This window comes from Siccirubricoccus phaeus (assembly GCF_008360935.1).
Taxonomy (GTDB): Bacteria; Pseudomonadota; Alphaproteobacteria; order Acetobacterales; family Acetobacteraceae; genus Siccirubricoccus; species Siccirubricoccus phaeus.
The window spans coordinates 276,108-378,544 of sequence record NZ_SRXO01000005.1 but is presented as its reverse complement, the minus strand read 5'-3'; the positions used below and the strand labels follow the sequence as shown (position 1 = coordinate 378,544).

87 protein-coding genes and 1 tRNA gene are annotated in these 102,437 nt (G+C 72.6%); 38 read left to right on the top strand and 50 right to left on the bottom strand.

Annotated elements, in window-relative coordinates; translation table 11 throughout:
- The first annotated feature begins 362 nt into the window (after positions 1-362).
- Positions 363-623: a hypothetical protein gene (locus E5N76_RS10080; RefSeq protein WP_149537154.1), complete on the top strand. Its 261-nt coding sequence runs from the start codon at positions 363-365 to the stop codon at positions 621-623.
- Positions 624-810: 187 nt separating this feature from the next.
- Here E5N76_RS10080 and E5N76_RS10075 read toward each other — a convergent pair.
- The 8 genes from E5N76_RS10075 to E5N76_RS10040 all read right to left on the bottom strand — a co-directional run bounded on the left by E5N76_RS10075 (position 811) and on the right by E5N76_RS10040 (position 7,362).
- Positions 811-882 (bottom strand) — tRNA-Thr (locus E5N76_RS10075).
- Between the two features lie 133 nt (positions 883-1,015).
- A complete protein-coding gene (locus E5N76_RS10070) occupies positions 1,016-1,240 on the bottom strand; it encodes a hypothetical protein (RefSeq protein ID WP_149537153.1) in 225 nt (74 codons plus the stop codon).
- 172 nt (positions 1,241-1,412) lie between these two features.
- Positions 1,413-1,748, bottom strand: coding sequence for a hypothetical protein (locus E5N76_RS10065; RefSeq protein ID WP_149537152.1), 336 nt, complete (start codon positions 1,746-1,748; stop codon positions 1,413-1,415).
- A gap of 77 nt (positions 1,749-1,825) precedes the next feature.
- Positions 1,826-3,109 carry an ArgE/DapE family deacylase gene (locus E5N76_RS10060; RefSeq protein WP_149537151.1) on the bottom strand — a complete coding sequence of 428 codons (1,284 nt, stop codon included), beginning with the start codon at positions 3,107-3,109 and terminating at the stop codon, positions 1,826-1,828.
- 190 nt (positions 3,110-3,299) lie between these two features.
- Positions 3,300-4,628 carry an FAD/NAD(P)-dependent oxidoreductase gene (locus E5N76_RS10055; protein ID WP_149537150.1) on the bottom strand — a complete coding sequence of 443 codons (1,329 nt, stop codon included), beginning with the start codon at positions 4,626-4,628 and terminating at the stop codon, positions 3,300-3,302.
- Positions 4,625-4,891 (bottom strand): (2Fe-2S)-binding protein, encoded by a 267-nt coding sequence (locus E5N76_RS10050; protein WP_149537149.1) that lies wholly within the window; start codon positions 4,889-4,891, stop codon positions 4,625-4,627. Before E5N76_RS10050 ends, E5N76_RS10055 begins: the two co-directional genes overlap by 4 nt.
- A 322-nt stretch (positions 4,892-5,213) precedes the next feature.
- A complete protein-coding gene (locus E5N76_RS10045) occupies positions 5,214-6,335 on the bottom strand; it encodes an NAD(P)/FAD-dependent oxidoreductase (RefSeq protein ID WP_149537148.1) in 1,122 nt (373 codons plus the stop codon).
- A gap of 61 nt (positions 6,336-6,396) precedes the next feature.
- Positions 6,397-7,362 carry a Bug family tripartite tricarboxylate transporter substrate binding protein gene (locus E5N76_RS10040; protein ID WP_149537147.1) on the bottom strand — a complete coding sequence of 322 codons (966 nt, stop codon included), beginning with the start codon at positions 7,360-7,362 and terminating at the stop codon, positions 6,397-6,399.
- Between the two features lie 277 nt (positions 7,363-7,639).
- On the opposite strand from E5N76_RS10040, the gene E5N76_RS10035 reads away from it, so the two are divergent.
- Together E5N76_RS10035 and E5N76_RS10030 are read left to right on the top strand one after the other, a co-directional pair.
- Positions 7,640-8,971, top strand: coding sequence for an aspartate aminotransferase family protein (locus E5N76_RS10035; RefSeq protein ID WP_149537146.1), 1,332 nt, complete (start codon positions 7,640-7,642; stop codon positions 8,969-8,971).
- A 32-nt stretch (positions 8,972-9,003) separates the two neighbouring features.
- Complete coding sequence (locus tag E5N76_RS10030; protein ID WP_149537145.1) at positions 9,004-9,774, top strand: SDR family NAD(P)-dependent oxidoreductase; 771 nt, start codon at positions 9,004-9,006, stop codon at positions 9,772-9,774.
- A gap of 311 nt (positions 9,775-10,085) precedes the next feature.
- On the opposite strand, the gene E5N76_RS10025 is transcribed toward E5N76_RS10030, so the two are convergent.
- Complete coding sequence (locus E5N76_RS10025) at positions 10,086-10,823, bottom strand: SDR family oxidoreductase (RefSeq protein ID WP_149537144.1); 738 nt, start codon at positions 10,821-10,823, stop codon at positions 10,086-10,088.
- A gap of 65 nt (positions 10,824-10,888) precedes the next feature.
- Between E5N76_RS10025 and E5N76_RS10020 the strand changes: the two genes are divergently transcribed.
- The 3 genes from E5N76_RS10020 (at position 10,889) to E5N76_RS10010 (ending at position 14,685) form a co-directional block, all read left to right on the top strand.
- On the top strand, positions 10,889-11,875 hold the full coding sequence (locus tag E5N76_RS10020) for a Bug family tripartite tricarboxylate transporter substrate binding protein (protein ID WP_149537143.1): 987 nt from the start codon (positions 10,889-10,891) through the stop codon (positions 11,873-11,875).
- Between the two features lie 315 nt (positions 11,876-12,190).
- Positions 12,191-13,336: an iron-containing alcohol dehydrogenase gene (locus E5N76_RS10015; RefSeq protein WP_187830088.1), complete on the top strand. Its 1,146-nt coding sequence runs from the start codon at positions 12,191-12,193 to the stop codon at positions 13,334-13,336.
- Positions 13,337-13,569: 233 nt separating this feature from the next.
- Complete coding sequence (locus E5N76_RS10010) at positions 13,570-14,685, top strand: LLM class flavin-dependent oxidoreductase (RefSeq protein ID WP_149537141.1); 1,116 nt, start codon at positions 13,570-13,572, stop codon at positions 14,683-14,685.
- A 397-nt stretch (positions 14,686-15,082) separates the two neighbouring features.
- On the opposite strand, the gene E5N76_RS10005 is transcribed toward E5N76_RS10010, so the two are convergent.
- Entirely contained in the window at positions 15,083-15,853 is a 771-nt protein-coding gene (locus E5N76_RS10005; RefSeq protein WP_187830087.1) for an FkbM family methyltransferase, read from the bottom strand.
- An 85-nt stretch (positions 15,854-15,938) separates the two neighbouring features.
- A complete protein-coding gene (locus E5N76_RS10000) occupies positions 15,939-16,442 on the bottom strand; it encodes a GGDEF domain-containing protein (protein WP_187830086.1) in 504 nt (167 codons plus the stop codon).
- 258 nt (positions 16,443-16,700) lie between these two features.
- On the opposite strand from E5N76_RS10000, the gene E5N76_RS29450 reads away from it, so the two are divergent.
- The gene (locus tag E5N76_RS29450; protein WP_187830085.1) at positions 16,701-19,058 is read left to right on the top strand and encodes a hypothetical protein; all 2,358 of its coding nucleotides are present in this window, start codon (positions 16,701-16,703) and stop codon (positions 19,056-19,058) included.
- On the top strand, positions 19,051-20,286 hold the full coding sequence (locus E5N76_RS09990) for a glycosyltransferase (protein ID WP_149537138.1): 1,236 nt from the start codon (positions 19,051-19,053) through the stop codon (positions 20,284-20,286). The genes E5N76_RS29450 and E5N76_RS09990 overlap by 8 nt, the downstream gene beginning before the upstream one ends.
- 228 nt (positions 20,287-20,514) lie before the next feature.
- Here the strand turns inward: E5N76_RS09990 and E5N76_RS09985 are convergent, their stop codons facing one another.
- Together E5N76_RS09985 and E5N76_RS09980 are read right to left on the bottom strand one after the other, a co-directional pair.
- Positions 20,515-21,867: a glycosyltransferase gene (locus E5N76_RS09985; protein ID WP_149537137.1), complete on the bottom strand. Its 1,353-nt coding sequence runs from the start codon at positions 21,865-21,867 to the stop codon at positions 20,515-20,517.
- Positions 21,868-21,902: 35 nt separating this feature from the next.
- Complete coding sequence (locus E5N76_RS09980) at positions 21,903-24,449, bottom strand: glycosyltransferase (protein WP_149537136.1); 2,547 nt, start codon at positions 24,447-24,449, stop codon at positions 21,903-21,905.
- A gap of 329 nt (positions 24,450-24,778) precedes the next feature.
- On the opposite strand from E5N76_RS09980, the gene E5N76_RS09975 reads away from it, so the two are divergent.
- The 3 genes from E5N76_RS09975 to E5N76_RS31005 all read left to right on the top strand — a co-directional run bounded on the left by E5N76_RS09975 (position 24,779) and on the right by E5N76_RS31005 (position 29,081).
- Complete coding sequence (locus E5N76_RS09975; protein ID WP_149537135.1) at positions 24,779-27,535, top strand: tetratricopeptide repeat protein; 2,757 nt, start codon at positions 24,779-24,781, stop codon at positions 27,533-27,535.
- Positions 27,536-27,819: 284 nt separating this feature from the next.
- Positions 27,820-27,945, top strand: coding sequence for a hypothetical protein (locus E5N76_RS31010; protein WP_268921296.1), 126 nt, complete (start codon positions 27,820-27,822; stop codon positions 27,943-27,945).
- 404 nt (positions 27,946-28,349) lie between these two features.
- Positions 28,350-29,081 (top strand): DUF2459 domain-containing protein, encoded by a 732-nt coding sequence (locus tag E5N76_RS31005; protein ID WP_187830084.1) that lies wholly within the window; start codon positions 28,350-28,352, stop codon positions 29,079-29,081.
- Between the two features lie 105 nt (positions 29,082-29,186).
- Here the strand turns inward: E5N76_RS31005 and E5N76_RS09965 are convergent, their stop codons facing one another.
- The 12 genes from E5N76_RS09965 to E5N76_RS09910 all read right to left on the bottom strand — a co-directional run bounded on the left by E5N76_RS09965 (position 29,187) and on the right by E5N76_RS09910 (position 41,093).
- Complete coding sequence (locus E5N76_RS09965) at positions 29,187-30,458, bottom strand: molybdopterin molybdotransferase MoeA (RefSeq protein ID WP_149537133.1); 1,272 nt, start codon at positions 30,456-30,458, stop codon at positions 29,187-29,189.
- 57 nt (positions 30,459-30,515) lie between these two features.
- The gene (gene mobB, locus E5N76_RS09960) at positions 30,516-31,031 is read right to left on the bottom strand and encodes a molybdopterin-guanine dinucleotide biosynthesis protein B (protein ID WP_149537132.1); all 516 of its coding nucleotides are present in this window, start codon (positions 31,029-31,031) and stop codon (positions 30,516-30,518) included.
- A gap of 7 nt (positions 31,032-31,038) precedes the next feature.
- Positions 31,039-32,232 (bottom strand): formate dehydrogenase subunit gamma, encoded by a 1,194-nt coding sequence (locus E5N76_RS09955; RefSeq protein WP_149537131.1) that lies wholly within the window; start codon positions 32,230-32,232, stop codon positions 31,039-31,041.
- A complete protein-coding gene (gene fdh3B / locus E5N76_RS09950) occupies positions 32,229-32,825 on the bottom strand; it encodes a formate dehydrogenase FDH3 subunit beta (RefSeq protein WP_149537130.1) in 597 nt (198 codons plus the stop codon). Before fdh3B ends, E5N76_RS09955 begins: the two co-directional genes overlap by 4 nt.
- Before the next feature lie 2 nt (positions 32,826-32,827).
- Entirely contained in the window at positions 32,828-35,770 is a 2,943-nt protein-coding gene (locus tag E5N76_RS09945; protein ID WP_149537129.1) for a formate dehydrogenase subunit alpha, read from the bottom strand.
- A 10-nt stretch (positions 35,771-35,780) separates the two neighbouring features.
- Positions 35,781-35,999 carry a twin-arginine translocation signal domain-containing protein gene (locus E5N76_RS09940; protein ID WP_149537128.1) on the bottom strand — a complete coding sequence of 73 codons (219 nt, stop codon included), beginning with the start codon at positions 35,997-35,999 and terminating at the stop codon, positions 35,781-35,783.
- Between the two features lie 19 nt (positions 36,000-36,018).
- Positions 36,019-36,612: a TorD/DmsD family molecular chaperone gene (locus E5N76_RS09935; RefSeq protein WP_149537127.1), complete on the bottom strand. Its 594-nt coding sequence runs from the start codon at positions 36,610-36,612 to the stop codon at positions 36,019-36,021.
- Between the two features lie 124 nt (positions 36,613-36,736).
- On the bottom strand, positions 36,737-37,756 hold the full coding sequence (locus E5N76_RS30060; RefSeq protein ID WP_207791926.1) for a DUF3306 domain-containing protein: 1,020 nt from the start codon (positions 37,754-37,756) through the stop codon (positions 36,737-36,739).
- Positions 37,757-37,923: 167 nt separating this feature from the next.
- Positions 37,924-38,439, bottom strand: coding sequence for a DUF3305 domain-containing protein (locus E5N76_RS09925; RefSeq protein ID WP_149537126.1), 516 nt, complete (start codon positions 38,437-38,439; stop codon positions 37,924-37,926).
- A complete protein-coding gene (locus E5N76_RS09920) occupies positions 38,436-39,479 on the bottom strand; it encodes a DUF6352 family protein (protein ID WP_149537125.1) in 1,044 nt (347 codons plus the stop codon). The genes E5N76_RS09925 and E5N76_RS09920 overlap by 4 nt, the downstream gene beginning before the upstream one ends.
- Positions 39,476-40,006, bottom strand: a complete 531-nt coding sequence (locus E5N76_RS09915; protein ID WP_149537124.1) for a DUF6505 family protein — start codon at positions 40,004-40,006, stop codon at positions 39,476-39,478. Before E5N76_RS09915 ends, E5N76_RS09920 begins: the two co-directional genes overlap by 4 nt.
- Positions 40,007-40,403: 397 nt before the next feature.
- Complete coding sequence (locus E5N76_RS09910; protein WP_235907641.1) at positions 40,404-41,093, bottom strand: biotin/lipoate--protein ligase family protein; 690 nt, start codon at positions 41,091-41,093, stop codon at positions 40,404-40,406.
- 174 nt (positions 41,094-41,267) lie between these two features.
- Here E5N76_RS09910 and E5N76_RS09905 point away from each other — a divergent pair, with 174 nt between their 5' ends.
- Together E5N76_RS09905 and E5N76_RS09900 are read left to right on the top strand one after the other, a co-directional pair.
- Positions 41,268-43,403 (top strand): 4Fe-4S dicluster domain-containing protein, encoded by a 2,136-nt coding sequence (locus E5N76_RS09905; protein ID WP_149537123.1) that lies wholly within the window; start codon positions 41,268-41,270, stop codon positions 43,401-43,403.
- Positions 43,400-44,140 (top strand): hypothetical protein, encoded by a 741-nt coding sequence (locus E5N76_RS09900; RefSeq protein ID WP_149537122.1) that lies wholly within the window; start codon positions 43,400-43,402, stop codon positions 44,138-44,140. The genes E5N76_RS09905 and E5N76_RS09900 overlap by 4 nt, the downstream gene beginning before the upstream one ends.
- Before the next feature lie 173 nt (positions 44,141-44,313).
- On the opposite strand, the gene E5N76_RS09895 is transcribed toward E5N76_RS09900, so the two are convergent.
- The 5 genes from E5N76_RS09895 to E5N76_RS09875 all read right to left on the bottom strand — a co-directional run bounded on the left by E5N76_RS09895 (position 44,314) and on the right by E5N76_RS09875 (position 48,647).
- The gene (locus E5N76_RS09895; RefSeq protein WP_149537121.1) at positions 44,314-44,742 is read right to left on the bottom strand and encodes a GFA family protein; all 429 of its coding nucleotides are present in this window, start codon (positions 44,740-44,742) and stop codon (positions 44,314-44,316) included.
- A 110-nt stretch (positions 44,743-44,852) separates the two neighbouring features.
- Positions 44,853-46,169, bottom strand: coding sequence for a dihydroorotase (locus E5N76_RS09890; protein ID WP_149537120.1), 1,317 nt, complete (start codon positions 46,167-46,169; stop codon positions 44,853-44,855).
- A 150-nt stretch (positions 46,170-46,319) separates the two neighbouring features.
- Positions 46,320-47,660, bottom strand: coding sequence for a sensor histidine kinase (locus E5N76_RS09885; protein ID WP_149537119.1), 1,341 nt, complete (start codon positions 47,658-47,660; stop codon positions 46,320-46,322).
- A gap of 7 nt (positions 47,661-47,667) precedes the next feature.
- Positions 47,668-48,330 (bottom strand): response regulator transcription factor, encoded by a 663-nt coding sequence (locus tag E5N76_RS09880; RefSeq protein ID WP_149537118.1) that lies wholly within the window; start codon positions 48,328-48,330, stop codon positions 47,668-47,670.
- Complete coding sequence (locus tag E5N76_RS09875) at positions 48,330-48,647, bottom strand: PepSY domain-containing protein (protein WP_149537117.1); 318 nt, start codon at positions 48,645-48,647, stop codon at positions 48,330-48,332. Before E5N76_RS09875 ends, E5N76_RS09880 begins: the two co-directional genes overlap by 1 nt.
- A gap of 125 nt (positions 48,648-48,772) precedes the next feature.
- Between E5N76_RS09875 and E5N76_RS09870 the strand changes: the two genes are divergently transcribed.
- Entirely contained in the window at positions 48,773-48,997 is a 225-nt protein-coding gene (locus E5N76_RS09870; RefSeq protein ID WP_149537116.1) for a hypothetical protein, read from the top strand.
- Between the two features lie 475 nt (positions 48,998-49,472).
- Here E5N76_RS09870 and E5N76_RS09865 read toward each other — a convergent pair whose 3' ends face one another.
- Positions 49,473-49,889: a hypothetical protein gene (locus E5N76_RS09865; RefSeq protein WP_187830083.1), complete on the bottom strand. Its 417-nt coding sequence runs from the start codon at positions 49,887-49,889 to the stop codon at positions 49,473-49,475.
- On the bottom strand, positions 49,886-50,230 hold the full coding sequence (gene yajC / locus E5N76_RS09855; RefSeq protein WP_149537113.1) for a preprotein translocase subunit YajC: 345 nt from the start codon (positions 50,228-50,230) through the stop codon (positions 49,886-49,888). The genes E5N76_RS09865 and yajC overlap by 4 nt, the downstream gene beginning before the upstream one ends.
- A gap of 85 nt (positions 50,231-50,315) precedes the next feature.
- Between yajC and E5N76_RS09850 the strand changes: the two genes are divergently transcribed.
- Positions 50,316-51,179, top strand: a complete 864-nt coding sequence (locus E5N76_RS09850; protein ID WP_149537112.1) for an ATP-binding protein — start codon at positions 50,316-50,318, stop codon at positions 51,177-51,179.
- A 168-nt stretch (positions 51,180-51,347) separates the two neighbouring features.
- Here the strand turns inward: E5N76_RS09850 and E5N76_RS09845 are convergent, their stop codons facing one another.
- The gene (locus E5N76_RS09845) at positions 51,348-53,261 is read right to left on the bottom strand and encodes a type VI secretion system contractile sheath domain-containing protein (protein ID WP_149537111.1); all 1,914 of its coding nucleotides are present in this window, start codon (positions 53,259-53,261) and stop codon (positions 51,348-51,350) included.
- 138 nt (positions 53,262-53,399) lie between these two features.
- On the opposite strand from E5N76_RS09845, the gene E5N76_RS29445 reads away from it, so the two are divergent.
- Positions 53,400-54,428 carry a hypothetical protein gene (locus E5N76_RS29445; protein WP_187830082.1) on the top strand — a complete coding sequence of 343 codons (1,029 nt, stop codon included), beginning with the start codon at positions 53,400-53,402 and terminating at the stop codon, positions 54,426-54,428.
- A 170-nt stretch (positions 54,429-54,598) separates the two neighbouring features.
- Here E5N76_RS29445 and E5N76_RS09835 read toward each other — a convergent pair whose 3' ends face one another.
- Positions 54,599-55,081 carry a cupin domain-containing protein gene (locus E5N76_RS09835; RefSeq protein WP_207791925.1) on the bottom strand — a complete coding sequence of 161 codons (483 nt, stop codon included), beginning with the start codon at positions 55,079-55,081 and terminating at the stop codon, positions 54,599-54,601.
- 59 nt (positions 55,082-55,140) lie between these two features.
- On the opposite strand from E5N76_RS09835, the gene E5N76_RS09830 reads away from it, so the two are divergent.
- Positions 55,141-55,749 carry a cysteine dioxygenase family protein gene (locus tag E5N76_RS09830; RefSeq protein ID WP_328593057.1) on the top strand — a complete coding sequence of 203 codons (609 nt, stop codon included), beginning with the start codon at positions 55,141-55,143 and terminating at the stop codon, positions 55,747-55,749.
- A gap of 88 nt (positions 55,750-55,837) precedes the next feature.
- Here the strand turns inward: E5N76_RS09830 and E5N76_RS09825 are convergent, their stop codons facing one another.
- Positions 55,838-56,623, bottom strand: a complete 786-nt coding sequence (locus tag E5N76_RS09825; protein WP_149537109.1) for an SDR family NAD(P)-dependent oxidoreductase — start codon at positions 56,621-56,623, stop codon at positions 55,838-55,840.
- 115 nt (positions 56,624-56,738) lie between these two features.
- Between E5N76_RS09825 and E5N76_RS09820 the strand changes: the two genes are divergently transcribed.
- Together E5N76_RS09820 and E5N76_RS09815 are read left to right on the top strand one after the other, a co-directional pair.
- The gene (locus E5N76_RS09820; RefSeq protein ID WP_149537108.1) at positions 56,739-57,719 is read left to right on the top strand and encodes a Bug family tripartite tricarboxylate transporter substrate binding protein; all 981 of its coding nucleotides are present in this window, start codon (positions 56,739-56,741) and stop codon (positions 57,717-57,719) included.
- Positions 57,720-57,722: 3 nt separating this feature from the next.
- On the top strand, positions 57,723-58,049 hold the full coding sequence (locus E5N76_RS09815; protein ID WP_149537107.1) for a 2Fe-2S iron-sulfur cluster-binding protein: 327 nt from the start codon (positions 57,723-57,725) through the stop codon (positions 58,047-58,049).
- 150 nt (positions 58,050-58,199) lie between these two features.
- Here E5N76_RS09815 and E5N76_RS09810 read toward each other — a convergent pair whose 3' ends face one another.
- Entirely contained in the window at positions 58,200-58,706 is a 507-nt protein-coding gene (locus E5N76_RS09810) for a cupin domain-containing protein (protein ID WP_149537106.1), read from the bottom strand.
- A gap of 294 nt (positions 58,707-59,000) precedes the next feature.
- Between E5N76_RS09810 and E5N76_RS09805 the strand changes: the two genes are divergently transcribed.
- The gene (locus E5N76_RS09805) at positions 59,001-59,972 is read left to right on the top strand and encodes a TRAP transporter substrate-binding protein (protein ID WP_149537105.1); all 972 of its coding nucleotides are present in this window, start codon (positions 59,001-59,003) and stop codon (positions 59,970-59,972) included.
- A 337-nt stretch (positions 59,973-60,309) separates the two neighbouring features.
- Here the strand turns inward: E5N76_RS09805 and E5N76_RS09800 are convergent, their stop codons facing one another.
- The 6 genes from E5N76_RS09800 to E5N76_RS09775 form a co-directional block, all read right to left on the bottom strand.
- A complete protein-coding gene (locus tag E5N76_RS09800; protein WP_149537104.1) occupies positions 60,310-61,272 on the bottom strand; it encodes a Bug family tripartite tricarboxylate transporter substrate binding protein in 963 nt (320 codons plus the stop codon).
- 43 nt (positions 61,273-61,315) lie between these two features.
- The gene (locus E5N76_RS09795; protein ID WP_149537103.1) at positions 61,316-61,612 is read right to left on the bottom strand and encodes a hypothetical protein; all 297 of its coding nucleotides are present in this window, start codon (positions 61,610-61,612) and stop codon (positions 61,316-61,318) included.
- Positions 61,613-61,895: 283 nt separating this feature from the next.
- A complete protein-coding gene (asnB, locus tag E5N76_RS09790) occupies positions 61,896-63,656 on the bottom strand; it encodes an asparagine synthase (glutamine-hydrolyzing) (RefSeq protein WP_149537102.1) in 1,761 nt (586 codons plus the stop codon).
- Entirely contained in the window at positions 63,656-64,684 is a 1,029-nt protein-coding gene (locus E5N76_RS09785; RefSeq protein ID WP_187830090.1) for a glycosyltransferase, read from the bottom strand. The genes asnB and E5N76_RS09785 overlap by 1 nt, the downstream gene beginning before the upstream one ends.
- Positions 64,685-64,749: 65 nt before the next feature.
- A complete protein-coding gene (locus tag E5N76_RS09780; protein ID WP_235907640.1) occupies positions 64,750-65,643 on the bottom strand; it encodes a glycosyltransferase family 2 protein in 894 nt (297 codons plus the stop codon).
- Complete coding sequence (locus E5N76_RS09775) at positions 65,640-66,560, bottom strand: glycosyltransferase family 9 protein (RefSeq protein ID WP_149537101.1); 921 nt, start codon at positions 66,558-66,560, stop codon at positions 65,640-65,642. Before E5N76_RS09775 ends, E5N76_RS09780 begins: the two co-directional genes overlap by 4 nt.
- Positions 66,561-66,833: 273 nt before the next feature.
- Here E5N76_RS09775 and ygfZ point away from each other — a divergent pair, with 273 nt between their 5' ends.
- The 3 genes from ygfZ to E5N76_RS09760 all read left to right on the top strand — a co-directional run bounded on the left by ygfZ (position 66,834) and on the right by E5N76_RS09760 (position 69,946).
- Complete coding sequence (gene ygfZ / locus E5N76_RS09770; protein ID WP_149537100.1) at positions 66,834-67,655, top strand: CAF17-like 4Fe-4S cluster assembly/insertion protein YgfZ; 822 nt, start codon at positions 66,834-66,836, stop codon at positions 67,653-67,655.
- On the top strand, positions 67,652-68,113 hold the full coding sequence (locus E5N76_RS09765; RefSeq protein ID WP_149537099.1) for a methyltransferase family protein: 462 nt from the start codon (positions 67,652-67,654) through the stop codon (positions 68,111-68,113). Before ygfZ ends, E5N76_RS09765 begins: the two co-directional genes overlap by 4 nt.
- A gap of 408 nt (positions 68,114-68,521) precedes the next feature.
- The gene (locus E5N76_RS09760; RefSeq protein WP_187830081.1) at positions 68,522-69,946 is read left to right on the top strand and encodes a hypothetical protein; all 1,425 of its coding nucleotides are present in this window, start codon (positions 68,522-68,524) and stop codon (positions 69,944-69,946) included.
- Positions 69,947-70,274: 328 nt separating this feature from the next.
- Here E5N76_RS09760 and E5N76_RS09755 read toward each other — a convergent pair whose 3' ends face one another.
- Positions 70,275-71,147, bottom strand: a complete 873-nt coding sequence (locus E5N76_RS09755; RefSeq protein WP_149537097.1) for an SDR family oxidoreductase — start codon at positions 71,145-71,147, stop codon at positions 70,275-70,277.
- A gap of 252 nt (positions 71,148-71,399) precedes the next feature.
- On the opposite strand from E5N76_RS09755, the gene E5N76_RS09750 reads away from it, so the two are divergent.
- Entirely contained in the window at positions 71,400-72,578 is a 1,179-nt protein-coding gene (locus E5N76_RS09750; RefSeq protein WP_149537096.1) for a DUF3734 domain-containing protein, read from the top strand.
- Positions 72,579-72,861: 283 nt separating this feature from the next.
- Here E5N76_RS09750 and guaB read toward each other — a convergent pair whose 3' ends face one another.
- From guaB to E5N76_RS09730, 4 genes are all read right to left on the bottom strand, one after another.
- Entirely contained in the window at positions 72,862-74,391 is a 1,530-nt protein-coding gene (gene guaB, locus E5N76_RS09745) for an IMP dehydrogenase (protein ID WP_149537095.1), read from the bottom strand.
- Between the two features lie 501 nt (positions 74,392-74,892).
- Entirely contained in the window at positions 74,893-76,182 is a 1,290-nt protein-coding gene (locus E5N76_RS09740; protein WP_149537094.1) for an amidase, read from the bottom strand.
- 43 nt (positions 76,183-76,225) lie between these two features.
- The gene (locus E5N76_RS09735; RefSeq protein WP_149537093.1) at positions 76,226-76,618 is read right to left on the bottom strand and encodes a RidA family protein; all 393 of its coding nucleotides are present in this window, start codon (positions 76,616-76,618) and stop codon (positions 76,226-76,228) included.
- A 155-nt stretch (positions 76,619-76,773) separates the two neighbouring features.
- A complete protein-coding gene (locus E5N76_RS09730; protein ID WP_149537092.1) occupies positions 76,774-78,588 on the bottom strand; it encodes a PHA/PHB synthase family protein in 1,815 nt (604 codons plus the stop codon).
- An 85-nt stretch (positions 78,589-78,673) separates the two neighbouring features.
- Between E5N76_RS09730 and E5N76_RS09725 the strand changes: the two genes are divergently transcribed.
- The 5 genes from E5N76_RS09725 (at position 78,674) to recJ (ending at position 85,049) form a co-directional block, all read left to right on the top strand.
- Entirely contained in the window at positions 78,674-79,291 is a 618-nt protein-coding gene (locus E5N76_RS09725) for a hypothetical protein (RefSeq protein WP_149537091.1), read from the top strand.
- Between the two features lie 77 nt (positions 79,292-79,368).
- Positions 79,369-80,589: an LL-diaminopimelate aminotransferase gene (locus E5N76_RS09720; RefSeq protein WP_149537090.1), complete on the top strand. Its 1,221-nt coding sequence runs from the start codon at positions 79,369-79,371 to the stop codon at positions 80,587-80,589.
- A complete protein-coding gene (locus E5N76_RS09715) occupies positions 80,586-81,878 on the top strand; it encodes a homoserine dehydrogenase (protein ID WP_149537089.1) in 1,293 nt (430 codons plus the stop codon). Before E5N76_RS09720 ends, E5N76_RS09715 begins: the two co-directional genes overlap by 4 nt.
- A gap of 407 nt (positions 81,879-82,285) precedes the next feature.
- Positions 82,286-83,281, top strand: coding sequence for a class II fructose-bisphosphatase (gene glpX / locus E5N76_RS09710; RefSeq protein WP_149537088.1), 996 nt, complete (start codon positions 82,286-82,288; stop codon positions 83,279-83,281).
- Between the two features lie 82 nt (positions 83,282-83,363).
- Positions 83,364-85,049: a single-stranded-DNA-specific exonuclease RecJ gene (gene recJ, locus E5N76_RS09705; protein WP_149537174.1), complete on the top strand. Its 1,686-nt coding sequence runs from the start codon at positions 83,364-83,366 to the stop codon at positions 85,047-85,049.
- 156 nt (positions 85,050-85,205) lie between these two features.
- Here the strand turns inward: recJ and E5N76_RS09700 are convergent, their stop codons facing one another.
- Positions 85,206-86,366, bottom strand: a complete 1,161-nt coding sequence (locus E5N76_RS09700; protein WP_149537087.1) for an MFS transporter — start codon at positions 86,364-86,366, stop codon at positions 85,206-85,208.
- A gap of 122 nt (positions 86,367-86,488) precedes the next feature.
- Here E5N76_RS09700 and E5N76_RS09695 point away from each other — a divergent pair, with 122 nt between their 5' ends.
- From E5N76_RS09695 to E5N76_RS09675, 5 genes are all read left to right on the top strand, one after another.
- Complete coding sequence (locus E5N76_RS09695; RefSeq protein WP_149537086.1) at positions 86,489-87,394, top strand: LysR family transcriptional regulator; 906 nt, start codon at positions 86,489-86,491, stop codon at positions 87,392-87,394.
- Between the two features lie 61 nt (positions 87,395-87,455).
- A complete protein-coding gene (locus E5N76_RS09690) occupies positions 87,456-88,340 on the top strand; it encodes a fumarylacetoacetate hydrolase family protein (protein WP_149537085.1) in 885 nt (294 codons plus the stop codon).
- Positions 88,337-89,314 carry a Bug family tripartite tricarboxylate transporter substrate binding protein gene (locus E5N76_RS09685; protein ID WP_149537084.1) on the top strand — a complete coding sequence of 326 codons (978 nt, stop codon included), beginning with the start codon at positions 88,337-88,339 and terminating at the stop codon, positions 89,312-89,314. Before E5N76_RS09690 ends, E5N76_RS09685 begins: the two co-directional genes overlap by 4 nt.
- A gap of 111 nt (positions 89,315-89,425) precedes the next feature.
- Positions 89,426-90,613, top strand: coding sequence for a M20 family metallopeptidase (locus E5N76_RS09680; RefSeq protein ID WP_149537083.1), 1,188 nt, complete (start codon positions 89,426-89,428; stop codon positions 90,611-90,613).
- Positions 90,614-90,853: 240 nt separating this feature from the next.
- On the top strand, positions 90,854-93,025 hold the full coding sequence (locus E5N76_RS09675) for a malate synthase G (RefSeq protein WP_149537082.1): 2,172 nt from the start codon (positions 90,854-90,856) through the stop codon (positions 93,023-93,025).
- A gap of 339 nt (positions 93,026-93,364) precedes the next feature.
- On the opposite strand, the gene cofH is transcribed toward E5N76_RS09675, so the two are convergent.
- Positions 93,365-95,725 carry a 5-amino-6-(D-ribitylamino)uracil--L-tyrosine 4-hydroxyphenyl transferase CofH gene (gene cofH / locus E5N76_RS09670; protein ID WP_149537081.1) on the bottom strand — a complete coding sequence of 787 codons (2,361 nt, stop codon included), beginning with the start codon at positions 95,723-95,725 and terminating at the stop codon, positions 93,365-93,367.
- Between the two features lie 126 nt (positions 95,726-95,851).
- Here cofH and E5N76_RS09665 point away from each other — a divergent pair, with 126 nt between their 5' ends.
- Both E5N76_RS09665 and E5N76_RS09660 read left to right on the top strand, forming a co-directional pair.
- Positions 95,852-96,805 (top strand): TIGR03619 family F420-dependent LLM class oxidoreductase, encoded by a 954-nt coding sequence (locus E5N76_RS09665; protein WP_187830080.1) that lies wholly within the window; start codon positions 95,852-95,854, stop codon positions 96,803-96,805.
- Between the two features lie 5 nt (positions 96,806-96,810).
- Positions 96,811-97,836, top strand: a complete 1,026-nt coding sequence (locus E5N76_RS09660) for an LLM class F420-dependent oxidoreductase (protein ID WP_149537079.1) — start codon at positions 96,811-96,813, stop codon at positions 97,834-97,836.
- Positions 97,837-97,990: 154 nt separating this feature from the next.
- On the opposite strand, the gene prfB is transcribed toward E5N76_RS09660, so the two are convergent.
- Positions 97,991-99,122 (bottom strand): peptide chain release factor 2 gene (gene prfB, locus E5N76_RS09655; protein WP_149537078.1). Its coding sequence is split into 2 segments (ribosomal slippage): positions 97,991-99,052 and positions 99,054-99,122, totalling 1,131 coding nucleotides; the frame shifts between segments, so codons are not numbered across the junction.
- 137 nt (positions 99,123-99,259) lie between these two features.
- Here prfB and E5N76_RS09650 point away from each other — a divergent pair.
- The gene (locus E5N76_RS09650) at positions 99,260-100,828 is read left to right on the top strand and encodes a DUF1800 domain-containing protein (RefSeq protein ID WP_149537077.1); all 1,569 of its coding nucleotides are present in this window, start codon (positions 99,260-99,262) and stop codon (positions 100,826-100,828) included.
- 12 nt (positions 100,829-100,840) lie between these two features.
- Complete coding sequence (locus tag E5N76_RS09645; RefSeq protein ID WP_149537076.1) at positions 100,841-102,049, top strand: DUF1501 domain-containing protein; 1,209 nt, start codon at positions 100,841-100,843, stop codon at positions 102,047-102,049.
- Positions 102,050-102,437: the final 388 nt, after the last annotated feature.

Below are 102,437 nucleotides of genomic sequence, written 5' to 3'. Positions count from 1 at the left end.
AGCCTCGCCTGACCCCGATCCGCCTCGCCCACCGAACAACTCCAACCCGCATCACATTGGAACGGCTACCAAGCCCAGACGAATCGCGCCTATAGACCACGCAACGAAAAATGAGGGGATTCCTGAGTTCGGAGCCTGATAAACTCCGCGGCTATAGCGTAACGCCCCGAAAATGGCGCTGTGATATACTGTTCGGCGCACCTTCCGGGGGGCGTGTGTGCATGTCCGAAGGTAGCCGGTTCGCCGGCAGCCCAAAGACACACGCGCCCGACTGTAGCCGGGTTATCAGCCCCCGGAAGCGTGCCGCGCCCTGATAAGCCGAGCTCGCTCCGGCCACAGCTCGCTACAGGAGCACCCTGATTATGGCCAAGCCGATCCCTCTCGTCCGCGATCTCACCATCCTGCTGCCGCGTGCACTGGCCAGCGGCAAAGAGGCACAATTCGCCCGCCGCGTTTTGTCGCGTCAGGGATGGGTGTTCCGTCGCGAGCCGACGCACTCCGGCGCGATGGTCTGGGCGGGTTCCTGGTACCCGCCCGAACTGTCCGCCGAATTGGCAGCCAAGCGGCCGTCGGCGATCATTATCCCGTTCCCGAAGAGGCCGGGGCGGCAGTCCCCACGGTAGGCCAGCGACCGCGGCTACCCGTGGCGCCGATAGGCCGAGGCCCGTCGGCGCCTTATTGTGCCCGGTGTTCCGGACAGGCAGGGCGCTGGACATGAGCCCGGACGCCACCCGGCCCGGTCTCGAACAGATACGAGTCCCTAGCGAGTCCCCGAAAGGTTCAAATCGGACCTATTTCCAACTAAATATCTGCCGGGTGAGGGATTTGAACCCCCGACCTTCGGTTTACAAAACCGCTGCACTACCGCTGTGCTAACCCGGCCCGCCGCAGCGATAGCGCGCCGCGAGGCCCCGCTCAACCGCGGCCGGGGCCGTCCCTCGGCGGGGCAAGCCGCCCGGATCCGGCCCTGGCCGCACGCGCGGCCCGCCGCGCCGGCTGCCCCCCGGCCCCAGGGTCAGGCATGGCCGATGGTCCCGAAGGTATCGCGATTCGTGGTGCGCACCACGATGGCGAAGAGCCGCAAGGCATCCGGGCCGCCCTGGTCGCGGAGCGTTCCCTGCTCCATTTCGGCGGCCAGCAATTCGGCATGCTCCGCCAGGGTATCCGCCGCGCGGCGCATCGCCTCGCGCGACAGGGCAAGCTGCATTTCGTCGGACAGGCTGTTCCAGTCGGCCGGCATGAGGTCCACACCTTGCGCCGTTCTGGCGTTGTTTACCACATCGCCCGGAGTGGGCGACCGGGCCGACAATGAGGGGCCTCGGATTAACACGCTGTTGCCGCGCCCGCCTGAATTTGCTGCATCTACAGCGGAAAACGAAACGATATCTCAGGCGCCGGCTGCCGCCCTGGCCTCAGGGCGCGGCCTGACCGGCGGCGGGGCGCCGGCGGGGCCGGGCAGCGGGCGCCGCCGGGTGGGGCTGGCGCCGGGCCGCGGCGGGCTCCCCGGCCTCGGCCGAATCGGTGGCGGCGCGGCGCTGGGCAGGCAGGACCGCCCCCTGGCGCGGCCGGGCCGCGTGCCAGCCCCGCACCTCGGCCCAGATATCGCCCGGCTCCGTCTGCAAGGGCGGGCGGGGCGGCGCGGCGGGAACGGCACGGGCCGACCCGCCCTGCCGGTTGCCCTGCGCCAGGGCCGGCCCGGCCAACCCCAGCGTGGCGGCCAGCAGCAGGAAAAGGCATGCAACGCGCATCCGGAACCTCCGGGCGCCTCTTTGGCAAACCGGCGGCACTCGGGGCAAGCGGCATCTTGCAGGCGGCACGGCGCCGCTCACAGCGGCCGCGTGCCGCACCAATCGGCAATGAAGGCGGCGATGGACAGCGTGGTCTTCCTGAGCTGCTCCAGATTGGTGCGCTCGTCGAAGGCATGCGCCCCCTCCCCTTTCGGCCCGTAGCAGAGGCCGGGGATGCCGAAATACCGGCCGTAGAAGCGGGTGTCGTTCACCGCCGTGCTGATGCGCGCCGGCAGCTCTGCGCCGAATACCTGGGCGTGCGCCGCGGCCAGCACCTTCTCCGCCTCCGTCCCCGGCTCCAGCATATAGCCATCGGCGAGGAAGCCGTGCCATTCGACGGTGGGCGGGTTGTTGGCGAGGAAATTGTCGCCCTTCGCCGCCTCGGCGATGCAACGTTCCACGCCGGCCTGGGCCTCCGCCACCTCCATGCTGGGCAGCAGGCCGATGCGGCAATCCACCTCGCACCAGGCCGGCGTGCTGCTGGCCCAGTCGCCGCCGCGGATGATGCCCGGGTTGAATTTGATCGGGCTGTCGATGTCCTTGTAGAGCGCGTCGGATTTCGCCGCCTCGTTCAGCCGCACCGTATGCGCCTGCAGCGCCTGGATGAGGTGATAGGCGGAGAGGATGGCGTTGGTGCCGATCTGCGCCTCCATCACATGCACCGGGACGCCGCGCACCTTGATGCGGAACCAGAGGGTGCCGGTATGGGCGCGGGTGATGGTGCCGCCGGTCGGCTCGGTGATCAGCGCCGCCTCCGCCCGGTAGCCGCGCACCAGGGTGGAGAGGGCGCCATTGCCGGTGCTCTCCTCCTCCGTCACCGTCTGCACATGCACATCGGCGGCGGGGGCGAGGCCGGCGGCCTTCAGCGCATCCATGGCGAAGACCATGGCGGCGACGCCGGATTTCATGTCATGCGCGCCGCGGCCATACATCCAGCCATCCTTGATGGTGGCGCTGTAGGGCGGGTAGGTCCACATCTCCACCGGGCCTTCCGGCACCACGTCGATATGCCCCTGCAGGATCAGGCTGCGGCCGGTGGGATTGGGGGCGCGCAGGGTGGCGACCACCTGCACGGAATTCTGCGGCCCGACATCAACCATCGGGCTGGCCTTGGGGTGGGCAGGCAGCGGCACGTCCGCCAGGGTGTAGCGGTCCACCCCGTAGCCCCGCGCCGCCATCTGCCGCGCCATCCAGTCCTGCAGCGGCGCTTCGTTGCCGCGGGTGGAGGGGAAGCGGACGAGATCCGCCAGGAAGGCGACCTCGGCCTCGAAATTGGCCTCCACGGCGGCGGCAAGGCGGGCGAGCAGGGCGGCGTCGGGCATGCGGCATCCTTTGCGGCAGGGCGGCGCAGGCTCGGCCGGGCTGGGGCGTGGGTCAAGCAGGGTGATCGGGGCTTGGCCCGCAAGCCCCCCGGCAGGGGGCGCTGCCCCCGTTGGCGGCAGTGCCGCCAACCCCCGCCGGGGGGGTGGTCCACCCCCCGGACCCCCGGTGGGAGCCTTGGACCGTCTGCAGTCAGAGCCGCGCCAGGGCGCCGACCGTGATCGGCTTGTAGGGCGCCCGCGGCCGGTAGAGACCGACCGTCTCCGCCGTGCTGCCGCGCGCCTCGGCGATCAGCGCCGCAACGGTGGTGCCGCAGAGCCGCCCCTGGCAGGGCCCCATGCCGCAGCGCAGATAGGCCTTCATCTGGTTCGGCCCGGTGGCGCCGAGCCGCGCCGCGGCACGGATCTGCCCCGCCGTCACCTCCTCGCAGCGGCAGGCGATGGTGGTGTCCGGAATCGATGCCGGCGCCGGGGCGTAGAGCGCATCGAGGAAGGGCCGCAGCGCCAGCGCCTCCCGCCGCCGCCGCAGCCAGGGCCGGGCGCGGCCGGCGAAATCCTCGGCGGCAAGCCGCCCCAGCCGGCGCGCCGCGTCCAGCGCCGCCAGATGCCCGGCCGCCACGGCCGCCTCCCAACCGCCGATGCCGGCACCGTCGCCGGCCACCGCCACATTCGGGTGGGAGGAGGCGCCATAGGCATCCACCGCCGGATGCCAGCATTGCTGCACCGGGTCCCAGCGCATCTCCAGCCCCAGGGCGAGGGGGATATGGGTCGCCGGGATCACCCCCTCATGCAGCAGCAGCGTGTCGCAGCGGGCGCTGCCGCCCTCCCAGGCGATGCGCTCGACGCGATTCCGCCCCTCGGCGCGCAGCCCGGTGACGGCGCAATGGCGCGGGATGGCGCGGGTTTCCGCCAGCAGGCCGAGCCCCTTCGCCAGCAGCCTGCGCCCGGCCCAGAACCCGCCCTTGGCCAGCGCGGCCCGCCGGCGGCCGGGCGGCGTCGTCTCCAGGATCAGCACCGGCGACGCCCCGGCGCGGCCGAGCTGCGCCGCCAGCAGATGCAGCAGCGGCCCCTGCCCGGCCAGCACGGTCCGCCCCACCGGCACCATGCCGGCGGTCTTCAGCAGGATCTGCGCCGCGCCGGCCGTCATCACCCCGGGCAGGGTCCAGCCGGGAATGGGCACCGGCCGCTCCTGCGCGCCGGTCGCCAGCAGCACGCGGCGGGCGGTGAGGTCCGGGGCGCCGTCCAGGGAGAGATGGCCTTCTTCCGGGTCCAGGTGCCACAGCGCGGTAGCGGGGTGATAGGCGATGGGCGCAGCGCGGAAGGCGCGGGCCAGCGCCAGCCCTTCGGCGTAATCGGGGCCGAGGGCGGGGTCGCCGCCGGCGCGCTCCACCCCGCGGAAGATCTGGCCGCCGGGCGCCGGGTTCTCATCGATGACGGCGACGGAGAGGCCCAGCGCCGCGGCCTCGATGGCCGCCGCCATGCCGGCCGGGCCGGCGCCGATGATGGCAAGGTCGGTGCTCATCCGCCGAAGGCCACCCGCGCCCCGCGCTGCCGGGCGATGCGCATGCCGGGCGCGACCGGCACCAGGCAGGCCTGGCGGTTGGCGGTGCCGTCGATCTCCGCCAGGCAGTCGAAGCAGACGCCCATCATGCAGTAGGGCAGGCGTGGCGCGCCGCTGACCGGCGTCTCGCGGATGGCGTCCGCCCCGGCCAGCAGCACCGCGGCGGCGGCGGAGGCGCCTTGCGGCACGCGCAGCGGCGCGCCGTCCACGAAGACCTCGACCATCGCGGCGTACGGCGCTGCCTGCGCACGGCTTCGGCGCCCGGCCTCGCCCCCGCCCGGCGGTGAGGGGAAGGCGTCCGATGGCGTTGCCGGACCACCCCTCCGGTCCTCGTCCCCACCCGGCGATGACCGGAAGGCGCCGGACGGCGCTTCCGGCCCACGCCCCTGCTCTTCGCTTCCAGCCGGCGGTCGGAGGGTATCCAATGGCGTTGCCGGACCATCCCTCCGGTCCTCGCCCCCGCCCGGCGATGACCGGAAGGCGCCGGACGGCGCCGCCGGCCCACCCCTTCGGCCCTCGCCCTCGCCGCGCGGCGCGCCGAAGCGATCAGGACGCAGCGCGAACATCGAACCTCCCGGCGGTGAAGGGCTCCAGCGCCGGGTCCAGCGCGCCGGCGGCGATCATCGGCGCCAGCAGATGCGCATGCGCCCCCGCCAGGGTCACACCGCTATGGCAATTGGCGGTGAAGGCGCCCGGGTAGCGGGCCGACTGGTCATAGATCGGCAGCCCATCCGGCGCCATGACGCGCAGCGCCGACCAGGCGCGGACGATGTTCAGCCCGCCGATCCAGGGGAAGGAGAGCACGGCGCGGCGGGCGATCTCCCGCATCACCTCGGGCTTCTGGCGGAGGTCGAAGCCGACCTCCTCCATGCTGTCGCCCAGCATCAGGCTGCCTTCCTGGGTCTGGCGGATGGTGGTGACGGGCATCGGCAGCAGCGCCGCCGCGCGCTCCGTCACCAGCACCTGGCCGCGCTGCGGGCGGACCGGGGCGGCAAGGCCGAAGAGCGGCGCCAGCTCGGCATTGCCGAGGCCGGCGGCCAGCACCACGCGCGGCGCGGCGAAGCGCCGCCCGCCCGCCGCCACCGCGAAATCATGCGGCGCTGCCTGGCCCTCCGTCACCTTCGCCTCCGGCACATAGGCGCCGCCGGCCTCCACGAAGGCGCGGTGCAGCGCGTGCAGCAGGCGCAGGGGATTGGCGTGGCCGTCATAAGGGGTCCAGGAGGCGCCGGTGACGCTGGGGCCGAGGCCCGGCAGCATGTCCCGCAGCTCCGCCGCCCGGAGCATGCGGTAGTCGAAGCCGGCATTGCCGGCCTCCGCCCGCATCCGCGCCATGCGGGCGGCGCGCGCCTCGAACTCGGCCTCGGAGAGGCAGAGATGCACGCCGCCGGGCTGCGCCAGGCCGATATCCGCCCCGGTGCGCTCGGCCAGTTCCGCCGCCAGCCCGGGCCAGGCCCCGGCCGAGGTGCGGGTCCAGCGCTGGTACCAGGGCGCGCCCAGCCCCTTGGACTGCACCCAGACCAGGCCGAAATTGCCCCGGGAGGCGCGGTAGGCCACATCGCCCTCATCCAGCAGCACGGTCGCCAGCCCCTGGCGCTGCAGCCCCCAGGCGATGGCGGCGCCCACCAGCCCGCCGCCGATGACGATGGCGTCGAAGGAGTCGCTCTGCATCCGGCGCATGGGAGGCTGCGGGGCGGGCGGCGTCAACCGGGCCTTCCCGGCGGGGCGCCGCCTATTGCGGCTCGATGCCGAGGGTCTTCACCACGCGGCCCCAATTCTCCACCTCGGCGGCGAGGAAGGTGCGCAGCCGCGCCGGATCCTCCTGCCGCACGCCAAGCCCCTGGGTGGCGAGCTTCGCCTGCAGGTCGGGCTCGGCCAGCACCTTGCCGATCTCGGTGTTCAGCCGCTGCACCACCTCGGGCGGCACGCCCATGGGGCCGGCCAGCATGAACCAGACGGAGAGGCCGAAGCCCGGCAGGGTCTCCGCCACGCTCGGGATCTCCGGCGCCAGGGAGGAGCGCTCGGCGGTGGAGACGGCGAGCGCCCGCACCCGCCCCTCCCGCGCCCAGACCAGGGCATCGCCAAGGTCGGAGAAGGTGTAGCTGAGGCGGCCGAGGGCGGTGTCGTTCAGCGCCTCCGGCTGGCCGCGATAGGAGATCTCCGCCACCTCCAGCCCGGCCATATGCGCCATCATGGCGCCGACGATCTGCCGGCTGGGCGCGCCATGGCCGAAATTGAGCTGGCCCGGCCGCGCCTTGGCATAGGCGATCAGCTCCGCCAGGCTCCGCACCGGCAGGCGGGGGTCGCAGACCAGCAGGTAGGGCGCCTCGGCGATCAGGGCGACGGGCAGCAGGTCCCGCACCGGGTCGTAGGAGAGGCCCTTGATCATGTGCGGCGCGCTGGCGCCGGTGGAGACGCCGACCATCACCAGCGTGTAGCCATCGGCCGGAGCAGAGAGGGCGGCGCGGATGCCGATCTGCCCCTGCCCGCCGCCACGGTTCTCGATGACGATCGGCTGGCCCAGCCGCTCCGAGAGCTGCGCGGTATAGAGCCGGGTGAGGATGTCCGTCTGGGTGCCGGGCGGGAAGGTGACGATGACGCGGATCGGCCGGTCCGGCCAGGCGGCGCGGGCGGTGCCGGGCAGGGCCAGGGCGGCGGGCAGGCCGGCCAGCAGGGCGCGGCGCGAGGCGTGCGGCATGACGTTCCATCCCGATTGATCGTTGCCGATGAGGCTATGGGGTGGCGGCGGCCGTGGCAACGTCCTCCCTCCCCGGCCTGTGGAGAAGGGGCGGCCGGCATGGCGGCTTTCTCCCTCCCTCGCCTTGCGGAGGAAGGTCGGGGGTGCGGCGTGGCGGGCGACCCGGGCCCCGCGCCCACCCCCGACCTTCCCCCGCGAAGCGCGGAGCGGAAGGGAGCGAGGCGGTTGACGCGGCGGCGTCTGGGCGCAAGCTACGGCCAACCCCGGGAGACCCGTGATGAGCCCGCTCGACCAGCCGCCGCCGCTCCGCAACAGCGACCTCGACGCCGCCCTGGCCGAGGCGCATGAGGCCTACACCAGGGCCCGGCCGAAGAGCGCCGCCATCCACGAGAAGGCGCGGGAGGTGATGCCGGGCGGCAATACCCGCACCGTGCTGTTCTACACCCCCTTCCCCACCGCCATGGTCCGCGGCGAGGGCTGCCGGCTCTGGGACGCCGATGGCCGCGAATACCTGGACCTGCTGGGCGAATACACCGCCGGCCTGTTCGGCCATTCGGAGAAGCGCATCCTGGACGCGGTGAAGGGCGCGCTGGACCGCGGCATCAACCTGGCCGCGGTGGGGGAGAAGGAGGCGCAGCTCGCCGCGCTGATCGCCGGCCGCTTCCCCTCCGTCGAGCTGGTGCGCTTCACCAATAGCGGCACCGAGGCCAACCTGATGGCGCTCGCCGCCGCCCGCGGCTTCACCGGGCGGGTGAAGACCATGGTGATGCGCGGCGGCTACCATGGCGGCGTGCTGACGTTTGCCAGCGAGAAGAATCCGGTGAACGTGCCGATCCCCCTCGCCTTCACCGACTACAACGACCCGGAAGCGGCGACGCGGGACATCCTGGCCGAAGGCGACCAGCTTGCCGCCGTGCTGGTGGAGCCAATGCTGGGCTCCGGCGGCTGCATCCCGGCGAGGCGGGAATTCCTCCAGGCGCTGCGCGACGCGACGAACAAGACCGGCGCCGTGCTCATATTCGACGAGGTGATGACCAGCCGCCATTCCGCCGGCGGGCTGCAGGCGCGGCATGGCGTCATCCCGGACCTGACCACCCTCGGCAAATACATGGCGGGCGGCATGAGCTTCGGCGCCTTCGGCGGCCGGCGGGACATTATGTCCGTATTTGACGGCCACAGGCCCGGCACCCTGCCGCATGCCGGCACCTTCAACAACAATGTCTGGTCCATGGCCGCGGGCTGCGTGGCGATGGGCGAGATCTTCACCCCCGCGGCGGCCGAGGCGCTCTGGGCCCGCGGCGAGGCGCTGCGCCTGGCGCTGAACGGGGTGGTGCAGCGGGCGGGGGTCGCCATGCAGTTCACCGGCCTCGGCTCCATGGTGAATGTGCATTTCCGCACCAACCCGATCACCGGCCCCTACAAGCCCAGCCCGGCCGAGGACAAACTCCGAGAGTTGTTCTTCTTCGACATGCTGGCGGCCGGCCTCTATTTGGCGCGGCGGGGCATGGCGGCGCTCTCCCTGCCCGTGACCGATGCCGATTGCGCCCGCTACGTGGCCGCGGTCGAGGAATTCGTCGCGGCCCGGAAGCCCCTGCTCGGCGGCGCATGACGCATGCCATGCGGGGGTGCTAGGCTGCCGCCATGTCCGATCGCCCCCGCCCGACCAATCGTGGCCCCCGCCGCACCTTGCTGCTGACCGGCGCCTCCCGCGGCATCGGCCATGCGACGGTGAAGCGCTTCTCTGCCGCCGGCTGGCGGGTCATCACCGTCTCCCGCCACCCCTTCCCGGAGCAATGCCCCTGGGAGATGGGGCCGGAGGACCACCTCCAGCTCGATCTGGGCGACCCGGCCCAGACGGCGGCCGCGATCCCCGAGATCAAGGCGCGGCTGGCGCCGGAGGGCGGCCGGCTGGATGCGCTGGTGAACAATGCCGGCATCTCGCCGAAAGGCGCGGGCGGCGCCCGCATGGGCACCATCGACACGCCGCTCGAGGATTGGCAGCGCGTCTTCCAGGTGAATTTCTTCGCCCCCATCCTGCTGGCGCGCGGGCTGGTGGAGGAGCTGCAGCGGGCGCGGGGCGCGGTGGTGAACGTCACCTCCATCGCCGGCAGCCGGGTGCATCCCTTCGCCGGCGCGGCCTATGCCACCTCCAAATCCGCCCTGGCGGGGCTGACGCGGGAGATGGCGGCGGATTTCGCGCCGCTCGGCATCAGGGTGAACGCGATCTCGCCGGGCGAGATCGATACCTCCATCCTCTCGCCCGGGACGGAGAAGATCGTCGAGGAGCAGATCCCGATGCGCCGCCTGGGCAAGCCGGCCGAGGTGGCGCAGGCGATCTACTTCCTCTGCACCGAGGCCAGCAGCTACGTGAATGGGGCGGAGCTGCACATCAATGGCGGGCAGCACGTATAGCGTTCCCCACGGCGGCGCCGGGCAGGCGGCGCCTCGCACGGGCTGAAGCGGCGCAGCCGCGTCCGGATGACAGGCGGCGCGGGCCAGGGCGTCGGAGTCCTGGCGCCGGCCTCCTCCGGCGCGGCCGCATCCGCCGCGGCTCCGCCGATCACCGGCACCGATGCAGCGCGCCATGCCGGCAACCGGCATGCGGTTCCACCCCCGCCATCGGCACGCGGTTCCACCCCCACCCCAGCCCTCCCCCGCCAGCGGGGGAGGGGGCGACTCCCTCCCGCGCGGCGGTGGGGAGAAGGGGTACGGGCCTGTCCCACTCAGCGCCCGCCGCCCACCGGCACCAGGGCACCGTTGACATAGCTGGCGGCGTCGGAGAGCAGCCAGAGCACCGTCTCCGCCACCTCCTCCGCCGTGCCGCCGCGGCCCATGGGCACGCCGGCCGAAAGCCGCGCCACCCGGTCCGGCATGCCCGCCGCGGCGTGCAGCTCCGTGTCGATCAGCCCGGGATTCACCGCGTTCACGCGGATGCCCTGCGCCCCCACCTCGCGCGCCAGGCCGATGGTCAGCGTATCTACCGCGCCCTTGCTGGCGGCGTAGTGGATCCACTCCCCGGCCCCGCCGATCTCCGAGGCGCGGGAGGAGACGTTCACGATGGCACCGCCCTTCGGCAGCAGCGCCAGCGCTTCCCGGCAGCAGGCGGCCAGGCCGACGACATTGGTGCGCAGCACCTGCTCCCAGATGGCGTCGGTGCTGTCGCGCAGCAGCGCCTTGGGGCCGGTGATGCCGGCATTGTTGACGAGGCCGTCCAGCCGGCCGAAGCGCTGGCGCAGCGCGGCGAAGCTGGCCGCCACCGCTGCCGGCGCGCCGACATCGGCCTGCAGCGCCAGCACCTCCGCCCCCGCCGCCTGGGCCGCCGCCGCGGTTTCCGCCGCCCGCGCCGCATTGCCGGCATAGGTGAAGGCGACATCCCAGCCCCGCCCCGCCGCCAGCCTCACCACCGCAGCGCCGATGCCGCGCCCGCCGCCCGTCACCAGCAGCACTTTCCGACCGGCCATTTCGCCCCCTCCCGCTTTCCTGGCTTCCCGGGCAGCATAGGGCAGGACAAGACCGGGAGGGAGCGATGACGCGATTGCGGCTGGGCAGACGGGCGCTGCTGGCCACCAGCCTGGCGCCGATGGCGGCGCGGGCCCAGGGAAGCGCGGCCTGGCCGGCAGCGCGGCCCATCCGCCTCGTCATCGGCTTCCCGCCCGGCGGCTCGGCGGATTTCCTGGCGCGCACCCTGGCGGAGCCGCTGCAGAAGAGCCTCGGCCAGACCATCCTGGTGGACAACCGTCCCGGCGCCGGCGCCAATATCGCCACGGAACACGTCGCCCGCAGCGAGCCGGATGGCTACACCCTGCTGCTCGGCGGCAATTTCAGCCATGCGGTGAACCCGGCCATGTTCCGCCGGCTGAGCTTCGACCCCATCGCCGATTTCACCCCCATCACCCAGGTCTGCGACCTGCCGACCATCATCGCGGTCAGCGCGGCGAGCGGCATCAGGACGCTCGGCGAGCTGCTGGAGCGGATGCGCGCGCGGCCCGGCCACTGGAATTACGGCACGCCCGGCATCGGCACGCCGAGCCACCTGGCCGGCGCCATGCTCTCCCGCGTCACCGGCCTCGAGCTGACGCATGTGCCCTTCCGCGGCGGCGCGCCCTCGCTGACCGCGGTGCTGGCCGGCGACATCGAGATCATCATCGGCACGCCGCCGGTGGTGCTGCCGCATTCCCGCACCTTGCGGCTGAACGCGCTGGCGCTGACGACCGCGGAGCCCTCGCCGGTGATCCCGGACGTGCCGGGCGCCGCTTCCCAGGGGCTGCCGGCGCTCGACATCTCCGGCTGGTACGGCATGTTCGCCCCGGCGAAGCTGCCGGCGCCTATCCGCGACCGGCTGTTCGCCGCGCTGCAGGAGGTGCTGGGGGATTCGACGGTGAAGGCACGCTTCGCGCAGGAAGGGCTGCAGTCCCTGCCGAGCGCCAGCCCGGCCGCCTTCGGCGCCTTCGTGGTGAAGGAGATGCCCTTCTGGGCGCAGGTGGTGCGCGACGCCGGCGCGACGGTGGAGTGAGGCCGGGCGCGCTGACCGAAGGCGCTTCCAGGCGCCTTCGACAGCGTCGATGGCGACCATTCGCGCGGGCCATGGCCTGGTTTCGTGTCAGGGATGCCGCGCAGCGGCACCGCGCGCCACGCCGAAGGCGTGCTGTTCGCACGACGCGGCCGCGTCCTTGACACGAAAGCCGGACCATGGCCGGGGCTCGAGATGCGCTCGATCGCGCCGGAGGCGCGCCTCCGGCGCGACCGAGCGCATGTGGAGCGTGCCTCGTTCAACGGCAGAACTGGGCAGCGACAGCAGGGCTGCCGCAGCATTTTGGAAGGAGCAGGGATGAGCACGGATCTGCATAGCTGGCCGGCGCAGCAGCGCGTGCGCCACGCGCCGGTGGCGGAGGCGCTGCCGGCGGAGCTGGCCGACTGCACGAAGGTGCTGCTCGCCACCACCCGCTCCCTGGCGAAGAGCACCATCGCCGCCGCCGCCCGCGCCGCCATCGGCGCCAAGCTGGTGGCGGAGACTGCCGCGATGCGCGCGCATTCCCCGGTGGAGGATGTGCTGGCCCTCGCCGCGCTGATCCGCGAGAGCGAGGCGGAGCGGGTGGTGGCGCTCGGCGGCGGCAGCGTCATCGACGGCGCCAAGGTGGCCTGTTTCGCGGTGTGGGAGAACATCACGGATGCCGCCACGCTGATCGCCCGCGCCGGCACCCGCGGCGCCGTCGCCGCCGATTGGGGCAGGGTGGAGCCCAGCCCGCGCCTGGTCGCCGTGCCGACCACGCTTTCCGCCGCCGAATTCGCCCCGCATGCCGGCTTCACCGATCTGGCGGCGGGCCACAAATACCGCTCCACCCAGGCGATGCAGGTGCCGCGCGCCGTGGTGCTGGACCCGGCGGCAACGCTGGAGACGCCGGCGGAGCTGCTGCTCTCCTCCGGCATCCGCGCCGTGGACCATGCGGCGGAGCGGCTCTGCGCCCTGCAACGCGCGGCCTTTTCCGATGCCGTCTCCCGCCAGGCGCTCGCCATGCTGGCCGCGGCGCTGCCGGCGATCCATCGGGCACCGGATGACGTGGCGGCGCGCAGCCGGGCGCAGCAGGCGATGTGGCTTTCGGTGATGGGCGGCTGGGCGGGTGTCGCGGTCGGGGCCAGCCATGGCATCGGCTATATCCTCGGCGCGGCGAAGGGGGTGGGGCATGGCATCACCTCCTGCCTCGGCCTGCCGGCGGTGATGCAGTGGAATGAAAGCGTGAATGCCGCGCAGCAGGCGGAGGTCGCGGCGTTCTTCGGCGGCGGCCCCTGCCATGCGGCGCTGCGCCGCTTCATCCGCGGCCTTGGCCTGCCGACGACACTGGCGGAGCAGGGCATCGGGTTGGCGGAGGTGGATGCCCTGGCGGCGAAATGGGATGGCGGCCCGCCCATCGCCACCAATCCGCGTCCGGTCCGCGGTCCTGAGGATGTCGCGGCAATATTGCGTCTGATGGTATGACCCTCCGCCGGGCGATATGGCCCGCGGGTTCAACCCACGGATGCGGACTCAAGGTTTCCAAAGGCCTTTCGGCCTTTGGCGGGGTGGGTCCGGGAGGGGTCGCGCCGCCAGGCGCGCCCTGCGGCGCGACGCCCCTCCCGGCACGGCCTTTCCCGCTTGCATCCCTCCCGCAACCGGCGCGAGCATCCTCCTGCAACCGGGCATGAACCCGGGACTCAAGGAGGACGGCCAAAATGGAATTCGGCTATTTCTCCATGCCCTCCCACCCGCCGGAGCGCGGGCTGAAGGCCGGGCATGACTGGGATCTCCAGACGCTGCGCTGGCTGGACGAGCTGGGCTTCACCGAGGCCTGGATCGGCGAGCACCACACCGCCCCCTGGGAGCCGCATCCCTCGCCGGACCTGCTGATCGCCCAGGCGCTGCTGCAAACGAAGCGCCTGCGCATCGGCCCCGGCGGCTTCCTGCTGCCTTACCATCACCCGGCGGAGCTGGCGAACCGCGTCGCCATGCTGGACCACCTCGCCGAGGGCCGGCTGATGTTCGGCGTCGCCGCCTCCGGCCTGCCTTCCGACTGGAAGATGTTCAACGTGGACGGCATGTCCGGCGACAACCGGCTGATGACGCGCGAGGCGCTGGACATCATCCTGCGCCTCTGGTCGGAGGAGCCGTCCTTCCATTACGAGGGCAAGTACTGGAAGGTGGACAAGCCGGAGACGATGTTCGGCTTCCTCAGGCCGCATATCCGCCCGGTGCAGTTGCCCCACCCGCCGATCGGCGTCGCCGGCCTCTCCAAGAACTCGGACACGCTGAAGCTGGCCGGCGAGCGCGGCTTCCTGCCGCTCAGCCTGAACCTCAACCCGGCCTATGTCGGCTCCCACTGGGATGCGGTGGAGGCGGGCGCGCGGAAGACCGGCCGCACCCCCTGGCGCGGCGATTGGCGCCTGGTGCGGGAGGTCTTCGTGGCGGAGACCGACGAGGAGGCGTGGAAGCTTTCGGTCGGCGGCATGATGGGCCGCATGATGCGCGAATACTTCCTGCCGCTGCTGAGCAATTTCGGCTTCCTCGAATACCTCAAGCACAGCCCGGAGGTCGCGGACAGCGAGGTGACGCCGGAATATTGCGCGAAGCATAATTGGCTGGTCGGCTCGCCGGCCACGGTCGCGGAGAAGCTGGCCAAGGTCTACGAGGATTGCGGCGGCTTCGGCCAGATCCTGGTCTTCGGCTTCGACTATCTGGAGAAGCCGGAGGCGTGGCGGACCTCACTCGGCATGCTGCAGCAGGAGGTGCTGCCGCAGGTGAAGCAGATGGTGCCGGCGCGGCCGGCGGGACATCTGGCGGCGGCGCAGTAGGCGTTGTTGGGGGCGTTGCCCCCGCCCGCCCGGCACGGGCGCTGCCCGTTGGCGGCATCTGGCGGCGGCGCAGTAGGCGTTATGGGGGCGCGTTGCCCCCACCCCCCGGCACGGGCGCTGCCCGTTGGCGTCCAACCGCCGCCGGGGCCAGGACCTGGGCTCGGACCCCGGTCCGAGTTCCAGACCCGCAGGTTGAACCTGCCGGCCCGGAGGCAAAAGGGTCCGGGCGATGGATCGGGGATCGTCCCGGCCAGGGTCGCGGCACTGGCGCGACGGCGCCGGCCGATGCTGCTGGCATCGGCAACCCACCGACCTCGTGCGAATAGCATGCCGGCGCATCACGTCAGGGCGGGAAAGACCCGCCAAGGCACGCCACAGACCCTTTTGAGGCAGGCCCTCAGGCCGGCGCGGCTGCCACCACCTGGGTCAGGATCTTCGGCACCGCGCGGTCCAGCAGCGCCTGGTCCTCCGCCCGCGCCGCGGCGATGAAATACCAGGGCAGGCCGGGGGAGTCCCACTCCGCCCGGGTGAAGGGGCGGCCGAACAGGTCGCGCAGCCGGTAGCCCAGCCCGTCGAAGAAGCGGAAATAAGTCTCGGCGTCATAGCCATAGGCCGCGGCGGCGCCGGCCCGGGCATTCTCGAAGACGATGACCGGGCGGTGCTGCGCCAGGGCGGCGGCGGCGCCCTGCATGGCGCGGAATTCCCCGCCCTCCAGGTCCAGCTTCATGAAGCGCCAGGGCCGCCCCACCCCTTCCAGCACGCGGTCCAGCCGGATGGTCTCCACCTCGATCAGCTCGCGGTCCGGCGCGCTCGGGTATTCCCGCGGCTGCAGCCCGCTATAGCCATCCGCATTGCGGATCCAGTGGAAGGCCGCCCTGCCCTCCTCCGCCGCCAGCGCCTGCTGGCGGATCTCGATCTGCGGCAGGCTGCGCTGGCCGCGCTGCAGGCGCAGCGTCTCGGCCAGCCAGGGAATCGGTTCGAAGCCAATCACATGGCCGGCCGGACCAACCAATTCCGCCATCGGGAAAGTATGCAGGCCGCGATTCGCGCCGCCATCCACCGCCAGATCGCCAGGCCGCAAGACGGCCCGGTACAACGCGGCGATTATGTCCTCGAAGACATTCCCGCTTTCCTGGAGGGCGAACAGCCGAGGGATCAGATCGTTCATGCAAGCCGGGCCGTATGATGCCCGACACTCGCGCTTTGTCTCAGAATTGTCAAAAGGGCCGAGGGTCAAAAGCCAAGGGGCGGCATCACGGAGCCGCGACCACCTGATCGCCGCCCCGGTGCCGGGCGGTCCACATCGCGTCCCGCGCCTGGAAGACCAGCGCATCCGCCGGCTGGGCGCGGCCCAGCGCCATGCCGATGCTGCAGCTCACCGGAATGGCCCCGGCCGGCGTGGCGACCGGGGCGCTGGCGATGGCCGCCCGCAGCCTTTCCGCCGCCGCCGCCGCCTGGGCAGGGAAGATCTCCGCCAGGCAGACCGCGAAGCCGCCGCCCATCCGGCCGACCAGATCATGGTTGCGGATCACCTCCTGCAGCCGGTCGGCGATGCCGAGCAGGACCGCATCCACCGTGCCCTGCCCATGGCGGGATTGCAGCACCTCCAGCCCGTCCACTTCCAGGCAGAGCAGCCCGACCAGCGGCCCCCCCGGCTCCGTCATGCCGAGCACGGCATCGAGGAAGCGCAGCAGCGCGGGTTCGGTGGCCGCACCGGTCAGCGGGTCCTTCTGGTCACCACGGGCAAGGTTGATCATCGCAACGTCCTGGCAGAGCGCCGAAATGGCGCCGCGCATCAAGCCAGGGGGCGGTTGCCGCAGCGTTAATCCTTCCGCCGGGGGCCGGCCGCGGGCGGGGGGAAACATCCAAGGGAATACGTGATCCAAAATACATTTCAGTCCTGTCACATCAGACTCTTTGCAGAAACTGGAACCGCATGCGATACGGGATCCATGGATACGGTCCAATTCCTCGATGGTCCGATCAAAATTGAGGTTGTGTCGCCACAACGCGGCATGATTGAGCGGGCTGGCAAATTCCTCGGCTTCTCCGGCTGGGTCGAAGATCCGGCGCAGCCCGGCATGCCGATCGGGATCGAGGTGCTGGCGGGGGACATCCCGGTGGCCGCCTGGCGGGCCGAGCCCGAGCCGGGCGAGGAAGGCCGCCCCGGCCGCCTCCGCTTCCGCATCCCGCGCGCCGCGTTGCAGACCCCGGCCGCCACCGCCCTGCGCGGGCTGAAGCTGCCGCTGCAATTGCGGCTGGCCGGTGGCGGGCTGCTCGAGTCCCAGGTGCCGCTGCCGCTGCTCGGCGACATGGTGGATGCCGTGGCCGGGGCGGGGCCCGATGCACCCCTGCCGGCCGGGGCAGGCCCGGCGGAGCGGGCGCCGGGCACGCCGGAGGCTGGCTCGCCATCCCCCGGCCCCGAACCCCCGGCGGCCATTGCCGCCTTCGCCGCGCCGGCCGGCGCCGGCCCGGTGACCTGGGCCAGGGCAGAGGCCGGCGCGCCAGCCCCTGCCGGCCTGCCTCCCTCGACCGTCACCGCTCCCGCCGCGCCGCCAGCCGGGGCCACCCGGGCACCCACCGCCCTTCTGCCGACCGATCTGCCGGACCCGCCCGCCGCGCCCCCGCCAGCCACTGTCGCGCCCGCCATGCCGCCAGCCGGAGCCGCCGGGGCACCCACCGCCCTTCCGGCGGCCGATCCGCCGGACCTGCCCGCTGCGCTCGCTCCCGCCGTCATTTCCCTGCCCGTCCTCCGCGTCGGCCCGGCCCAGCCATTGCCCGCCCTGCCGGCCAGCCTCGCCGCCGCCCGCGCCGCGGCGGCAGCCCTGCCGGAGACCGCGCCGGCCAAGGAGGCCGGCTTCATCGAGGCCTTCGGCGCCGTGCCCGGCGGCCCGCTCTGGCTGTTCGGCTGGATGCGGCCGGAGGCGGGCCTCCTCTTCCCCTGCCGTATCGGAGAGACGGCGCTGGCCCCCGCCGGCATGGCCATCGCCTGGCAGTCCCGGGCGGATCTGCCGGAAGGCGCCGTCGCCTTCGCCGCCGCGCTCGACACGGCCTGGCGGCCCTCCGGCGACCGCCCCCGCCCCCGGCTGCGCTTCGGCGCCGCCGGCCAGGCGGAGCTCCGCACCCTCGGCACCAGCCAATTCCTGGAACCCGCCGCCTGCGCCCAGCGCCTGGCCGCCGGCGCCGCCGCCGGGCTGCAAGGCCACTATCTCCGGCCGCTGCTGCGCCTTTCCGCCGCCACCAACCCCTGGGCGCCGGATGCGCCGGAAGCCGCCGCGCTCGGGCTGAAGGCGCATGTGGACCGGCTGCTGGTGGTGCCCGGCTTCGGCGCCCTGGTCCAGGGCTGGAGCCTGAGCCCGGCCGAGACGCTGCAGCCCCGCCTGCTCCGCCTCGGCGAGGAGGTGCTGCCGCTGGTCCCGCACAGCCTCACCCGCCTGCCGCGGCCGGATCTGCTGGAGCCGGCGGGCGGCGCAACGGCGCTGGTGGAAGGTGCCGGCTTCCTCGCCGCCTTCCGCGGCCAGGCGACGCCCGAGGCGCTGCAGGAGGCGAGCCTGCGCTTCGCCACCCCGGGCGGCCTAGGCCTCGGCCACCGCATCGCCGCGCCGCAGCTTCGCGTCATCGGCCATTCCGCCGCGCCGGAGGAGCTGCTGCAGATCTATCCGGGGCTGGAGCACGAGCCCTTCTTCCCGGACCTCGCCCGGGCCGTGGCCCAGGCCGCCCTGGCCGGGGCGGCGCGGGCGGAGCCGCTGCTGCCGCTCGCCGCGGCGCCGGCGGCGCTGATCCTCGCCCTCGGCCCGGACCGTGCCGATGCCGCCCTGCTGCTGGCCGAGCTCGGCCTGCTCGCCGCCCGGCGGCCGGGCCTGCCGCCCCTGGTGCTTCTGCTCGGCTCCGGCGCGGCGCGGGCCACCGCCCTGGCCGGGCTGGCCGAGATCGGCCTGCCCGCCGCCGTCTTCGCCCTGCCCGATGCCGCCCAGGCGCCGCACGCCCTGCCCGGCATCCTCGCCAGCCTCGGCACGGAGCGCTTCGCCCTGGTCGGCCCCGGTGCCTTCCCCAATGCGGCGGGCTGGGAGGCGCTGCTCGGGGCGCTGGCCGCGCCCTCGCCCCTGCCCCTCGCCCTGCCCTGGCGGGGCGAGGCGGCCGCGCCCTACGGCGCGGCTGGGCTGGCCGCCTTCGCCTGGCGGCGGGCGGAATTCCTCGCCTGGCTGGCCGGACAGCCACCCCTGCTCGGCGGCATGGCCAGCCTGGCGCCGTGCCTGCCGGCGGCGCGGCAGGCGCTGCCCGCCGGCGCCGCCGCCCTGCCCGGCCGCCGCCGCCCGGCCGGCCGCCTCGCCCGCGCGGTGGACCGCCTGCTCACCGGCGGCGGCGGTGGCTGAGGCCCGCCCGCCGCGCCTCGCGGTCGTCACCCATGCGCATCCCTCCCTTTCCCGCGGCGGGTCGGAGATCGCGGCCTATACGCTCTATCGCGGCCTGCTCGGCCTCGGCCTGCCGGCCATCCATGTGACGGTGACGCCGGAAGAGAATGCCGCGCGGCTGGACCTTGCGACGCCCGGGGAGCACGCGCTGTTCCTGCCCGCCGGGCGGCAGGACCCGCTCTACAATGCCGGCACCCCCGGCCTGGCGCGCGCCCTGGCGGCGCTGCTGCGGCGGGAGGCGGTGGGGCGGGTGAATTTCCACCACCACCTGCATCTCGGCCTGGCCGGGCTGCGGGCGGCGGCGGCGCTGCCGGGCATGGCGAGCCTGCTGACCCTGCACGAATACACCGCCATCTGCCTGCGCGACGGCCAGATGGTCACGCGGCCGCAGCGCGCCCTCTGCTACGCCGCCTCCCCGGCCGCCTGCGCCACCTGCTTCCCGGAACACGACATCACCCAATTCGCCCTGCGGCGGGACCGCTTCCTGGCGGGCTTCGCGGAGCTTGGCGGCTTCGTCGCGCCCAGCCGCTTCCTCGCCGCGCGCTACGCGGATTGGGGCCTGGACCCGCGCCGCATCACGGTCATCGAGAACGGCCTGCCGCACCCTGCCGCGCCGCTGCCGCCGCGCCAGGTCGGCCAGGGGGGGCGCTGGGTGTTCGGCTTCTTCGGCCAGCTCAACCCCTATAAGGGCATCGACACGCTGCTGGCGGCGGCGGAGCTGATCGCGGCGCGGCCGGCGCTGGCGGCGCGGCTGGCCATCAGGCTGCACGGCACCATCATCGGCCAGAAGGAGGGTTTCCGCGCGGCGCTGGAGGCGGCGGTGCAGCGCTACCCCTTCCTCTCCTATGCCGGGCCCTATCCGAATGAGGCGGTGCGGCCGCTGATGGCCGCCTGCGACTACGTGCTGGTGCCCAGCACCTGGTGGGAGAATTCCCCGGTGGTGATCCAGGAGGCCTTCGCCACGGGCAGGCCGGTCATCTGCTCCGATATCGGCGGCATGGCGGAGAAGGTGGCGGACGGGGTCAGCGGGCTGCATGCCAGGGTGGGCGACCCGGCGGACCTGGTGGCGGCGATGGAGCGGGCGATGGAGCCCGGGATGGCGGCGCGGCTGGCGGCGGGGCTGCCGGTGCCCTGCGACGGGGCGGAGATGGCGCGGCGGTACCTGGCGGCGTTCGAGGCGCTGGCGTAGCGGGGGCTTCGGCCCCGAACCCCCACCAGGGGCGCTGCCCCTGGACCCCGCCGGGGCCAGGACCTGGCCCCGGACCCCGGTGTGAGTTTTGGACCCGACGGTTGAACCGGCAAACTCACACCGGGGTCCGGGGAGGGGTCCCCTCCCCGGTGGGGGGTTGGCGGCGCTGCCGCCAACGGGCAAAGCCCCCAATCTTTCCTTTATTGTCTTCTTCTTCCTGCTCCTACCTCACACCGCCGCGTCGATCCCCGCCAGCACCTCGTCATACACCCGCCGCACCGCCGCCGCCGTCTCGCTCATGCTCGGCGGCGTGGCGATGGTCTTCTGGATCGCCAGCAGCCGGTGCGGCTCCGCCGCCAGGGTCTTCAGCAGGTTCGCCAGGGACCAGGCGCTGCGCGCCTGGAAATGGTAGCCGTCCAGCCCGTCCCGCACCTTCTCCGCCATGCCGCCGATATCGGAGCAGATGACCGGCCGCCGGTTCAGCAGCGCTTCCTGGATCACCAGCGGCGAATTCTCCCACCAGACGGAGGGGACGAGCACCGCATGGCATTGCTGCATCAGCTCATCCACCCGGCTGTTCTCGTAAGGCCCCCGGTAGTTGAAATTCTCCGAGGCCTTGGCGAGGCGCTTCTCGAAATCCAGGCGGAAGGGCTCCGGCTGGCCGGAATAATCACCGTTCACGTCGATCCGCACCCGGTCGATGCCCGCCTTGTCCAGCAGCCCCGCCGCCTCGATCAGCACGTTGATCCCCTTCAGCGCGGAGATCTGGCCGAAGAAGCCGAAGACCAGCCCGTCCTCCACCGGCGGGTAGGGCTGCCGCGCGGCATGCGCCGAGCGTTCCGGCATGCCGTTCTCGATGACCGTCATCTTCTCCGGCGCGATGCCCCAGTCGACATAGCGCCGGGCGAGGAAATGGCTCGGCGAGATGAAGCGGTCCACCAGCCGGAAGAAGCGCTTCATGAACAGCTCGCGCAGGAAGAAATCCGGCTCCGGCTTTTCCGGGAAGCAGCGATGGCAGTCGCGCGGGCTGGCCTTCTCGCACAGGGCGAAGCTCGGCCGCTTCACCATCTGGCCGAAATGGTTGCAGATGGCGAGGTATTCATGGAGCGTCAGCACGATCTTCGCCTGCGGCGCGGCGCGGCGGATATGCAGCAGCGCCTCCACCCCGAAATTCGTGTAGTGGTGCAGATGCACGATGTCGGGCTGGAGCTTGCCCAGCAGCTCGAGGAATTCCGGCGGGAATTCCGGGTCGCCATTCGCGTGGATGCCATGGTCGAAGCCGTGGCCGACATAGACCCATTCCTGCGGCCCGAAGGGCTGGGTCAGCCGCACGCCGAGGCGCTCGCCGATCCGCCCCGGCGCGGCGGCGAGGAAGAAGGCCTCCACATTCGGGTCGGCCTGCAGCTTGGTGTAGAGCTGGAAGGCGGCGATCTCGGCGCCGCCGCGGGACACCCGCGGGTCCATATGGGACATGGTGAGGACGCGCAGCTTCCGCGCCGGCGCCTCCGGGGCGGGCGCCTCGGCGGCGGGCTTTGCGGCGGACCTGCCGGCGGGGCGGCGGCGGGTGGCGGTCTGGCTCATGCCGTCTCTCTCGCGCGGCTAGGGGAGGAACGGGGTCAGGAAAGGCGCAGCACGGCGCCGCCGGTGGGCGGCGCGGCATCGGGGAAGCGGTCGCCCCAGCGCCGGGCGAAGGTCCAGGCATTCACCAGAGTGAGGTTGTGCCGCCAATTATTGCCCGGCGCGCCCTGGGACTGGCGTTCGAGGTGCCACAGCACCGCCTCGTCATCCACGGCGCAATGGTAGCCAAGGTCGCGGATGCGGAAGCAGAGATCCGTGTCCTCGAAATCGCCGACCACGTAATCCTCGCTGAAGCCGCCGAGCTGCTGCGCCAGGTCGCGCCGCAGCACCATGCAGGCGCCGGTCACCGCTTCCTCCCGGTGCAGGCCGCGGCTCGGCCCGCGCATCCGGCCCTTGCCCGGGTGCAGGGCGAAGGGGAAATTGCCGAGCTGCGGCAGCCGCGCGAATTCGATGCCCGAATGCTGCACCGTGCCATCCTCGAACAGCAGCAGCGCGCCGGCGATTCCGAGCGTCGGGTCGGCCTCCAGATGCCCGGTCAGCCGGTCCAGCCAGGTGCCGTCCCGCGGCATGACGTCGGAGTTCAGGAAGCAGATATACTTGCCGCGGGCGATGGCGAGGCCGGCATTGTTGGCCGGCGCATAGCCGAGATTCTGCGGCAGCAGCAGCAGCCGCAGCGGAATGCCGAAGCGGCGATAGACGGAGCGCGCCAGGTTCATCAGCTCCGCCTTCTTCGGCGGATCGTCCAGCACATAGATCAGCTCGTCGGCCGGCAGCCCCCATTCGGAGAACAGGGCGCACTGGTACATCAGGTAGTCGATGCGGCCATAGAGCGGGATGATGATGGAGCAGCGCGGCTCCGCCGGCGGGTCGCCCACCAGCACCTCGACCCCAGGCGGGGCGGCGGCGAGGCGGGCGCGGTTCAGCGCCACCACCGGCGGGCCCAGCACCTTCTCGCAGAGCTCCACCACCTCGTCCGGCGCCAGTTCCAGCCCGTTCAGCAGGCGGCGGATGGCGGCCACCCCGCCCTCCCCGGCCGCGGGCAGCGGGCGGAAGGCCAGGGTGCCGTCGCGCAGCTCGATCTCGAGATGCGCGTCGCGCAGATCCTCCTCCGGCGTGGCGACGAAGGCGACATAGCCGGGGCGCTCGGAGAGCTGGCCGTATTTCGCCGCGAAGGCCTCGCGGATGTCGTGCCGCTCGGTGGCGATCCAGGTTTCGGAAAGCGGGGCGGAAAGCCGGCCGCGGCAGCGCAGGCGGATGCTCTTCACCGCCCGCCCGGGGTCGAGGTACCAGCCGATCAGCACGATGCCGGTGCCGGGCGCCACCAGCATGCTGTCCACCTCCAGATGCAACGGCACCGGCAGGCGGGAGATGGTCTCCACCCCCTCATAGACCGGGCGGGCGAGCAGCCGGCCGAAGGCGCTCTGGCCGCTGCCGGCGCCGGGGGCGGTGGCGGCCAGGCTGCGCACCAGGCCGAGCAGCTCGATCGGCTCCGGCTGGCGGGCGCCGAGGGAGAGGTGCAGCCAGTGCTCCCGCCCCGCCCCGAGCAGCAGCTTGCCGAAGGCGCCGGCATCCTCCGGCGGCAGGCCGGGCAGGAAGGCGACGAAGCCCTCGCCCAGCCCCTCCACATCCGGCCGCGGATGGCGGGCGAGCACCGCCTCGCCTTCCATCTCATGCCCGTCGAACAGGGCGGCGGCGAAGCAGGTCTCGACCCCCGGCAGGGTGCCGAGGCGGAGCCAGCCGCCGAACATCCAGCCGCCGAGCGCCGGGACCGGGCCGCAGAAATCCACATAGCCCTGCGGCTCGCCGACCGGGGCAGGCTCCGGCGGCAGGGGCGGCGGGGCAAGCGCCTCGGCCGGCGGCGGCTCGGCCGCGGCCATCGGCCCCTGGCTGCGCCGCAGCACCCGGCCGCGGCGGCGCCGAATGCTGCCCACCATGGCGGGGCCGGTCAGCAGCAGATAGTCATGCTCGCCGCCCAGCAGGTCGCGGCGCAGCCGGGCGCGGGCCATCAGCGAGGCCAGCTCGGCGATGCCGATCTCGAAGCCCAGCAGCCGGCCGGCCTGGGCGGCGGAAAAGGGCAGGTCCGGGCGCTGGCAATTCAGCGGCACCCGCAGCCGGTGCTCGCCGTCGATCAGCAATTCCACCGCCGCCGCCTCGGCATCGCCATGCCAGAGCGCCGGGTTGAACACCCAGCCGGCCAGCCGCTCGGGCGAGACATGGTCGAGATGGCCGCGCGGCTGGAAGGCGGCGCGCGGCACCTCCTCCAGCCGGGCGCCGAGCAGCAGCCCCTGGCTGTTGCCGAGGCTGAGGCCGAGCCCCTGCAGCCCTTCCGGCGGCAGGGGCAGGTCGGCGACGAAGCCGAGCGGCTCCGCCTCCCCCTCCTCCGCCAGGTCGGGGCGGGGGAAGACGCCGTTCAGCGGCAGCGGCGGCGCGTCGCCCAGGCGCAGCCGATAGGGCGGCGGCGCCGCCACCCAGCCGGCGAGCAGCAGGAAGCCCTCGCCCAATTCCAGCCTTTCGAAGCCGGCGACGGGCTTGGGCGCGGTGGCGGAAGGGCTGCGCGTCCCGGCATCCGCGGCGGCGTCATTCATGCGGCAGGGTCTCCGCGCCCGCTGGGGGCGGTGGGAAGGGGGAGGGTCCGATCGGCAGCGGCAGGGCGGTGGGCGCCGGCACAATGCCGCGGAAGACTCCTCCGGCCAAGCGCCACCGCAGCGCAAAATTCCCATATTGCCAAGGGTTTCGGCGCCGTTCCGAAGCCATACGAGAGATGCCCCGCCAGTTGCGGCACGCTTGCCCACGGGTTGCACACTGTCAAGCAAACTCCACCGGTTCCGCGCCGCGGTCCGCCTGCCCGCGACCCTCTGGGCAGGCTTCCTTGCCGGTCCGTGAAGGATCGGACCGCAACTGCTATGATATGCCGATGCAGGACACCGCGACCGCGCCAGGCGACAGCGTGACGGAGGCCCCGGCCGCAGCCCTGGCGGCCCGGCTGGCGGCGCAATTGGGCGGCCTGCCCGCCCCCGCCGCCCTGGCCGCCCTGGCCGAGGCGCTGGCGGCCTTGGGCTGGGCCGCCCCAGCCGCCGCCCTGGCCCGGCAGGCGGCGCTGGCCGCGCCGGCAGACCCGGCCGCGCTCAGCCGCCTCGGCCGGCTGGCCGAGCCGCCGCCGGAGGCGCCGCCGGCGAGCGCCGCGGCGGCCGCGGAACAGGCCGCCCGGGCGGCGCCGCCGGCACAGCGCCTGGCCGCCTGGCGCGGCGTACTGGCGCTCTTTCCCGGCCATGTCGCGGCGCAGATGGAAATCGGCCACGCCCTTCGCGCCGGCGGCGACCCGGCCGCCGCCCTGCCGCATTTCGCCGCCGCCCGGGCAGCGGCACCGGCCGCCGACTGGGCCGCCCTGGCGGAGGCCGATACGCTGCGCCAGCTCGGCCGCCTCGCCGCGGCGGAGCTGGCCTATCGGGAGGTGCTGCGGCGCCGCTCCGACCATCCGGCGGGGCTCGCCGGCCTCGCGGAGTGCCGCCGGCTGCTGGGCGATGCGGCGGCGGCCGGCGCCCTCTTCGCCCGCCTCGCCGCGCTGGCGCCGGGGGACCCGGCCGGGTCGCTGGGCCTCGCCGAATTGCACCTGGCGGCGGGCGAGGCGGCGGCGGCGGCCGAGGGGTTCCGCGCCGTGCTGGCGCGCCACCCCGGGCATCGCGGCGCCATGATGGGGCTCGGCCATGCCGCCATGGCGCTGGGGCAGCCGGCCGCCGCCCAGCCGCTCTTCGCCGCCGTGGCGGCGGCGGAACCAGGGGCGATCTGGGCCCTGCTGCCGCTGGCCGAGGCGGCGCGGGCACTGGGCGAGCCGGAGGTGGCGCTCACCCATTTCACCGCCGCCCTCGCCCTGGCACCGGATTCGCTGCAGGCCCGGCTCGGCCGGGTGGCGGCGCTGGCCGAGGCGGGGCGGGCGGCGGAGGCGCTGGCCGAGGCCCGGGCGGCGGTGGCGGCCAGGCCGGAGGAGCCCGGGCTGCAGATGGCGCTCGGCCAGGCGGCGCGGGCGCTGGGCGAACATGAGCTGGCCCGCACGGCTTTCGCCGCCGCCGCGGCGCTGCGCCCTGGGGACCCTGCCCCGCTGGTGGAAGCGGCGGCCGCGGCACGGGCGCTGGGCGAGCCCCGGGCGGCGCGCGCCCTGCTGGAACAGGCGCTGGCGCGCGACCCGGGCTGCGCGCCGGCGCTCGAGCATCTCGGCGGGCTGCACCGCGCGGCAGGCGAGCTGGCGGCGGCGCTGGCCAGCTTCGCCGCCGGCATCGCCACCGGCCGCCCCGGCCCCTGGAGCTATCTGGGCGCCGCCGAGATCGAGGCCGAGCAGGGCCGGCTGGACGCCGCCCTGGCGCTGCTGGCGGCAGGCGAGGCGGCGCTGCCCGGCGTGGCGGAACTGCCGGCCAAGCGGCTGGAATTGCTCCGCCGCAGCGGCGCGGTGCCGGCGGCCCTGGCGGCCGCCAGGGCGCTGCCCGCGGACCGCTTCCCCATCTGGTTCGAGCGGGTGGTGCTGGAGCATGAAGCCGGCGATGCCGCCACCGCCGCGGCGCTGCTGGCCGCGCCGCCGCCGGCGCCCGGCCTCGGCGCCCGGGCCCGGGCGCTGCATCTGCGCGGGCTGGTGCTGGCGGATCATTGGCGCCTGGCGGAGGCGGAGAAGCTGCTGGCCGAGGCGGCGGCGCTGGCGCCGGAGGATCCCTGGCCGCCCACCCGCCTCGCCATGCTGCGGCTGGCCCGCAGCGACGCCGTCGGGGCCCGGGCGGCGGTGGCGGCGGTGCTGCGGATCGCGGCGGCGGCGGTGCGGGCGCAGGGCCGCACCCCGCGGATCGCCCAGACCTTCCACGGCCAATTGCTGGACGAGCTGGCGCTGGAGCCGGCGCTGCTGGCGCGGCTGCAGGCGCTGGCGGCGGCGCCCGCCGCGGCGCGACTGGCCCCGCTGGCGGCGCTGGTGCGGGAAAGGCCGGAGCATTTCGGCGCAGCGCATGCCCTGGCGGTGGCGCTGCGCCAGGCCGGCGGCTTCGCCTTCCGCCCCGCCCCGGGGGCGCCGCCCCTGCCTGCCCGGCTGGCGCAGTACTGGCACGCCGCCGAGCCCCCCGCCGATCTCCGTGCCATGATGGCGGGCTGGCAGCGCCCGGGCCTCGCCGCGCGGCGCTTCGACGACGCTGCTGCCACCGCCTGGATGGCGGCGCACCAGCCGCCGGAGGTGCAGGCCGCCTGGCGCCGGGCGCGGACGCCGACGCACCGGGCGGATCTGCTGCGCCTCGCCCTGCTGGCGACCGAGGGCGGCTGGTGGGCGGATGCGGACGACCTGCTGTTCGGGGATCTCGCCGCCCTGGCGCCGCCAGGGGCGACGCTGGTGCTGTACCAGGAGGATCTCGGCTCCATCGGCAACAACCTGATGGGGGCAGCGCCCGGCCACCCGGTGCTGCGGGAGGCGCTGCGGCAGGCCGTCGTGGCGATCAACCGCGGCGATGCCGACATGGTCTGGCTGCAGACCGGGCCGGGGCTGCTGACCCGGGTGCTGGCCGGGGCGGTGGCCGCGGCGGGGGAGGTGCCGCCCGGGGTTCTGGTGCATGACCATCTGACGGTGCTGCGGCAGGTCGCGCTGCACTGCCTCGCCGAGTACAAGACCCGAGCGCATTGGATGCGGCGGCCGGAGGCGGCGGGCTGAGGGAAGATCGGGAGGTGTGAGCTTCAGACCCGACGCCTCAACCCGCGGACTCAGGGCGGCGGGGGTATGGGGGCAGAGCCCCCATTGCTGGCGCGTGCGGGGCAGAGCCCCTACGGGGAAATCCCGCTCCGGTTGCTGGACCCAGGCGGCCGTACCTGGCATTTGCGGTAAGTACCTCGCCGCTTAGGTTTTTTCCGGAACGATACGAAACCGCCTTTGACGCGGGATGTTATCGCCGCGACCCCGGGTCGCCGGGGCATGACCTAGAATGGAGACGCAGCGCCATGCGCATCATCCTGACCCTGAGTGCGGCGCTGCTGCTGTCGGCCTGCATCAGCAGCAGCAACCCCTCCCCGCCGCCGCAGAACGTGGTGGTGCCGCCCGGCACGGTGCTGGTGCCGGCGCGCTAGAGCGGTTTCACACTGGCTGTGCAGCGCGAAACCGCTCTAGCTTATGGATGGTAGAGCAGATTCACGCCTCCGGGCGATGCCGCCCTCCGGCGATCTGCTCTAGAGCGGTTTCACCTCGCCTACGCTCGGCGAACCGCTCCAGCCCTTTGTTGGTCGCATTTTCCGAGTCGTCCGGCGATTCCGCCGGACTTGAAAATGCTCCAGAGCATGATCCCTTCGCCTGCGCTCGCGGCTCCAGGTCCTTGTCCGATGGCGTGATTCGCGCTCCCGGTGCCGCCGCCGAAAGCGATCGCGCACCGCGGCGGGATGTGCCCGCCTCCGCCCACGCCCCCCGCCCCGGGCTTTCGCCCGACCGCCTGGGAGCCCGCCCGAGAAGGGCCCCGGCAGCCGACGGAGGTGGGATCTTGCATCCCGATGCTGGTGGCATCGGCAACTCCGCGGATGCCACCAGGGCGGCGGGTCCGCCCGCCGGACGCCCCGGCCCCGCCGTCGCGCGGGGGATCGGCGCCCGGCGGCCCAGCCCGTCCTTCCGCTGTGGCCGCCGCGCCCTCCTCGCCGCCGCGCTGGCGGGCTGCGCGGGGGCGCGCCAGCCCCTGCCCCCGCCGCCCACCGGCGAGGCCAGGCTGCAATTACTCCGCCGCGGCTGGCACAGCGATATCGGCCTGCCGGCGGAGACGGTGCCGCCGGACCTCGCCGCCCTCTTCCCCGGCGCCGAGTGGCTGCTCTTCGGCTTCGGCGACCGCGACTACGTGCTGGCCGCCAGCCCCGGCTTCGGCACCGCCCTCGCGGCGCTCTTCCCCGGGCCGGGGGCGATCCTCGTCACCGGGTTGCGCCTGCCGCCCGCCGAGGCCTTCCCCGAGCGTGACTGCACGCCGCTCCGCCTGCCGCCCGGGGGGCTGCGCGGCGCGGCAGGCTTCGTCGCCGCCTCCGTCGCCGGCGGGCCGATCCGGCAGGGCCCCTATCCAGGCAGCCTGTTCCTGCCCGCCCGGCAGCGCTATAGCGGCAGCTATACTTGCAATACCTGGACCGCCGAGGCCCTGGCCGCCGCCGGCCTGCCGGTGATGCCGGAGGGGGTGCTCTTCTCCTGGCAGGTCACCGCCCTGGCCACGGCGCTGCTGGCGGCCGGCTATGGCTGAGCCTGGCGCCGCCGGCCTGCGGAAACCGGGGCCGCCCGGCCGGGGAAGCCCGATCCGCCTTCGCGCGATGCGCTTTGCCTCGCCCGGCCCGGCGGGCCGAGGGCCTCAGAACAGCGCCGCGAAGGGCAGCACGGCCACCACCTCCCCGGGCGCCACCGCCAGCACCTCCTCCGGCAGTTCGGCGAAAGCGTCAGATTCGGTCAGGGAGGTGAGCAGGCCGGCGCCTTCCCGGGCGAATTTCATCGCCTCCGGCAAAAGCGCGCCGGGCGCCAGCCGCACCCGCACATATTCCCGCCGCCCGGCCTTCTTGCGGTAGTGGAAGGCGGCGCGGGCGGCGAAGCGCGGCAGGGGCTCCGGCGCCGCGCCGGCCAGGCGCAGCACCAGCGGCCGGGCGAGATGCAGGAAGGTGACAACCGCCGCCACCGGGTTGCCAGGCAGCCCCACCACCGGCGTGCCGCCCGCGAGGCTCCCGCCGGCGCCCCGCAGCACCCCCATCGCCGCCGGCCGCCCCGGCTTCACCGCCAGCCGCCAGAAGACCAGCTTGCCGCCGGCCTCGATGGCGGCGCGGACATGGTCCTCCTCCCCGGTGCTGACACCGCCGGAGGTGAGCAGCAGATCATGCCCCGCGGCGGCGGCGGCCAGCGCCGCGGCCGTCGCCGCCTTGTCGTCCGGCAATATGCCGAGATCGGTCGCCACCACCGGCAGCCGGGCCAGCAGGGCCAGCAGGGTGAAGCGGTTGCTGTCATAGGTCTGGGCCGGCCCCAGCGCGGCGCCGGGCGAGGCCAGTTCATCCCCGGTGGAGAAGACGCCGACGCGCACCAGCGGCCGTACCGGCAGGGAGGCGAGGCCCAGCGCCGCCGCCAGCCCGATCTCCGGCGCCCGCAGCCGGCGGCCTGCCGGCAAGGCGAGCGCGCCCTGCGCCACATCCTCCCCAGCCGGGCGGGCATTGGCGCCGGGCTTCAGCCCCGGCGGCACCAGCAGCGTCCCCGCCTGCAGCGCCGCGTCCTCCTGCATCAGCACGGTATCGGTGCCCGGGGGCATGGGGGCGCCGGTGAAGATGCGGGCGGCGGCGCCCGGCGGCAGGGGCCGGGCAGCCTGGCCCGCCGCCACCCGGCCTTCCAGCCGCAAGGGGGTGGCCGCCCCCGGCGCCAGATCGGCATGGCGGAAGGCATAGCCATCCACCGCCGAATTGAAGAAGGGCGGCAACGGCAGCGGCGCGGCCAGGGGCGCCGCCAGCACCCGCCCCAGCGCCCGGCCCAGCGGCAGCGCCTCCCCCCCCGCCAGAGGCGGCACCCGCTCGGCGATCAGCGCCGCCGCCTCCTCCACGCTCAGCAGCTTGCCGCCAAAGGCGAAGCAATCATCGGAAAGCTGGGCCATGAGGCAGTCTATAGCGGATTGCCGCCGGGCCTGAACGGCCTCCGTCGCCGCCCCGCCCTACCAGGCGTCGATCGGCACCGCATGCGCCAGGGCGAGGTCGGCAATCGCCTCGACATCGTCGAGATGCGCCCAGGGGAGGGCCGGGTGCAGGCCCAAGGGCGGCCGCACATCGCCGGCGATGGCACGGATCGCCGGGTCCTCCGGATGCAGCCAGGGCTTGGCATTGGCCGCCCGGTGGATTTCGATCTTCGGGTGGCCGGTGCGCTTGAAGCCCTCGACGATCACCAGGTCGACCGGCGCGAGATGCCCGAGCAGCTCCCGCAATTCCGGCTCCGGCGCGCCGCGCAGCTCGGTCATCAGCGCCCAGCGGTTGCCGGAGGAGACCAGCACCTGCCGCGCCCCCGCCTCCCGATGCACCCAGCTATCCTTGCCCGGCGTATCGACGTCGAAGCGGTGATGCGCGTGCTTCAGCGTAGACACGCCGATCCCCCGCCGCGAGAGGCAGGGGATCAGCTTCGCCAGCAGGGTCGTCTTGCCGGCCCCGCTCCAGCCGGCGAGGCCGATGAGCTTCACGCCGCCCTCACCCGGCGCCCGCCGGCTTCGCGCCCGGCACCGGCGCCCGCGCCTTCGCCTGCTCCTCCTCCACCCAAAGCGCGTGGTGCTCCTTCGCCCAATTCTCGTCCACCTCGCCGGTGGTCATGGCGTCGATCGCCCCCTCCATCCCGATGGAGCCGATATAGATATGCGCCAGGATGGCGGCGATCATCAGCACGGCCAGCAGCCCATGCACCACATGCGCCGCCTGCTGGCCGGCGATGTCGGTGACGGTGAAGGGGAAGACCAGCACATAGCCGGAGGCGGCGACGAGGCCGCCGCCGAGGATGGTGATCCAGAACATCCCCTTCTGCCCGGCATTGAAGCGCCTGGCCTGCGGATGGCCACGGCCGATGAAGCCGCCGCCCTTCTTCACCCATTCCAGGTCGAGCCGGTTCGGGATGTTGTCCCTGACCCAGAGCAGGAACATCACCGCCAGGCCGAGGGTGAAGGGGAAGGCCAGGAAGTTGTGCGCGATCTTCCCCGCCGCGCTGACCGCCGTGAAGGCCTCCGGCCCGATCAGCGGCAGCAGCAGGTGCCGGCCGAAGGTGAGGTTGAGCCCCGAGAGGCCGAGCACGATGAAGCAGGAGGCGACCATCCAGTGATTCGCCCGCTCCAGCAGGTTGAAGCGGAGCAGGGTGCGGCCGGACATGCCGGCCTCCGGTCGGATGCGGCCCCGGATGAGGAAGAAGCCGGCCAGCACGGCCAGCATGCCGAGCACGGCCACGCCGCCCACCCAGGTGAGGATGCGGTTGTGGAATTCGCGCCATTCCCGGCCCGCCGGCTGGATGAGGTTGGCGGCCGTCGCATTCGGGATGGTGATGCGGCCGGCGATGCGCTCGCCGCGCAGCGCCGCCTGCAATTCCAGCTCGGCGGCGTCGGCCTGGTTGCGGTCGCCGAGCGGCGGCGGCGCGGGGATCGGCGCCACCGGCGTGGGCGCGGCGGCCACCGGCGGCGGCGCGGCGGGCATGCCGGTGGGCGCGTGCGGCTCATTCGTCTGCGGCACCTGGCCGGGGCCGAGCCGGCCGCGGCCGGGGCCGACTTCCGGCACCGGCGCCTGCACTTCCGGCTCGGCGCCGGAGGGTTGGCCGGCGGCCTGCTGCGCCGCGGCGCCGCCGGCCAGGAGCGAAAGGGCGAGCGCCGCCCCGAGCAGGGCGTGGGTGGGCAGCGCGCGGGTCATGCCGGCAGCGTCTCCCGATAGGCGGTGCGCCAGCCCCAGGCGCCGGAGCCATAGCCGCGGCGCTGCACCCTTTCCTTGTAGATGCTGGCGATGATCTCGCCATCGCCGGCCAGCAGCGCCTTGGTGCTGCACATCTCGGCACAGAGCGGCAGCTTGCCCTCGGCGATGCGGTTGGCGCCGTACTGGATGTATTCCGCCGGGCTGTTGTCCTGCTGCGGGCCGCCGGCGCAGTAGGTGCATTTGTCCATCTTGCCGCGCCCGCCGAAATTGCCGACGCGCGGGTATTGCGGTGCGCCAAAGGGGCAGGCGTAGAAGCAGTAGCCGCAGCCGATGCAGAGATCCTTGTCGTGCAGCACGATGGCATCGGCGGTGGTGTAGAAGCAGCTCACCGGGCAGACCGCGGCGCAGGGCGCGTCCGTGCAATGCATGCAGGCCATGGAGATGCTGCGCTCCCCCGGCTTGCCGTCATTCAGCGTGACGACGCGCCGGCGGTTGATGCCCCAGGGCACGTCGTGCTCGTTCTTGCAGGCGGTGACGCAGGCGTTGCATTCGATGCAGCGGTCGCTGTCACACAGGAACTTCATCCGCGCCATGATTATGCGCTCCGGATCTGGCAGAGGGTGACCTTGGTTTCCTGCATGAAGGTCACCGGGTCGTAGCCATAGGTGGTCACGGTGTTCACGCTCTCGCCGAGCACGATGGGATCGGTGCCGGGCGGATAGAAGCGCCGGCGATCCTCGCCCTGGAAGAAGCCGCCGAAGTGGAAGGGCATGAAGGCGACACCCTTGCCGACCCGCTCGGTCACCAGCGCCTTCACCTTCACGCGGCTGTTGCTCTCCGGTCCGTAGACCCAGACCCAGCCGCCGTCGCGCACGCCACGCTCCGCCGCATCGGCCGGATTCACCTCGACGAACATGTCCTGCTGCAGCTCGGCGAGCCAGCGGTTGGAGCGCGTCTCCTCGCCGCCGCCCTCATACTCGACGAGCCGGCCGGAGGTGAGGACGATGGGGAAATCCTTCGCCACCGTGGTGCTGCGGTTCTGCACGCTCACGCCGAGATGCGGCATGCGGAAGCCGCGGCGGTCCGGCAGTGTCGGGTACTTGGCAATCAGGTCCGGCCGCGCGGTGTAGATCGGCTCGCGGTGCACCGGCACCGGGTCCGGCAGGTTCCAGGCCACCGCCCGCGCCTTGGCATTGCCGAAGGGCGAGCAGCCATGCTCCAGCGCCACCCGGATGATGCCGCCCGAGAGATCGGTGGACCAGGCGGCGCGGTCGATATTGGCGCCGAAATGCCGCTCCAGGCTGGCCTTTTCCGCCGCCGTCAGGTCGTCGTACCAGCCGAGCCGCTTCAGCATGGCGACGGTGAATTCCGGGTAGCCGTCCTCGATCTCCGAGTCCTTGGACCAGCTCCCCTCGGCCAGCAGCGTCTGGCCGTTGCGCTCCACGCCGAAGCGGGCGCGGAAGGTGCCGCCGCCATCCTTCACATGCAGATGGGTGTTGTAGAGGATGGCGCTGCCGGGGTGTTTGATCTCCGGCGTGCCCCAGCAGGGCCAGGGCAGGCCGTAATAGTCATGCGCGACGGGCGTGCCCTCCCGCCCGCGCAGGGTCACCAGGTCGAATTTGTCCTGGTGTTCCATGTGCAGCTTCAACCGTTCCGGCGATTGCCCGGTATAGCCGATGCTCCAGAGGCCGCGATTCATCTCCCGCAGGATGTCCTCGGCGGAGACCGAGGGGCCCTTCGGCCCCTGCGTCACCCCGATGCGGCGGAACATCGGCTCGGCGAAGCCGAGCCGCTGCGCCAGCAGGTACATGGCGTCGTAGTCGTTCTTGCTCTCGAAGATCGGCTCGACGATCTTGAAGCCCCATTGCAGCGAGCGGTTGGAAGCGGTGCGGGTGCCCTCCATCTCGAAGCTGGTGCAGATCGGCAGCAGGTAGGTGCCGTCCTTGCGGGCGGAAAGCTGGCTGAAGGTGGTCGGGTGCGGATCCGCCACCACCAGCAGCTCCAGCTTCTCCAGCCCCTTCACCGATTCCGGCATGCGGGTGACGGTGTTGCCGCCATGGCCGAACACCACCATGGCCTTCAGGCTGTGCGGCTGCTGCACATAGGCCTCGCCATCGGCGGCGGTCTTCTCCAGCTCGCCCGGCATCAGCGTGGCGTCGAACCAGCGGGTGGTCGGGATGCCCGGCGTCTCCATCAGCGCCTTGCTGCCGAAGCGGCCGAGCAGCCACTCGTACTCCACTTCCCAGACCCGGGCGAAATGCCGCCAGGCATTCTCGTCCAGCCCGTAATAGCCCGGCAGGGTGGTGACATCGAGACCGAGATCGGTCGCGCCCTGGACGTTGGTGTGGCCGCGGAAGATGTTCGCGCCGGTGCCGGCGCTGCCGACATTGCCGGTGGCCAGCAGCAGCACCGAATAGGCCCGCACATTGGCGGTGCCGACGGTCTTCTGCGTGGCGCCCATGCACCAGATCAGGGTGGCGGGCTTCTGCGTCGCGAACATCTGCGCCACGCGCTTCAACTGCTCGCCCGGCACGCCGGTGACCCGCTGCACCTCCTCCGGTGTCCATTTCGCGACCTCGGCGCGGATCTCCTCCATGCCGTAGACGCGCTGGCGGATGAACTCCTTGTCCTCCCAGCCATTCTGGAAGATGTGCCAGAGCATGCCCCAGATCAGCGGGATGTCGGTGCCGGGCCGCAGCCGCACATACTCCGTCGCATGCGCGGCCGTGCGGGTGTAGCGCGGGTCGATGACGACGAGGTTGGCACGGTTGATCTCCTTGCCGGAGAGAACATGCTGCAGGGAGATCGGATGCGCCTCCGCCGGGTTGCCGCCCATGATGATCATGGTGCGGGCGTTGCGGATGTCGTTGTAGCTGTTGGTCTGGGCGCCGTAGCCCCAGGTGTTGGCGACGCCGGCGACGGTGGTGGAGTGGCAGATGCGGGCCTGGTGATCGACTGAATTGGTGCCCCAGAAGGCGCCGAATTTGCGGAAGAGATAGGCCGCCTCATTGGTGAATTTGGCGCTGCCCAGCCAGAAGACGCTGTCCGGCCCCGCCTTCTCCCGGACTTCGAGCAGCTTGGCGCCGATCTCCTCGATCGCCTGGTCCCAGGAGAGGCGCTGCCACTGCCCGCCGACCAGCTTCAGCGGGACTTTCAGCCGGCGGTCGCCGCTCACCAGCTCCCGCACGGAAGCGCCCTTAGCGCAATGGGTGCCGCGGTTGATCGGGCTGTCCCAGGAGGGTTCCTGGCCGACCCAGACGCCGTTCTGCACCTCGGCGGTGACGGTGCAGCCGACCGAGCAATGGGTGCAGACATTCTTCACCCGCTGCACCGGCTGGCCGTGGTCCAGCACGCCCATCGAGCCTTCCGCCGCCCGGGCGCGGCCGGCGCCCAGCGTGCCGAGCGCGGCGAGCCCGGCGCCGCCCAGCCCCGCCTGGCGCAGGAAGCCGCGGCGGTCCAGCCCGCCGCCGGACAGCCCCGCATAGGCCGAGGCGAGGCGCTGCTTCGCCGCCTTCCCGTCCGAACGCTTGATCAGCATGGCGCGCCCCTCAGTACTCGTAGCGGTTGGTGCGGTAGAAGGCCTGCACGTCGGCGGCGTTTTCGCGGTAGCGCGCCGCCACGCGGTCCGCGGCGTTCTCCTTCCGCGCCTGGCCGGCGGGCACGGCATCCGCGCGCTGCGCCGCCGCCTCCCCGGCCGCGGCCGCCGCCGCGGTGCCGAGGCCAAGGGCGCGGAGGAAACCGCGGCGTTCCGGGCTGGTCTTGTTCATGACGGCGAGTCCTTGCTGGTCATGCGGGCAGCTCCAGGGCGGCCTGCTCGATCTCGACGGCAATGCGGCCAAGGCGGCCGACCGCGCGATAGAAGGAAGCCGCCTCCGCCCCTTCCAGATCGGCGAAGCAGCGGCCGGCCCAGGGGCGGAGATGGCGATGGAAGAAGCCCGGCGCGTCCTCTTGCCGGCCGAAGCGGGCTTGCAGCAGCCCGGCATAGGCCTCGCAGAGAAAGGCCAGATGGTCCTCCGGCTCCGGCACGCCCGGGGCGCGGGCGATGCCGAGCCGGGCGAGGCTGGCCCGCAGCTCCGCCAGCGGCCGTTCATGCAGGAAGCCGGTGAGGTAGTAGGAGGCGTAGGGCTGCAGCTCCCCCCGCCCGACGCCGATGAAGAGGGCGAAATACTCCCGCTCCACCGCCGCCGGCCGGGCAGCGGAAGCGGCTTCGGCCAGCCGGCCGAGGGCGGCGCCGAGCGGGCCGGCATCCCCGCGCAGCCTGGCAAGGCCGGTCAGCAGCGCCGCATCCGGCGCCGCCGAGAGCAGCCGCCCCAGCAGGGCGAAAAGCCGCGCCCGTTCCGCCTCCACGGCATCCGGATGCTCGGTTTCCGCCTTGCTCACGCCCGCTCCCGCTCTCGCGACAATGCTAACAGCCGGTCCACTTTCTGTGCCTCATCTGACAGGGGGAGAGGCTGTTCCGCAAGGGCTAGCTTGGGGAAGCTTTTGGAATTGCAAGGCAGCGGCCCTAGCCCGGCCGCGCCCCGCCATGCCGGCGACGGGGCGAGGCGGGGGCGGGCCCGGCCGGGGGCGGAGGCGGAGGCGTGGCGGGCGCCGCTTCGCCCGGGGCGGAGAGGCGGAGCGCGGCGGGGGTGACGGCCGGTGCCGCCGCGACCCCAGGGAATGGTCCTGGCGCGGTCGCTGCCGGTGTGCCACCCTCATCAGCCCCGTCGGCTGGTGCCGCTGCCGCGTCGTGGGGCAGGCCCGGCACGGCGGGGGGACACGCGCCGGCCGCCGCCGGGCTGTCCCCCTTCGGGAACGCCGCGTCGGACGTCGCATCGGGGGGTTGGCCCGGCACCGCAGGAGGACACGCGCCAGCCGCCGCCGGGCCGTCCCCTTCCGGAAGCGCCGCGTCGGGCGCCGCATCGAGGGGTTGGCCTGGCACTACGGGAGGACACGCGCCGGCCGCCGCCGGGCTGTCCCCCTTCGGGAACGCCGCGTCGGACGTCGCATCGGGGGGTTGACCCGGCACCGCGGGGGGACACCCGCCAGCCGCCGCCGGGCCGTCGCCCTCCGGGAGCGCCGCGCCGGGCGCCGCCGCCGGGGTCGGCGCTTCCTCCTCCTCCACCAGCCCGGTCGCCTGGGCCAGCAGCCGCTTCACATCCCCGCCGAGTTCCAGGGCGAAGCCCGGCACCCCCTCGGGCGCGTTGAAATCCCAGGCGTAATCCGCCGGGCCGACGAAGTCGCGGATCACCGGGTCCAGGGTCCAGATCCGCCGCAACGCCGCCTGGCGCAGAGCCTGCGGCACGCCGGCACGAAGGAAGGGGGCGATATCGCTCTCCGCCGTCAGGCTCTCCAATGGCGGCAGGCTGGCGGGGTCGAAAAGCGGCTCGGGCGGCGGCGATCCGGCCGGGGGCGGCGCGGCGGCGGGTGCCGCGGCAGGCGGTGCCGCGGCGGCGGTAGCAGAGTCCGGCTCCGGCAGCGGCGCCTCCTGCCGCGCCGCGCGCTTGCGGCGGGACCAGCGGGCGAGGAAGCCGTCCTCGCTCACCCCTCGCCCCCGCGACGATGGCGGCCGCATGCCTCACGGCGCTGGCCCCCCTGGCGGCCGGGCGCGAGACGGGGCCTGGGGAGGACGCGTCCTTCACTCATCCCTCGCCTCCTGTCCCTCGCCTCCCGGGCGATGGCAGCCCGAACGCCGCCCGGCTTCCGCCCCGCTCATCCCTCGCCTCCCGGGCGACGGCGGCCCAGCGCCTCGGGGTCCGCCCGGTCACGCCTTCGCTTGTGGAAGCTGCGTTCCACATGGTGCTGCGCCACGAAGCCCGCCAGCAGCGCCCGCAAGCCGGGCGGCATCGGCAGGGCCTCCAGCAGATCCTGGCCGGCATCGGCGTAGAGATGCGCCTCGCCGGTATCCACCGTCACGGCGTGCAGCGCATAGCCCGGCGCCGCCGCCACCGGGCGCAGCACCACCCAGAGGCTCGGCGTCGCGGCGCCGAGATTGTCCAGGTAGTTCGGCGTATCGGTCGGGCAGAGCATCAGCGCCGCCATCCCGGCGAAGAAGAGGCTCCGCCCCGCCTCCTCCCGCAGCAGGGTCCAGGGCGGCAGCTCGGGCACCGCCTCCAGCACCTCCACCGCGCGCCAGGACCAGTCGGCCCATGGCGTCACGCCGGGCCGCCGCTCCACCAGCACGCCGAGCGGGATGTGCAGCGTGCCCGGAACTTCGAGGCGGCTCATGTCGCCTGCTCCGCGGCTTTCAGCGGCAGGCCGGTGGCGAGGTTCTGCGGCTTCAGCCGCACCCTCTGCGCCGCATCCATGGCGAGCGCCAGATAGACCGGCCGCCCCGCCACCTCCGGCAGGACGCGGGAGGTCTCGGTGAATTCCAGCACGCCGAGCCAGAGGAGGCGGGCGAGCCGCGCCTGCGCCACTTGTTCGCCGCGCCAGAGGGCGTTGGCGATGGCGGTCGCCTCGGCATCCAGCCCGACATGCCAGCGCCAATTCTGATCCTCGATGACCGGGACGGGGCGGATCACCACCGCCTCGCCGATCGCATGGCGAATGAAGCGTTCCAGCGCCCGGGCGAGGCCGGCCTGGCCCGGCCGCCCCTCGGCGATGTCGAGGGCGAGGTCGTGCGCGTCGGAGCGCGCGGCATAGGCGGGCGCCAGCGCTTCGGAGAGCACCTCCAGCTCCACCTCGCGCGGCGGCGCCCCGGCCTCGGCCAGCAGCCGGCCGATGGCGCCGAAATCGCCATCGGCGGCGCGCGCCTCCAGCACCTCCTCATCCGCCAGCAGGGTGGCGCCGTGGTGGATGGCGGCGCGCTGCGGGCGGAAGAGGCATTCGGCGGCGCGGAGGGTGAAGGCATCCGCTTCCCCCTCCATGGCGGCGCGCGCCACCAGATGCGTCAGCATCTGCAGGAAAATGGGCGGGATGCCGCGGACATCACCGCGGTAGAAGGACAGCCACGCCGCCTCCAGCGTCGGCGCCGCCTGGACCCGGTCGCGGAAGGCGAGGAAGAGCGCCCAATTCTCCCGCGCATCGGCATCTTCCAGCGCCGCCACCTCGGCCGGCCCTACCGGGCGCAGGGGGGTGGCGAGCAGGCCGGCATGCAGGGCGCGCTCCGCGGCGCAGGCGTCCTCCGGCGGCACCAGCTCCGGCCGGGCGAGGAAGGCGCGCCAGAGATCGGGGGTGGGAACCAGCCGCCCGGCCGCGTCGCGATCGCAGAGATGGTGGCCGGAGGCGAGCCAGAATTCGCCGGGGGCCGGGAGGAAAGGGGTCATAGCAGGGTCAGGTCCGGACGGTCGGGGGGCAGGTCCTCCACCTCCTCCACCACGGCAAACACCGGCAGGGCGCCGGGGTCGCGCAGCGGCTCGGCGCGGCGGTGCAGGGTGCGGAACTGCTCGCGCACCGCGCCTTCCTCCACGCGGCGGGACAGGGCGAGCACGGTGCCGGGCGGGTGATCGCAGAGGGAGGCGGCGAAGGCGATTTCCTCCTCGGCCGCGGCCCGGGCGGCGGCCGCATCCGGCGCGCCATGGGCGGAAAGGATATGGGCGGCGAGGGCGGTGAGCGCCGCCTCGCGCTCGGCGGCGCTGGCCTCCACCACCTCCACCAGGGTGGACCAGCCGAGGCTGGCCAGGCCGAGGAAGCCGCCGCGGAAGGCCTGGCGGCGCTTGCCGGTGAGGGTGGCGGGGTCGCTGTCCCAGAATTCGAAGCCGCCGGGCACGGCCCATTCGCCGGGCGCGGCGGCGCGTTCGAAGATGACCAGGTCGGAGGGGTCGAGCCGGATGGTGCGGGGGAGACGGATCATGGCGGCCTCCCGCCCGGGCGTGCGCCCGGGGCTTGAAGTTGGCCCCGGGCCCGGGTCCGGACCCAGGCCCGACATCGTCCCCGCGCCCGGTGCCATCCCGACGGTCGATGCCATCTCAACGGCCGATACCAGCCCCGCACCCGATACCGCCCCGCCCCGTTCCACCCCCACGCCCCGTTCCACCCCCACGCCCGGCACCACCCCCACGCCCGGCACCACCCCCACCCTAACCCTCCCCCGCCAGCGGGGGAGAGAAAGCGGCGTTCTTCCTTCCTCGTCGCAGGGGGCGCCGGGCGCGCCGCGCTCATAGGGGCGGGGGCGCAGCGATCGCCGGGCGTGGGGGCGCGGCCACGCTCCGGCCCGGCGGCGCAGCCCGGCCAACCCGGCTCCCGGCCCCTCACCACGGCAACTCCCACCTCTCCCGCACCCCGTCCCGCTCCACCACCAGCGCCCCCGTCCCAGGTTCGATCCCCCGCCGCGCCCCCTCCGGCGCATCCGCCAGCCGGGCAAGGAAGGTCCCGATCAGCCGCCGCGGCCCGCGGGACTGCCATTCCTCCAGCCCGGCCATCAGGTGCCGCGCCCAGGCGGCGGTCAGCTCGGCGGCGTCCAGCGCGTCAGAAAACCCTTCCTCGAACAGGCTGGTCTGCCCGGGGGTGTCGCCGGGGATGTGGCGTTCGGGGAAGGCCAGGCGCAGCTCCATCCCCACCACCAGCCAGTCCGGCACCGCCGCCGGCGCCGCGCCGGGCGGGGCGGCAAGGCGCACGCAGCCGCATTCCCCGCCCTCCACCAGCAGCAGCCCCGGCCAGCGCAGCGCCACCGCCCGTTCCGGCGGGCCGAGCGCCGCCACCGCATCCGCCAGCGCATTGGCCGCGGCATGCAGGGCGAGGCGCGCCGCCGCCAGAGGCATCTCCGGCTCCAGCACCACCGCCGCCTCCGCCCTGGCATAGGCGGAGACCCAGAACAGCGCCCCGGCCCCGTCCTGCGCTGCCCGCTCCTGCGCCCGGGCGAAGGCATCGCCCCCCTCCCGCAGCGCGGTGGGGCGGAACAGGCTGGGCAGCGGCGGCAGGCCAGGGCGGATGCGTGTCATCCCTCGCAGAAGCTTCAGCCGGCGCATATATGGCCGGGACCAAGCCCGGACCAGGGCCCGGCGTCCCGCCCTCGCCGGGCCGCGCGGGCCGGCCGCCAGCTTCTCTCCACCGTGGTCCGCCGCGGCCGGCCCCTCCCCGGGCCGGCCGCGGCGGGCGACCAGCCGGGTGCCAGGATGACCGACCGCATCGCCTTCGTCTGCAGTTGCGAGGACAGCATGCCGCTCGACGGCCGCGCCCTGGCCCGGGGCTGCGCCGCGCAGGGGACGGAATTGCGCATGGCCGAGCAGCTCTGCCGCAGCCAGCTCGACCGTTTCCTCGCGGCGCTGGGGGAAGGGCGGCCGGTGACGGTGGGCTGCACCCAGGAAGCGCCGCTCTTCGCCCAGGAGGCGGAGGCGGCGGGCAGCGCCGCGCCCCTCGCCTTCGTGAACCTTCGGGAGCAGGCCGGCTGGTCGGCGGAGGCCGCGCAAGCCGGGCCGAAGATGGCGGCGCTGCTGGCCGCCGCCGCGGTCCCCCTGCCGGCCACGCCGCTGGTGCCGCTGAAGAGCGAGGGCGTCGCCCTGGTACTGGGCCGCGACGAGACGGCGATCGCCGCGGCCCAGCGCCTGGCGGAGCGGCTGGACCTGACGGTGCTGCTGACCGGCGAGACGGCGGTGACGCCGCCCCGCAGTGCCGAATTCCCCATCCTGCGCGGCCGCGCCCGCAGCGCCACCGGCTGGCTCGGCCAGTTCGAGGTGGTGGTGGATGGCTATGCCGCCCCCTCCCCCGCCTCCCGCGCCCGGTATGCGTGGGGGCCGGGGAAGGACGGGGCGCGGAGCCGCTGCGACCTGATCCTCGACCTCACCGGCGGCCCGGCCCTGCTGCCGGCGGGGCGGATCGGCTATCTGCGCGCCGCGCCGGGGGATGCGGCGGCGGTGGAGAAGCTCATCGCCGAGGCGGGCGGGCTGGTGGGCGAATTCGACAAGCCGCGCTTCGTGCAGTTCGAGGCGGGGCTTTGCGCCCATGCCCGCAACCGCCGCACCGGCTGTACGAGGTGCCTGGATCTCTGCCCGACCGGGGCCATTACGCCGGGGGTCGCGCCGCAAGGCGCGCGGGAGACGGTGCCGCAAGGCGCGCGGGAGACGGTGCTGCCAGGCGCGCCGGAGATGCCGCCGCAAGGCGCGCCGGGAGTGCCGCCGCCAGGGGCGAAGCCGGCCGAGCATGTGGCGCTCAGCGCCGAGATCTGCGCCGGCTGCGGCGCCTGCGCCGCGGTCTGCCCGACCGGGGCCATCACCTATGCCCTGCCGCCGCCCGGCACGGTGCTGGCCCAGGCCCGCGCCCTGCTGCTGGGCTTCGCCGAGGCGGGCGGCCGCGATCCCGTGCTGCTGCTGCATGGCGGGGCGCAGGGGGAAGCGCTGATCGACGCCCTGGCCCGGCATGGCGAGGGGCTGCCGGCCCGAATCCTGCCGCTCCGGCTGAACGAGGCGACGCAGGTGGACCTCTCCCTGCTGGCCGCCGCCTTCGCCTGGGGCGCGGCGGGGGTGCGGGTGCTGCTGCCCGCGCATCGGCCGCATGGCGCGGAGGGGCTGTTCCGCAACCTGGACTATATGGCAGCCACGCTGTCGGGCCTCGGGCTGGAGAGCAGGCCGCTCCGCGCCGCCGCCATCGAGACCGACGACCCCTTCACCCTGGCCGAGGCGCTTGCCCCCGCCCTGGCGCTCCGCACCCCGCGCCCGGCCGCCAGCTTCCTCGCCTTGGGCACGCCGCGGGAGGTGCTGCGGCAGGCGCTCGCCGCCCTGCATGGCGGCGACGGCCCGGCGGTGGTGGCGCTGCCGGAGAAGGCGCCCTTCGGCCAGGCGCGCGTCGCGGCGGCGGGCTGCACGCTCTGCCTCGCCTGCACCATGGTCTGCCCGACCCAGGCCTTCACCGCCAACCCGGACCGGCCGGAGCTGAGTTTTTCCGAGGCCGCCTGCGTGCAATGCGGCCTCTGCGTGGCGACCTGCCCGGAGAAGGTGATCAGCCTGGAGCCGCGGCTGAATTTCTCCGAATCCGCCACCCGGCCGGTGGTGGTGAAAGCGGAGCCGCCGGCGCTCTGCGCCCGCTGCGCCCGGCCCTTCGGCACGCAGAGCAGCCTCGCCCGGGTGAAGGCGAAGCTGCAGGCGAGCGGGCATTGGATGTTCCAGGACCAGTCCCGCCTGGCGGTGCTGGAGATGTGCGAAGATTGCCGCGCCGTCGCCGCCACCGAATCGGCGCTGGACCCCTATGCTGGCCCGCCCCGACCGGCGACGCGGACGACGGAGGATTGGCTGCGGGAGAGAGATCAGGAGGAATGACGCGCAAGCAGGCATTGGCCCGCTACGACCCCATCCGCGCCGGCATGCGGCGCGTGCTGCGCCTGGCGCCCAAGGCCTGTGGCAAGGCGGACTTCACCCGTGCCCTGAAGCAGATCCTGCCCGGCGCCGAGGGCGCTCCGGATGATGCCCAGGTCTTCGAGATGCTGGTGGACATCGCGCTGTTCGAGCCGAATCAGCGCGGCCGGCGGGCCTATGACGGCTTCCTCCACAAGGGCGCCGCCGCGCTCGACCCGCCTGACCGGGCCCTGGCGGAAGCCATGGCCGGGGCCCGCTTCTCGCTGTTCCGGGCGGCGGGGCGGCACCAGGCCGCCGGCATCTGGGCAGAGGACCTGCTGACCGGCGGGGCGCGGCTTTGGTTGATGGACAGGGGGCTGGAAGCTTCGGCGCCGGAGGGTCTGGCCTTCGGCCTCCGCCTCTTCGATGCCGGGCCGTTCCATGCCGGCTTCGGGATCGTGGTGCCGGTCGATGCCGATACGCTCGGCTTCGCGCAGGCGGCGGCGGCACGGGGCGCGCCGCTGCCCTTCCGCCACTCCCTCGCCGCCACCCTGTACGGCGACGCGCTGCGGAAACGCTTCCCTTCGCCAGGGGATGCGGCACTGCTGGAGGTGCTCGAGGCGCTGTTCGAGCGCGCCGCCGAGGCGAAGCAGGCAAAGCCGCCCGGCCCTGCGGCGGGGCAGGCCGCGCCGCCGCCCGCCCCGTCCCGCCGCCGCAAGTGAACCGGGCCGCCGGCCGGGGATGGGGGCGCCATTCCCGCGGCGGGGCCGCCGCGCAGCACGCCGCCGGCAGCCGGATGAGCGCCGAAGCGCGGGCGGGCCCCGGCGCCCGGCCATACGGGAGGCTGTGCCGCGGCGCCGGGCACGATCGCCGCGGCGCCGCGGGGCGGGAGACGCTACTCCGCCACCACCTCGCCGCTGCCGCCGAACTCCTTCGGGAAATCCCGCAGCTTCGGCAGCCCGTCCCGCATGGGCAGCACCGTCTCGGCATAATTCACATGCACGCCGGGGCGGAAGGGCAGCTCCGGGAGGGTGGCGGCGAAGACATCCACCATCCGCAGCGGCGGGTGGCGGGTCATCAGATGGCCGCCGCAGCGGCGGCAGAATTGCCGGTGGCTCAGCTCCGTCTTCGCGAAGCTGGCGATCTCCGCCTCCCCCTTGGTGACCCGCACCGCATCAGGCGCCCACAGGCTGAAGGCATTCACCGGCCCGCCGGACCAGGAGCGGCAGGAGCGGCAATGGCAATAGCCCATGGCCTCGGGCTCGCCGCTCACCTCGATCTCGACCGCGCCGCAGAAGCAGGCGCCCTTGTAGGACCCGGCCATCGCCCCTTTCCTCCCCGTTTGCGCTCCGCCGAGGGTGCAGGCCCGGCGGCGAAGCGGGATGTGAGCGATGTCACCAGAACAGGGTCAGACGCGAGCCCGGGCCGCAGGGATCACCGGAAGGTGACCGGCTTGCCGCGCGGGGCGCCCAGCACTTCATCCTCCCGCATCGCCGCCTGGCCGCGGATGATGGTCGCCACCGGCCAGCCGGTGCAGCTCTGGCCGGCGAAGGGGGTCCAGCCGCAGGGGGAGACGATCCAGCTTTCCTCGATGACGCGCTGCTTCTTCATGTCCACCAGGGTGAAGTCGGCATCGTAGCCGGCGGCCAGCCTGCCCTTGTTCAGCGCGCCATAGACGCGGGCCGGGCCGGCGCACATCAGGTCCACCAGCCGCGTCAGCGAGAGCCGGCCGGCATTCACATGGTCCAGCATCAGCGGGACGATGGTCTGCACGCCGGTGAGGCCCGCGGCGCAATCCGGCCAGGGGCGTTCCTTGGCGGCGCGGGAATGCGGCGCGTGGTCGCTGCCCACCACATCCACCGTGCCATCCGCCACCGCGGCCCAGGCCGCCCGCATGTGGCGCTCGTCGCGGATGGGCGGGTTCATCACGGCATAGCCGCCGAGGCGGTCATAGGCCTCGTCCGTCTGGGTCAGGTGGTTCAGCAGCACCTCCACCGTCGCCACGTCCCGGAAATCCTTCAGGTACTCCAGCTCCTCGGCGGTGGAGACATGCAGGATATGCGCGGGGCGCCCGGTCTTCCGTGCCAGCGCCATCAGCCGCCGCGTGCCGAGGAAGGCGCATTCCACGTCGCGCCAGACCATGTGGTTGCGGTGCGGCATGCCGCTGTGGAAATCGGGCTTGCGCGCCTGCAGCCGGTACTCATCCTCGGAATGGTAGCAGATGCGGCGGCGGCCGCTGCGCATGACGGCTTCCAGGGAGGCATCGTCCTCCACCAGCAGGTCGCCGGTGGAGGATCCCGCAAAAACCTTCACCGCGCAGACATTGGGCTGGAGTTCCAGCGCCGCCAGCTCGGCGATGTTCTTCTTGGAGGCGCCGACATAGAGGCCGACATCGCAATACGCATTGCCCTCCAGGTAGCCGCGCTTCCAGTCCAGCCTTTCGCGGTCGGTGATGGAGGGGGCGGTGTTCGGCATGTCGAACACCGCGGCGAGGCCGCCCAGCACGGCGGCCCTGGTGCCGGTGGCGAGCGTCTCGACCTTCGGGTCGCCCGGGTCGCGCAGATGCACATGGGCGTCGATCAGCCCCGGCAGCACGTGCAGCCCGGCGCAGTCGATGGTTTCGGCCGCGTCCGAGGTGCGCAGGTCGCCGATGGCGATGATCCTGCCGTTGCGGACGCCGACATCCGCGTTTTCTTCGCCCCAGGGCAATACCAGCCGGCCGCCTTTGAGCATGAGGTCGAAGCTGGTCATGGCGGGTCTCCCGATGGCTGGTCTCCAGTAGTGTATAGCCGACACGCGCTCCTAACTCATGGGGTCCAGGGGGTTTTCGGCCCTTGGCGGGTGGAGCTCGAGGAGGGTCGCGCCGCGAGGCGCGCCTGACGGCGCGACGCCCTTCCCCAATCAGCGCAGCGGCAGCCAGAACCTGACCAGCAAGCCCCCTTCCGGCGCGCGATCGAGTGCCAGCCGCCCGCGGTACAGCTCCGCCAGGTCGCGCACGATGGCGAGGCCGAGCCCGCTGCCCGGCGCCATCTCGTCCAGCCGGATCCCGCGGGCCAGCACCGCCTCCCGCGCCGCCTCCGGCAGGCCGGGCCCGTCATCGGCGATGCGCAGCATCACCCCGCCGCCGTCGCGTGCCACGTTCAGCGAGACCCGCCGGCGGGCCCATTTGCAGGCATTCTCCAGCAAATTGCCCAGCATTTCCGCCAGGTCCTGCTGGTCCACCGGCACCCGCACCGAGGCGTCGCCGGCCAGGGCGATCTCGATCCCCTTCCCCGCGAAGAGCCGCCGCAGCACCCGGGCGATCTCCCCGGCCACCGCCATGGGCACCGCCTCGGTGGCGGCGGAGCCGGCCAGGGCGGCGGCCCGGGCGCGGACCAGGTGGTGCTGCACCAGCCGCTCCATGGCCGCGTTCTGCGCCTGGGCCAGGGGCAGGTCCGGCGCTTCCGGCGCCAGGGCGGCGCGCTGCACCGCGATGGGCGTCTTCAGCGCATGCGCCAGATTGCCGACATGCGCCCGGGCGCGGTCCACCGTGGCGCGGTTCTGCGCCACCAGGGCGTCGATCTCCTCCAGCAGCGGCGCGATCTCGGCCGGGGCCGGGCCGGCGGCGAGCCTTTCCCGCTCCCCCGCCCGCACCTCCGCCAGGCTGCGCCTTGCCCGGCGCAGCGGCGCCAGGCCGAAGACCAGCAGCGCCACCGTGCCCAGCACCAGGCCCAGCCCCAGCAGGGCGAAGGTGCCGCCGACCAGCAGGCGCAGCCGGCCGATCTCGCCATCCAGCTCCTCCCGCGCGATCGCCACCTGCACCAGCAGGGGCGGGCCGCCCTCCACCGGCACCACGGCGCGCTCGGAAAGCCGCAGCCGCTCGCCGCGCGGCCCCGCCACGTCCCGGACATGCGGGCCGTTGCCGGCGGCAAGGTCATAGGGCGGCAGGCGGGAATCCCAGAGGGAGCGGGAGGTGGCGCTGCCCGCCCCGGGCGCGGCGAGCTGCCAGTAATAGCCCGAGAGGGGCTGGGCGAAATTGGTGGCGGAGAGCGCCCGGACGGTGCCGACGGAAAGCTGCCCCCCCGGCCCCATCCCGGCGACGCCGGCGACCGCATCCAGCAGGTTCAGCAGCCTGCCGTCGAAGCTGCGCAGCATGTGGTTGGAGGTGATGGAGAGGATCAGCCAGCCCGCCACGCCGAGGCCGAGGGCGACCCAGGCGGCCGAGAGCAGCGCCAGGCGAAGGGTGAGGGAGCGCGGCCGCATGGCGGGCTCAGCCCGGGGCCGCCAGCCGGTAGCCCTGGCCGCGCAGCGTCTCGATCAAGGCCGCGCCCAGCTTCCGCCGCAGCCTTCCGACCACCACTTCCAGCGTATTGGAATCGCGGTCGAAATCCTGGGCGTAGAGGTGCTCGGTCAGCTCGGTCTTGGAGACCACCTGGCCGGGGCGATGGGCGAGATAGGAAAGCAGACGGAATTCCAGGCCGGTGAGGCGCACCGGCATCCCCTCCAGCGCCACGCTGCCGGCGGCAGGGTCGATGCTGAGCGGGCCGAGCACGATCTCCGCCTGGGCGCGGCCATGGGCGCGGCGGACCAGGGCGCGCAGCCGGGCCAGCAGCTCCCCCATCACGAAGGGCTTGGCGAGGTAGTCGTCGGCGCCGGCGTCGAGGCCGGCGACCTTCTCCGTCCAGGCATCGCGGGCGGTCAGGATCAGCACCGGCATGGTCCGGCCGGCGGCGCGCCAGCGGCGGAGGACGGAAAGCCCGTCGAGGCGTGGAAGGCCGAGATCGAGCACGACGGCGTCATAGGGCTCCGTCTCGCCGAGGAAGAGCGCCTCCTCCCCATCCGAGGCAAGGTCCACGGCGAAATGCGCGGCCAGCAGCGCGTCCCGGAGCTGGGCGGCGAGCGCCTCGCTGTCCTCCACCACCAGCACCCGCATCAGCGCCGCTCCTGCACCGGGCCGCGCGTGGCGAGGACGGCGCCCGTCGTGGCATCGAGAATCACCCGATACATCCGGCCGGAGGGCGGGAGCAGCTTGAATTCATAGGTCCAGCGATGGTCGTCGTCATCCAGCTCGGTCTCCACCACCTGGCCGACGAAACGCCGTTCCACCTCCACCAGCAATTGCGCCAGGGGGCGGATGCGGCCGGCCTCCACCGCGGCGCGGGCGCGTTCGTGGTCGTCATCCCCGGCCCGGGCGGGATGGGTCGGGGCCAGGGCCAGGGCGGCAAGCAGGCAAAGCAAAGGGCGGCGCATGGGGTCACTCTGCCAGCGAGATGGCTGAACCCAGGCTGAACGGGTCGCTCAGCACCGGTTCAGGCAGGGGTGGCCAAGCTGGGGGCATGAGGAATGGGGCGGGTGCCCCGATGATGGAGCGCAGGATGACCTATCTGGATGCCGATCTGCTGGCCCTGGCGGCGACGCTGCTGCTGCTGGGCGGCGTGCCGGCGCTGGCGGCCTGGTGGCGTAGCCTGCGGCAGCGGCCGGGGGAAGGTGCCTGGGGGGTGAGCGCCGGCCCTGCGCCGGTGTTCCGGGAAGCGCCGCAGGGGGTGCTCGGCTGGAATGGCGCGGGCATCGGGTTGAGGGTGGAGTACCAGGCCAAATAGCGAGAAAAATGGGGGTGCTGCCCCCAGACCCTGCCGGGGGAAAGAGCTTCTCCCCGGACCCCGCCCCTAGAGCGTGATCGGTTGAGGTCGAATCGACCGAAACCGTGAATCACGCGACCGAACAATGAGCTAGAGCGGGGCGGGTGAGCGCAGCTCTACCGATCCCGCTCCAGAGCAGATCGCCGGAGGGCGGCATCGCCCGGAGGCGTGAAGCTGCTCTACAATCCATAAGCTAAAGCGGTTTCGCGCTGCACAGTCAGCGTGAAACCGCTCTAGTCGGCCGGTTCAACCGTCGAGTCTGAAACTCAGGCCGGGGTCCAGGAAGGCGCGTTGCCGGCAGTGCCGGCAACCCCCGGCGGGGGTTCGGGGGCAGAGCCCCCGTTCTTACTTTGCCATTCAGCGCTTATCGGGCTCTCTGCCCCCTGCACTCCCCGGACCCCGCCCGAAATCTGCTGGTTGACCCTCGGGGCCGGCGCTATTCGGGGCGCAGGCCCTCGCTGAACTCGCCGAAGGGCACGGCCAGCTCCGGCGGCCAGTGGGAGGAACGGGGGGAAAGATAGACCGGCTGGCCATCCACCAGCAGGAACAGGACGAGCTGCTCCTGCACCGTGTCGAAGGCGATGAACAGGCCGCGCCGCCCCTCCCGCCCCCAGCCGACCAGCCAATGCTCCGCCACCAGCGCGACGGGCGGCCCGGGCAGGCGCAGCCCCTCATAGACCTGCTGCTGGCGGCCGCGGGCAGCGTTGCGCAGCAGCACCCGCACGGCAGGGTGAGCGCCCAGCGCCACCATGTCGGCACCGACCAGGCTGCGCAGCGGTGCCTCCTGCGCCGCGGCGGGCAGGGCGAACAGGGCGGCCAGCAAAGCCCGGCGGAACGCCGGGGCGCGGCTCACCCCTTGGCCGCCCCGTCATTGGCGGGGATGGGCTTGAAGATGTCCGTGATGGTGGCGCGCAGCACGCTGACGCGGACATTGGGGGCGATCTCCACCTCCACCTCGTCCACGCCGTCCTTCACCTTGGTCACCTGGGCGATGATGCCGCCGGAGGTGAGCACCCGGTCGCCGCGTTTCAGCGCCTGCAGCATGGCGCGGTGCTCCTTCTGCTTCTTCTGCTGCGGGCGGATCAGCAGGAAGTAGAAGACGCCGAAGATCAGGATCAGCGGCAGGATCTGCATGACCATGGCCATGCCGCCGCCGGCAGCGGCATCCTGGGCGTAGGCGGGGGAGATGAACATCCCGGGCGATTTCCTTGTGCTTCCGGCTTGCCGTGACCGGCGGGCGCAAACTAGCTTCCGCCCCCTTGCCGTCAAGTGCGACCGAATGTCCGAGATCCCGACCGATACCGCCCTGCTCACCCGCATTGCCGAGGCGCTGGAGCGCCTGGCCCCCCCACCCCCCACCCCGCCGGCGCCGGAGGGCGCCGATGCCTTCGTCTGGCACCCGGAGCCGGTGCCGCGCCTGGCGCCGGTGCCGCGCGTCTCCCGCGTGGCGCTGCCGCTGCTGCAGGGCATCGACCGGCAGCGGGACATCCTGCTGGCGAACACCTTGCGCTTCGCCGCGGGCTTCCCGGCGAACAACGTGATGCTCTGGGGCGCGCGGGGGATGGGGAAATCCTCCCTGGTCAAGGCGGCGCATGCCGCGGCCAATGAGGAACGCCCCGGCAGCCTGGCGCTGATCGAAATCCACCGCGAGGATATCCGCACCCTGCCGGAGCTGCTGAATGCGCTGCGCGCCCAGCCCCGGCGCTGCCTGGTGTTCTGCGACGACCTCTCCTTCGAGAAGGAGGACCAGGACTACAAGGCGCTGAAGAGCGTGCTGGATGGCGGCATCGAGGGCCGCCCGCCCAACGTGCTGTTCTACGCCACGAGCAACCGCCGCCACCTGATGCCGCGCGACATGATCGAGAATGAGCGCAGCACGGCGATCAACCCCGCCGAGGCGGTGGAGGAGAAGGTTTCGCTGAGCGACCGCTTCGGCTTGTGGATCGGCTTCCACAATTGCGACCAGCCGACCTATTTCGCCATGGTCGAGGGCTATGCCGCGGCGCTGGGCATTGCCCTGCCGGCGGAGGAGCTGCGGCGGCAGGCGAATGAGTGGTCCGTGACCCGTGGCGGCCGGTCCGGCCGGGTGGCCTGGCAGTTCATCCAGGATCTGGCGGGGCGCGAGGGGAAGGTGGTGGAATAGCGGGCCACCTGCCCATCCCGCCGGACGCACGCGTCCCGCCAGAGCCGGGGCCGGATCGGCTGATTGACCCGTCGGCTCTGAAACTCGGACCGGGGTCCGGGGACCGGTCCGGTCCCCGGCGGGGTCCAGGGGCAGAGCCCCTGGATGTGGGGGGCAAAGCCCCCAGCCTCACTTCAGCGAGGCCAGCAGCGCGTCCAGGTCGGGTTCCGTGGCGTCCGAATCCGCCGGTGGCGGGGGTGGCGGCGGGGCGCTGAGGCTGGCCAGCAGCGCGTCCAGATCGTCCTCGGGTGGCGGCGCGGGTTCGGGCTCCGGCGCCGCCGGCTCGGGCGCCAGGGTGTCGAGGCTTTCCAGCAGCGCGTCCAGCTCCGACGGCGGCGCCTCGGCCGGGGTCGGCTCCGGTACCGCCGGGGCCGGGGCGGGTGCCGGGGTGTCGAGGCTGGCCAGCAGCGCGTCCAGATCATCCTCCGCCGCCGGCGCGGCCGGTGGTGCCGCTGCGGCCGCCGCCGGCGCGGTGGCGGCAGCGGCCGCCGCCGGGGCCGGCGCCACGGGGGCCTCCGCCGGGGCCGCCGCGCCGCCGCTGGCCGGCGTCCGCTCCGTCACCGGCGCCCAGAAGCCGGCGATCGGCCGCCCGGCCAGGCCGTTGAAGCTCGCCAGCCGCACCTCCGGCCGGCCGCGCAGGCTGACCAGCGGCATCGCCCGGTAGCTCGCCACCCCCACTGCCTGGCGCTCGCTCCAATGCCGCTCCGTGCAGGGCAGCGGCACCTGGTCGCCATCCGGGTCGGTGTAGAGGAAATACGGCATGTCGTTGGCCGACATGATGCTGCCGAGCTTCAGCTTGGACCCGCTGCGAAGATAGGTCTCCGCCAGCAAGAAGCCGACCATCACCGCTGGATTGGCCCAGAGCATGGTGCCGAGCCCGCCCTGGCGGGTGAATTCCTCGAAGGCGAAGCTGTCGATCGGCTCCGATTTCTTGCCGTAGGGCATGCGCAGCAGGAAGCGCGGCGCGGCGAGGCCGATATAGGCCGCCTCCGGCGCCGCCTGCAGCGCCCCCCAGGCCTCCTTGATGAGCGGGTGCTGCTCGGCGAAGGGCATGCCGAAGCTGTCGGCGCCGATCTGCGAGAGGAAGGGGCAATTCGCCGCGGCGCAGAGCCGCGCCAGCCGCCCCAGCAGCTCGGCATGCGGCGGCGCCAGCTCGAAGCCGTAGAGGCCGATGATGGCGGAGAGCGGCCCCTGGTGGGCGTCCATCGCCGGGGCCTCGACCATCAGCCCGTAGAGCCCGCTTTCCTCCAGCCGGTCGGAGGCGGCGAGGTCGGCGGCCAGCTCCTCGGCGGAGATGTCGTAGAGGACGATCTCCATCCGGTGGCTGGTCTCGATGCGGCGGACCAGGAAGTCGATGCTCCGCCAGGTGGCTTCCAGCGCCTGGAAATCCGGGTGGTGCAGCAGGCTGCGCATGGCGGCGGAGAGCGCCTGGTCCACCCGCGCCACCAGCTGGTCCTGCCGGCTGTCCTTGCCCGGCACGATATGGCTGCCGACGATGCGGCGGATCCACTCCTCCACCGAGGCCTCGGCCGCCGGCGCCATGCGCCGGCCGCCGACGAGGCGGGCGAAATCACCCAGCCGGCGGTCGGTGGCGACGGCGGTGGCCTGGGATTTCGCCCGGGGCGGCGGCGGCAGGGGCTCCTCCCCGCCCCAGCCCAGCACCTCCTTCGCCGCGCGGTCGAAGCTCGCCCGGTTCAGCAGCCGGCGGCGGAGGTCGGAGAGGCCGTCGAACACCTCCACCTTGTCGAAGAGCTGGTCGGGGTGGAAATCCTCGATCTCAGCGAAGTCGAGCGCGACCGTCCCGCCCTCCGGCCCGATGGGCAGGGAGAGTTTCAGCTTCATCCGCGCCATCACGTCGTCGAGATTATCGACATCCACCTTGATGGGCTTGCGGGCGGCGAGCTTCGCCCCGGTGTCCAGCTTCCCGGTATTGGCGCGGCCGGAAAAATCGCCGAAGACCGCCAGGCGGAATTTCGGGGCGGGCCCTGCGGCCCGCGGCGCCTTGTTCAGGCTGCCGAAATTCACCGCATATTCCATCGCCATCGCGTGTCCCGCCCCCGCTGCCGCGGCTATCACCGTTCCGGAGAGGCTAACATCTTGCGGCAAAGTTGAATATCATGCCGCTGGCGACAACGCCGCGGCGCCCCTGCCCTGGGTGCGACCGGCGAAGGGAGACGGAGCATGGCTGCCACACCGAACATCGGCATGGACATGGACAAGCTGAAGCAATTGCTGCGGCTGTCCAAGAAGGAACCGGTGAGCTGTGCCGTCGCGGGCAATACCAACGACGCCACCATGGCCTTCATCCTGCTGGACAAGGTCAAGGCGCCGAAGGCGGTCTCCGGCCAGCTCGACAAGGAAAACCCGAAGAATTTCAATCTTCGCTGGGGCACGGTCGTGGTCGATACCGATATCGACCCGAAGCTGGTGACGTTCACGCTGAACAAGAACGTCACCGGCATGGCGAAGAAGCTGAAGAAAACGCTGAAGGGCACCGGCTACACCAAGGTCGTCATCAATTTCGAGGACGGCACCTCCGATTCCGAGCTGGAGGAGGGCGAGACCCAGGCGCCGCCGGCCCCGTCCAACGCGCAGCCCGGCACCATTCCGCCGGCCCCGCCGCCGCCGCCCGGGCCCAGCACCGGCACCACCCCGCCGCCGCCCTCGCCGCCGGAGCCGGGCGTCTCGACCGCGCCGCCTCCGCCCCCGCCGCCCCCACCGCCGGGGCCGACGGTCTCCACCGCCCCGCCGCCACCCCCGGCCCAGGACACCGCGCCGCCGGAAGGGGGGCCGGCGCCCGCCGCCAGCGAGGAGGTGAAGGCGAAGCACGTCCAGTCCGCCAAGACCTGGATCACCGCCCGCACCAACGTCCAGGGCGAGATCGACAAGCTGAAGGCGGAGATCCTGAAGACCTATCAGGGCCAGGAGATCGCCGCCGAGATCGAGAAAGCCTATGCGGCCAAGGTGAAGCCGGTGACCGATGCCTTCGACCTGGCGCTGGCGGTGAAGCTCAACGAGGCCTCGAAGGCCGCGGATGCGGCGACGCAGCAGAAGCTTGGCACCGAGGCCAGGGCGATTGCCACGGACTACGCGAAATTCGTCACCTCCGACCCGCTGGTGAAGGATCTGGACGAGAACCCGTTCCTGCCGCTGAGTATCCGCGCCAGCGTCGCCGCCGCCCTGAAGCAGGTGAACGACAACCTGAAATAGCCGCGCCAGCGGGCCTGCGGGGCCGGCCTGCCGCGGGGCAGCCCGGCGGAGGTTGCCGGTGCGCGGCGGGGCCAGCCGCCCGCGCACCCGGGTGGCTGCGCCGCCGCCGCGGCCGGCCCTTATCGCCTGCCGTCGGTGGCGGCCGGCCCGCGCATGCCCGGCCGGGCCGCTTACAGCCCGGGCCAGGGCTGCCCGGTCAGCGGCTCGCAGGGCGGGTCCGGAGTGGCGATGATGGCGGCGATGGCCGCGTCATGCAGCCGCTTCTCGGCGCGGTACTCCTTCGGCTCCTGCCCGGCCGGATAGGCGCCCACCACCAGCAGATCGGCGCTGGCGCTGAGGTTGCGGTGACCGACGCCGGCCGGCAGCGCCACCACATCGCCTGCCTGCAGCTCCAGCACCTGGCCCTGCTCCCCACCCAGTTGCACCCGCACCTGGCCGCGGGCGATCGCCAGCGCCTCATGTGCGTTGGGGTGGTAGTGATGGTAGGGGTAGATGCCGTTGCGCCAGGCGGGCGGCCAGCCATGGGCGGCGAAGCGCGCCTCGGCGGCCTCGGGCTCTCCGGGCGGCAGGGCGCCGCGCCAGAGCAGGGCCGGCAGGCGGGGGTTGTTCGGCACCACGCCGTCATCCGGCAGCAGCAGGGTTTCCGGTTCCATTTGCGCCTCCGCCATGCGCGAACGGCGGAAGCGTGCCATGGTTCGGGCGGATAGGCGCAATGGAGGGAGATGGCGGCATGGCCGGCGTGGCGAAGCTCAGGGATTTCGTGCGGGGCATGACCCGGCTGGCCGAGGCGGAAGCGGCGGAGGAGCGCTGGGTGGCGGAAGGCGGCGCCCTGCTCGGCCGGCTGGTGGCGGCGGATGACTGGCTGCCGGAGGACTACGCCGTGCCCGGCCCGAATTACCGCCAATACCTGCTGCATTGCGACCCGCTGGAGCGCTTCTGCGTCGTCAGCTTCGTCTGGGGGCCGGGGCAGCGGACGCCGGTGCATGACCATCTGGTCTGGGGGCTGGTCGGCATGCTGCGGGGTTCGGAGATCTCCACCCCCTATCTGCCCGGCAGCCCGATGCAGGCGGGGGAGAAGGAGGTGCTGACGCCCGGCCAGGTGGTGGCGGTCAGCCCGCGGTTGGGCGACCTGCATGTGGTGGAGAATGCCTTCGCCGACCGCGCCAGCATCAGCATCCACTGCTATGGCGGCAATATCGGCGCCATCCTGCGGCATACCTACGACCCGGCGACGGGGGCGCAGAAGCGCTTCATCTCCGGCTACACCAATACGGCGGTGCCCAATCTCTGGGACCGCAGCCTGGAGCTGCGGCCGGCGTAGCAGGGCGGTGCCGGGGGAGGTGCCGGGGAGGTGGCGCTCGGTCGCGGCACGCGGACGCCGCCAGGGCGGCAAAGACCCGCCGAGACGCTCAGTACAGCGCGTAGCCGCCATCGATCAGCAGCGTGTCGCCGGTATGGAAGGCGCTGGCGCTGCTCATCAGATAGACGGCGATGCCGCCGAAATCCGCCCCCGTGCCCCAGCGCCGCATCGGCACCCGGGGCAGGACATTGCCGGCGAATTTCATGTCGGCGATGGAGCGCGCCGTCATCTCCGTCTCGATCCAGCCGGGCAGAATGGTGTTGGCGCGGATGCCGTAGCGCGCCAGCTCCACCGCCAGCGCCCGCACCATGGACACCATGCCGCCCTTGCTCGCGCCGTAATGCTCGTTGCGCGCCGCGCCCTCGATGGCGGCCAGCGAGGCGGTGCCGACCAGCACCCCGCCCCTGTCCCCCGCCTCCGCCCTTTCCTTCATGTGCCGCGCCGCGGCGCGGAAGGTAAGGAAGGCGCCGGTGAGGTTCACCTTCAGCACCCGCTCCCACTGCTCCAGCGTCCGCTCCAGGAAGGGGCCGGAGCGGCCGCCGGAAATGCCGGCATTGGCGAAGCAGCCATCGACGCGGCCGAGCACGCGGAGCGTCTCGGCGAAGGCCGTCTCCACCGCCGCTTCCTCCGTCACGTCGCAGGCCAGCGCCAGGATGCGCCGGCCGGTCGCCTCCAGCCTGGCCTTGGCGGCTTCATTCTTCTCCTTGTTGGTGCCCCAGATGGCGATGTCGGCCCCGGCCTGCGCCATGGCCTCCGCCATGCCGAGGCCGATGCCGCCATTGCCGCCGGTGACGAGGGCAACCTTGCCGGTGAGGTCGAAAGGGGCGTAGGGCATCAAGCATTCCTCCACGGGTTGCGGCGCAGACTGCACCGCCTGGGCCGGGCTTGAAAGCCGGCCCGCCCGGCCACAGGCTGGCGGGCAAGGCCCAAGGACAATCCCGGAGGAACCCATGCCCATCGCCCGCCGCGGCCTGGCCGCGCTGTTGCTTGCCCCGCTTGCCCGCCCCGCCCTCGCCCAGCCCGCCTGGCCGGATAGGCCCATCCGCCTGGTCGTGCCCTTCGGCGCCGGCGGCAACCTGGACACGCTGATCCGCATCGTCTCGCCCAGCATGTCGCAGCGCCTGGGCCAGCCGGTGGTGGTGGAGAACCGGCCGGGCGCCGGCGGCAATCTCGGCACGGAGAACATCGCCCGGGCGGCGCCGGACGGCTATTCCGTGCTGGTCGGCTCCAACGGCGCGCTGGTGAACAACCCGCTGCTGATGACGCGGCTGCCCTTCGACCCGGTGAAGGATTTCGCGCCCATCGGCCTCGGCTTCCGCACGCCCAACGTGCTGGTGGTCTCGCCGCGCTTCCCGGCGCAGACGCTGACGGATTTCATCGCCTATGCGAAGGCGCGGCCGGGCCAGGTGGCCTGCGCCTCGGCCGGGACGGGCACCACGAACCATCTGCTGATCGAGCTGCTGAACGCCGCCACCGGCGCCGGGCTGCTGCACGTGCCCTACCGCGCCAGCGGCGCCTCGACCCCGGACCTGCTGAGCGGCGTCATCGCCTCCGCCCTGGACCAGATCACCACCGCTTTGCCGCAGCACAAGGATGGCGCGCTGAAGATGCTCGGCATCGGCCTGCCGGAGCGGATGGCGATCCTGCCGGACGTGCCCTGCTTCGCCGAGGTGGGGCTGGAGAATGGCGGCCTCACCTCCTTCATCGGGCTGCTGGCCCCGGCGGGGACGCCGGCGGCGGCGATCGCCAGGATCGAGGCCGCCTTCAGCGCGGCGCTGGCGGACCCGGCGCTGCGGCAGCGGGTGGAGGCGATGGGCAATCTGATCGCCAGGCCGGAGGAACAGACGCCGGAGGGCTTCGCCAGGGTGATCGAGACCGAGCGCACGCTGTCCCGCCGTGCGGTACAATTGGCCGGGCTGAAACCGGAGTAGCGCATGGCGGTGGTGGTGTTCGTGACGCCGGCGGGCGAGCGGCGGGAAGTGGCCTCTTCGGGCGAGGCGACGGTGATGCACCTGGCGGTGCGGGAGGATGTGCCGGGCCTGCCGGCGGAATGTGGCGGGCAGCTCGCCTGCGCCACCTGCATGGTGGTGGTGGCGCCGGAGTGGCGGGACCGCGTGGGACCGCCCGGCGAGGATGAGCGGGACATGATCGAGGACTCGCTGGGGGAGGTGCCGGAGGGGTTGCGGCTGTCCTGCCAGGTGCCGCTGACGGCGGAATTGGATGGGTTGGAGGTGAGCGTGCCGTCTCAACCGGGGTATTGAGGGAGGGCGCTGCCCTCCCCCCAAACCCCCACCCGCAAAGGGCCGAAAGGCCCCTTGAACCCTTGAGTCTGGACCCGACGGGCGAAGCGCCAAACTCAAGGTTTGCAAAAGGGCCTTCGGCAGGGGGTTGGACGCACTGCGTCCCCCTCGTCACCCCTTCGGAGGCAACCTCCCGAACACCGTCTCGGCCTCGATCTGCAGCACGTTCTCCGGCCGCGGGAAGGGCGCCGGCGCCGCCTCGCCCGGCACGCGTTCGCGGCCGATCCGCGCGAAGAAGCTCTCCAGCCCACCCGGCAGGATCACCCAGCAGAAGGTCAGCGGCGCCTCGCCGGTATTGTGGAAGCTGTGCGCCCGGTGGCGCGGGAAGAAGAAGATGCCGCCCGGCCGCATCGGATGGACGGCGCCCTCGATATGCGCCTCCCCCTCCCCTTCCAGGACGAAGATCGCCTCCTCATTCGCGTCGTGCAGATGCTCCCGCACATGGCAGCCCGGCGCCACCGTCTGGGTGCCCATGGCGAAGGGCGTTTCGCTGCCGGTGCTCGCCTGGTCCAGCAGGCAGCGGACGAAGCCGTTGGCCGGCACCGGCTGCCAGTAGCTCGGCGCCTCCTCCGGCTGGCGGATGACGAGGCGGGCGGGGCTGGGGCTGGCATCGGGCATGGCGGCCTCCTCGGCGCCGCAGCATGACGGGGGCGTGCCGCCGCAGGCAAGCCTTGCAGCCCCGATCCGGGCGTGAAACGCTGGCCTAGGCCAGTGAGCGAAAGGGTATCGGGTCGGGCTGGCGGGTCTTTTCCGCGCTGGGTGCGTCGGCCGGCTTGCCAGGGCTACCAGCCTTGGCAGCGCCGCCCTGCTGCCCAGCCCGCAAATCCCTCGCTATCCCTCCGCCTCGCCCCTCCGCCCGCTGGCCAGGGAAGGCGCCGCCACGGCCGAAAAGAGCCCGGGAGACTTCACGACATGCTGTCGCGCTTGCTGCTCGCCATCATCCTCGCCTGCGCCGCCCTGCCCGCGGCCGCGCAGACCCGCTGGGTGATGGCCACCCCCTACGCCGAGAATTTCCACACCATCAACATCCGCCAGTTCATCGCCGATATCGAGAAGGCGACGAATGGCAGCCTCGCCATCCAGCTCCACAACAACGCCACGCTGCTGCCCATGGGCCAGATCAAGCGCGGCGTGCAGACCGGGCAGGTGCAGCTCGGCGAGATCCTGCTCTCCGCCTATGCCAATGAGGACCCGTTCTTCGAGGTAGATGGCGTCCCCTTCCTCGCCTGGACCTGGCCGCAGGCGGAGGCGCTGAACACCGCGACCGAGCCCTATATCCGCGCAAGGCTGGAACGCCAGGGGCTCACCCTGCTCTACATGGTGCATTGGGACGCGCAGGGCTTCTATTCCCGCACGCCCATCCAGAGCCTGGCGGAGCTGCGCGGCACCCGCTTCCGCGCCTACAACAACGTCACCTCCCGCATGGCGGAGCTGATGGGCGCGACGCCGGTGACGGTGCAGCTTGCGGAAGTGAGCCAGGCCTTCGCGACCAATGTGATCAACACAATGTTCACCTCGGCGCAGAGCGGCGTTTCCACCACCGCCTGGGACTTCACCCGCTACTGGTACAATGTCGGCGGCATGCGCACGCGCAACGCGGTCTTCGCCAACACCCGCGCGCTGATGGCGCTGGACCCGGCGATGCGCAACGCCATTCTCGCCGCCTCCACCGCCGCGGCGGAGCGGGGGAAGGAGATGGCGAAGCAGGCGGAGATCACCCAGGCGGAAAGGCTGCGCAGCCAGGGCATGCAGCTCCCGACGCCGTCCGACCAGATGATGGGCGAGCTGCGCGGCATCGGCGAGACGCTGACCGGCGAATGGGCCCAGCGCGCCGGCGCCGAGGGCACGCAGATGCTGGACCGCTACCGCGCCGCGCTGCGCTGAGGCCCGCGCCGGAGGACCGGCGCGCCGACGCCCGGTGCCGGCGGGAAAACCATTGGCCGGTCGTCCGGTCAGCGGCTTCGGACGGCCGTCGGAATGCCCGGACGCGGCGGCAAAGCCGCGCCGTCACGCGCCGGGCGAGTGGGCCATGCCGGTGCTCGGCCCCTGGCCGGTGCAGCGGGGCCGAGTGCGGCGGCGGCTTCGTCCCGCCCGGCGCGGCCTTGCGGCCAGGGTGATCGGGGTCGGGCGGCCGGATTGCCCCCGTCGAAGCTCCTGCGTCGCCCCTTGCCGTCCTCCACCCGCTCCCGGCGCCGAGGGGGGGCACCGCCGCGCCCCCGGCTCAGTTGTCCATCCGGATGTTGTTCGCGCGGATGACGGCGCTCAACGCCGCCGTATCGGCCTGCAGCCGCGCCCGGAAGGCCGCGGCGCCATCCGCCTGCACCACCCCGCCCAGCTCGGCGATGCGGCTGCGCACCGTCGGGATCGCCAGCACCTCCGCCACCGCGGATTCCAGCCGCGCCACCACCGCGGGCGGCGTCTGCCCCTGCACCAGCAGCCCCTGCCAGGTCCCGGAGTCCGGCAGCGGCCAGCCCAGCTCCGCGAAGGTCGGCAACGAGGGCACCGCCGCCAGGCGCTGGCGGCCGGAGACGGCAATGCCGCGCATCTGCCCGCCCGTGACATAGGGCTGGGACTGCGTCGCCCCTGCCATGGTCAGATCCGACTCACCCGAGGCCACCGCCAGCAGCGCCGGCGCGCCGCCGCGATAGGGCACATGGATCATCTCCCCGCCCCAATGGCTGGCGAGGGACAGGGCGACGATATGCGTCAGCGTCCCCGCCCCGGAATTGGCCGCACTGACCTGGCCGGCATGGGCCTTCACATGCGCCGCCAGCGCCGCCGCGTCCTGCACCGGCAGGCGGTTGGCGACGGCCAGGATATAGGGCGCGTAGATCAGCATCTGCACCGGCGCCAGGTCGCGCTCCACATCATAGGGCATGCGGGCGAGCAGGCTCGGGAAGGTCTCCAGCACGCTGACATCCAGCAGCAGCATGGTGGTGCCGTCCGGCGGGCTCTTCGCCACCAGATCGGCGCCGATATTGCCGCCAGCGCCGGCCCGGTTCTCGACGATCACGGTCCCGCCCAGCGCCCGGCCCAGCGGCTCGGCGATCAGCCGCGCCAGGATGTCGCTGGTGCCGCCCGGGGCATTGGGGACGATAAGGCGCATGGCGCCGCCGGATTGGGCGCGGGCCAGGGCAGGCAAGGCGAGCAGCGGGGCGGCAAACAGGCGGCGGCGCGGCGTCATGAACGGCTCCTCCCGGTCTTGCCGGCAGGCATAGCGCCTTTCGCTAGGGTTGTGGCGAGACGGCCCGGGCCGAAGCGGTCACGGATGGATCATCCTCATCCGTCAGCAGCGGGTGCGCCGGGACGAAGCCCACCTGACTCCGCACCATGACCAGGATGCCGAGGATGCAACCGAAGAGCGCCGCAAGGTCGCCTAATATTCCTGCACCACGGCCAAGTTGCCCGTACACGAAGCCGGTGATCACGGTGGCGGCCGCAAAGATGCCGGTCCATTTCCATATGTTCTGGCCGACATGTACGCCGACATAGCCCACCGTCGCCCGATAAGCGCGCATTGGCATGGGACTGCTCCAGCCGAAGCATTGTTCGGCGTTGCAATGGTAGCAGGCCCGATCAGCCGGTGCTGCATTTACTTATCGCCTGCCTGAATTTTCCAGTGCCGGCCGGTGAACGGGAGCGCCGGCCAGGACGGTTCATCCTGGTCCTCCGCCCGGGGATCGCGGCCAGTGGCCTGCTTGGCCGCCGCCTTCGCTGGAAATCCAGCGAACTCGGCGGGCAGGACACTAGCCCTTTGTCCGGTCGCATTGTCCGAATCGTCCGGCGATTCCGCCGGAGCTGAATGCTCTAGCGGGCCGAAAGCGCCGCGAACACATCCCCCTCCGTCTGCACCCCCTCCACATGCCGGCGGTGCCAGAGCGCGTAGAACAGCAAATGCCAGGCGGCGAAGCCCTTGTGCTTGTCGCCCCCGGCGGCACGGAACAGCGCCGCCACCCGGTCCGGCCGGGCGATCTCGGCCACGCCGGGCTGCGCCGCCACCAGCGGGCCGAGCTTCTCCCCCACCCCCTCGATCCAGGCGCCGACCGGCACGGTGAAGCCCTGCTTCGGCCGATAGGGCTCGGCGGCGGGGAGGTGCCGGGCGAGCCATTCGCGCAGCAGCCATTTGCCGGTATGGCCCTGCACCTTCAGCGCATCCGGCAGGCGGAAGGCGGCCTCCGCGATGCCGGTATCCAGCAGCGGCGTGCGGCCCTCCACGCCATGCGCCATCAAGCAGCGGTCGAGCTTCACCAGCAGGTCGTTGGGCAGCCAGTCGGCCACGTCCAGCGCCTGCGCGGCCTGCAAGCGGGTGCGGCCCGGCGAGGCCGCCGCCGCCTCCGCCGCGCCGATACCGTCCCGCCAGCCGGTGAGCGGCGCCCGCAGCACGTCGAGCCTGTCGAAGCTGCCGCGGCTGCGCGGCGCCTTCCCCCCCAGCCACCAGGGCCGCATGGCGGAGCGGTAGCGGCCATAGCCGCCGAAGATCTCGTCGCCGCCCTCGCCGGACAGCACCACCTTCACCTCCTGCCGCGCCCGTCGCGCCAGGAACCAGGTGGGGATGATGGCGTAATCCGCCGCCGGGTCGTCCATGGCGGCGACGATCTCCGGCAGGTGCCGCCAGACCATCGCCTCGTTCACCGCGACGGTGACGTGCTTGGCCCCGACGGAGGCAGCCATCACCCGCGCCGCCTCCCGCTCATCCGCCGCCCCTGGCACGTCGAAGCCGGCGGTGAAGGCGAGCACCGGGCGTTCGTTCAGCCGCGCCATCATCGCCAGCACCGTCGCGCTGTCCACGCCGCCGGAGAGGAACATGCCATAGGGCACGTCGCTGCGCTGGTGCAGCGCCACGCTCTCCTCCAGCGCCGCGTCCAGCCGGGCGAGCGCCGCCTCCACGGTGATGAGCTCCGGCCCGCCCTCCGGCAGGGCGGCGCGGCGATGGCGCTCGGTGATGGCGCCATCGGCGATGACGATGGTCTCGCCCGGCAGCACGCGGCGGACGCCCTGGAAGATCGTCTCCGCCCCGGTGGTGAATTGCAGTTGCAGCAGTTCCGCGAGTGCCTCCGGCCGGATGCGCGGCACCACCAGCCCGGCGGCGACCAGCGCCTGCGGCTCCGAGGCGAAGGCGATGCCGCCCGGGATCTCCGCCAGGTAGAGCGGCTTGATGCCGAAGGGGTCGCGCGCCAGCATCACCTGCCGCGCCGCCCGGTCATGCAGGGCGATGGCGTACATGCCGCGCAGCCGGTCGGCGAAGCCGATGCCGTCGCGGCGGAAGAGGTGCAGCGGCGGCTCGCAATCGCTGTTGGTGGCGCAGTGGAGCTGGTTCTCGCTGCGCAGCTCCCGGTAGTTGTAGACCTCGCCATTCGCCACCAGCGCCGCCGGGCCGGCGAACAGCGGCTGGTCGCCGGTGACCAGGTCGATGATGGCGAGGCGGGTGTGGGAGAGGGCGACATTGCCGACCACGTGATGGCCATGGCCATCCGGCCCGCGATGCGCCAGCGCCCGCGTCATCGCCTCCAGCACCGTGGCGGCGGGCGCCTGGCCGGTGGCCAGGGCGAGACCGGCGAGGCCGCACATCAGCGCAGGCCCCGCGGCGCGACCGCCGCCAGGAATTCCCGCCAGCGCGCCAGCACCGCCGGCGCCGCATGGGCGCGCTCGAACTCCGCCCTGCCGGCGGCGGCCAGCGCGGCGGCCCGCAGCGGCTCCGCCAGCAGCCCGGCGATGGCGGCGGCGAGCGGCGCCGGATCCTCCTTCGGCACCAGCAGGCCGGTGCGGCCATCCGCGATCAGCGCCGCCGGGCCGGCGGTATCGGCCGCCACCACCGGCCGCCCGGCCGACCAGGCCTCCAGCACCACATTCCCCAGCGGCTCATGGCGGGAGGGGCAGACGAACAGGTCGCACGCCGCCAGCAGCGCGCCGATATCCTGCCGCCAGCCGAGGAAGGCCACGCGCCCCGCCACCCCCAGCTCCGCCGCCAGCGCCGCCAGCGCCGCCCGTTCCGGCCCCTCGCCGCCGATCGAGAGATGCGCGCCGGGCAGCAGCGCCAGCGCCCGCAGCAGCACGTCGAAGCCCTTGTTGCGGTGCAGCCGGCCGAGCGCCAGCAGCTTCGGCGCGCCCGGCGGCGCCGGCAGCGCGGCGGGCGCGGTGCCGGCGAGCTCCGCGGCGAAATTCGGCAGGTAATGCGCCCGTTCCGGCGCCACCCCGCCCGCGATGATCCAGCGCCGCAGATCTTCCGTATTGCCGACCACATGGTCGCAATCGCGGTAGTATTTCAGATCGTAATAGCCGCCCATGCGGCCGATCAGCGTCCAGGGGCCCCCGCCGCGCCGCTTCACCGCCCCGGCGAAGCGGCTGGCCCGGTTGGCCCAGGCAACCACCACAAGCGGCCGGAACGCCGCCAGCGCCCGGCGCAGCCGCGGCGCGGTCAGCAGGTCCAGCGGCCCGCCGAAGCCGAGTTCCACCGGATCGACGCCCGCCGCCCGCAGCCGCGCCGCCCGGCCGGGCTCGGCGCGGATCACCGCCAGCACCTGCTCCCCGGCGGCGTGCTGGGCGGCGACCAGGCGTTCATAGAAGGCCTCCGCCCCGCCCATCGCCGCGCCGGCCATGACATGGGCGATGCGCAGCGGCGCGGTCGGCGCCGCTGCGGGCGCCGGCAGGTCCAGGGCAGCGCTCACGGCGGCGGGTCGGCATCCGGCATGCCGGCAGAGGTGGCGGTGCCGGGCCGCACTTGCAACGGCCGGTGCTTCTCCGGCTCCAGCCGCGCCTTCAGATAGGAGAGCAGCGGAAAGGCGGCGGTGCAGAAGGCCAGCAGCACGCCCCAGCCGCCCTCCCGGTAGCCCTTGCGCGAGACATAGGATTTCCACCCCCGCGTCACGCAGCGCCGCAGATTGCCCGCCAGCGAGCCGATATCCCCGGACGCCAGCAGATCCGCCGCCTTGGCGGAGGAATAGCGGTCCAGCCGCCGCAGCATGTCGGAGATGTCGCGGTCCACGTAATGCGCCAGCGCGCCGCGGGCGAGGCGCGGGCCCTCGCTGCCCTGCCGCTCCAGCCCCGGATGCACGCGCTGGTCGCGCCACCTTTTGGCGCCGCGGCGAAACAGCACCGGCTTGGCCGAGGTGCCGAAGCTGCCGGCCCAGCCATGCCGGACCAGCCTTGTGCCGATGTAATTGTCCAGCCGCACCGTGTGCCAGCCATGCGGGGAGGCGGCGATCACCGCGCGAATTTCCGCCGCCAGTGCCGACTCCACCTGCTCGTCGGCATCCACTTCCAGGATCCAGTCGCCGGTGCAGGCGGCGATGCCGGCATTGCGCCGCGCCCCTTCCAGCTCCCATTCGCCTTCCAGCACAAGGGCGCCGGCGGCGCGGGCGATCCCGGCAGAGCCATCCGTGGTGCGGTCCAGCACCACCACGATCTCATCCGCGAAGCCCAGCGTGGCGAGGCAGGCGGGCAGCCGCGCCGCCTCGTTCCGCGCCACGACCAGGGCCGAAAGCCGCACGCTTCCCGCGGCGAAGGGCGGGGATGGGGGTGAAGCCGCGTCCGCCGTCATCGCGCCCGCCCCGCTCACGCGGCCACCTTCGCCGCCAGCAGCCCCTCCGCTGCCGCCAGAGCCGCTTCCAGCGTCAACCCCGGCATGCTGCCCCCCGCCGGCGAATCCGGCGCCACCGCCGCCGCCACGCGCCGGCCGGAGGGGCCGTATTCCACGACCCGGGAAGGGCCGAACAGCCCCAGCGTCGGCGTCCCCGCCGCGGCCGAGAGATGCATCAGCCCGCTATCGTTGCCGACGAACAGGGCGCAGCGCGCCAGCACCGCCGCCGCCTCCGGCAGGGCCAGGCGGCCGACCAGGTCCACCGCACGGTCGCCGAGCGCGGCCAGCACCGGCGCGGCCATTCTCCGCTCCACCTCCCCTGGCCCGCCCAGCACGGCGGCGCGCGCCCCGGGCAGGGCGCCGCCCGGCGCCGTCAGCGCCTCGAACAGCGCGACGAAACGCTCCGCCGGCCAGACCTTGCCGGCCCAATTGGCGGTGGGGCCGAGGGCGATCCAGGCGCTGCCGCCGGGCAGCAGCGCGGCGGCGCGGGCGCGATCCTCCGGCGCCGTCCAGGCCACCGGCAAAGGCGGCGGCGACAGGCCGAGCAGCGCGCCGAGCTGGGCCAGCCGGTGGCCCGGATGCCGGCCGCCCCGCATCACCACCCGGCGCTTCGCCCTGACCGTCCAGGCGAAGGCGGAGGCGCGGAGGTCCACCACCAGATCCCAGCGCGTGCCGGCCACCTGCCGCCACAGCCGCAGCCAATGCAGCTTCCAGCGATGCTTCTCCAACAGGATGGTGCGCGCCCGGTTCGGCATGCGGGCGAAGACGCCCTCCGCGGCCGGGCCGCAGGCCACCACCACCTCGGCGCCAGGATGGCGGCGGATCAGATGGTCCAGCAGCCCGGTGGAAAGCACGGCATCGCCGATCCGGGTGGAGGAGATGAACAGGATGCGCACCCGGCGGCGTCTAGCACGGGTTGGGGTGGCGTCCGAGGGGGGCTTCGCCGCCGGCCCCGGCAGGGGGCGCTGCCGCCGTTGGACGCAGTGCGTCCGACCCCCGCCGGGGAGGGACCCCTCCCCGGACCCCGGTGTGAGTCGGCAGGTTGAGCCGCAAACTCGGACCGGGGGTCCGGGGTGGCCGCCCGCCGGCGGGGGTCCGGGGGCAGCGGCCTCGATCTTCCCCCGCCGGTGCCGGTTGCGCCCGCGCCCTGCACCGCCCACCTTCCAGCCATGCCGATCACCGCTCTGCCCGAACGGGGCGTCATCGAACTCGCCGGCGAGGACCGGGTAGCCTTCCTGCAAGGCCTCGTCTCCAACGACGTCGCCGCCGCGGCGCCGGGCCAGGCCGTCTTCGCCGCGCTGCTGACGCCGCAGGGCAAATGGCTGGCGGATTTCTTCATCTTCGCCGCGGGCGAGCGCCTGCTGCTGGACTGCGAGGCGGCCCAGACCGCCATGCTGCTGCAGCGCCTCGCCCGCTTCCGCCTGCGCTCCAAGGTGGCGCTGCGGAATGCCGGGGCGGAGCTGGCCGTCTTCGCCGGCTGGGGCGACGCGGCCCCGCCGCCCGACGCCAGCGCCGCCCCCGATCCGCGCCTGGCGGAGGCCGGCTGGCGCGCCCTTTCCGCCACCCCGCTCGCCACCGACGCCACGCCCGAGGCCTATGACCGCCACCGCCTCGCCCTCGGCCTGCCCTCCCCGCGCGACCTCGCCCCGGAGCAGACCGTGCTGCTGGAAGCCGGCTTCGACGAGCTGCACGGCATCTCCTGGAGCAAGGGCTGCTACATGGGGCAGGAGCTGACGGCGCGGACCAGGTACCGCGGCCTGCTGAAGCGGCGGCTGGTGCCGGTGACGGTCTCGGGGCCGCTGCCCGCCCATGGCACGCCCATCCTCTCCGCCGGGGTGGAGGTGGGGGAGATGCGCTCCGGCCAGGACGGCCTGGGCATCGCCCTGCTGCGGCTGGAAGCGCTGGATGGCCGCGACTTGCAATGCGGCGAGGCCCTGCTGGCCCCCCGCCTGCCCGGCTGGATGGCGCTGCCCGCCCGCGCCGAGGCATGAGCGGCGCGGATCACGGCCCCGGGGTGCGGCTGCCGCCGCCGCTCGCCGTGGGCGGGCTGGTGCTGCTGGGCTGGCTGCTGCATCGCCAGCTTCCGCTGCCGGTGGCGCCGGGGTTGGGGCTGCCGGCCTTCCTCGCCATGGGGCTCGGCTTCGGCCTCTCGCTCTGGACCATCGTCACCATGCTGCGCGCCGGCACGAATCCGCGGCCGGACCGGCCGGACAGCGCCTTCCTGGAAGCCGGCCCGTTCCGCTTCACCCGCAACCCGATCTATCTGGGCTTCCTGCTGGTGGCCGCCGGCTTCGCCCTGCGTTGGGGCGATCTCTGGCCCTGGCTGGCGGTCGCCGGCAGCTTCGCCTGGCTGGACCGCCGGGTGGTGCCGCGGGAGGAAGCCTATCTCGCCACCCGCTTCAGCGCGCCCTATGCGGCCTATCGCCGCCGGGTGCGCCGCTGGGTCTAGAGCGGCTTCACCTCGCCTGTGCTCGTGAACCCGCTCCAGCTTCCCGTTCTGTCGCATTTTCCGAGTCGTCCGGCGATTCCGCGGACTTGAAAATGCTCTGGAGCGGGATCGGTTGAGCTGCGCTCATCCGCCCCGCTCTAGTGTCCCGATTCCGAAGTCCTGCGGACTTCGTTCTCGGGCCACCAGCTTCTGTTTTCAGTGGCCTGCTTGTCCGCTGCGTTCGCTGGAAATCCAGCGAACTTCGCGGGCAGGACACCAACTCATTGTTCGGTCGCGTGATTCACGGTTTCGGTCGATTCGACCTCAACCGATCACGCTCCAGCCGATCAGCCTGGGCGCGGGCCGCCCGGCTCTTGTTCCACGCCGGGGCCGGCCATAGAGAAACGCCCGACAGCCAGCGGATTCAGCATGCGGACGGCCTTGCGCAGTACCGGCGGCAGCCTCGCCGCCGCCGGCGGTGGTGCCTTGCTCCTCAGCCTTCTCTTCGCCCTGCTTTCCCTGCTGGCCGCCACGCGCGACCCCGGGCCGGCGCGGGAACGCCTGCGCGCCAGCCTGGAAGCGGGCAGCTTCTCCGCCAGCCTTGGCACCTTCAGCCTGCCGCTCGGCAGCCGCGAGGTCCCGGCCTGGGACAGCAATGACTGCCTGATCTTCATGATGCTGGTCCTGCCGCGCCAGGACCTTGCCCGCGACGCCTTCTCCCCCCGCATCCCCACGCGGCTGGAGCCCGAGCCGGCCGGCGACCCGGTGCAGGCGCGCTGCGAGCGGCTGGGGGAGCTGCTGACCACCGACCCGGACCCGCCCGCCCATCGCTACGACCGCTACCTGCACGGCCAGCGCGTGCTGGCCACGCTGCTGCTGCCGCTGACCGGGCCGGAGGGGTTGCGACGCCTCGTCACCACCGCCGTCGCCCTGGCCCTGGCGGGCCTCGCCCTCCTGGCCGGCTGGCGCGGCCGGCAGCGGCAGGGCACGCCGGAGGCGCTGCGGGACGCGGCTTTCGCCGGCTACGCGCTCTGCCTGCTGGCCTTCCATGCGCTGCCGATGTTCGGCCGCTACTGGAGCCATGCGCTCTCCGACCTGCCGGTGGTGGTGCTGCTCTGGGCGCTTTACCTGGCGCCGCCGGCGCCGGCCGCGCGGGGGCTGCTGCTGGGCCTGCTGGGCGCGGCCGTCTCCATGCTCGAATTCCTCACCGGCCAGTGGCCGCTGGCCGTGGCGCTGATCCTGCTGGCTGCCGCGGCCCAGCCAAGCCCGCCAGGCTGGCGGGCGGTGGCGCGGGACCTTGCCGGCTTCGGCCTCGGCGTCGTCCTGCCGCTGGCCGCCAAGCTGGCGCTCGGGGCGCTGCTCTTCGCCGATGTCGCGCCGGCGGCGGAGGGCAGCGGGCTGCTGCACCGCATCTACGGCCCGGTGGTGCCGGAGATGTCGCCGCGCGAGGCGGCGCGCCTCGCCGCCCTCGGCTTCGACGTGACGCGGCTGGATACGGAGCCCTGGTGGCGGCTGCCCTATGTCGCGGCGCGGCTGGCCTATTTCGCCTTCGTGCCGGGGGCCGGCGCCTGGCGGCTCGGCCTCGGCGGCACCGCCGCCTGGGTCTTCGGCCTGGCGCTGCTGGCGGGCAGTGTGGGGGTGCTGGCCTGGCGGTTCGGCGCGGGGTTGCCGCGGCGCGGCGGGGTCTCGCCGCACCTGTGGTGGGCCCTGGCGGCCTGCGGCGCCATGCTCGGCTGGTATGTGCTGTTCCTCAACCATACCCTGCTGCACACCGCCTGGATGGCCCGCACCCTGGTGGTGTTCCCCATGGCCGCCTGGGTGGCCTGGCTGGCCCGGCCCGCCGCCAGGGCGTGAGGCGGCGGCCGGCGCGGCGTTGTCGAGGTCTCGCGCCGATGGCGAGGCCGTCCTGCGCGCCCTATCTGTTCACCGCCGCGCGGCCGTGCGCTCCGGCACTGTCGAAGCCCCGCCAGGGCCAGCCGGCGAAGCCGTCCTGGGCATCCCTGCCGGTTCACCGCCGCGCGGCCGTGCGCTCCGGCACTGTCGAAGCCCCGCCAGGGCCAGCCGGCGAAGCCATCCTGGGCATCCGGCGAAGTCATCCTGCGCATCCCCGCCCGTTCGCCGCCGCGCTCCGGCATGTCGAGGCTCCGCCCCTGGGCCGGCCGGCGAAGCCGTGCCATGCGCCCTACCCGTTCACCACCGTGCCGCCATTCGGGTGCAGCACCTGGCCGTTGATGTAGCTGCTGTCGCTTTCGGCGGCGAGGAAGATGTAGCTCGGCGCGCATTCATCCGGCTGGCCCGGCCGCCCCATGCCGGAGCTTTCGCCATGCGAGGCCGTGCGCTCCTCGTCGAAGCTTGCCGGGATCAGCGGCGTCCAGATCGGCCCCGGCGCCACCGCATTCACCCGGATCTTCCGCTGCTGGTACAGCGCCTGGGAGAGGCTGCGGGTGAAGGCGAGGATCGCGCCCTTGGTGGCGGCATAGTCGATCAGCCCTGAACTGCCCTTATAGGCGGTGACGGAGCTGGAATTGATGATCGCCCCGCCTTCCGGCATGTGCTTCAGCGCCGCCTTGGTCAGCCAGAACATGCCGAGGATGTTGGTGCGGAAGGTGCGCTCCACCTGCGCCTCGGGGATCTCGGCGAAATCCTTGCAGACATGCTGCTCGGCGGCGTTGTTCACCAATATGTCGATGCGGCCGCCGAGGAAGCGCTGCGCCTCCTCCACCGCCTCCCGGCAGAAGGCGGGGTCGCCGATATCGCCCGGGATGGTGCGGCAGCGCCGCCCCGTCGCCTCCACCAGGCGGCGGGTCTCCTCGGCATCCTCGGTCTCGTCCTTGTAGAGCACGACGACATCGGCGCCCTCCTTGGCGAAGCCGATCGCCACGGCGCGGCCGATGCCGCTGTCCCCGCCGCTGATGAGCGCCGCCTTGCCGGTCAGCTTGCCGCTGCCGCGCCAGGCTTCCATGCGGCCCTGGGGCTGCGGGCGCATCTCCGTCTCAAGGCCCGGCTGGCGGTCCTGGTGCTGCTTCGGAAATGGGGTCTTCTCGTCGTCCGGCATGGCGTGCTCTCCCGTACCGGTCCGAAACGGGGCCGCGGCGGGGCCGGTTGCGCGGCGTTCCGCCTGCGTGCCGGCGCGCCGCGCTGGCCTTGCCCGGCCGCAGCGGGCAGGATGCGCCCCGCCAGGGCAGGGCCCGGCCGGTCGGCGCCGACCGGGCGGGCCCTGCCCTGCACCACATCATCGTCCAGGGCAGCGCATGCCCGCCCGGGGGTCTACCCGGCCGGGCCCTGCCCTCACCGCGAAGGGTGCCGCATGCTGGATGAGACCGGGTCCCGGCGAGCCTCGCCGGAAGCCACCTGCGCCGCCGCCTGGCAGCGCGCCCGCGCGCAATATGACGAGGTGGTGCTGCTGCTGCAGGGTGGCGGCGCCCTCGGCTCCTACCAGGGCGGCGTCTATGAGGTGCTGGCGGAAACGCCCTTCCTGCCGGATTGGGTCGCCGGGATTTCCATCGGCGCGATCAATGCCGCGCTGATCGCCGGCAACGCGCCGGAGAACCGGGTGGCGCGGCTGCGGGAATTCTGGCGCCGCGTCACCTCACGGGTGAATTTTCCGTGGCTGCCGCCGCTGGAGACGGCGCGGAACCTCGCCAACCTCACCGCCGCCACCTCGGCGCTGCTCTCCGGCCAGCCGGGCTTCTTCCGGCCGCGCGGCACCCTGCCCTATCTCTTCCCCGCCAGCACCCCGACCGCCGTTTCCGTCTACGACACGGAGCCGCTGCGGCAGACGCTGCAGGAGCTGGTGGATTTCGACCTGCTGAATGGCGGGCCGGTGCGGCTTTCCGTCGGCGCGGTGAATATCCGCACCGGCAACACCATCTACTTCGACAACCGGGAGCGGCGGATCGGGCCGGAGCACATCATGGCGAGCGGCGCGCTGCCGCCCGGCTTCCCGCCGGTGATGATCGAGGGCGAGCTCTACTGGGATGGCGGCCTCGTCTCCAACACGCCGCTGCAATATGTGCTGGATGTGGGCGCGCCGGCGACCAGCCTGATGTTCCAGGTGGATCTGTTCAGCAGCCGCGGCGTGATGCCGCGCACCCTGCCGGAGGCGGATGAGCGGGCGAAGGATATCCGCTATTCCAGCCGCACCAGGCTGGTGACGGATATCTACCGCCGCCTTCAGGCGCTGCGCTGCGACATGGGCCGGCTGCTGGCCATGCTGCCGGAGGAGGCGCGGAATTCCGAGGAGGCGCGGCGCATCGCCGGGCATGTGAAGCCGGCGCGGGTGAACCTGCTGCAGCTTGTCTATCGCCGGGCGCAGTATGACCGGGACTTCAAGGACTACGAATTCTCGGCCAACACCATGCAGGACCACTGGCAGGCGGGACGGGACGATCTGACGCGGTCGCTGCGCCAGGTGGAGTGGCTGGACCCGCCGGATGCTGCGACGGGGATCGTCACCCACGACGTCCACTTCGACGCGCCGGGGTAGGTCGGGAGGGGCTCTGCCCCTCTCGCGCTCTCCCCGCCAAACCCACCATGGGATCGAGCAGCGCCTGCATCTCGTCGAATTTCGCTCGCGCCTCGGCCGCCGTGCGCCCGACGATCGGCCGTAGTGCCGGCATGATCTTCAGGTCGTCCCAATCTCGGCCATGGGCCGGGCCGAAGGGCCTTTGGAAACCTTGAGTTGGCGCTTCGACCGACGGGTCCGAAACTCAAGGGGCCTTCGGGCCTTTGCGGAGGGGGTTCGAGGGAGGCAGAGCCGCCCGCAACAATCACCCTTCCTGCCGGTAATTCGGCGCTTCCCGCGTCACCGCCACGTCATGCACATGGCTCTCCCGCAGCCCGGCGCCGGTGATGCGGCGGAAGCGCGCGTTGCGCTGCATCTCGGCCACGGTGGCGTTGCCGGTATAACCCATCGCCGCCTTCAGCCCGCCGACCAGCTGGTGGATGACATTGCCCACCGGCCCCTTGTAGCCGACGCGGCCCTCCACCCCTTCCGGCACCAGCTTCAGCGTGTCCTGCACCTCCGCCTGGAAGTAGCGGTCCGCGCTGCCGCGCGCCATGGCGCCCAGCGAGCCCATGCCGCGATAGGATTTGTAGGACCGCCCCTGGTAGAGGAAGACCTCCCCCGGCGCCTCGTCCGTGCCGGCGAAGAGGCTGCCCATCATCACGCAATCCGCCCCCGCCGCGATCGCCTTGGCGATGTCGCCGGAGGTGCGGATGCCGCCATCGGCGATCGCCGGCACGCCCTTCTCCCGCGCCGCCGCGGCGCTTTCCAGCACGGCGGTGAGCTGCGGCACGCCGACGCCCGCCACGATGCGCGTGGTGCAGATGGAGCCCGGGCCGATGCCGACCTTCACCGCATCGGCGCCGGCCTCGATCAGCGCCAGCACCGCTTCCGGCGTCGCCACATTGCCGGCGACGACCTGCACGCCGTTCGACATGCGCTTGATGCGCTCGACCGCCGCCAGCACGCCGCCGGAATGGCCATGCGCGGTGTCCACCACCACCACATCCACCTCGGCGGCGATCAGCGCCTCGACGCGCCGGAGCCCGTCCTCCCCCACCCCCGTCGCCGCCGCGGTGCGCAGCCGCCCGAGCGCATCCTTCACCGCGTTGGGGTTGGCCTGGGCCTTCTCCATGTCCTTCACGGTGATCAGGCCGACGCAGCGCCCGGCCTCATCCGTCACCAGCAGCTTCTCGATGCGGTGGCGATGCAGCAGGGCGCGGGCGGCATCCGGGGTGATCTCGGCATGGGCGGTGACGAGGTTGTCGCGCGTCATCAGCTCATAGACCCGGGTATTGGGGTCGGTGGCGAAGCGGACGTCGCGGTTGGTGATGATGCCGACCAGGCGGCCCGCGCCTTCGCCCGGCTTGCCGCGCTCCACCACCGGGATGCCGCTGATGCGGTGCTGATCCTGCAGGGCCCGCACATCGGCCAGGGTCTGGTCGGGGTGGATGGTGACCGGGTTCACCACCATGCCGCTTTCGAACTTCTTGACCCGGCGGACCTGCGCCGCCTGTTCCTCCGGCGTCATGTTCTTGTGGATGACGCCGATGCCGCCGGCTTGGGCCATGGCGATGGCCATGTTGGCCTCGGTGACGGTGTCCATCGCCGCGGCGACCAGGGGGATGTTCAGGGCGATCTCGCGCGTCAGCCTGGTGCGCGTATCGGTCTGGTTGGGGAGGACGCTGGAATAGGCCGGCACCAGCAGCACATCGTCGAAGGCGTAGGCTTCCTCGATGGTGAAGGCGCGTCGGGCCGCCGGCGGGGCGGCGGCGGAGGGAGAGTCGGGGGCCATGGGGGACCTTTCGCACCGTGCGGGCGCTGCGCCCGCCGAGGCGGCGCGAATCGCGACCTTGGCAGCGCCCTTTACCCCGGCGGGGCGACCGGCGTCCAGCATTGCGCCACGCGGGGCCGGCCTGCGGCGGAAGCGGGGCTGCCTTTCAGCCCCCAGGGAGCCGCTGCGCGGCTGCGCGCGGAGCCCCCCAGCGCCCCCCGGCGCACCGCTTTGGCCGTTCGGCCGCTTCCGGAGCGGGACCGGTCGAGCTTCGCCTACACGTCCCGCCACGGTTCCGGTCGATTCGGAATCGGGGCATTAGAGCAGATCGCCGGAGGGCGGCATCGCCCGGAGGCGTGAAGCTGCTCTACAATCCATAAGCTAGAGCGGTTTCGCGCTGCACAGTCAGCGTGAAACCGCTCTAGAGCGGGATCGGTTGAGCTGCGCTCACCGCCCCGCTCTAGCTCATGGTTCGGTCGCGTGTTCACGGTTTCGGTCGATTCGACCTCAACCGATCACGCTCTAGGCCGCGGCCTGGCGCACCCATTCGGCCCAGGCCAGCACCGCCTTGTCCTGGCCGATCGCGCCCACGAGCTGCGCCCCCAGCGGCAAGCCCTTCGGCCCGGTGCCGACCGGCACGGTGACGCAGGGCAGGTGCAGCAGGGTCCAAAGCGAGTTGAAAGCGGGGTCGCCGGTGGCGCCGATGCCCTCCGGCGCCTCGCCCGGCGCGGCGGGGGTGAGGATGGCGTCGAAGGGCGCGATCACCTCCGCCAGCGCGGCGCGCGCCGTGGCGAAGGCGGCGCGGCCGGCCTCCAGCGCGGCGCGGGGCTGGTCGCGGCCCCATTCCATCCGCTGCCGCAGCACCGGGGAGAGCTGGGCGGCGGCATGCTCCAGCTCCCAGGCCAGGGCCTCGGCGGATTCGCCGTTCATCACGAGCTGATGCGCCTCCAGCCCCGCCACCACCGCCGGGGGCATCTCCACCGGCGTGACGCTGGCGCCGGCCTGCGCGGCGGCGGCGGCCACGCGCTCGATAGCGGCGCGGGTCTCGGGCGCCGCCAGCGAAGCGGTCGGGCCCCAGCACAGGCCGAGCTTCGGCGCGCGGTCCGGCTTCGCCGCCGGCTGGCCGTAATCGCCGCCGGTCAGCCCGGCCATGGCGAAGGCGGCGTCGGCGACGCTGCCGGTGATGAGGCCGATGGTGTCGAGCGATTCGCTCATCACCTTCATGCCGGCGCGGTGCAAGGTGCCGTAGCTCGGCTTGAAGCCGACGGCGCCGCAATAGGCGGCGGGGCGGATGATGCTGCCGGCCGTCTGGGTGCCGAAGCCGGCATGGAAGAAGCCCGCCCCGGCCCCGGCGGCGGAGCCGGAGGAGGAGCCGCCCGGCGTATGCGCCGAGTTGTGCGGGTTGGTGGTAGCGCCCGGAAAGCGGGTGGCGAATTCCGTGGTGACGGTCTTGCCGAGGATCACCGCCCCCGCCCGCCGGGCCAGGGCGACGCAGGCGGCATCGCTGCGCGGCCGGTGCCCGGCCCAGATGGGGGAGCCGTATTGCGAGGGCTGGTCGGCGGTATCCAGCACGTCCTTCACGCCGAAGCCGAGCCCGGCGAGCGGCAGGGACCGCCCCGCCTTCACCGCCGCATCCACCGCCGCCGCCTGGCGCCGCGCCAGGCCGGGATCGAGGTGGATGAAGGCCCGCACCACGGGCTCCCGCGCCGCGATGCGGTCCAGCAGGGCTTCGGTCAGGGCGATGGCGGAGAGGGTGCCGGCCTGGATCTGGCGGGCGGCCTCGGCGGCGGGGAGCGCGGCGGGATCGGACATTTGGAAAGAGTGACCCGGAATTGCTGCGCTGCGAAGGGGCGGATCAGGGGATGACCGCGATGGCGGTGATCTCGATCAGCGCCTCCGGATGGGTGAAGCCGGTCACCTCCACCATGGTCGAGGCCGGCGGCGTGCCGGTGAAGTATTCCCGCCGCACCGCGTGGATCTGCGGGAAGTGGCGCATGTCCGCGATGTAGACATCGACGCGGCAGATATCCTCCAGCGTGCCGCCGGCGGCTTCGACCGCCGCCTTCACGTTCTCGCAGACCTGCCGCGTCTGGGCGGTGATGTCGCCGGCGCCGACCAGCGCCCCGCTGGAATCCTTGGCCAGCATGCCGGAGATGAACACCATGCGTCCCGTCGGGGCGATGATGCCGGCCGGGAAGTGTCCGCTCGGCGGCGGCAGCCGGTCCGAGGCGATGGGCTGCTTCGGCATGGTGTTCTCCCTGGTTGCGTGGCCAGGCTGCACCAGGGACGGCCGGGGCGGAAGCCACCTGTCGGATCTGAAATTCATAGTTCCCAAAGGCCCTTCGGCCTTTGGCGGAGGGAGTTCGAGGGTTGCGGCGCTGCCGCAACGAGCCTCCCTCGATGTCAGTCGGTTGCCATGACCTTGACGTAGTTCCCCGGCGCGTCTTCCAGCGCCGGCAGCCCGCCTTCCCCCGGCACGCGCGCCGGCACGGTTTCCTTGCCCAGCGCCGTCACCCAGCGGTGCCAGTCCGGCCACCAGGAGCCTGCCAATTCCGTGGCGCCGCGGAACCACTCCTCCGGGTCCGGCGGCAATTGCTCATTCACCCAATGCGAGTACTTGCCGGAATCCGGCGGGTTCACGATGCCGGCGATATGCCCGGACGCCGCCAGCACGAAGCGCACCGGCCCGGCATAGAGCTGCGTCGCGCGGTAGGTGCTCTTCCAGGGCGCGATATGGTCTTCCCGCGTCGAGATCAGGTAGCTCGGCACCTTGATCTTGCGGAGGTCGATCTTCGTCCCCAGCAGCTCGATCGCCCCCGCCTGGCCCGGCTTCTTCACCAGGTCGTTCTGCTGGTACATGCGCCGCAGGTAGAAGCTGTGCATCCTCGCCGGCATGCGGGTGCTGTCGTCGTTCCAGTAGAGCAGGTCGAAGGGGAAGGGCTCCTGCCCCATCAGGTAGTTGTTCACCACGAAGGACCAGATCAGGTCGTTGGCGCGCAGCATGTTGAAGGTGGTGGCCATTTCCGCCCCCTCCAGATAGCCGCGCTGCTGCATCTTCTCCTCGAGGCCCTTGAGCTGCTCCTCATCGATGAAGACGCCGAGCTCGCCCGCCTCCTCGAAATCCGTCATGGTCACGAAGTAGGTCGCGGATTTGATGCGCGTGTCGCGCTTCACCGCCATATGCGCCAGCGTCGTCGCCAGCAGCGTGCCGCCCAGGCAGTAGCCGATGGCGTTGACCTGCTTCTCCCCCGTCGCCTGCTCGATGGCGTCCAGCGCGGCGAAGACGCCTTCGCGGATGTAGTCGTCGAAGCCCTTCTCGGCGAGATGGGCATCCGGGTTGACCCAGGAGACGACGAAGACGGTATGCCCCTGCTCCACCGCCCAGCGCACGAAGCTGTTCTTCGGCCGCAGGTCGAGGATGTAGAATTTGTTGATCCAGGGCGGGAAGATCACCAGCGGCCGCTTCAGCACCGCCTGCGTCGTCGGGGCGTACTGGATGAGCTGCATCAGGTCGTTCTGGTACACCACCTTGCCCGGGGTGACGGCGATGTTCTCGCCGACGCGGAATTTGCTGTCATCCGTCATGCGGATGCGCAGCTTGCCCTTGCCGCGCTCCAGATCCGCCAGCAGGTGGGAAAGCCCCTTCAGCAGGTTCTCGCCTCCCGTCTCGGCGGTGCGGCGCAGCACTTCCGGGTTGGTCAGCAGGAAGTTGGACGGGCTCATCGCATCGACGAATTGCCGCGTGTAGAAATCCACCTTCTGCGCCGTCTTCTGGTCCAGCCCCTCCACCCCGCCGACCACGGTCTGGAAGTAGCGGGCGGAGAGCAGGTAGGATTGCTTGATGAAGTCGAAGACCTCGTTCTCCCGCCAGGCCTCGTCCTTGAAGCGGCGGTCGCGCGGGTCCTCGGCGATCACCGGCCGGGCCTCGTCGCCCAGCATGCGCCGCGCGGTGTTCTGCCAGAGCGTCAGATAATCCTGCCAGAAGCCGAGCTGGGCCTGGACGAGCTGGGCGGGGTTGGCCATCAGCCGCGTCGTCATCTCGAGGAAGGCGCCGCCGATGTTCAGCGGGTCCGGCGTCGTCGCGGAATCCGACTGGCGCTTGAGGAAATCGGTGACGATGCGCTGCCCCCGCTCCGCCACCTCCGCCATGGTTCGGGTGACGATGGCGGGGTCGGGCAACCGGAAAGCCGGGCCTTCGGGGGTCTTGTCTTCGGCCATGCCCGTAATCTAGCGGGTGCGGCGGGGCATCTCCACCCTGCGGCAACCCCTTATTTGCGCCGCTGCGGCGCGGTACACATGCTGCATGGCAGCAGCGGATCGGGCAGGCATGGGCGGCAAGGCGAGGCAGGCAGGGTGCGGGCTGCTGCTGCTGCTGCTCGGCGCCTGCGAGGTGCCGAAGGAGGTCAATCCCGTGGTGATCTGGCGCCGGGTCTCCGGCGCCGAGGATGAGGGCAGGCTGCCGCCGCCGGGGCTGGACGAGCCCACGCCCAACCTCGCCACCGTGCCGCCGCGGCCGGAGCGGCCCTCGCCGGAGACCCGGGCGGCGCTGACCGCGGCGCTGGAGGAGCAGCGCGCCGCCTCCCGCAGCCCCATCGCGCTGCGGACCACGCCAGCCCCGCCGGGCCAGGCGGCACCGGGGGAGCCGGGCATTCCCGGCGCGCCGCCCGCGCCGCCGCGCCTGGCCAATGCACCGAATATCCCCTGGGACGCCGCGCCGGCGCCGCCCCGGCCGACGCGGCCGGACCAGCCGCCCCAGGCCGCGGTGCCGGCGCCCCCTGCCGCCCCGCCCGGGCCCGGCGCGCCGCCCCCGCCGCCGCGCGGCCTGGTGCCGGCCCCGATCCCTGCCCTGCCGGAGATGCCGGAGGAGGCGCCGGCCCCGCCGCCCGCCGAACTTCTCGCGCCGGCGCCTCGCAACCGGTAAGCCCCTCGGTTATAGGGGCCGTCCCCGGCACGACCCGTCGCCGGGGCAATCTTTACGGAAACGCACTGGACCATCCGATGACCGAGGAATTCCACCGCATCCGCCGCCTGCCGCCCTATGTCTTCGCCGAGGTGAACGCGGCCAAGGCCAAGGCGCGCGCCGCGGCAGAGGACATCGTGGACCTCGGCATGGGCAATCCGGACAGCCCGACGCCCCCGCATATCGTCGCCAAGCTGATCGAGGCGGTGCAGGACCCGCGAACCCATCGCTACTCCACCTCCAAGGGCATCCCCGGGCTGCGCAAGGCGCTCGCCGGCTATTATGCCCGCCGCTTCGGGGTGAAGCTGGACCCGGAGACGGAGGTGGTGGCGACGCTCGGCAGCAAGGAAGGGCTGGCGAATCTGGCGCAGGCCATCTCCTCCCCGGGCGACACCATCCTGGTGCCCAACCCCTCCTACCCCATCCACCAATTCGGCTTCATCATCGCCGGCGCCTCCGTCCGCAGCCTGCCCTGCACGCCGGATGACGAGATGCTGGCGGCGATCGACCGCGCCGTCAGGCATTCCGTGCCGAAGCCCACCGCCGTCATCGTGAACTTCCCCTCGAACCCGACGGCGCATCTCGCCTCGCTGGAGTTCTACCGGGACCTGGTGGCGCTCTGCCGGCGGCATGAGCTCTTCATCCTCTCCGACCTCGCCTATGCCGAGCTGTATTTCGGCAATGTGCCGCCGCCTTCGGTGCTGGAGGTGCCGGGGGCGAAGGACATCACGGTGGAATTCACCTCCATGTCCAAGACCTACAACATGCCGGGCTGGCGCATGGGCTTCGCCGCCGGCAATCCCCGGCTGATCGCGGCCCTGGCGCGGGTGAAATCCTATCTCGACTATGGCGCCTTCACCCCCATCCAGGTGGCGGCGACGGCGGCGCTGAACGGGCCGCAGGACATGGTCGCCGAGATGCGCAGCCTGTACCGGGAGCGGCGGGATCTGCTGGTGAAGGGGCTGGCGGCGGCGGGGTGGCAGGCGCCTTCCCCCGATGGCTCGATGTTCGTCTGGGCGCCGATTCCGGAGAAGTTCCGGCATCTCGGCAGCGTGGAATTCAGCAAGCTGCTGCTGGCGCGGGCCAAGGTGGCGGTGGCACCGGGCCTAGGCTTCGGCGAGCATGGCGATGGCCATGTCCGCATCGCCCTGGTCGAGAACAACCACCGCATCCGTCAGGCGCTGCGCGGCATCCGCGCCTTCCTGCAGGGTGACAATCTCGGTCCGGTGGAGCCGGAGAAGGAATCGGCTGTCCTATGAGCAAACCCCTCGCCATCGCGGTCGCCGGCCTCGGCACGGTCGGCGCCGGCGTCCTGAAGCTGCTGGAGGCGAATGCCGGGCTGATCGCGGCGCGGGCCGGGCGGCCGATCATCGTCGGCGCCGTCTCCGCCCGGGACCGCACGCGCGACCGCGGCATCAGCCTGGAGGCGCTGCGCTGGTATGACGACCCGGTGGCGCTGGCCGCCGATCCCGGCACCGATGTGGTGGTGGAGCTGATCGGCGGCAGCGAGGGGCCGGCGCGGGCGCTGGTGGACGCCGCCATTGCCGCCGGCAAGCCGGTGGTGACGGCGAACAAGGCGCTGCTCGCCGTGCATGGCGCGGCGCTGGCGGAGAAGGCCGAGGCGCGTAATGTCCTGCTCGCCTTCGAGGCGGCGGTGGCGGGCGGCATCCCGGCCATCAAGGGGGTGCGGGAGGGCCTGGCGGCGAACCGGCTTTCCCGCGTCGCCGGCATCCTGAACGGCACCTGCAACTACATCCTGACGGTGATGCGGGAGCAGGGCCGGGAATTCGCCGAGGTGCTGGCCGAGGCGCAGAAGCTCGGCTATGCCGAGGCCGACCCGGCCTTCGACATCGACGGCATCGACGCGGCGCACAAGCTGGCCATCCTGGCAGCGCTCGCCTTCGGCCGGCCGGTGGATTTCGGCGCGGTGCATGTCGAGGGCATCCGCAACATCACCGCCCTCGACATCGCCCTGGCCGGCGAGCTGGGCTACCGCATCAAGCTGCTGGGCATTGCGGCGCGGACGCCGGGCGGCATCTCCACCCGCGTGCATCCCTGCATGGTGCCGGCGGCGGCGCCCATCGCGCGGGTGGATGGCGTGTTCAACGCGGTGGTGGCGGAGGGGGATTTCGTCGGGCGGGTAATGCTGGAAGGCCGCGGCGCGGGCGCGGGCCCGACGGCGAGCGCGGTGGTCGCCGATCTGATCGACCTGGCGCGCGGCCGCCACACCCCGGTCTGGGGCGCGGCCAGCGGGGCGCTGGAGAGCGTGCCGGCCGAACCCATGGAGCGGCATCGCGGCGCCTATTACCTGCGGCTGATGGTGCTGGACCGGCCGGGCGTGATCGCCGACGTCACCGGCATCCTCCGCGACCAGGCGATCAGCCTGGAATCCATGCTGCAGCGCGGCAGGGCGCCGGGCGAGGCGGTGCCGGTGGTGCTGACCACGCATGAATGCGAGGAATCGCAGATGCGCGCCGCCATCGCCCGCATCGCCGCGCTGGAGACCGTGCTGGAAACCCCGGCCCTCATCCGCATCGAACCGCTGTAGCGGCCACCGCCCTCCCCGCCGGCAGGGAGGGGCCAGGGTGGGGCGGTCCAGCCCTTCGCCAGCGAAGGCACTCGGAGTGCCTTCGACACCGTAGAAGGCAACCATTGCCCTGGGCCATGGGGCCTGTGGCGTGTCAAGGATGCCGCGAAGCGGCACCGCGCTTTGCGCGGCGAAGTCCTCGACACGCCACAGGCCCCATGGCTCTCGCGAGAGATCGCCCGACGGTATCGAGCGCGCACGGAGCCCGCCTCGCTTCACGCCACGCCATCTCCCCGGCCGTGCCGGGTTGCCAGGCCGCGCCACGCCAGCCCCGGGCCACCCCGAACTCCCGGGACCGTGCCTCTTCCCGCAATTCCCCCCCGCCAAACCCCGGGCTATGCTCCCGGCCGAACAATGGGGGACTTCGCATGGCCGAGTACGATCCCGCCGCCGGGCTGGTGGTTGACCGCAACCTGGCGCTCGAACTGGTCCGGGTGACCGAGGCGGCCGCCATCGCCGCCGCCCGCTGGATCGGCCGCGGCGACAAGAACGCCGCCGACGGCGCGGCCGTCGACGCCATGCGCAAGGCCTTCGACACCGTCGCCATCTCCGGCACCGTCGTCATCGGCGAGGGCGAGATGGACGAGGCGCCGATGCTCTATATCGGCGAGCAGATCGGCCTCGGCGGCCCGTCCGTGGACATCGCCGTGGACCCGCTGGAAGGCACCTCCATCACCGCCAAGGGCGGCAACAACGCCATCGCCACCGTCGCGCTGGCCGAGCGCGGCTGCTTCCTGCACGCGCCGGACATCTACATGGACAAGCTGGCGGTCGGCCCCGGCCTGCCGGACGGCATCGTCGATCTCGACGCGCCGGTGGAGCAGAACCTCCGCGAGCTCGCCAAGGCGAAGAAGTGCGACATCTCCGACCTCATGGTCTGCACGCTGGACCGCGACCGGCACAAGGAGATGATCAGGGCCTGCCGCGCCGCCGGCGCCCGCATCACCCTGCTGGGCGATGGCGATGTCTCCGGCGTCATCGCCGTCTCCCAGCCCGAGGCCGGGATCGACATCTATATGGGCTCCGGCGGCGCGCCGGAGGGGGTGCTGGCGGCGGCTGCGCTGCGCTGCATCGGCGGCCAGCTCCAGGGCCGCCTGCTGTTCGAGAATGACGAGCAGATCGCCCGCGCTAGGGAAATGGGCATCGCCGACCCGAAGCGGAAATACCGGGTGGAGGAGATGGCGGCGGGCAACGTCATGTTCGCCGCGACGGGCGTGACCACCGGCGCCATGCTGCGCGGCGTGCGCCGCACCGCCAGCGGTGCCGTCACCCATTCCATCGTCATGCGCAGCAAGTCCGGCACGGTGCGCTATGTCGAAGGCTATCATAATTTCGCCCTGAAGCCGGCGGCCTTCGTTGCCTGAGCCAGGCGCGGCGGCGCTCGGCGTCGCCCGCAGCGCCACCGGCCGCCGCTGGGTGTGGCGGGAGGGCGATGCCCGCACCGGCATGGCCATCGCCCAGCGGGCGGAGCTGCCGGAGCTGCTGGGGCGGCTGCTCGCCGCGCGCGGCGTGGCGCTGGAGGCGGTGGGGGATTACCTGGAACCCACCCTGCGCGCCTTGCTGCCGGACCCCTCCCTGCTGCGCGACATGGATGCGGCGGCGGAGCGGCTGGCGAGCGCGGTGCGCCAGGGCGAAAGCGTCGCGGTCTTCGGCGATTACGACGTGGACGGCGCCTCCGCCGGCGCGCTGATGGTGCATGCGCTGCGGCGGCTGGGCTGCCCGGTTTCGCATTACGTGCCGGACCGGCTGAAGGAGGGCTACGGCCCCAACCCCGCCGCCATCCGTGCTCTCTGCGAACGCGGCGCGACGCTCATCGTCTGCGTCGATTGCGGCATCGCCGCCGCCGCGGCGCTGGCGGAAGCCAAAGGCCATGCCGATGTGGTGGTGCTGGACCACCACAAGGCGGAAGGCGCGGTGCCGCCCGTCGCCGCGGTGGTGAACCCGAACCGGCTGGATTGCACCTCCGGCCTCCGGCATCTCTGCGCCGCGGCGGTGGCTTTCCTCACCCTGGTCGCGGTGCATCGCACGCTGCGGCGGGGCGGGCATTTCGCGCGATCCGGCGAGCCGCCGCTGCTCGATCTGCTCGACCTCGTCGCCCTCGCCACGGTCTGCGACGTGATGCCGCTCAGCGGGCTCAACCGCGCGCTGGTGGCGCAGGGGCTGAAGGTGATGGCGCGGCGCGGCCGGCCGGGCATCGCCGCGCTGCTGGAGATCGGCCAGGTGCGGGACGTGCCGACGGCGCATTCCCTCGGCTTCGTGCTCGGCCCGCGCATCAATGCGGCGGGGCGGATCGACGAACCCGATCTCGGCCTGCGCCTGCTGCTCTGCGAGGACCCAATCGAGGCGCGCGCCATGGCGGAGCGGCTGGATGCGGTGAACAAAAGGCGGCAGGAGGTGGAAGCCGAGGTGCTGGGCGCCGCCTTCGCCGCCGCCGAGGCGCAGGCCACCGCCGGCATGCCGGTGCTGCTGGTCTGCGGCGAGGGCTGGCATCCGGGCGTGGTCGGGATTGTTGCCGGGCGGGTGAAGGAGAAGTTCAACCGCCCGGCCTGCGTCGCGGGGGTGGCCTCCGGCTTCGCCAAGGGGTCCGGGCGGTCGGTGCCGGGGCTGGATCTCGGCACGGCGGTGATCGCAGCGCGGCAGGCCGGGCTGCTGGAGACGGGGGGCGGCCACGCCATGGCCGCCGGCTTCAGCTTCCCGGTGGAGCGGCGGGAGGCAGTGCATGCCTTCCTGGCGGAACGGCTGGCGGCCGCCACCGCCCTGCCCGGCGCCGCGGACCTGGTGGTGGAGGGGAGCATGACGGTGCTCTCCGCCACGGCCGGCCTGGCGCGGCAGGTGGAAAGGCTGGCGCCCTTCGGGGCGGGGAATGAGGAGCCGGTCTTCGCCCTGCCGCGCACGCGGGTGGTGCGGGCGGACCGGGTGGGAAAGGAAGGGGCGACGGTGCGCGCCTTCCTGGAAGGCGAGGATGGCGGCAGGCTGAAGGCCATCTGCTTCCGGGCGAAGGAGGGGCCGCTGGCGGAGGCGCTGCTGGCGCGGAGCGGGCAGCCCATCCATCTGGCGGGGCAGTTGCGGGCGGAGAGGTGGAACGAAGATGTGTCCGCCTGCCTGCATGTAGTGGATGCGGCAGCAATTTGAGGAAGGGCTCTGCCCTTCCTCAAACTCCATCCCGCAAAGGGCCGAAGGGCCCTTTGAACCCATGAGTCTGGACCCGACGGTCGAGGCGCCAAACTCAAGGTTTCCAAAGGCCCTTCGGCCTTTGGCGGGAGGAGTTTGAGGAGGGCAGAGCCCTCCTCAAGCCACCGCCTGGCGCCTCGCCGCCTCGCGCCCCAGCCACGCCAGCCCCAGCGCGGAGAGCGGCAGCACCGCCGCCACCAGCGGCAGCGCCGCCAGCCCCGGCCCGTGCTCGATGGTCACGCCCCCCAGCCAGGCGCCCAGCGCGTTGCCCAGGTTGAAGGCCGCTATGTTGAAGCTCGCCGCCAGGCTCTGCCCGGCGCCGGAAGCCTGCTGCAGCACCCAGCTCTGCAGCGGCGGCACCGTGGCGAAGCCGGCCGCCCCCAGCAGGAACACCGCCGCCACCGCCGTCACCGCATGGGGCAGCGCCACCGCCATGGCCAGCAGCACCGCCGCCAGCGCCGCCAGCGTGCCGAGCAGCGCCGGCATCAGCCCGCGATCCGCCAGCTTCCCGCCCAGCAGGTTCCCCACCACCAGCCCGCCGCCGAATACCAGCAGCACCGGGGAGACGGCCGCGTCCGGCAGCCCGCTCACCCGCGTCAGCAGCGGCGCGATGTAGGTGAACACCGCGAAGACGCCGGCGAAGCCCAGCACGGTCGTCAGGAAGCCCAGCAGCACGGGCAGGCGGCGCATCACCTCCAGATCCCGCCGCCACTCGCCGGCGTCGGGCGCCGGCCGGTCCCGCGGCACCAGCAGGGCGATCACCGGCAGCACCGCCAGGCCGATCGCCGTCACCGCCCAGAAGGTGGCGCGCCAGCCCTGGGTCTGGCCCAGCCAGGTGCCGAAGGGCACGCCGAGGATGTTGGCCAGGGTCAGCCCGGTGAACATGATGGCGATGGCGGAAGCCCGCCGGTCCGGCGCCACCAGCCCGGCCGCGACCACCGAGCCGACGCCGAAGAAGGTGCCATGGGCGAAGGCCGTCAGCACCCGCGCCGCCAGCAGCCAGCCATAGGAGGGCGCCAGGGCACAGGCCAGGTTGCCCAGGGTGAAGACCAGCATCAGCCCCAGCAGCACGTCGCGGCGGGAGAAGCGCGAGGTGGCCGCGGTGATGAGCGGCGCGCCGACCACGACGCCGAGCGCATAGCCCGAGATCAGCGTGCCGGCGGTGGCGATGGTGATGCGCAGATCGGCCCCGATCTCGATCAGCAGGCCCATGATGACGAATTCGGTGACGCCGATGCCGAAGGCACCGGCGGTGAGCGCGAAGAGGGCGGGAGGCATGGGAATGGCTCCAGGGATGGGGCCCCGGCCATCCGGCCAGGGCAGCTTGCCGGCGGAGATGGACCCATCCCCGCCCGTGACCTAGCCTCGCCGCGGAACAGCATCTGTGAGTTCAATTCACCATGGCCCGGCCGGAAACCAACCGCGCAGCGGAGATGGAGGTCTTCGTCCGCGTCGTGCAGAGCGGCGGCTTCTCCGCCGCGGCGCGGACGCTCGGGCTCAGCCCCTCGGCCGTCAGCAAGCTGATCGGGCGGCTGGAGGCGCGGCTCGGCGCCCGGCTGCTCAGCCGCTCCACCCGGAGGCTGCAATTGACGCCGGAGGGGCTGACCTTTCACGACCGTGCCGTCCGCATCCTGGCCGATATCACGGCGGCGGAGCAGGAGGCCGGGGCCGGCGCGGCGCCGCGCGGCAGGCTGCGGGTGAATTCCAGCGTTCCCTTCGGCATGCACCGGCTGCTGCCGCTGCTGCCGGGCTTCCTGGCCCGGCATCCGGCGGTGCAGGTGGACGTCACCCTGACGGACCGGGTGGTGGATCTGCTGGAGGAGCGGGCGGATATCGCCATCCGCGTCGGCCCCTTGCGGGAATCCCGGCTGGTGGCGCGGAAGCTGGGGGAAAGCCGGATGGTGGTGGTCGCCGCCCCCGCCTATCTCGCCCGGCACGGCACGCCGCAGCGGCCGGAGGAGCTGGCGGCACATAACCGCATCGGCTTCAGCTTCGCGCGGACCGTGGCTGGCTGGCCCTTCCGCAAGCCCGGCGGCGGCACGCTGCTGCTGCCGCCGGAAGGCAATGCGCTGGTCAGCGATGGCGAGCAATCGCGGCTGCTGGCCCTGGCCGGGCTCGGGATCGGCCGGTTCGGCGCCTATCACGTGGGTGCCGACCTCGCCGCCGGTCGCCTGGTGCCGCTGCTGGAGGCGTGGAATCCCGGCGATACGGAAATCATCTCCGCGGTCTTCATCGGGCCGGGCGGCGCCCTGCCGGCGCGGGTGCGCGCCTTCCTCGACCACCTGGCGGAGAATGTCCGGCTGTGAGCCTGTTGCGCCGGGGCGGCCGCACCCGGCAGAGTCCGCCCGGGACAGGGAGTGACGCCGCATGCGGCTGGTGACCTTCAAATATCCGGAGAAGCTCGGCGTGCATCTCGGCGCGCTGCGCGCGGATGGCGCGGTGCTGGATCTGGCGGCGGCCGACCCGGCGCTGGCAGGCGGCAACATGCCCGCCTTCATCGCCGGCGGCGCCGCGGCGCTGGAGCATGCGAAGGGCGCCATGGCCAGGGCGCCGGTCGCCAAGGGCGCGGTGCTCTGCGCGCCGATCCCCCGGCCGCCGAAGAACGTCTTCTGCGTCGGCAAGAACTACCATGAGCATGCGAAGGAATTCGCCGGCTCCGGCTTCGATGGCGGGGCGAAGGACGTGGTGCCGCCCTTCCCCGTCGTCTTCTCCAAGCCGCACACCGCCATCATCGCGCCGGGGGAGAAGATCCTCTCGGCGCTCGATCCGACCGGCGGGCTGGATTACGAGGGCGAGCTGGCGGTGGTCATCGGCCGCGGCGGGCGGGGCATCGCCCGGGACGCTGCCATGCAGCACGTCTTCGGCTACACCATCGTCAACGACGTCACGGCGCGGCACCTGCAGAAGCGGCACAGCCAATGGGTGCTGGGCAAGGGGCTCGACACCTTCTGCCCCATGGGGCCTGCCATCCTGACGGCGGATGCGGTGCCGGACCCGAAGGCGCTGCGGCTGGTGACGCAGGTGAATGGCGAGACGCGGCAGGATGCGCTGGTCGCCGACCTGATCTTCGACATCCCGACGCTGGTCGCGGCGATTTCCGCGGGGATCACGCTGGAGCCGGGCGATGTGATCGCGACGGGCACGCCGGTCGGCGTCGGCATCGGCTTCACCCCGCCGAAATTCCTGAAACCGGGCGATGTGGTGCGCATCGAGATCAGCGGCATCGGCGTGCTGGAGAATTCGGTGGCATGAGGCGGCGCATCCTCCTCGGCCTCGGCGCCGCTTCCGGCCCGGCCTTGCTGCGCCCGGCGCGGGCGCAGGCGGAATTCCCCTCGCGCGCCGTCACCATGCTGGTCGCCTTTCCGCCCGGCGGCCAGGGCGATGTGGTGGCGCGCCCGGTCGCGGCCGGGCTGGAACGGCTGTGGCACGTGCCGGTGCCGGTGGTGAACCGCGCCGGGGCGGCGGGCGAAATCGGCTACGCCGCCGTCGCCCGCGCCGCGCCGGATGGCTACACCCTGCTGATGGGCCTCTCCTCCCTGGCGGTGCTGCCGGAAGCGGCGCGGCTGTTCGGCCGCGCCCCGGCCTATGAGGTGGACCAGCTCACCCCCGTCGCCCTCTTCACCGCCGACCCCACCCTGCTGGCGGTGCCGGCCAGCGCGCCCTGGCGGACGCTGGAGGAGTTCATCGCCGATGCCCGGGCGCGGCCGGGGGCGATTCCCTATTCTTCCTCCGGCCTCTATTCGGCGCTGCATGTGCCGATGGCGATGCTGACTTCGGCGGCCGGCATCGACCTGCTGCATGTGCCCTTCCAGGGCGGCGGGCCGGCGATGACGGCGATCGTCAGCGGCCAGGTGCAGGCGCTCGCCTCCGGCCCCGGCCCGCTGACGCCGCATGTGCGGGACGGCAGGCTGCGCGTGCTGGCGAGCTGGGGGGCGCGGCGCATCCCGGGCTTCGAGGAGGTGCCGACCTTGCGGGAGCGCGGCTTCCCGGAGGCGGAATTCTACATCTGGGCCGGCGTCTTCGCCCCCACCGGCACGCCGCTGCCGGTGCTGGCACGGCTGCGGGAGGGGATGGCGGCGGCGGCGCGCGACCCGGAGGTGCTGAAGGCCCTCGCCGCTTCCGGCAACAACCTGGATTACCGGGACGGCGAGGGGTTCGCGGATTTCTTCCAGGCGGATGCGGCGCGGCTGCGGCGGGCGGTGCAGCGGATCGGGAAGGTGGAGTGAGGATCGCGCCACAAGGCCCGCCTTGCGGCGCGACGCCCCTCTCGATCTGCCCCTTGCCCCTCGCCGCCGCCGGGGACAGGCTGCGCCCTTTCCCGAGACCATGAGGCCCCGATGACCGCCGAAAGCCCCGACTCCGCCATCACCGCCTGGCTTGCCACCCAGCAGGGGGCGATGCTGCAGGTGCTGGAAGAGATGGTGAACACCGATGGCGGCAGCTATGACAAGCCGGGCGTCGATGCGGTGGGCGCCATCGTGCAGCGCTTCATGGCGGAGCACGGCATCCCGGTGGAGGTGGTGAAGCGGGAGAAATACGGCGACTGCCTGAAGGCCCGGGTGGAGGGCGGCGCTGCGCTCGCCAGCGGCAACCGGCAGCAATCCATCGTGCTGATGGGCCATCGCGACACCGTCTTTCCCAAGGGCGAGCCGACCCGCCGGCCCTTCACCATCCGGGACGGCATCGCCTACGGCCCCGGCGTCGCCGACATGAAGGCCGGCCTCGTGATGAACATGTTCGTCCTCGCCGCCTTCAGGAAATTCGGCGGCGCGCCCGGGCCGCTGCTCGGCCTCTTCACCGGGGACGAGGAGATCGGCAGCCCCGAGGGGCGCGAGGTGATCGAGGCGACGGCCCGCGAGGCGCGGGTGGTGTTCAACAGCGAGCCCGGCCGGCCCAATGGCGGCGTCGTCACCGGGCGCAAGGGCGGCGTCTTCTCCATCTTCGACATCGAGGGCAAGGCGGCGCATTCCGGCGGCAATTTCGAGGCCGGCATCAGCGCCATCGGCGAGCTGGCGGCGAAGATCACCGCGATCCATGCGCTGACCGACCTGAAGCGCGGCATCACCCTGAATGTCGGCCTCGTCTCCGGCGGGCAGAGCGTGAACACGGTGGCGCCCTGGGCCCAGGGGCAGATCGATTTGCGCTATGTGGAGCCGGCCGACCGCGACGAGGTGATGACGAAGATCGCGGCCATCATCGCCAAGAGCTTCGTGCCGGGGACGAAGGCGAAGCTCACCATCCGCGGCGAATTCCTGCCGCTGACGCAAAGCCCGGCGGCGGCGAAGCTGTTCGAGATGTACAAGGCGGCGGCGGGCGAGAGCGGCCTTGCCATCACGCCGGAGTTCAGCGGCGGCTGCGCCGATTCCGGCTTCACCGCCGCGGTCGGCGCACCGACCATCTGCGCCGTCGGGCCGGTGGGCGGCAAGGCGCACAGCCCGGAGGAGTATCTTGAGGTCGCGAGCCTAGTGCCGCGCGCCCAGGCGGCGGCGCGGGCGATCCTGATGCTGGAGAAGGCGGGGCTTTGACGTTCCCCACGACGTCGCTGCGCGCCGTCGTGGGGACCCCGGGGGCGCCGGTCCAGACCCTCGCACAGCCTTCCGCGGCAAAGCCACGGAAGGGCAACGGGCAGCGTCGGTTGCGGCAGGACGTCCCTGGCCCCTCAGGGGGCGCGCCGCGCCCCCTTCCGGCCCCGCCCGAATCCCACTAGGAAACTGACTGCCCCGGTCGGGACGGGATGGACCAGGTGCAAGGCGGGAGGCACGCTCATGGCGGAACGGGTGGAAGTTGCGGGGCTGAGCGTGGCGCGCGAGCTGCGCGACTTCATCGACACCGAAGCGCTGCCCGGCACCGGCGTGACGCCGGAGCGCTTCTGGTCCTCCTACACCGCCATCCTGGGCGAGCTGGGCCCGGCCAATGCCGCGCTGTTGCAGAAGCGGGACGCGTTGCAGGCGAAGATCGATGCCTGGCACCGCGCGCACCCGGCGAAGCCGATCGACCTCGGCGCCTATACCGGCTTCCTGAAGGAGATCGGCTACCTGCTGCCGGAGGGGCCGGACTTCCAGGTCGGCACCAGCAATGTCGATCCGGAATTCGGGCATATCGCGGGGCCGCAGCTCGTCGTTCCCGTCTCCAACGCCCGCTACGCGCTGAACGCCGCCAATGCCCGCTGGGGCAGCCTGTATGACGCGCTCTACGGCACGGATGCCATCCCGGAGGAGGGCGGCGCGACGCGCGGCCGCGGCTACAACCCCGCGCGCGGGAAGAAGGTGATCGACTACGCCCGCGGCGTGCTGGACCAGGTGGCGCCGCTGGCCGGCGGCGCCTCCCACCGCCAGGCGAAATCCTATGCCATTGCCGCCGGCGCCCTGGCGGTGACGCTGCAGGACGGCAAGGTGGTGGGGCTGGCGCAGCCCGGGCAATGCGTCGGCTACCAGGGCGAGGCGGCGACGCCTTCCGCCCTCCTCTTCACCCATCACGGGCTGCATGCGGAGCTGGTGATCGACCGCGACCACCCGATCGGCAAGGACGACCCGGCCGGCATCGCGGACCTGGTGCTGGAAGCCGCTGTCACCACCATCGTCGATTGCGAGGACAGCGTCGCCGCGGTGGATGCCGAGGACAAGGTGCTGGTCTACCGCAACTGGCTGGGCCTGATGAAGGGCACGCTGGAGGCGAGCTTCGAGAAGGGCGGCAAGACGCTGATCCGCAAGCTGAATGCGGACCGTACCTATCTGAAGCCCGCCGGCGGCGCGGTGACGCTGCATGGCCGTTCGGTGATGCTGGTCCGCAATGTCGGCCACCACATGATGACGGATGTGGTGACGCTGAACGGGGCCGAGACGCCCGAGACCATCCTCGACGCCATGTGCACCGTGGCGATCGCGCTGCATGACCTGCGCGGCCCCGGCAAGGGTCGCAACTCGCGGGCCGGCAGCGTCTATATCGTGAAGCCGAAGATGCACGGGCCGGAGGAAGTGGCCTGGGCCGATACCCTCTTCGCCCGCGTCGAGGACGCCTTCGGCCTGCCGCGCGCCACGCTGAAGATGGGCATCATGGATGAGGAGCGCCGCACCACGGTGAACCTCAAGGAATGCATCCGCGCGGCGAAGGACCGCGTGGCCTTCATCAATACCGGCTTCCTCGACCGCACCGGCGACGAGATCCACACCTCCATGGAAGCCGGGGCGGTGCTGCGCAAGAACGACATGCGCGGCACGGCCTGGATCAAGGCCTATGAGGAGTGGAACGTCGATATCGGCCTGCTCTGCGGGCTGCGCGGCCGGGCGCAGATCGGCAAGGGCATGTGGGCGGCGCCGGACGCCATGGCGGCGATGCTGGAACAGAAGGTGGGTCACCCCAAGGCCGGCGCGAACACCGCCTGGGTCCCCTCCCCCACCGCCGCCACGCTGCATGCGCTGCACTACCACCAGGTGGATGTCGCGGCGCGGCAGGAGGAGATCGCCCAGAGGGGGCGGCGGGCGAAGGTGGAGGAGATCCTGACCGTTCCCCTCGCCGTCAACACCAACTGGTCGCCGGCCGATGTGCAGGCGGAGCTGGACAACAACGCCCAGGGCATCCTGGGCTATGTGGTGCGCTGGGTGGACCAGGGCGTCGGCTGCTCCAAGGTGCCGGACATCAACAATGTCGGGCTGATGGAGGATCGCGCGACCTTGCGCATCTCCGCCCAGCACATCGCCAATTGGCTGCGCCACGGCATCACCACCGAGGCACAGGTGGAGGAGACGCTGCGCCGCATGGCCGCGGTGGTGGACCAGCAGAATGCGGAGGATCCGGCCTATGCGCCGATGGCGCCCGCTTTCGACGGCCCGGCCTTCATCGCGGCGCGGGAGCTGATCTTCTCGGGGCGCGAGCAGCCGAACGGGTATACCGAATTCGTGCTGCATGCGCGGCGGCGGGAGGCGAAGGCGAAGGGGTGAAGGCTGCGGCCCGGGGACCGATCCGGTCCCCGGCAACGGCCGGCGGCACGGCTGGCCGGCGCGCTCACCTCGCCCGGGCCGGCACCGCGCGCCATCTCCGCCTTGATGCGCGCGGAATTCCAGCGGCCCGCCGCCGATCGGTGGCGCGCGAGGACAGAAAGCGGAAAGAGTTCAGCGGTCGGAAACAGCCAGCCGGCAGGTTGGATCCGGCCGCCTCAGGGCGGGGTCGGAGGGGAAGCCCTCCCCCTGGCGGGAGTGCAGCGGGCAGCGCCCTCTGCGGAAGGTTGGCGGCGCTGCCGCCAATGGGCGAACCCCCGTTTACCGTGCCGGCCGTCCCGCTCAGGCCGGCTGGCCGACCGGCCGGCGGCGCGGCGCGGTCTGCACCACCGGCGCCAATTCGGCGGCGCCGAAGGAGGCGGCGCGGCGTTCCGCCGGCACCTCGCCGTAGAGCGTGCTGCGCTGCTGCGGCACGCGGCCGAGGGAGCGGATCAGCTCCTCCATCGCCTCGGGCGGGAATTCCTGGCCGTGCTGCGTGCCGGCGGCGCGGCTGATGCTTTCGTTCATCAGCGTCCCGCCCAGATCGTTGGCGCCGGCGCGCAAGGCCAGCGCGGCGCCCTGCGGCCCCATCTTCACCCAGCTCGTCTGGATGTTCGGGATCAGCGGGTGCAGCGTGAGGCGCGCGATGCTGTGCATCAGCAGCGCCTCGCGGAAGGTCGGGCCCTTGCGGGCCTGCCCGCGCAGATACATCGGCGCTTCCATGTGCACGAAGGGCAGCGGCACGAATTCGGTGATGCCGCCCGTCTCCTGCTGCAGGTCGCGCAGCACCAGCAAATGCCGCGCCCAGTTCAGCGGGCCTTCCACATGGCCGTACATGATGGTGCTGGTGGTGCGCAGCCCCAGCGCATGCGCGGCGCGCGCCACCGCCACCCATTCCGCCGTGTTCACCTTGTCCGGGCAGATGATGGCGCGGATCTCGTCATCCAGGATCTCCGCCGCCGTGCCCGGCAGCGTGCCGAGTCCCGCCGCCTTCAGCTGCGCCAGGAATTCGCCGAGCGAGAGGCCGAGCGTCGCCGCGCCCTGCGTCACCTCCAGCGGCGAGAAGGCGTGGATATGCATGCCCGGCACCGCGGCGCGGATCGCCTCGCAGATGCGGATATAGGTCTCGCCGGTATAGTCGGGGTGGATGCCACCCTGCAGGCAGACCTCGGTGGCGCCGCGCGCCCAGGCTTCCTCGGCGCGGCGGGTGATCTCGGCCAGGTCCAGGTCATAGGCCGGGCCGCGCAGCGCCTCATGGATCTTGCCCTTGCTGAAGGCGCAGAATTTGCAGCGATAGCCGCAGATATTGGTGTAGTTGATGTTGCGGTTCACCACGTAGCGCACCGTGTCGCCGCTCACCGCCGCGCGCAGCGCGTCGGCGGCCTGGGTCAGATGCGCCGCATCGGCATCCCGCGCGGCGAACAGCGAGGCGATCTCCGGCGGGTCGAGCCGCGCCCCGCCTGTCGCACGTTCCACCAGCCGCGCCAGCCCGGCATCCACGCTCGCCAGACGCGGCGCGCGCTGCGGCGGCGGCACGGTCTCGCCCGGGGACCAGTGGTCGTCGCGGGCGAAGCCCTCCGCATCGCTCGCCTGGCGCAGCTTCGCCGCCACCTTCGGCGCATGCCAGGCATCAGGCACGCGGACATAGGCGGGGTAGCTCGGCAGGCGCTGCACCAGCACCTTCCCCGCCTCCGCGGTGCGCTTCGCCAGCTCCTCCAGATGCGGCCAGGGGGCTTCGGGATTCACATGGTCGATCGTCACCGGCGAGACGCCGCCCCAATCATTCAGCCCCGCCGCCACCAGCTTCTGGTAGACGCCGGGCGAGAGGTTGGGCGGCGCCTGGATGTTCATCTCCGCCCCCAGCACCAGCCGCGACGCGGCGATGGTCCAGAGCAGATCCTCCAGATCCGGCTCCTCCGCCCCGGCCCGTTTGGTCCCCGGCTTGGCGCGGAAATTCTGGATGATGACTTCCTGCACATGGCCGTACTGCGCATGCAGATCGCCGATGGCCCGCAGCGCCTCCAGCCTTTCCGCCCGCGTCTCGCCGATGCCGATGAGAATGCCGGTGGTGAAGGGCACGCGCAGCTCGCCGGCCTGGCGGATCACCTCCAGCCGCGCCGCCGGGTGCTTGTCCGGGCTGCCATGGTGCACCTGGCCGGGCTCGCAGAGCCGGGCGCTGGCGGATTCCAGCATGATGCCCTGGCTCGCCGAGACCTCCCGCAGCGCGGCGATCTCGTCGCGATTCATCACCCCGGGATTGGCATGCGGCAGCAGCCCCGTTTCCTGCAGCACCAGGGCGGACATCGCCACCAGATAATCGATGGTCGTCCGGTGCCCCAAGGCGTCCAGCGCCTGCCGTGCCTGCTCCCAGCGCAGCTCCGGCTTGTCGCCCAGGGTGAACAGCGCCTCGGTGCAGCCGGCGGCGGCGCCGGCGCGGGCGATGGCCAGCACTTCCTCCGCCGGCAGATAGGCCGGGCGGCCGGGGCGCGGCTTTTCCGCGAAGGTGCAGTAATGGCACACATCCCGGCACAGCTTGGTCAGCGGAATGAACACCTTCCGCGAATAGCTGATGACCCGGCCATGGCCGGCATCGCGCGCCGCCGCCGCTTCCGCCATGAGCGCGTCCAATGGCATGTCCAGCAGCCGGTCCTGCACCGCATCCATCCCCGTCACCCTTGCCCGCAACCCCGGGAAGCCGCATCGTGTGGCAGAGGCCGCCCGGATGCAATCTGGGCGCCCCCCAAGGGAAGTCCAGTGGACCCCCGCGAAACACCCGGAGGGACAGCCAGGATGCAATTCGGCTTCAGCGCGCCGGTCGGCGGCCCGATGGCCCGCAACGTCCCCCTCACCCTTCTGTGCCAGGAGGCGGAGGCGATGGGCTTCGCCTATGCCACGGTCAGCGACCATGTGGTCATCCCCCGGAACATCCACGCGAAATACCCCTATACGGATACCGGCGAATTCCCCGCGACCTCGCGCGGGGAGCGGCATGACCAGCTCACCGAGATCGCCTTCCTCGCGGCCAAGACGAAGACGCTGCGCTTCGTCACCTCCGTCATGGTGGTGCCGCACCGGCCGGCGGTGCTGACGGCCAAGATGCTGGCGACCATCGACGTGCTGTCGGAAGGGCGGCTGACGGTGGGCATCGGCGCCGGCTGGCTGGAGGAGGAATTCCTCGCGCTGCAGACCGCGCCCTTCGCCGCCCGGGGGAAGGTGACGGATGAATACATCCTGGCCTGCAAGGCGCTGTGGGCGGCGGAAGCGCCGGAATTCGCCGGCGAATACGTCCGCTTCGGCGATATCAGCTTCGCGCCCAAGCCGGTGCAGCAGCCGCACCCGCCCATCTGGGTGGGCGGCGAGAGCGGGCCGGCTTTGCGCCGTACCGCGAAGCTCGGCGATGCCTGGTACCCGATCGGCACGAACCCCGCCTTCCCGCTGGACGGCCTGAAGCGCTACGAGGCCGGCGTCGCCAGGCTGCGCAAGCTGACGGCGGAAGCGGGGCGGGACCCGGCGGCGGTCGGGCTGGCCTATCGGGTGCAGAGATACGGGCCGGAGGTGCCGGCCAAGGCCGGCGACGGCGAGCGCCGGCTCTTTTCCGGCGAGGCGGCGGCGATCGTCGAGGATCTGCGCGCGCTGAAGACGCTCGGCGTCACTTCCGTCGACCTCACCTTCCCGGGCGGCGATGCCGATGCCGTCCTCGCCGCCATGCGCAGCTTCGCCGACACCATCCTGGCCAAGGTCTGAACCCCATGCAGCTCGGCATCACCCTCGGCATGAATGCCGGCCTCGACATGGAACTCGTGCTGGAAGCGGAGAAGCTCGGCTTCGCCTCCGTCTGGTGCGGGGAGGCCTATGGCAGCGATGCGGTCAGCCCCGTCGCCTGGGTGCTGGCGCGCACCACGCGCATCAAGGCGGGCACCGGCATCATGCAGATGCCGGGCCGCACGCCGGCCTGCGCGGCGATGACGGCGATGACCTTGCAGCTTCTCTCCGGCGACCGCTTCCTTTGCGGCGTCGGCCCTTCCGGCCCGCAGGTGGTGGAGGGCTGGCACGGCACAGCCTATGGCAAGCCGCTGGAGCGGACGCGGGAATACATCTCCATCATCCAGCAGGTCATCGCGCGGGAGGCGCCGCTGACCCATCGCGGCCCGCACTACACCATCCCCTATGAGGGCCCGGATGCGACGGGGCTGGGCAAGCCGCTGAAGAGCATCCTCCACGGCAAGCCGATGAAGTTCTACACGGCCTCCATCACCCCGGGCGGCATGCGGCTTTCCGGCGAGATCGCGGACGGCAATTTGCCGATCTTCATGTCGCCGGAAGGCGCCGATGCGGTGGTGAAGCCGACGCTGGAAGGCCGGGTGAAGGCGGGCAAGCCGGCCGATCTCAGCGGCTTCGACATCGCGCCCTACACCAAGATCCGCATCGGCGACGACCTGCAGGCCTGTCGGGAGGCGGTGAAGCCGGAACTCGCGCTCTATATCGGCGGCATGGGGGCAAGGGGGAAGAATTTCTACAACGACTACTGCATCCGGCTGGGCTTCCCGGATGCCGCCAGGGCCATCCAGGATCTGTATTTCGACGGGAAGAAGAAGGAAGCGGCGGCGGCGGTGCCGGACGCGCTGGTGGACCAGATCGCGCTGGTGGGGCCGGCGGACCGGGTGCGCGGGCGGCTGCAGGATTGGAAGGCGGTGGCGAAGGAAGGGAAGATCGGGACGGTGGTGCTGACCGGCGCCACGATCGAGGCCCTGCGGGTCGCGGCGGAGGCCCTTTGAGGGGAGCTCTGCTCCCCTCAAACTCCCCTCGCCAAAGGCCGAAGGGCCTTTGGAAACCATGAGTTTCAGGCGCGACGGTCGAGACGCAAAACTCGAGGGTTCAAAGGGAGTTTGAGGGGTTGCGGCACTGCCGCAACCAGCGCCCCTCCCTCAATCACCGCGCCGCCGCGCTGGCCTCCGACCGCGTCGCGCCAACCCGTGCCGCCAGCGCCGCTGCCATGAACTCGTCCAGATCGCCATCCAGCACCGCCGCCGGATTGCCCTTTTCCAGGTTCGTCCGCAGGTCCTTCACGAGCTGGTAGGGCTGCAGAACGTAATTCCGGATCTGGTGGCCCCAGCCGATATCCGTCTTGCCGGCCTCCACCGCATCCGTCACCGCCTCGCGCTTGCGCAGCTCCAGCTCGTAAAGCCGCGCCTTCAGCATCTCCATGGCGATGGCCCGGTTGCGGTGCTGGCTGCGGTCCTGGGTGGAGGCGGCGATGATGCCGGTGGGAATATGCGTGAACCGCACCCCCGATTCCGTCTTGTTCACATGCTGCCCGCCGGCGCCGCTCGCGCGGAAGGTGTCCACCTTCAGATCCGCCGGGTTGATCTCGATCTCGATCCGGTCGTCGATCACCGGATAGACATAGACGCTGGCGAAGCTGGTCTGCCGCTTGTCATTGCCGCCGAAGGGGCTGATGCGCACCAGCCGGTGCACCCCCGTCTCGGTCTTCAGCCAGCCATAGGCGTTGGGGCCGCTGACCTGCAGCGTGGCCGATTTGATGCCGGCCTCCTCGCCGTCACTGCGTTCCGTCAGCACCACCTTGTAGCCATGCTGCTCCGCCCAGCGCTGGTACATGCGCAGCAGCATCTCGGCCCAGTCCTGGGCTTCCGTGCCGCCGACGCCGGCATTCACTTCCAGATAGGCGTCATTGGCATCCGCCTCGCCGGACAGCAGGCTCTCGATTTCCCGCCTTTTCGCCTCGGCGGCCAGCGCGGTGAGGTCGGCGACGGCGGCGTCGGCCGTCGCCTGGTCGCCCTCCGCCTCGGCCAGCTCCACCAGCTCCAGCGCATCGGCGACGGCGCGCTCCAGCTTCTGCACGCCCTCGATCTGGTCGGCCAGGCGGGACCGCTCGCGCATCAGCTTGTTCGCTGCCGCGGCATCGTTCCACAGGCTGGGGTCTTCCGCCCTGGCGTTCAGCTCATCCAGGCGGCGCAGGGCGGCATCCCAGTCAAAGATGCCTCCTCAGCAGGGACACCGAGGCGGTGATCTGCTCGTTCAGGGATTCGGCGTCGGCGCGCATGCGGCACCTATGGCGAAGCCCGGCCTTCCTGTCCAGCGGCCCGGCGGATGGCCATTTCCGTGACCCGAGTTCACTCGACGCCCGCAGGCCGTGAGCGATAGGGTGCCGGCAGCCATGTCGGAGCAAGCGAGACGGCCATGACGGGAGCGGTCACGATCCCGGCGCTGGACGAAGCCGCGGCGCATCGCGTGCTGGCCCGCGCTGCCTACGGCGCCCGGCCGGGGGAGGCAGCCCGCCTCGCCCGCCAGGGGCTGGGGCCATGGGTCGAGCAGCAACTCGCGCTGCCCGCCGAGGAGCCCGCCCTGCTCGAAAGGCTGGACGCCCTGCGGCTGCCCATCCGCTACGCGCCGGCCCCGGGCGAGCCGGTCATCAGCGAGGACCGCCCGCTGCGCGCCCTGCGGGCCAGCCAGGAAGAGAATTGGCAGCTTATCGGCACCCGTGAGGCGCCGGTGCCGCCGACGGAGCGGGAGCGCCCGAGGCTGGAGCTGCTGGCCGCGACGGTGCTGCGCAAGGTGGCGGCGGAAGCCCAGCTCCGCGAGCGGCTGGTGGAATTCTGGCACGACCATTTCCACGTCTCGACCGCGACGGGCCCCTCCGTGCTGGTCTCGATCGTCGATCATGACCGGCGCGTCCGCGCCCATGCGCTGGGCAATTTCCGCGCCCTGCTGGAAGCCATGGCGACCAGCCCCGCCATGCTCGCCTATCTCAGCAACGCCTCCAGCCGCGCCGGCGCGCCCAACGAGAATTACGCGCGGGAGCTGCTGGAGCTGCACACCATGGGCCGGCCGGCCTATTTCGGCGCCGCCCGCACCGCGCGGGACGTGCCGAAGCTGCCGGATGGCCGGCCGGCCGGCTATGTCGATGCCGATGTCTGGGAAGCTGCCCGCGCCCTGACCGGCTGGAGCATCGCCAACAGCCAGCCGCTGGACCCCAGCCGGCGGCTGCCGCGCACCGGCGAATTCGCCTATGTCGCCGGCTGGCACGACCCCTACCAGAAGCGCTTCCTGGGGCTGGAGCTGGAGCCCTTCGCCCCGGACATGGCGGATGGCCGCGCGGTGCTGGATGCGCTCGCCACCCACCCGGCCACCGCGCGCTTCGTCTGCACCAAGCTCGCCCGCTTCCTGATCGGGGAGAAGGCGCCGGAGGCCGCCATCGCCCGGGGGGAACGGGAATTCCTCCGCCATGCCACCGCCCCGGACCAGATCGCCCGGGTGACCCGGGCGCTGCTGCTGGGGCCGGAGATCACCCAGGCGGGGCTCGGCCGGGTGCGCCGGCCGCTCGACGTCATCGCCGCCGGGGCGCGGGCGCTGGACCTGCCCTTCACCCCGACCCTGCAATTGCTCGGGCAGATGGCCCCGGCCGGCCAGTTGCTGTTCGGCTGGGGCGCGCCGGACGGGCAGCCGGTGGAGGGCTGGCCCTATCTGGGCGCCAGCGCGCTGCGGACGCGCTGGGGCATCGCCCTCGCCCTGGGGCAGAACCGCTGGGGCAGCGGGGTCTCGCCGCGCCGCGAGGAATTGGCCGAGCAGCCCGTCGAGGCGGTGCTGCTGGCCCTGGCCGCGCCGGCGCTCGGGGCCGAGGCCAGGGCGACGGCTGCGACCATTGCCGGGGTATGGGAGGCGGCCGGCCGCAACCCCCGGCCAAATCCGGCCGAGATCGGCGAACTCGCCGGCTGGGTGCTCGCCGCCCCGGCCTTCCAGACGACCTGAGGGGCGCCGCGCATGACTCTCCTCCTCGACCGCCGTGGCCTGTTGCGGGCCGGCCTCGCCGGCGCCCTGCTGCCCGGGCTGCGCCGCCTGGCCTTCGCCGCCGATCCGGGACGGCCGGCGCCCCTGCTGGTGCTGGTCAGCCTGCGGGGCGGCATGGACGGGCTGAATTTCCTTTCCCCGGCCGACGACGAGGCCTTCAACGCGGCGCGCCCGGCCAGCCTGAAGGCGGCCAACGGCCATCGGCTGGAAGCCTCGTCGGAGACCGATTTCCGCCTGCATGCCGAAGCCGCGCCCCTGGCCGAGATCTGGCGCGACGGGCGCATGGCCATCTGGCCGGCGGCCGGCGTCCCGCTGACGACGCGCAGCCATTTCGAGGCCCAGGCCCTGATGGGCTGGGGCGGCGGCAGCCGTGGCGAGACGCCGGAGAAGGAAGGCTGGCTGGGCCGCTGGGCTGCCGGCGCCACCCCTGCCGGCGCCCCGGTCATCGGCCTGTCCGCCCAGGGCGGGCTGGCCAAGGAAATGATCGGTGCCCGCCATGCCCTGGCCGTGGCCAACCTGGCGGAAGGGCTGGCGCCGCCGGGGGGCGAATTCGGCGCGGCGATGCTGGAGGCGCTGCACCGCCGCGGCGCCGGCCAGGCGGCGGCAGCCGGGCGGGACGCGCTGGCCGGGCTGGCGGCGCTGGACCAGCGCCTGCCGCGCGGCGCGGACGGCAAGCTGCAGCGCTACGAACCCGCCGCGGGGGCGGACTACGCCAGGGTCGGCGGGTTCGGCAACGCCCTGGCCACGGTGGCGCAGGTGGCGAAGCTCATTCCCGGCCTGGCCGCGGCCACGGTCGATCTCGGCGGCTGGGACACGCATGAAGGCCAGCCGGGCCGCTTCGCCGAGCGGGTGCGCACCCTCTCCAACGGGCTGGCGGCGCTGGATGCCGATCTGGCGGAGCTCGGGCGGCCCTGGACGGTGCTGGTGGCCAGCGAATTCGGCCGCCGCCTCCGCTCCAACCGCAGCGAGGGCACTGATCACGGCCGCGCCGGGGTGGTCTTTGCCTTCGGCGGCGGACGCCGCTTCGGCCTCGCGCGGCATTTCGGCCCCTGGCCGGGGCTGGGGCCGGAGGAGCTTGAGGAGGGCGTGGATCTCAGCGTCGCCACGGATTACCGCGACGCCTTCCGCCAGGTGGCGGAGGAGCTGGCCCCCGGCCGGCCGGCGGCCTTCGCCCGGGGGTAGGATGCCCCGAGGGGGTGCCGCGGCGTGGCGCAGCCGCCCAGGGCATGACACCGGCCCGGGCTGCCGGCTGGCCGCGGCGCGGGATGAGCCGCCCGGGCATGACACCCGGCCCAGGCTGCCGGCCGGCCATGCGCCGCAGGATGGGTTTATGGCCGGATGGTGGTGCGGCCGCCCCAGGCTTGCCGCCTTCCCCTGACACTGTCCTATTGTCGCCGGGCATGATTCGGCAGGCCTGGGGCGGCCTCCGCCTGGTCGGAACGGGGACCGTTCGGGCCAGGCGGGGCGAGGCCGCCCCGGACATCTCGGTTTTTCAGGGCAGCGCCGTGGCGGCCGGGGGGCGGGCGGGCCGGCCGGGGCCGCCGGGGGGGGGTGGGGGTGGGGGGGGGTG

What these genes read in the sequence shown, in the direction of transcription:
- E5N76_RS09800 (WP_149537104.1), bottom strand. Translation starts at nt 61,272, where the DNA reads ATGACGCCGCGCCGCCGCCTGTTTGCCGCCCCGCTGCTCGCCTTGCCT.
- fdh3B (WP_149537130.1), bottom strand. Translation starts at nt 32,825, where the DNA reads ATGGCGCGGATGAAGTTCCTGTGTGACAGCGACCGCTGCATCGAATGC.
- E5N76_RS09650 (WP_149537077.1), top strand. Translation starts at nt 99,260, where the DNA reads ATGACGGGAGCGGTCACGATCCCGGCGCTGGACGAAGCCGCGGCGCAT.
- E5N76_RS09680 (WP_149537083.1), top strand. Translation starts at nt 89,426, where the DNA reads ATGACCGCCGAAAGCCCCGACTCCGCCATCACCGCCTGGCTTGCCACC.
- E5N76_RS10020 (WP_149537143.1), top strand. Translation starts at nt 10,889, where the DNA reads ATGACGCGATTGCGGCTGGGCAGACGGGCGCTGCTGGCCACCAGCCTG.
- E5N76_RS09870 (WP_149537116.1), top strand. Translation starts at nt 48,773, where the DNA reads ATGACCTATCTGGATGCCGATCTGCTGGCCCTGGCGGCGACGCTGCTG.
- E5N76_RS10000 (WP_187830086.1), bottom strand. Translation starts at nt 16,442, where the DNA reads ATGATCAACCTTGCCCGTGGTGACCAGAAGGACCCGCTGACCGGTGCG.
- E5N76_RS31010 (WP_268921296.1), top strand. Translation starts at nt 27,820, where the DNA reads ATGCGCATCATCCTGACCCTGAGTGCGGCGCTGCTGCTGTCGGCCTGC.
- E5N76_RS10040 (WP_149537147.1), bottom strand. Translation starts at nt 7,362, where the DNA reads ATGCCGCACGCCTCGCGCCGCGCCCTGCTGGCCGGCCTGCCCGCCGCC.
- E5N76_RS09830 (WP_328593057.1), top strand. Translation starts at nt 55,141, where the DNA reads ATGGAGGGAGATGGCGGCATGGCCGGCGTGGCGAAGCTCAGGGATTTC.
- E5N76_RS09825 (WP_149537109.1), bottom strand. Translation starts at nt 56,623, where the DNA reads ATGCCCTACGCCCCTTTCGACCTCACCGGCAAGGTTGCCCTCGTCACC.
- E5N76_RS09915 (WP_149537124.1), bottom strand. Translation starts at nt 40,006, where the DNA reads ATGATCCGTCTCCCCCGCACCATCCGGCTCGACCCCTCCGACCTGGTC.
- E5N76_RS09700 (WP_149537087.1), bottom strand. Translation starts at nt 86,366, where the DNA reads ATGCCTCCCGCCCTCTTCGCGCTCACCGCCGGTGCCTTCGGCATCGGC.
- E5N76_RS09795 (WP_149537103.1), bottom strand. Translation starts at nt 61,612, where the DNA reads ATGCCAATGCGCGCTTATCGGGCGACGGTGGGCTATGTCGGCGTACAT.
- E5N76_RS09730 (WP_149537092.1), bottom strand. Translation starts at nt 78,588, where the DNA reads ATGGCCGAAGACAAGACCCCCGAAGGCCCGGCTTTCCGGTTGCCCGAC.
- recJ (WP_149537174.1), top strand. Translation starts at nt 83,364, where the DNA reads ATGGCCATCGCCCAGCGGGCGGAGCTGCCGGAGCTGCTGGGGCGGCTG.
- cofH (WP_149537081.1), bottom strand. Translation starts at nt 95,725, where the DNA reads ATGGATGCGGTGCAGGACCGGCTGCTGGACATGCCATTGGACGCGCTC.
- E5N76_RS09875 (WP_149537117.1), bottom strand. Translation starts at nt 48,647, where the DNA reads ATGCGCCGCCCTTTGCTTTGCCTGCTTGCCGCCCTGGCCCTGGCCCCG.
- E5N76_RS09895 (WP_149537121.1), bottom strand. Translation starts at nt 44,742, where the DNA reads ATGGCCGGGTCCTACAAGGGCGCCTGCTTCTGCGGCGCGGTCGAGATC.
- E5N76_RS09940 (WP_149537128.1), bottom strand. Translation starts at nt 35,999, where the DNA reads ATGAACAAGACCAGCCCGGAACGCCGCGGTTTCCTCCGCGCCCTTGGC.
- E5N76_RS09735 (WP_149537093.1), bottom strand. Translation starts at nt 76,618, where the DNA reads ATGCCGAAGCAGCCCATCGCCTCGGACCGGCTGCCGCCGCCGAGCGGA.
- E5N76_RS09755 (WP_149537097.1), bottom strand. Translation starts at nt 71,147, where the DNA reads ATGCCGGACGACGAGAAGACCCCATTTCCGAAGCAGCACCAGGACCGC.
- E5N76_RS10080 (WP_149537154.1), top strand. Translation starts at nt 363, where the DNA reads ATGGCCAAGCCGATCCCTCTCGTCCGCGATCTCACCATCCTGCTGCCG.
- E5N76_RS09850 (WP_149537112.1), top strand. Translation starts at nt 50,316, where the DNA reads ATGTCCGAGATCCCGACCGATACCGCCCTGCTCACCCGCATTGCCGAG.
- E5N76_RS09715 (WP_149537089.1), top strand. Translation starts at nt 80,586, where the DNA reads ATGAGCAAACCCCTCGCCATCGCGGTCGCCGGCCTCGGCACGGTCGGC.
- E5N76_RS09740 (WP_149537094.1), bottom strand. Translation starts at nt 76,182, where the DNA reads ATGTCCGATCCCGCCGCGCTCCCCGCCGCCGAGGCCGCCCGCCAGATC.
- E5N76_RS09985 (WP_149537137.1), bottom strand. Translation starts at nt 21,867, where the DNA reads ATGAGCCAGACCGCCACCCGCCGCCGCCCCGCCGGCAGGTCCGCCGCA.
- E5N76_RS09890 (WP_149537120.1), bottom strand. Translation starts at nt 46,169, where the DNA reads ATGACCAGCTTCGACCTCATGCTCAAAGGCGGCCGGCTGGTATTGCCC.
- E5N76_RS10035 (WP_149537146.1), top strand. Translation starts at nt 7,640, where the DNA reads ATGAGCCCGCTCGACCAGCCGCCGCCGCTCCGCAACAGCGACCTCGAC.
- E5N76_RS09810 (WP_149537106.1), bottom strand. Translation starts at nt 58,706, where the DNA reads ATGCCCGATGCCAGCCCCAGCCCCGCCCGCCTCGTCATCCGCCAGCCG.
- E5N76_RS10010 (WP_149537141.1), top strand. Translation starts at nt 13,570, where the DNA reads ATGGAATTCGGCTATTTCTCCATGCCCTCCCACCCGCCGGAGCGCGGG.
- E5N76_RS09905 (WP_149537123.1), top strand. Translation starts at nt 41,268, where the DNA reads ATGACCGACCGCATCGCCTTCGTCTGCAGTTGCGAGGACAGCATGCCG.
- E5N76_RS09690 (WP_149537085.1), top strand. Translation starts at nt 87,456, where the DNA reads ATGCGGCTGGTGACCTTCAAATATCCGGAGAAGCTCGGCGTGCATCTC.
- E5N76_RS10030 (WP_149537145.1), top strand. Translation starts at nt 9,004, where the DNA reads ATGTCCGATCGCCCCCGCCCGACCAATCGTGGCCCCCGCCGCACCTTG.
- E5N76_RS10045 (WP_149537148.1), bottom strand. Translation starts at nt 6,335, where the DNA reads ATGCAGAGCGACTCCTTCGACGCCATCGTCATCGGCGGCGGGCTGGTG.
- E5N76_RS09725 (WP_149537091.1), top strand. Translation starts at nt 78,674, where the DNA reads ATGGCAGCAGCGGATCGGGCAGGCATGGGCGGCAAGGCGAGGCAGGCA.
- E5N76_RS09645 (WP_149537076.1), top strand. Translation starts at nt 100,841, where the DNA reads ATGACTCTCCTCCTCGACCGCCGTGGCCTGTTGCGGGCCGGCCTCGCC.
- E5N76_RS09805 (WP_149537105.1), top strand. Translation starts at nt 59,001, where the DNA reads ATGCTGTCGCGCTTGCTGCTCGCCATCATCCTCGCCTGCGCCGCCCTG.
- ygfZ (WP_149537100.1), top strand. Translation starts at nt 66,834, where the DNA reads ATGCCGATCACCGCTCTGCCCGAACGGGGCGTCATCGAACTCGCCGGC.
- E5N76_RS09910 (WP_235907641.1), bottom strand. Translation starts at nt 41,093, where the DNA reads ATGACACGCATCCGCCCTGGCCTGCCGCCGCTGCCCAGCCTGTTCCGC.
- E5N76_RS09955 (WP_149537131.1), bottom strand. Translation starts at nt 32,232, where the DNA reads ATGACCCGCGCGCTGCCCACCCACGCCCTGCTCGGGGCGGCGCTCGCC.
- E5N76_RS09920 (WP_149537125.1), bottom strand. Translation starts at nt 39,479, where the DNA reads ATGACCCCTTTCCTCCCGGCCCCCGGCGAATTCTGGCTCGCCTCCGGC.
- E5N76_RS09785 (WP_187830090.1), bottom strand. Translation starts at nt 64,684, where the DNA reads ATGGCCGGCGCGGCGATGGGCGGGGCGGAGGCCTTCTATGAACGCCTG.
- E5N76_RS09765 (WP_149537099.1), top strand. Translation starts at nt 67,652, where the DNA reads ATGAGCGGCGCGGATCACGGCCCCGGGGTGCGGCTGCCGCCGCCGCTC.
- E5N76_RS09945 (WP_149537129.1), bottom strand. Translation starts at nt 35,770, where the DNA reads ATGCTGATCAAGCGTTCGGACGGGAAGGCGGCGAAGCAGCGCCTCGCC.
- glpX (WP_149537088.1), top strand. Translation starts at nt 82,286, where the DNA reads ATGGCCGAGTACGATCCCGCCGCCGGGCTGGTGGTTGACCGCAACCTG.
- E5N76_RS09760 (WP_187830081.1), top strand. Translation starts at nt 68,522, where the DNA reads ATGCGGACGGCCTTGCGCAGTACCGGCGGCAGCCTCGCCGCCGCCGGC.
- E5N76_RS09695 (WP_149537086.1), top strand. Translation starts at nt 86,489, where the DNA reads ATGGCCCGGCCGGAAACCAACCGCGCAGCGGAGATGGAGGTCTTCGTC.
- E5N76_RS09685 (WP_149537084.1), top strand. Translation starts at nt 88,337, where the DNA reads ATGAGGCGGCGCATCCTCCTCGGCCTCGGCGCCGCTTCCGGCCCGGCC.
- E5N76_RS09975 (WP_149537135.1), top strand. Translation starts at nt 24,779, where the DNA reads ATGCAGGACACCGCGACCGCGCCAGGCGACAGCGTGACGGAGGCCCCG.
- E5N76_RS09980 (WP_149537136.1), bottom strand. Translation starts at nt 24,449, where the DNA reads ATGAATGACGCCGCCGCGGATGCCGGGACGCGCAGCCCTTCCGCCACC.
- E5N76_RS09675 (WP_149537082.1), top strand. Translation starts at nt 90,854, where the DNA reads ATGGCGGAACGGGTGGAAGTTGCGGGGCTGAGCGTGGCGCGCGAGCTG.
- E5N76_RS09815 (WP_149537107.1), top strand. Translation starts at nt 57,723, where the DNA reads ATGGCGGTGGTGGTGTTCGTGACGCCGGCGGGCGAGCGGCGGGAAGTG.
- E5N76_RS09720 (WP_149537090.1), top strand. Translation starts at nt 79,369, where the DNA reads ATGACCGAGGAATTCCACCGCATCCGCCGCCTGCCGCCCTATGTCTTC.
- E5N76_RS09965 (WP_149537133.1), bottom strand. Translation starts at nt 30,458, where the DNA reads ATGGCCCAGCTTTCCGATGATTGCTTCGCCTTTGGCGGCAAGCTGCTG.
- yajC (WP_149537113.1), bottom strand. Translation starts at nt 50,230, where the DNA reads ATGTTCATCTCCCCCGCCTACGCCCAGGATGCCGCTGCCGGCGGCGGC.
- E5N76_RS09925 (WP_149537126.1), bottom strand. Translation starts at nt 38,439, where the DNA reads ATGAGCCGCCTCGAAGTTCCGGGCACGCTGCACATCCCGCTCGGCGTG.
- asnB (WP_149537102.1), bottom strand. Translation starts at nt 63,656, where the DNA reads ATGTGCGGCCTCGCCGGTCTCGCCCTGGCCACCGGCCAGGCGCCCGCC.
- E5N76_RS09820 (WP_149537108.1), top strand. Translation starts at nt 56,739, where the DNA reads ATGCCCATCGCCCGCCGCGGCCTGGCCGCGCTGTTGCTTGCCCCGCTT.
- E5N76_RS10070 (WP_149537153.1), bottom strand. Translation starts at nt 1,240, where the DNA reads ATGCCGGCCGACTGGAACAGCCTGTCCGACGAAATGCAGCTTGCCCTG.
- E5N76_RS10065 (WP_149537152.1), bottom strand. Translation starts at nt 1,748, where the DNA reads ATGCGCGTTGCATGCCTTTTCCTGCTGCTGGCCGCCACGCTGGGGTTG.
- E5N76_RS10015 (WP_187830088.1), top strand. Translation starts at nt 12,191, where the DNA reads ATGAGCACGGATCTGCATAGCTGGCCGGCGCAGCAGCGCGTGCGCCAC.
- E5N76_RS09750 (WP_149537096.1), top strand. Translation starts at nt 71,400, where the DNA reads ATGCTGGATGAGACCGGGTCCCGGCGAGCCTCGCCGGAAGCCACCTGC.
- E5N76_RS10025 (WP_149537144.1), bottom strand. Translation starts at nt 10,823, where the DNA reads ATGGCCGGTCGGAAAGTGCTGCTGGTGACGGGCGGCGGGCGCGGCATC.
- E5N76_RS09885 (WP_149537119.1), bottom strand. Translation starts at nt 47,660, where the DNA reads ATGCGGCCGCGCTCCCTCACCCTTCGCCTGGCGCTGCTCTCGGCCGCC.
- E5N76_RS10060 (WP_149537151.1), bottom strand. Translation starts at nt 3,109, where the DNA reads ATGCCCGACGCCGCCCTGCTCGCCCGCCTTGCCGCCGCCGTGGAGGCC.
- E5N76_RS10055 (WP_149537150.1), bottom strand. Translation starts at nt 4,628, where the DNA reads ATGAGCACCGACCTTGCCATCATCGGCGCCGGCCCGGCCGGCATGGCG.
- E5N76_RS10050 (WP_149537149.1), bottom strand. Translation starts at nt 4,891, where the DNA reads ATGGTCGAGGTCTTCGTGGACGGCGCGCCGCTGCGCGTGCCGCAAGGC.
- E5N76_RS09835 (WP_207791925.1), bottom strand. Translation starts at nt 55,081, where the DNA reads ATGGAACCGGAAACCCTGCTGCTGCCGGATGACGGCGTGGTGCCGAAC.
- E5N76_RS29450 (WP_187830085.1), top strand. Translation starts at nt 16,701, where the DNA reads ATGATTGAGCGGGCTGGCAAATTCCTCGGCTTCTCCGGCTGGGTCGAA.
- E5N76_RS09660 (WP_149537079.1), top strand. Translation starts at nt 96,811, where the DNA reads ATGCAGCTCGGCATCACCCTCGGCATGAATGCCGGCCTCGACATGGAA.
- E5N76_RS10005 (WP_187830087.1), bottom strand. Translation starts at nt 15,853, where the DNA reads ATGAACGATCTGATCCCTCGGCTGTTCGCCCTCCAGGAAAGCGGGAAT.
- guaB (WP_149537095.1), bottom strand. Translation starts at nt 74,391, where the DNA reads ATGGCCCCCGACTCTCCCTCCGCCGCCGCCCCGCCGGCGGCCCGACGC.
- E5N76_RS29445 (WP_187830082.1), top strand. Translation starts at nt 53,400, where the DNA reads ATGGCTGCCACACCGAACATCGGCATGGACATGGACAAGCTGAAGCAA.
- E5N76_RS09665 (WP_187830080.1), top strand. Translation starts at nt 95,852, where the DNA reads ATGCAATTCGGCTTCAGCGCGCCGGTCGGCGGCCCGATGGCCCGCAAC.
- E5N76_RS09845 (WP_149537111.1), bottom strand. Translation starts at nt 53,261, where the DNA reads ATGGCGATGGAATATGCGGTGAATTTCGGCAGCCTGAACAAGGCGCCG.
- E5N76_RS09900 (WP_149537122.1), top strand. Translation starts at nt 43,400, where the DNA reads ATGACGCGCAAGCAGGCATTGGCCCGCTACGACCCCATCCGCGCCGGC.
- E5N76_RS09880 (WP_149537118.1), bottom strand. Translation starts at nt 48,330, where the DNA reads ATGCGGGTGCTGGTGGTGGAGGACAGCGAGGCGCTCGCCGCCCAGCTC.